Raw genomic sequence first — 114,701 nt, 5'->3', positions numbered from 1 at the left:
CGACCGTGCGTTCCCTCTCCGCCTCGCGCAGGCCGATGTGCAGTTCGCCCTCGATGACCAGGAAGAACTCGTCGGTGTTCTCGTGGACGTGCCAGAGGTGGTCGCCCTCGACCTTGGCCACACGGACGTCGTAGTCATTGACGGTGGTGACGATGCGGGGGCTCCACAGGGCGTCGAAAGAAGACAGCGCCTCGGCCAGGGAGATGGGTGCGGTGGGTTCCATGAAGTCATCGTCGGTGTGTGCGCACCACCGTACGAGTGCTAGGAATCGCACATGCCGAAAGGATCCTCGCAGCACCCTCCGCCGAGTCCGCACCGTGTCGTGGTGGTCGTCGACGAGGCCACCAACCCCTTCGAAGTGGGCGTGGCGACCGAGCTGTTCGGGCTGCCCCGGCCCGAGCTGGGGCTGCCCGCGCCGCTCTACGAGGTGACGCTGTGCACGCCCGGGGCCCAGGCCCGGATGAACCACGGGTTCTTCACCATGACCGGGGTGGCGGGGCTCGACGCCGTGGACGACGCCGACACCCTCGTCGTACCGGGCCGACCGGACAACGTCGTGCCGCGCGGGGCCGCCGTGCTCGACGCCATCCGGCGCACCCACGCGCGCGGGGCGCGGATCGTGAGCTTCTGCACCGGCACCTTCGCGCTGGCGGAGGCCGGGGTGCTAGGCGGCCGTCGGGCCACCACCCACTGGCGCTGGGCGGAGACATTCCGGCAGCTGCACCCGAAGGTCCGGCTGGAACCGGACGTGCTCTACGTCGACGAGGGCGACCTGCTGAGCTCGGCCGGCAGCGCGGCCTCGCTCGACCTGGGGCTGCACATCTGGCGCCGGGACCACGGCGCGGAGCTGGCCAACGCGGTGAGCCGACGGCTGGTGTTCGCGGCCCACCGCGACGGCGGGCAACAGCAGTTCGTGGAGCGGCCCGTTCCGCACATCCCGGACGAGTCCCTCGGACCCGTGCTGGCCTGGGCCCAGAAGCGCCTCGCCGCCCCCCTCACGGTCTCGGACCTCGCCACCCGCGCGGCCGTCTCGCCCGCCACCCTGCACCGCCGCTTCCGCAGCCAGCTCGGCACGACACCTCTGGCCTGGCTCAACGGGGAACGCGTGACCCTGGCCCGACGGCTCATCGAACGCGGGGAGGCGCGTCTCGACGTGGTCGCCGAGCGCAGCGGGCTCGGGACCGCCGCGAACCTCCGTGTGCGCCTGCGCCAGGAGACCGGGCTGAGCCCTTCGGCCTACAGGCGACGTTTCGGAGCGGGCCCGGGGGAACGCCTCAAGGCATGAGATTCCTTGTGCGCGACCGGATCCTCGGCATCGGTGACGACTACTGGATCGAGGACGAGAACGGCCGGAAGGCCTTCCTCGTCGACGGCAAGGCCATGCGGCTGCGGGACACCTTCGAGCTGAAGGACACCCGGGGCGAGGTGTTGATCGACATCCGCCGCAAGATGTTCGCGCTGCGCGACACGATGGTCGTCGAACGCGGCGGGGAGCCCCTCGCCACCGTCCGCCGCAAACGCCTCTCCCTCCTGCGCAACCACTTCCGGGTCTCCCTGGCGGACGGCACCGAACTCGACGTCAGCGGAAAGATCCTCGACCGTGAGTTCGTCATCGAGTACGACGGCGAGCTCCTCGCGCACATCTCCCGCAGATGGCTGCGCGTCCGCGAGACCTACGGCCTCGACGTCGTACGCGACGACGCGGACCCGGCCCTGCTGATCGCCGTGACGGTGTGCGTGATCAACCTGGCGGAGCGGGAGCGGGAGGACGACTGACGGGACGTACGCCCGCAGGGCTCAGCGGCGCGGTGTGTCCAGCCCCAGGAGCCGGTCCTTCAGCGCCGGGAACTGCTCGCGTGTGGTCGCGACCCTCGTCGGGTCGAGGTCGACCGTGAGGACTTCCTCGCCCGGGCCGGCTTCCCCCAGGACCTCGCCCCACGGATCGACCACGATCGAGTGACCGGCCTGGGGAACCCCCGCGTGCGTACCGGCCGTTCCACAGGCGAGGACGTAGGCCTGGTTCTCCACGGCCCGTGCCTGCGCCAGCAGTGTCCAGTGGGAGCGTCGGCGCTCCGGCCAGCCCGCCGACAGCACGAACATCTCGGCGCCCGCGTCGACGAGCCCCCGGAACAGCTCGGGGAACCGCAGGTCGTAGCAGGTGGCGATGCCGATGGTCGTGTCCGGGAGGCGGAGCGTCACCAGCTCCGCGCCGGCGCCCATCAGCACGGCCTCGCCCTTGTCGAATCCGAAGCGGTGGATCTTGCGGTAGGTGGCGGCGAGGTCGCCGGACGGTGAGAAGACGAGGGAGGTGTTGTAGAGGGTTCCGTCGGGGCCCCGCTCCGGGATCGAACCCGCGTGCAGCCAGACGCCCGCGTCACTCGCCGCCTTGGCCATCGCCTCGTACGTGGGCCCTTCCAGCGGTTCGGCCGCCTCTGCGAAGGATTCGAACGCGAATGCGCCGGTGGTCCAGAGCTCCGGGAGGACGACGAGATCGGCGCCGGCCTGGTCCCGTACCAGCGAGGCCACCCGCCGCCTGCGCGAATCGACCGATTCGTCCTCGTCTACGCCGATCTGGATGAGCGAGGCGCGCACAGTACCACCGTCCTGGCATTCGAGCTGTCCACACCGGCCTACGATCGTCACACGAAAGCACTGCCGGGGTGCCTCACAGCAGCGTAACTTAACGTTTCACAGCACCCACTGACAGCCGCCGACGACCTACTCAACGCCGTCAACGCCGACGCCCCCAACGAAGACCACCACCCACGTAGCCGACACGTACCGACCGTACTGACACGTACCGACCGCCCGAGGGGTCCCGTTCCGTGAGTCTGCATCCCACTCTTCAGCCGTACGCCGACGCCTGGACCCACTCCGTGGACGCGATATCCGAACTGGTGTCGCCGCTCGTGGAGGGCGAGTGGAACCGCCGGACACCCTGCCCGGGCTGGTCGGTGCGCGATGTGGTCTCCCACGTCATCGGCCTGGACTGCGAGATGCTCGGCGACCCCCGGCCGATCCACACCCTGCCGCGCGACCTGTACCACGTACGGACCGAGCACCAGCGGTACATGGAGATGCAGGTCGACGCCCGCCGTCACCACACCGCGCCGGAGATGACCTCCGAGCTGGAGTACACGATCATCCGGCGCAACCGACAGCTGCGGAACGAGTCACGGGATCCGAGTCACAAGGTGCGGGGCCCGCTCGGCACGGAGCTGACCCTCGAACAGGCCATGCGGAACCGCGCGTTCGACGTCTGGGTCCACGAGCAGGACCTGCGCGCCGCGCTGGGGCAGCCGGGGAACCTGGACTCGCCGGGCGCGTACGTCGTCCGTGACGAGCTGCTGTCCGTGCTGCCGAAGGTCGTCGCGGAGGACGCGCAGGCACCGCGCAGTTCGGCCGTCGTCTTCGACGTGCACGGTCCGGTGGAGTTCATCCGTACCGTCCGCGTGGACATCCAGGGCCGCGGCACGCTGGAGACCTCTCCCGCCCTCGGCCCCGCCGCCACCCTCACGCTCGACTGGGAGACCTACGTCCGCCTGGCCTGCGGCCGCGTCACCGCCGACCTCGTCGCCGACCGCATCAAGGCCGAGGGCGACCCCCACCTGATCGCGGCGATCCTGCGCGCGTTCGCGGTGACCGTGTAGCCACCGGGTCCGAAAGCACTGCTCGGTCCCTGCTGAGGTGGTTCGGCCCCTACGCCGGTACGTGCACCGTCTCCACCCGGCTCGCCACCAGGCGTTCCCGCTCGCGGCGGGCCGCGCGGCCGCGCAGGCGGAGGATCTGGCTCAGGCCGAGCGCCTGCAGGACGAACACGGCGGAGAAGGCGATGCCGTAGTTGTCGTCGGTCAGGTCCAGCAGGACGCCGACCGCGAGGAGTGTCGTCATGGAGGCCACGAAACCACCCATGTTCGTGATTCCGGAGGCGGTGCCCTGACGCTCCGGCGGGTTCGCGGGGCGGGCGAAGTCGAAGCCGAGCATCGAGGCCGGGCCACAGGCCCCGAGGACCGCGCAGAGCACGATCAGGAGCCACATCGGCGCGTGCTCGCCGGGGTGGAGGAGCGTGGCCGCCCACACCACCGCCGTCGTGAGCACCGTGCCGAGGGCCAGCGGCAGCCGCGCGGCGTGGTGCCGGGCCACGATCTGGCCGTACACCAGTCCGACCACCATGTTGGACAGGACGACGAGGGTGAGCAGTTCACCGGCGGTGCCCCGGCTGAGCCCCTGCTCCTGGACCAGGAACGGCAGCCCCCACAGCAGCAGGAACACCATCGCCGGGAACTGGGTGGTGAAGTGCACCCACATCCCGAGCCGGGTACCGGGCTCCCGCCAGGACGCCACGATCTGCCGCCGCACATACGCGGCGCCGTGGTGCGGGAACGGCTCCGGCTCGTGCCCTTCCGGGTGGTCCTTCAGGAACAGCAGGGTGAGGACCAGCACGACCAGACCGGCGACCGAGCTGCCCGCGAACGCCGCCGTCCAGCCCACCCCGTGCAGCAGCCGGGCCAGCACCAGCGTCGAGACCAGGTTGCCCGCCATGCCGACCAGGCCCGCCATCTGCGCGATCATCGGTCCGCGCCGGGCCGGGAACCACCGGCTGCCCAGCCGCAGCACACTGATGAACGTCATCGCGTCGCCGCAGCCCAGCAGCGCCCGCGACGCCAGCGCCATGCCGTACGACGGGGACAACGCGAAGCCGATCTGGCCGGCCGTGAACAGCAGGATGCCCAGCGTCAGCACCTTCTTGGTGCCGAGCCGGTCGACCAGCAGGCCGACGGGTATCTGCATACCGGCGTAGACCAGCAGCTGAAGGATCGAGAAGGTCGACAGCGCGGAGGCGCCCACGTGGAAGCGGTCGGCGGCGTCAAGACCGGCCACGCCAAGGGACGTACGGAAGATGACGGCGACGAAGTAGACGGAGACGCCCACACCCCAGACGGCGAGGGCGCGACGGCCGCCGGGCGGGTCTCCGGGCAGGGACCCGGCGGACGACGATATGGCGGGGCGGCTCAACGGACCTCCCCCCGTGCCAGGTTGGAGAACCAGCTCACGTGCCGGTGCACGATCTCCACGGCCGCCTCCGCGTCGCCCGTGCGCAGCGCCTGGAGGATCTCCTCGTGCTCGGTGAGCGTCTTGGTGATGCGGTCCGGGTGGGCGTGCATCACGGCGACGCCCATCCGCAGCTGCCGGTCGCGGAGTTGGTCGTACAGGCGGGAGAGGATCTCGTTGCCCCCGCTGCGGACGATCTCGGCGTGGAAGCAGCGGTCGGTCACCGCGGCGCCCGCCAGGTCCCCGGCGGCGGCCTGCGCCTTCTGCTGCTCCAGCAGGCTCTCCAGCCGCTCGATCAGCTGCGGCGAGGCCGGGGCCGTCTTGCGGACGGCGTGCTCCTCGACCAGTTGCCGGGTCTCCACGACATCCGCGATCTCCTGGGCGGAGACGGGCAGCACCAGGGCGCCCTTCTTCGGGTAGAGCTTGATCAGCCCTTCGACCTCCAGCCGCAGCAGGGCCTCCCGCACCGGCGTCCGCGACACGCCGACCGCCTCGGCCAGCTCGCCCTCGGTGAGCAACGTGCCGCCCTCATAGCGGCGCTCCAGCACACCCTGTTTGACGTGGGCGTAGACACGGTCGGCGGCGGGGGGCTGCTTCACGGAGGGGCCGGTGGCGGTGGCTGCGGCGGGAGCTGGGGCGGAGGGCATGCCCACAGCATAGATACAACACGTACGCATTGCCGTTCCCGTCCACGATCCGGAACGGCACGCCCGCGCCCGAGCCCACTTCGAACCCACCGCTAACCCACTGTGAACCCGTCAAAAGACTGTGAGATGGACTCGAATTGACCCCCACCTCACCCAGAGCACAACCTTTTGTGCTACTCACTTGTCACACGAGAAGCGGCCCTGCTTGCCCGCAACAGGTGCCCAAGTGGCCGCGCTCCACAGACATTTGACGCAATCGGGGTACTTGACTTGATTACCGCCATAAAGGGCGCACGTGTCCGCAGAGCCGCTGCAGTCGTCGTGACCACCGGTGCGATGATCGCGACGGGAGTAGCCACTTCCGCTCCCGCGCAGGCCGCTCCCGTGCCCACGATCACCGCCAAGGGCGGGTTCGTGATGAACGCCGCCAACGGCAAGACGCTCTTCACCAAGGCCGCCGACACCAAGAGGCTCACCGCCTCCACGACAAAGGTCATGACCGCCAAGGTCGTGCTGTCGCAGCCGAACCTGAACCTCGACGCCAAGGTGACGATCAAGAAGGAGTACAGCGACTACATCGTCAAGAACACAGCCTCGTCAGCTGGACTGATCGTCGGCGACAAGGTGACCGTCCGTCAGCTGCTGTACGGGATGATGTTGAAGTCGGGCTGCGAGGCCGCCATGGCACTCGCCGACAAGTTCGGCTCCGGCTCGACTATCTCGGCCCGCACCAAGAACTTCATCGGCAAGATGAACACCACGGCCAAGAACCTCGGCATGACGAACACGAAGTTCGACTCGTTCGACGGCATCAGCAAGGGCGCGAACGCATCGACTCCGCGTGACCTCACCAAGCTCGCGCGCGACGTCATGAAGAACTCGACGTTCAAGAAGATCGTGGCGACGAAGTCGTACACGGCGAAGACCATCACCAAGTCCGGCGGCACTCGCAACACGACGTGGGACAACACCAACAAGCTGCTCGGCTGGAAGGGCACCATCGGTATCAAGACCGGCTCCGGCACCCAGTCCAAGTACTGTCTCGTCTTCGCCGCGACCCGTAACGGCAAGACGATCGTCGGCACCGTCCTCACCTCCACCAACGAGACCACGCGCATGGCGGACGTGAAGAAGCTGATGGACTACGGCTTCGCCACCCTCTAGCCCACCGGCCTCTCGGAGGCATATGAAGGGGGCCACCGCACACCGCGGTGGCCCCCTCCCTGCTTCTCGGCGCAAGCCGATCACGCTTCTTTACCTCGCAATAGTGAACATGGCTAACCCAACTGGCATATTCGATTTCCGCCCCCGTACGTTCCGCAGCGGAGGTGGTTCACATGATCGAACCCAGCAAGCACCAACCCGACCCCAAGACGCAGCACGACGCCATCGACGCCGGCGACTTCGTGTACGCGGCCACCGGAGCCCGCGTCCGCCGACTGACCATGCCGGACGGAACGCACTGGTTCCCGGCGGTGGACGTCTGCAAGGAACTAGGACACACCAGCCCCAGCAAAGCGGTCTCCGACCATGTCCCGCCAGAACACCGAGCGGCCCTCGAGACCGTCAGCAGGACTTACGGTCTCAGCATTCCCGCAGGTAGAGAGTGGCGTCGAGACCTGATTCTTATCGATATCCAGGGCCTCCTCCTTCTCGTCACCGCCTGCACGAAGCCCACTGCGGCTCCCTTTAAGCAGTGGGCCGTGGAGGTGATCGAGACCGTTCAGCGCGAAGGTTCCTACACCTTGGAAGAGGCCGAGGTCCAGCCCGTCGGCCCCGGCGCGCCCATCGCATACGCCATGCCCGAGCAGATCGCCGAAGCCATCGTCCGGCTCGAGGAGCGCAACCTCCAGGCGGACGAGCAACTGGCGGTCTCCCAGCAGAAGTCACTCGCGTTGCAACAGCAGATGGTCGAGATGCAGTGTGCCGGCCTCGCCGCCCAGCAGGCCATGGCCCAGGCGATGGAGCGCATCGCCAACCGGCTGGACGCCCTCGCCGTCGCGCACCCGGCCCCCGCCGCCACCGCCTTCGAGACGCACCCCACCACCGAGTCCGTGCTGGCCGACTGGCGCGAGCGGTTGTCCGTGACGACGGACGTGTGGACGGTGGCCGTGGTGATCGCACCGGTGCTCGTCGAGGAGGGCGAGCTGCGGCAGCCGCTGGAAGCGATCGCGGCCCGTACGGGGCTGTCGGTACACCGCGTCAACGAGTGCCTCCGGCTGCTGCGCAAGCACGCCTGCATCCACCCCGTGGGTGCGGCGGAGGACGGTGCACCGGTGTACGTGCTGCACCAGCGCTGACCTTTCCCCGACAGCGGGCACAGGACAGGGGCGTCGCAATCCGAAGTTGCGGCGCCCCTGTGTGCTGAGCCTACCCAGCCGGGAGTCTCACGCCCAAGTGATCAGCCTCTTCGGCTGTTCCAGGATCGCCGCCACATCCGCCAGCACCTTCGAACCCAGCTCCCCGTCCACCAACCGGTGGTCGAAGGAGAGTGCCAGCGTGGTGACCTGGCGGGGCTTCACCTTCCCCTTGTGGACCCACGGCTGGAGCTTGATCGAACCGACCGCGAGGATCGCGGACTCGCCGGGGTTGAGGATGGGCGTACCGGTGTCGATGCCGAAGACGCCGACGTTGGTGATGGTGACCGTGCCACCCTGCATGGCGGCCGGGGAGGTCCGGCCCTCCTTGGCCGTCGAGACCAGCTCGCCCAGCGACTCCGCCAGCTGCGGCAGCGTCTTGGCGTGGGCGTCCTTGATGTTCGGGACGATCAGACCCCGCGGCGTGGCGGCCGCGATCCCCAGGTTCACGTAGTGCTTGACCACGATCTCCTGCGCGGCCTCGTCCCAGGACGCGTTGATCTCCGGATGGCGCCTGATCGCCACCAGCAGGGCCTTGGCGATCAACAGCAACGGATTGACCCGCAGCCCGGCCAGCTCCTTGTCCTGCTTCAGCTCCTCGACCAGCTTCATCGTGCGCGTCACGTCGACCGTCACGAACTCGGTGACATGCGGCGCGGTGAACGCCGAGCCGACCATCGCAGCCGCCGTCGCCTTCCGGACACCCTTGATGGGCACCCGGGTCTCGCGCGCGCCGTCGTACGAGGCCACCGGCGCCGGGGCCGGAACAGACGCAGCAGGGGCAGCCGGTGCCGTGGGCGCCTGTGCCACCGGCTCGGGAGCCGCCGGCGGGGCCACGGCCGCGTGGACGTCCTCGCGGGTGATGATGCCGTCCGGGCCGGACGGGGTGATCGTCGCCAGGTCCACCCCGAGATCCTTGGCCAGCTTGCGGACCGGCGGCTTCGCCAGCGGACGCGCGACGGTGCTCCCGTGCTGTCCGTGTCCGTTCAGCTCGCCCTGGGCTCCCTGGAGGGCCGAGGCGCCGTACAGCGTGTCCTCGGCGGGCGCGGCGGCGGCCGGGACGCCCTTGCGAGGGCGACGCTTCGTGGAGGACTCGGCGACGCCGTAGCCGACGAGGACCGGCTTGCGGCCCTCGGGCTTCTTCGCCGCCGGCGCGGCCGCGGGCTCCGGCTTCGCCACCGGCTCCGGCCCGGCCGCCGGCTGGGCAGGCGCGGCTTCGTCGGCGGCCGGGGCCGCACCGCCCGCCACGTCCACGGCGATGATCGACGTGCCGACGTCGACCGTGGTGCCCTCGGGGAAGTGCAGGGCGCGTACGACACCGTCGTACGGGATGGGCAGTTCGACGGCGGCCTTGGCCGTCTCGACCTCGCAGACGATCTGGCCGTCGGTGACGGTGTCACCGGGCTGGACGTACCACTTGAGGATCTCGGCCTCGGTGAGTCCCTCGCCCACGTCGGGCATCTTGAACTCGCGCGGAGACGTGTCTGTCATCGTCGTCACGGACCTCTCCCTCAGAACGCCAGCGAGCGGTCGACGGCGTCGAGCACCCGGTCCAGATTCGGCAGGTACTCCTCCTCCAGGCGGGCCGGCGGATAGGGGGCGTGGTACCCGCCGACGCGCAGGACGGGGGCCTCCAGGTGGTAGAAGCACCGCTCGGTGATGCGGGCGGCGATCTCGGCGCCCGAGCCGAAGAAGACCGGGGCCTCGTGGACCACGATCAGGCGGCGCGTCCGCTCCACGGAGGCCTGGATGGAGTCGAAGTCCAGCGGGGAGACCGACCGCAGGTCCAGGACCTCCAGGGCCCTGCCCTCCTCGGCGGCGGCGTCGGCGACCTCCTGGCAGAGCTTCACCATCGGGCCGTACGCGGCGAGTGTGAGGTCGGTGCCCTCGCGGACGACGCGGGCCTTGTGCAGCGGGCCGGGGATCGCCTCGGGGTTGACCTCGGCCTTGTCCCAGTAGCGCCGCTTGGGCTCGAAGAAGATCACCGGGTCGTCGCTCTGGATGGCCTGCTGCATCATCCAGTAGGCGTCCGACGCGTTCGACGGCGAGACCACTTTCAGGCCCGCCACGTGCGCGAACAGCGCCTCCGGGGACTCGGAGTGGTGTTCGACCGCGCCGATGCCGCCGCCGTAGGGGATGCGGACGACGACGGGGAGCTTGACCTTGCCCAGCGAGCGGGCGTGCATCTTGGCGAGCTGGGTGACGATCTGGTCGTAGGCGGGGAAGACGAATCCGTCGAACTGGATCTCGACCACCGGGCGGTAGCCCCTGAGGGCCAGGCCGATGGCGGTGCCGACGATGCCGGACTCGGCGAGCGGGGTGTCGATGACCCGGTCCTCGCCGAAGTCCTTCTGGAGGCCGTCGGTCACCCGGAACACACCGCCGAGTTTGCCGACGTCCTCGCCCATGACGAGGACCTTGGGGTCGGCTTCGAGGGCCGTGCGCAGCGATTCGTTGATCGCCTTGGCGATCGCCATGTTCTTCACGGCGGACGGCCCGGCGCCCTGCCCTGCCGTCTGCGCGGCTGTCTGCGTGGTCATCGCTACTTGCCCTCCTCTTCGTCCACATCGGCGAACGACGCCTGGTACGCCGCGAACTGGGCGCGCTCCTCGTCCACGAGCGCGTGTCCGTCCGCGTACGCGTTCTCGAAGATGGCGAAGTGGTCCGGGTCGGGCATGGCACGCACCACTTCGCGCACTCGCCTTCCCAACGCCTCGCTCTCCGCTTCGAGTTCCGCGAAGAATCCCTCGTTCGTGTCCGTTTCGGACTCGAGGTAGCTGCGCAGACGCGCGATCGGGTCCTTGGCCTCCCAGGCCACCCGCTCGTCGTCGTGGCGGTAGCGGGTGGGGTCGTCGGAGGTGGTGTGGGCGCCCATCCGGTAGGTGTACGCCTCGACCAGGGTGGGTCCCTCGCCCCGGCGAGCGCGCTCCAGCGCCCACTTGGTGACCGCGAGACAGCCCAGGACGTCGTTGCCGTCGACGCGGACGCCCGGGAAGCCGAAGCCCTGGGCGCGCTGGTACAGCGGAACGCGGGTCTGCTTCTCCGTGGGCTCCGAGATGGCCCACTGGTTGTTCTGGCAGAAGAACACGACCGGCGCGTTGTAGACGGCGGAGAAGGTGAAGGCCTCGGCGACGTCGCCCTGGCTGGAGGCGCCGTCACCGAAGTAGGCGATGACCGCCGAGTCGGCGCCGTCCTTGGCGATGCCCATGGCGTAGCCGGTGGCGTGCAGCGTCTGGGAGCCGATGACGATCGTGTAGAGGTGGAAGTTGTTGCTGTTGGGGTCCCAGCCGCCGTTGTTCACGCCGCGGAACATGCCGAGCAGATTGGTCGGGTCGACGCCGCGGCACCAGGCGACGCCGTGTTCGCGGTAGGTCGGGAAGACATAGTCGTCCTCGCGGGTGGCCCGCCCGGAGCCGATCTGGGCGGCCTCCTGGCCGAGCAGCGAGGCCCACAGGCCCAGCTCGCCCTGGCGCTGCAGGGAGGTGGCCTCGGCGTCGAAGCGACGGGTCAGCACCATGTCGCGGTACAGGCCGCGCAGCTCGTCGGCGGTGATGTCCGCGACGAACGGGTCGTACTCGGCGTTCTTGACGCGCTTGCCCTCGGGCGTCAGCAGCTGAACGAGTTCGGGCTGGGCGTCGGTCGGCTTCTTCGCAGTGGCGCGCCTGGTGCCGGTGGTGCCGGCCGCCTTGCTGCCGGTGCTGCCGGTCTTGCCTGCGGCGCTGCGTCGCGGCTTGCGCGCGGCAGTGCTCTCCACGGTCACGTGTGCTCCTCCGTCGGTCCGGCCCCCGGGGTTGCCGGGTGACCAGTGCGGCTCGCCTGATCCCGGTGCCCGTGCACGGGGTGGGTGCCCTTGGCCGGGAACAGACGTGACAGGTGCCCCGGCGAGCACCCTGCACGAGGCACGTTACCCAGTGCGCCACATTCCTGTGAAACCCCTACTGACCTGCGATTTTCCTTGGATTTCCAAGTAATTCGGTACTAGGGGGTCCAAGTAAGTCGCGTCCGTCGGGAACAGCTGCTGGTCACAGCACTGGGTACAGCCTGGCAGGGGGCCGGAACACGGGCACGTTATCCCGGCCACCCCGGCCACGGGAAGAGTTCGCCGGAGGCGGGCCGCGAGATCGGTGGCGCAAGTTGCTCCATCCGTGAAGGCGACGGGACCGCCTCGCTCCACCTCCGGCGCCGCAGCCACCAGGCCCGCATGTCTGCGCGTCGAGCCACAGTTCGGATCTATGCATCCTGTGATCGGTAACGACTGTGTGTGACAAGCATGAGGTCAGCGGCGTGGCGCGTGCCCTAACATCTGGCGCGTGCCGCGCTCATCTGTACCACCCCCCGTGCTCCACACGCCCCCTCTGGGCCCGCTGCTGGAGCAGTACGCCGCCGGGTCCGTGCTGGGGTGCGAACCCGTCGACGAGGGGCTCCTCAATCGCGGCTACCGACTCCGCACCACCCGCGGCCGCTACTTCCTCAAGCACCACTTCGACCCCGAGACCGCCGACCCGGCCGCGATCCTGCGCCAGCACCGGGCCACCCAGCGGCTTGCCGACCTCGGCGTACCCGTCGCTCCGCCGCTGACCGGACGGGACGGACGCACGGTGGCGGTCGTCGCGGGCCACGCCTACGCCCTGCACCCGTGGATCGAGGGGCGCCACCGGCACGGGGGCCAGCTCACCCCCGGCCAGTGCGCCCGTCTGGGGGCGCTACTGGGGGTCGTGCACGCCTCCTTGGAACGGGTGATGCCGACGCCGGAGCCGGGCGCATCCGCGAGGGAGCCGGGCGCATCCGTGAAGGAATGGGGCGCACCCCTACCGAAGCGGCTGATCCCCGCGCAACGGCGGGCGGGACAGACGCGCCGACCTCCTGGGGATGCCGGGGCGGGCGGGGCCGAGAGCGCCGATCCCGTCCGTACCTTCGCCCTCATCGACGATCTGCTCGACCGGGTACGCCGCCACCGCCCGGCCGACCCCTTCGACGCGCTCGCCCGGCATCGGTTGCTGGAGCGGCGGCAGCTGCTGGCACGGCACGCGGACCGGCGGCCGCCGAGGGGTGGCTCGGTGGGGTGGGTGCACGGCGACTTCCACCCCTTCAACGTGCTCTACCGGGACGACGTCCCGGACGTGCCGGCCGCGATCCTCGACTGGGACCGGCTGGGTGTGCAGCCACGCGCGGAGGAGGCGGTCCGGGCGGCGGTGATCTTCTTCGTGCGTCCCGTCGGCGCCCTGGACCTGCCGAAAGTGCGCTCCTACGCGCGCGCGTACCGGCGTTCCGCGGGCGCCGCCCCGGCCGAGCTCGCGGCGGCCGTGCACCGCGTGTGGTGGGAGCGGCTCAACGACTTCTGGATGCTGCGCTGGCGCTACGAGCGCGGCGACAGACGTGCCGACCCGCAGTTCCCGGCGGCCTCGGCGCTGGTGGTGTGGTGGACACGGGAGTACGACGCGGTGCGTGCGGCGTTCGTGGAGTGAGCCGACGCGGCGCGCACTGCACGACAAAGGGGTGCGCCGGGGCGGAACCCGCCCGGCGCACCCCCTCAGCCTTGGTCAGCCCTCTTCGCCGCCGATGCCGCCCGGCAGTCCGCCCGCGTCCCCGCCGCCGCTGCTGTCGTCGGTCGGTTCATCGGTCGGCTCGTCGGTCGGTTCCTCGGTGGTCGGCTCCTCCGACGTCGGCTCCTCGGTCGTCGGCTCCTCCGACGGCTGGGTCTGCGTCGGGGACTGGCTGACGCTCGGCGCCTGCGTGTACGGCGGCGTGTAGCCGCCGCCGTTGTCCGAGTCGGTGCTGTCGTCCGTGGGTTCCTCGGTCGCCTCCTCGCTGGGCGACTCGCTGGTGTCCTTGTCCTTGCTGGACGTCGACGCCGTCGGGGACTTCGTGGTCTCGGTGCCGCCGCCACCGCCGTCGCCGTTGTTGTTCAGCGCCAGGGCGACGCCCGCCGCGATGGCGATCACCGCGAGGACGGCGAGGATCCACAGCTTGCCGCGACCACTTCCCCGGTTGCCGTTCCCCTCGAAGCCGCCGTCGTCCCGGCCACCGCCGCCGTAGCCCGGCAGGATCGGCTGCGGGATCTGCGAGGTGCCCGGCTCCCCGGGGTGCGACATGACCGCCGTACCGGACATACCGCCCGGCGGCGTGTGCCGGCCCTCGTGCATGGTGACGGGGCCGGTGTTCCAGGTGCCGGTGTGGCCGCCCTGGTCGTAGAGCATCTGCAGGCCGTACTGGACGAGGCCGCGCATCTCCTCCGCCGTCTGGAACCGGTCGTCCGGCTCCTTGGCGAGGGAGCGCATGACCAGGCCGTCGAGCTCCGGGGGCGCCGCCCCCTCCGAGGTCTCGGAGGGCGGTACCGGGATGTCCTGGACGTGCTGGTAGACCACCGACAGCGGGGTCTCGCCGATGAACGGCGGCCTGAGCGCCAGGAGTTCGTAGAGCAGACAGCCGGTGGCGTACAGGTCGGAGCGGTGGTCGACGGCCTTGCCGAGCGCCTGCTCCGGGGAGAGGTACTGGGGCGTTCCCATGACCATGCCGGTCTGCGTCATCGTCGTCGACGCGCCGTGCAGGGCGCGGGCGATGCCGAAGTCCATCACCTTCACCGCGCCGGTGTTGGTGATGATGACGTTCGCCGGCTTGATGTCGCGGTGCACGATGCCGTGCTGGTGCGAGTACGCGAGCGCCTCCAGCACACCGGAGACGATGATCAGCGCCTGCTCGGGCCCGGGAGCCTCGGCGTTGATCAGCAGGTCACGGATGGTGCGGCCCTCGACCAGCTCCATGACGATGTACGGCACGGGGGTGCCGTTCACCATGTCCTCACCGGAGTCGTAGACCGCCACGATCGAGTGGTGGTTGAGACCCGCCACCGCCTGGGCCTCACGCGTGAAGCGGGCCTTGGAGATGGGGTCCTCGGCGAGGTCGGAACGGAGCAGTTTGACCGCGACCGTCCGACCGAGGCGCACGTCCTCGGCCGCGAACACCTCGGCCATACCGCCCCGGCCGAGTCTGTGGGTCATCCGGTACCGGCCGTCGCCTACGAGCCCGCCGTTGCCCCACAACTCCGGCGCGTCCGACATGCCGCCGCCAGACGCCTCGGGGTCGGACGGGCCCTGAGAGCGCTGCTGCTGTGCCATCAGTCCTCGCCGTCGTTTCTGCCCGCGGTCCGCGCGGTACTTGTTACGGTCTCCGTCGGCCACGCTACAGCCTTCACGCAAGTGGCCGGTCCGGGTTGGATGCGCGACGGGTTCACGACGGATTCAAGGTGGATTCAAAGGTTGATCGGCCATGAAACCCGCAGCGCGCGCACTCGTGCAAGTTCTGTGTACCGGGCGTACGCCCCCTGTAACGCTTCCGCGACGCTTCTTTCGCGTACGGTCACGGATCGGGCACCGCGCTTGACGTGTCAGTGCCCTGGGGCAGACTTGGCCGGGAATAGCACAAAGGATCACCAGCATCATCAGGGATCACCGATCGCGGGAGCCACGCCAGCAGCTTTCGCGCGCGCCGATGGGGGACGCAGGAAGATGAGCCAGGACGCCGCACAGGGCCGGTACGCGGGGCGGTCGCTAGCCGGTGGCCGCTACCAACTGCGTGACCTGCTCGGCGAGGGCGGCATGGCCTCCGTCCACCTCGCGTACGACTCGGTGCTCGACCGACAGGTCGCTATCAAGACACTCCACACCGACCTCGGACGTGAACAGGCCTTCCGTGAGCGCTTCCGCCGTGAGGCGCAGGCCGTGGCGAAGCTCACCCACACGAACATCGTGTCGGTCTTCGACACCGGCGAGGACGATCTGGACGGCATGACGACGCCGTACATCGTCATGGAGTACATCGAGGGCAAGCCGCTCGGTTCGGTGCTCGACGCGGATGTCGCCCAGCTCGGCGCCATGCCCTCCGACAAGGCACTGAAGATCACCGCGGATGTGCTGGCGGCGCTGGAGATCAGCCACGAGATGGGCCTGGTCCACCGGGACATCAAGCCGGGCAACGTGATGATGACCAAGCGCAACGTCGTGAAGGTCATGGACTTCGGCATCGCCCGCGCCATGCAGTCCGGTGTCACGTCGATGACGCAGACCGGCATGGTGGTCGGCACCCCGCAGTACCTCTCGCCGGAGCAGGCCCTCGGCCGGGGCGTGGACGCCCGCTCCGACCTGTACTCGGTCGGCATCATGCTCTTCCAGCTGACCACCGGGCGGCTGCCGTTCGAGGCGGACTCGCCGCTGGCCATAGCGTATGCGCACGTCCAGGAGGAGCCGGTCGCTCCCTCCTCGATCAATCGTTCCCTGCCGCCGGCCGTCGACGCCATCGTCGCCCGCGCGCTCAAGAAGAACCCGAACGAGCGGTTCCCGAGCGCGGAGGCCATGCGGGACGAGTGCCTGCGGGTCGCCGGGTCCCTCCAGCCCGTCGCGCCGAGCATCGTGCCGGGCGTGCAGACGGCCAGCGGCGCGGGGGTCTCCTCCGCGGTCTTCCCGCCGATCGACCACACGGGCGCACCTCAGTCGGGCAGCGTCCAGACGCCGTACCAGCCGCCTGCCACGGGCGGTTACGGTCCGCCGACGCCGGCTCCGACGCCCGCCCCGTCCTACGGCTACCCGCAGCAGGGCGGCTATCAGACGCCGCCGCAGACCGCCGCGTACTCGCCGCAGCAGGGCTCGCCCACCCCGGCGCCGTACAACATCACACCCCAGCAGTCCTCGATGTCGGCGGGGCGTTCCGGGGGCGGGAAGAGCAACAGGGGCGTCATCGTGGGCGCGATCGCCGTGTCGGTCCTCGCGGTCGGCGGTCTGATCGTGGCGCTCTCCCTGAGCTCGGGCACCGAGGCCGAGGGCGGCGACAACGGCGCGACCGCCTCCTCCTCGCCGACCGTGGTCGAGGGGCACAAGGGCCCGGACACGTCGAAGGTCATCGAGTCGACCGAGTGCACGGAGCCCGTGGAGTCGTACAACGACCCCGAGAAGATCGAGCTGCCGGACTTCACCTTCAAGAACATCGACTCGGTGAAGAAGTGCTTCCAGGCGGCGGGCTGGCAGTACGACGTCCAGAAGGTCGACGAGAACACGTACGGCGAGGGCACGGTCATGGAGCAGTACCCGGCCGCCTCCGACGACGTCGACCCCAAGGAGATGCCCTCGATCATCCTCAAGGTCTCGACGGGCAACCCGGCCTGACGCCGCCGCGACAGACGTAGGAAGGGCCCGGCACTCGATGTGCCGGGCCCTCTGCGTACGGGGTGGGGGGTTGTCCGTAGGACTGCCGGAGGCTAGAGGTAGGGGCCGCCCGAGCGGCCGATCGTGCGGGGGTCGTCGTCGCCCTCCTGGCCGCCGACGCCCGGCGGCAGTGCGCGGCGCATCTGCTCCAACTGGGCCCGGGCGGCCATCTGCTGGGCGAACAGCGTCGTCTGGATCCCGTGGAAGAGGCCTTCGAGCCAGCCGACCAACTGGGCCTGGGCGATCCGCAGTTCCGCGTCGCTCGGGATCACCTCGTCGGTGAAGGGCAGGGAGAGTCGCTCCAGCTCCTCCACCAGCTCGGGCGCGAGGCCGTCCTCCAGTTCCTTGACCGAGCTGGCGTGGATCTCCTTGAGCCGGGCCCGGCTGGCCTCGTCCAGGGGGGCGACCCGTACCTCTTCGAGCAGCTGTTTGATCATGCTGCCGATGCGCATGACCTTGGCCGGCTGCTCCACCATCTCCGTCACCGGTACCTCGCGGGAGTCCTCGTCGCCTCCGCCGCCGCCCACGGCCATGCCGTCCTGGCCCACGACCAGGATCTGGGGCTGTTCGGGCGACCGTTCGTTCCTCGGCATCTCCATGCCGCCATTCTCTCCCACGCGTACACCTCACCACCCTGGTGCCCCCCACGCAGGGTGATCCACCGTTTACGTTGCCACGGTTCGCGTCTCGGCCGGCGATCCGGGCGGCGCCGGTCAGGACCGCACAGGGTCTCGGAGCGGGTCGCGGGCCGCCGGCGCCGGGATGCCGGGACGCCGGGGGCGTGTGACGCTGTGGTCGTGGCTTCCTGGCTTCGTTCGGTGCGCGTGACGGGACCGGTTCTCGTCGCGGGGCTGCTCGTCGTTCTGGTGACGGGGGCCGGGCCGGCGGTGTACGCCGCCGAACCCGACCCCGCGACCTCCTGGGCCGGCAGCCGCGCGGGCGAGGGCCGGGAACGGCCGGGCCGGGCGGACGCGGGCCTGGTGGAACCGGAGGACGACGCCTCCACGCCCGCGGAGGAGCCCGCTCCCGATCCGGACGGCCCGGACCCCACACTCGCCCCCGATCCGTCCCGGAACGCCGCCCTGCCCGTCCCCGGCGTCCCACCCGGTACCGGCACCGCGACCGTCGAGGAGCCCGTTCTCCAGGTCTTCGTCCTCGGCAGCGGCCTCATTCTGATCGGCCTGGGCCTCGGACTGGCCTTCGTGGGGCTACGCATACGGCGGTACTGAACCGGCGACGTCCCACCGGGCGAAGCCCTGGGGCTAGGCCCTGGGTGGAGGCCCTGGGTCGAGGCCCGCACGGCCGACCGCCCGCGCCTACGGCACCACCAGCAGCACCTTGCCCACGTGGCCGCTCTCCTCCAGCACCCGGTGTGCCGTGGCCGCGTCGTCCATGGGGATCTCCCGGTCGACGACCGGGCGTACGTGGCCACCGGCGATCAACGGCCAGACATGTTCGCGTACGGCGGCGACGATGGCCGTCTTCTCCTCCCGGGGCCGGGCCCGCAGCGAGGCCGCGCTGATCGCGGCCCGCTTGGCGAGGAGGGCGCCGATGTTCAGCTCACCCTTGATGCCGCCCTGCATACCGATGATCGCGAGCCGGCCGTTGACGGCCAGGACCCGGACGTTGCGGTCCAGGTACTTGGCACCCATGTTGTCGAGGACCACGTCCGCACCCCTGCCGTCCGTGGCCGCCCGGACCTCCTCGACGAAGTCCTGCTCGCGGTAGTTGATCAGGACGTCCGCCCCCAGGGCGGCGCACTGCTCCAGCTTCTCCTTGGTGCCCGCCGTGACGGCGACCTTCGCGCCGACGGCCTTGGCGAGCTGGATGGCCATCGTGCCGATGCCGCTGGAGCCGCCGTGCACGAGGAGCGTCTCACCGGGACGCAGATGGGCGATCATGAAGACGTTCGACCAGACCGTGCAGGTCACCTCGGGCAACGCGGCGGCCTGTCGGAGGTCGAGGCCGGAGGGGACCGGCAGCAGCTGGCCGGCCGGAACGACCACCTTCTCCGCGTAGCCGCCGCCCGAGAGCAGCGCGCACACCTCGTCGCCGACGTTCCACCCGGCCACACCGGGCCCGATCTCCTCGACGCGGCCGGAGCACTCCAGGCCGGGATAGGGGGAGGCACCGGGCGGTGGGTCGTAGAAACCCTGCCGCTGCAGCAGGTCGGCGCGGTTCACGGCGCTCGCCGCCACCTCGATGAGCACTTCGCCCTCGCCGGGCACCGGGTCGGGGACCTCGTCCCACACCAGGGCCTCGGGTCCACCGGGTTCGGGAATCGTGATCGCATGCATGAGAGGGACGCTACCCCTCGCCCTCCTGTCCGATCCCAGCCCCGTCCTCACTGCCTTCGCCGGTCCTCGACTGCCCCCGCACGCCCCGCACCACCCTCGCGCGCCCCGGGCCTCCGACCTGCATCACCACCCCGGCCGCCCCCTAGCCTGACTCTGCGGACATACCCCGCGATCCCCTACCCGCCGCCCCCCGACCTCCGCAGCCGCGCCCCCATCGACCCGCACCCCAACGTCATCCGGCTTTCCCTCCGCCGTCCCGACGTGCTTCGCTCCGACAGACGTGCTTCGCTCCGATACAGGAAGCAGTCGACGCGGTCGATTTTTTTCCCGCGCGGCGACCGATGAGTTCCGGCGGTCCCGGCGGTCTCCCCTTGCGTAGCCCCGGACACGGGCCCCGTACGCGGAAGGATCTCAACATGAGCGCACAGACGTCCGGCCTCGCGATCGAGACCGCTGGTCTGGTGAAGACGTTCGGCGAGACCCGGGCCGTCGACGGCGTCGACCTGGCCGTGCCGGCCGGCACGGTCTACGGCGTCCTCGGCCCGAACGGCGCCGGCAAGACCACCACGGTGAAGATGCTCGCCACCCTGCTGCGCCCCGACGGCGGCCAGGCGCACGTCTTCGGACACGACGTCGTCCGGGAGGCCGACGAGGTACGCGGCCGGGTCAGCCTGACCGGGCAGTACGCCTCCGTGGACGAGGACCTCACCGGCACCGAGAACCTGGTGCTGCTCGCCCGGCTCCTCGGCCACGACAAACGGACGGCCCGGCAGCGCGCCGGGCAGCTGTTGGAGGCCTTCGGACTGAGCGAGGCGGCCGGCAAACAGGTCAAGCACTACTCGGGCGGCATGCGGCGCCGTATCGACATCGCCGCGTCCATCCTCAACACGCCCGACCTGCTGTTCCTGGACGAGCCGACGACCGGCCTCGACCCGCGCAGCCGCAACCAGGTGTGGGACATCGTGCGCGCGGTGGTCGCCCAGGGCACGACCGTGCTGCTGACCACGCAGTATCTGGACGAGGCGGACCAGCTGGCGTCCCGGATCGCGGTCATCGACCAGGGCAAGGTGATCGCGGAGGGCACCAAGGGCGAGCTGAAGGCGTCCGTGGGTGCCGGTTCCGTCCATCTGCGGCTGCGCGACGCGGCCCAGCGGCCGCAGGCCGAGGAGGTGCTGCGGCTCGCCCTCGACGCCGACGTACAGCGTGAGCCGGACCCGGTGGCGTTGACGGCACGCGTCGGCGCGGGATCCGCCAACGGACAGGGGGCCGCCGAGGCCGCCGCCCGGGCGCTCGCCGAGCTGGCCCGCACCGGTATCACCGTCGACAACTTCTCGCTGGGCCAGCCCAGCCTGGACGAGGTGTTCCTCGCCCTTACCGGACACGACACCAAGGTGACGGCCACACAGGCCACCGGCACCCCCGAGACGAAGGACGAGGCAGCGGCATGAGCACGGCGACCACCACCGAGAACAAGGAACTCGCCCCTGTCAGCACCGAGTCGCTCACCGCGCTGCTCATCGCCAAGGAACGCCCGCCGCGGCCCAGCGCTCTCTCGGCGTCGCTGACGTTCGGCTGGCGGGCCATGCTCAAGATCAAACATGTGCCGGAGCAGCTCTTCGACGTCACCGCCTTCCCGATCATGATGGTGCTGATGTACACGTACCTCTTCGGCGGGGCGCTGGCCGGCTCCCCGGAGGAGTACATCCAGTTCCTGCTGCCGGGCATCCTGGTGATGTCGGTCGTGATGATCACGATGTACACCGGGGTCTCGGTCAACACGGACATCGAGAAAGGTGTCTTCGACCGGTTCCGTTCGCTGCCGATCTGGCGGCCCTCGACGATGGTCGGCTATCTGCTGGGCGACGCCCTGCGCTACGCGATCGCGTCCGTGGTGATGCTCACCGTCGGCATGATCCTCGGCTACCGCCCGGACGGCGGCGTGGTGGGCGTGGTCGCCGGGGTCGCGCTGCTCATCGTCTTCTCGTTCGCGTTCTCGTGGATCTGGACGATGTTCGGCCTCATGCTGCGCACGGAGAAGTCCGTGATGGGCGTCAGCATGATGGTGATCTTCCCGCTGACCTTCCTGTCCAACGTCTTCGTCGATCCGAGCACCATGCCGGGCTGGCTCCAGGCGTTCGTCAACAACAGCCCGGTCACGCATCTGGCGTCGGCGGTCCGCGAGTTGATGGCGGGCGAGTGGCCGACGGCCGAGATCGCCTGGACGCTGGGCTGGTCCGCCCTGTTCGTGCTGGTCTTCGGCCCGATCACGATGCGGCTGTACAACCGCAAGTAGGCGATCGCATCGAAAGGGTGGCCCCGGGGTGCGTCACCCCGGGGCCACCCTTTCGCTTCCGCTACGGCAGGTGCTTGGTCTCGGGGGCGATCTTCGTGCTCGGGGTGGCACGGACGATGGTGATCAGCCGGTCCGTCAACTGGAGTTCGCCGATGGACGGATCGTCGTAGCCGAGCACCCGGTGCCCGCGCAGCACGCTGACCACCAGGTCCTCCGTCTCCCGCACACCTCGCCCCACCTCGGCCTTTATGACCGGACGTTCGGCGATGTCGAGCCCGCTGCCCTGCTGGATGAGGTCCTCCATCACCATGCCCGCGGCGGGACTGAGCACGGAGAGCCCGAGGAGCCGTCCGGCCGCACTGGCGCTGGTGATGACGACATCGGCCCCGGACTGCTTCAGCAGCGGCGCGTTCTCCTCCTCCCGGACCGCGGCCACGATCTTCGCGCCTCGGTTGAGCTGGCGGGCGGTCAGCGCGACCAGTACCGCGGTGTCGTCCCGCGCGGTGGAGATGATGATCTGGCGTGCCTTCTGCAGCTCGGCCCGCAGCAGCACATCACTGCGGGTCGCGTCGCCGACCACCCCCGTGTACCCCTCGGAGGCCGCCGCCTCGATGGCCTTCGAGCTGGGGTCCACGACGACGACCTGCTCCTTCTTCAGGCCCGTCGCGCAGACGGTCTGGACCGCCGACCGCCCCTTCGTCCCCCAGCCGACGACAACGGTGTGCTCCCTCAAAGCCGCCCTCCAGCGTTTCAGTCGCCATTCCTCGCGCGTGCGCTCCGTGAGCACCTCCAGCGTGGTGCCGACCAGGATGATCAGGAACAGCACGCGCAGCGGCGTGATCACGAAGATATTGGTGAAGCGGGCAGCATCGCTGACCGGGGTGATGTCGCCGTAGCCGGTGGTGGAGAGGGTGACCGTGGCGTAGTAGAACGCGTCCAACAGATCCACGGAACCGTCGGAGTTGTCGTTGTACCCCTCGTTGTCGGCATAGACGATGAAGGCGGTGGCGACGAGCACGAACAGGGCCATCGCCAGCCGCTTGCCGACCTGACGGATCGGCCGCTCGACCTCTCTCTTCGGCAGCCTCACCTGGTGGGTCACGTGACGCTCGTCCACGTTGCGGGCGATCGCGTCCTGGCCCGGAAGTTTCACGTGAAACACTCCCCGTTTCGGCGTACATCCCCTGGCTGCACTCCGCCCCCGATTGCCCGTTGTTTCACGTGAAACACCGTCGGTCGCACGGCCGGTGGGCCATATCGACGTTTCACGTGAAACACACCTGGATGCCCGCCGTCGCCCAGGGCACATCGAGCAGTTCCAGCTCCTGGCCGGAACGAGCACCGCCCGGCGGTACGACGGCAAGGGCATCGGCGGTGGCGATGCCGCGGAGCATAGCGGGACCGTTGTAGTGCAGCGGCAGGGCGTCATCACCCCGCAGGCTGACGGGGACCAGCCGCGTGTCGTACGGGTGCCCGTGCACGCCCTCCCGCAGCGGCATCGTGTACGGCTCCGGGGCGGCACGCCCGGCGAGGGTCCGCAGCAGCGGCTCGGCGAGCGTGAACAGCCCGGACACGGCGGCCAGCGGGTTGCCGGGCAGCCCTACGAGATGCTGGTCCGGCTTGATCCGGGCCAGCAGCATGGGGTGGCCCGGGCGCACCTTCACCCCGTCGACGAGGAGTTCGGCCCCGACGCGGCGCAGGGTGGGATGGACATGGTCGACGGGTCCGGACGCCGTGCCGCCCGTGGTGACGATGAGCTCGGCGGAGGACTTCTTCACCGCCCGGTACAGGGCCTCGGCGTCGTCACCGAGGCGGCGTACGGCGGTGACCTCGGCGCCCAGCGCCCGGAGCCAGGAGGGCAGCATCGGGCCGAGGGCGTCCCGGATCGAGCCCTCGCGCGGGAGCCCCTCGGTGAGCAGTTCGTCGCCCAGGACGAGCAGTTCGACGCGCGGGCGGGGGAGCACGCTCAAGGTGTCGTACCCGGCGGCCGACGCGAGCCCGAGCGCGGCCGGGGTGATCTGCGTACCGAGCGGCAGCAGTTGGTCGCCGTTGCGGCACTCCTGGCCTCGGGGGCGGATGTCCTGCCCGTGCGCAAGGTCCCGGGTCGGGTGCAGTCGCCCCTTGTCGTCGGTGCGGCCGTGCTCGCTGCGCAGGACGGCGGTCGTGTCGGGCGGGATACGGGCGCCGGTGGCGATCCGGACCGCCTCCCCGTCCGTGAGCCGTACGGGCTCGGCGTGCCCCGCCAGAACGCCGTTCTCCCGTACCGCCCAGGGGCCGGGGCCCGCGACCGCCCAGCCGTCCATCGCGGAGGTGTCGAAGGAGGGGAGGTCGGTGAGGGCGGTGAGCGGGGCGGCGAGCACGAGGCCGAGGGCCTTGTCGACGGTGACCGACACGGGGGCCCGGCGTGCGGCCGAGCGGGCGGCGCGTTCGGCAACGGCCCGCGCCTCGGGCCAGGAGGTGGCCCGGTGGTGGGTGTCGTCCTTGACCCGGTGATGGCTGTCGTCCTTGCCCCGGTGCGGGTCGGCGTGACCTGCCCGTTCACGGTCCACACCCGCCGTCGTGGGGGTCTCGCGGGGGGAGGGGGGCTCGGCCTGCCCCCGGACGGGCCTGTCGTTGGCCACGGCCAGCGCCTCCTCCACGTCGAGTTCCTCGGCGTCCTGGGCGGTCATCCGGTGGCCGGACCGGTGTCCTGGCCGGCGCCGGGCCCGGGGTGGGGCTGGACCGCCGGGGCGGCTTCGGGCTCGGCGTCCGTCTCGGCCTCGGCAGTGGCCTCGTCGGCCCAGCGCAGGGCCAGGGCGGAGGCCTTGCGGGCGGCCTCGGTGACCGCCTCCGGGCCTCCCCCGGCCTTGGCGGCGGCGTAGCCGACGAGGAACGTGGTCAGCGGGGCGGCGGGCCGGGCCACGCTGTGGGCGGCGTCACGGGCGAGGTCGAGCAGCTCGGTGATGTCGACGTCGAGGTCGATCCCCAGCTCGTCCTTGACTGCGGAAATCCATTCATCCAACACGTGGCCATGCTCCCTGATCCGTGCGCGGGCGGCGGCGATGTCGTCCCAGGTGTCGCAGTCGAAGGACGCGAGCGGGTCGGTGATACGGGTGAGGCGCAGTGCGGCGGTCAGCCGCCGCAGGGGGAGCCCGGTGAGGCCGTCGTGCTCGGCGGCGAGCCGCGCGAGCTCACGGGTGAGGGACTCGGCCCGGTAGGCGGCCACAAGCGGCTGGTCACGGCCGTCGGGGTCGGTGACCAGAACGCCGTCGGCGGGCCCCTGGTCGGCCAGGAGGGCGTCGAGCAGCCGCCGTACCGTCCCCTCGTCCAGGAACGGCAGATCGGCGGAGAGGACGACGACGTACGGCGCGGTGGTGTGCCGGAGTCCGGCCCCCAGGGCGGCGAGGGGGCCGCCGCCGGGGGGTTCCTCACGGCTCCACAGCACGGGCCGCGCGGTGGGCCGGGGGTCGGCGACCACCACGGTCGTCCCGGCCCCGGCGCAGGCGCTCAGCACGCGGTCGAGCAGGGCCCGTCCGCCGACGCGCACGGCGGGCTTGTCCGTGCCGCCGAGCCGCCGGGCGGCGCCCCCGGCGAGCACGACGGCGTCGAACACTTCGGTACCGGGGTCGCCCGGGGGCTCGTACGCGGTCACCCTCCGAGTATGCGTGCCTTCACGATCACTGGGAACGCGGGGGAGGCCGCGCGTTCGGGGCCCGGAGGGGCCAGGGGCGCGGGGCAGCGAGGCCCGACGGCGCTCAGCGGCCGGGCCTGACGGCGCTCAACGGCCGGCCCGACGGCGCCCGGCGGCCCAGCCCGCCGGGCGAAGCCGGTGATCAGAGCGTGCGCAACAGCACCGCCGGCTGTTCGACGCAGTCCGCCACGTACCGCAGGAAGCCGCCGGCCGTGCCGCCGTCGCACACCCGGTGGTCGAAGGTGAGCGAGAGCTGCACGACCTGCCGTACCGCCAGCTCGCCCCCGTGCACCCAGGGCTTGGGGACGATGCGGCCGACGCCGAGCATGGCGGCCTCGGGGTGGTTGATGATCGGCGTGGAGCCGTCGACGCCGAACACGCCGTAGTTGTTCAGCGTGAAGGTGCCGCCGGTCAGCTGGCCGGGCGTCAGGGTGCCGGTGCGTGCCGCCTCGGTCAGCCGGGCGAACTCCGCGCCGAGCGACTCCGCGTTCCTGGTGTGCGCGTCCCGCACGACGGGGACGACCAGCCCTCGTTCCGTCTGCGCGGCGAACCCGAGGTGCACCTGCTCCAGCCGTACGACCTCGCGGGCGTCCATGTCGACCGTCGAGTTGAGCTCGGGGAAACGAGCCAGCGCGGCGGTGCAGATCCGGGCGAGCAACGCCAGGAGGGAGATCTTCGGGCCCCCGGCGGCGTTCATGGCCGTGCGGGCGTTCATCAGCTCCGTCGCGTCGGCGTCCACCCAGCAGGTCGCGTCCGGGATCTCGCGCCGGCTGCGGGAGAGTTTGTCGGCGACGGCGCCACGGACGCCACGGAGGGGGACACGGGTGCCGGCGGCCGCCGCCCCGGATGCGGTGGTGGGCCGAGTGGCGGGCACCGCGACGGGCCGTACAGCCGGTGCCTCCTGCGCCTTCGGCGCCGGGGCCGAGGGCGCGGCGGACCGCAGCGCGTGCTCCACGTCCGCCCTCAGGATCAGCCCCTGGGGCCCGGATCCCGTCAGTTGCCGCAGGTCGAGGCCGTTCTCGCGGGCGAGGCGGCGGACGAGCGGGGAGATGACCGGCACGGGTCCGTCCGCGCGGACCGGGCCGGTCACCGCGGCCGGCCCCGCGGGCACAGCCGCGGGAACAGTGTCGGGCACGGGCACCGGCGCGAAGGACTGCGCCGGCTCCCCCGGCCGCACCCTCCTGCGGCGTGCCGGAGGCGCTCCCGTGCCGTATCCGACCAGCACATTGCCGGAGCCCTCGTCCTTCGCGGCTCCGGCCGCGTCCGCGCGCCCGGCGGAACCGTCGGCGACCGGCGCTCCCACCGCCACCGTCAACAGTGGCGCTCCGACGGGCAGTTCCGTGCCCTCCTCGCCGAAGCGGGCGGTGACGACACCGCCGTAGGGGCAGGGGACCTCGACCATGGCCTTGGCCGTCTCGACCTCGACGACGGGCTGGTCGATCGCGACGACGTCCCCGACCTGGACGAGCCAGCGGACGATCTCGGCCTCGGTCAGCCCCTCACCGAGGTCGGGCAGCTTGAACTCCAGCACCTGAGCCATCAGTTCTCCGCCTCCCACTGCAGGCGCCCCACGGCGTCCAGGATCCGGTCGACGCCGGGCAGATGGTGGCGTTCCAGCATCGGCGGCGGGTAGGGGATGTCGAACCCGGCGACGCGCAGCACGGGCGCCTCCAGGTGGTGGAAGCAGCGCTCGGTCACGCGGGCCGCGATCTCGCCGCCCGGGCCGCCGTAGGAGCCGGACTCGTGCACGACGACCGCGCGGCCGGTCCGCCGTACCGACGCGGCGACCGTCTCGTCGTCGAAGGGCACCAGGGAACGCAGGTCCACGACTTCGAGGTCCCAGCCCTCGGCCGTGGCCGCCTCGGCGGCCTCCAGACAGACGGGCACGGACGGGCCGTAGGTGATGAGCGTGGCGCTGCGTCCGGCGCGGCGCACGACCGCCCGGCCGATCGGCTCGACACTCTGCGGTTCCTCGGGGTTCCAGGTGTCCTTCGACCAGTACAGGCGCTTGGGCTCCAGGAAGACGACCGGGTCGTCGGACGCGATGGCGGCGCGCAGCAGCCCGTAGGCGTCGGCGACGGTGGCGGGCGTGACCACATGGAGCCCCGGAGTCGCCATGTAGTACGCCTCGGAGGAGTCGCTGTGGTGCTCGACGCCGCCGATGCCGCCGCCGTACGGGACGCGGATGGTGATCGGCAGCGGCATGGCCCCGCGCGTGCGGTTGCGCATGCGGGCGACATGGCTGATGAGCTGCTCGAACGCCGGGTAGGCGAACGCGTCGAACTGCATCTCCACGACCGGCCGCAGCCCGTACATCGCCATGCCGACGGCGGTGCCGAGGATGCCCGCCTCGGCGAGCGGGGTGTCGGTGACGCGGTCCTCGCCGAACTCCTTCGCGAGGCCGTCGGTGACCCGGAAGACACCGCCGAGGGTGCCGACGTCCTCTCCCATGACGTGCACGGTGGGGTCGGCCGTCATGGCGTCGCGCAGCGCGCGGGTGAGCGCCTGCGCCATGGTGGCGGGCTTGAGCGCGACGGTGGTCATCGGTGCGCCCCTTCTTGCTCCGCCGCCAGCTCGGCCCGCAGCAGGGCCTCCTGCTCGCGCAGTTGCGGGGTGGGTTCGGCGTAGACGTGGGCGAAGAGGTCCATGGGGTCGAGGACCGGGTCCTGGTTCATGCGCTCGCGCAGGTCGGCCGCCATCGTCTCGGCGGCGTCGCGCGCGGCCCGGATGCCGTCCTCGTCGAGGAGTCCGCGCTCGGTCAGCTCGTGCTCCAGGAGCGTGATCGGGTCGTGCGCGCGCCAGGTCTCGACCTCGGCGTCGCCCCGGTAGCGGGTGGCGTCGTCGGCGTTGGTGTGGGCGTCGATGCGGTACGTCACCGCCTCGACCAGGGTGGGACCGCCGCCCGCGCGCGCGTGGGCCACGGCCTCGGCGAGCACCTGGTGCACGGCCGCCGCGTCGTTGCCGTCGACCAGGCGGCCCGGCATCCCGTAGCCGACGGCCTTGTGTGCCAGCGACGGGGCGGCGGTCTGTTTGGCGAGCGGCACGGAGATCGCGAAGCCGTTGTTCTGGACGAGGAAGACGACCGGGGCCTGCCAGACGGCGGCGAAGTTGAGGGCCTCGTGGAAGTCGCCCTCGCTGGTGCCGCCGTCGCCGACCAGGGCGAGCGCCACCACGTCGTCGCCCTTGAGGCGGGCGGCGTGCGCGAGCCCCACGGCGTGGGGGAGCTGGGTGGCGAGGGGGGTGCACAGGGGCGCGACGCGGTGCTCGTGCGGGTCGTAGCCGGTGTGCCAGTCGCCCCGCAGCAGGGTGAGCGCCTGGACGGGATCGAGGCCGCGGGCGACGGCGGCGAGCGTGTCGCGGTAGCTCGGGAAGAGCCAGTCCCGCTCTTCGAGGACCAGCGCGGCGGCGACCTCACAGGCCTCCTGGCCGGTGCTGGAGGGGTAGACGGCGAGCCTGCCCTGCTTGGTCAGGGCCGTGGCCTGCGTGTTGTAGCGGCGGCCGCGCACCAGCTCGGCGTAGAGCCGGCGCAGCAGCGCGGGGTCGGCGTCGGCGGCCGCGTCCGTGCCGAGCACGCGGTACGGCAGGGCGTCGGGCAGCAGCGGCGCGGGGTCCGTGCGGGGCTGCCAGGCGGGCGGCGGTGTCGGGCGGTACGCGCCCCGCTGCTCCATGACCGTCATACGGCACCTCCTCATGGGAGTGGCTCAGGGACGCGGCACGGCTGTGACGCGTCTCACCTACCGATTGTTCGGTCGTTGACGCATTTTGGCTACAGGCACCCTCAGGCTGTGGACAAACGGTTCTGCACAGCCTCAAATGAACGCAGTACGTCCATGATAGGGAGGCGGGGGCACATGGCACCTGAACAAATGGCCGAGCCGCCGGAGCACGGCCCGGCCCTGCCACCCCCTCGACCGCTGGACGCCATAGATCAGGACATCCTGCGCATGCTCCAGGCCGACGGCCGCGCCTCGATACGGTCCGTCGCCGAACGGGTCCACGTCTCTCGTGCCAATGCCTACGCGCGCATCAACCGCCTCATCGAGGACGGCGTGATCCGAGGCTTCGGGGCGCGCGTGAACCACGAGCGCGCCGGAAAGGGCACCTCGGCCTACATCACCCTCAAGATCGTGCAGAACTCGTGGCGCACGGTCCGCGACCAGCTGCGCCAACTGTCCGGTGCCGCCCACATCGCCCTCGTGGGCGGTGACTACGACGTCCTGCTCCTGGTCCACACCTCGGACAACAGGGCCCTGCGCGAGGTCGTTCTCACCAAGCTCCAGGCCATCCCGGAGGTGCTCAGCACCCGGACCCTGCTGGTGTTCGAGGAGGAGGACGTGGAACCGGACGGATGAGCGCAGGGCCCGGGCGTCCCACCTGGGCGCACGCGCTCCCGAAAGGCGCTCAGGCCGGCGCGCGCAGCCCCGTGAAGACCAGCTGGGCCACGGCTTCGGACACTTCCCGCTCGCCCATGCCCCGCCCGTCCGGCCGGTACCACTCCACGATCGAGTTGATCATCCCGAAGACCAGCCGGGTCGCGAGCCGCACCTCCACGTCGCCCCGGACGTCCCCGTCGGCCGCCGCGGCCTTCAGCAGCTCGGCGACCCGGTGGTCGAAGTCGCGCCGCCGCTCCAGCGCCCAGCGCTCGGTGTCCGTGTTGCCGCGCACCCGCAGCAGGAGGGTCACGTAGGGGAGTTCGTTCATGAGCACCTCGACCATGCGCCGCACGACGTGCTCCAGGCGCTCCACCGCCCGCCCCGCGCGCGCGGGTTCCTCGTCGAGGATCGCGAAGAGACCGTCCAGAGCGCGGCTGACGGCCCGGCGCAGCAGCTCCTCCTTGCCGGTGACGTGGTGGTATATCGACGACTTGGAGATACCGGCCGCCCTGGACAGGTGCTCCATGGACGTGCCGTCGTAGCCACGCTCGTTGAAGACCCGGACGGCGACGGACAGCAGCGTCTCCGGGGTGTAGGTGTCGCGCTTGGCGGTGGTCATGAGGAGGTGCCCTCCCGCTTGTCGGAGGCGTAGGCGTGGCGGTAGAGCGCCAGGGACGGCGCGTAGCGCCCGGACGGGTCGCGCAGGTGCAGATCGTCCAGGAGGGCGTACGCCCAGTTCCGGCCAAGCCTGCGGCTCCATTCGAAGGGCCCCAGCGGGTAGTTGACGCCCAGGCGCATCGCCGTGTCGATGTCCTCCTTGGTGGCCACGCCCTTGGCGACGGCGTCGTGCGCGAGGTCGATGATCCGCGCCACCGTGCGGGCCACGATCATGCCGGGGGCGTCCCCGATGACGCTGACGTCCTTCCCGAGCGCCTGGAAGAGACCGGTGGCCTCGGCGAGGGTCTGCGGCGAGGTGTCCTGGGAGGCGGAGAGCGCGATCCGGGTGGCCCTGCGGTAGTCCAGCGCCAGGTCGAAGTAGACGACGTCCCGGAACTCCACGGAGGTCTGTCCGTCGGCGAGGGCCAGCTGGCCGCCGCTGGGCAGGACGAGCCGGGTGCCGTGGTCCTCCTCGTCCTCGCGGACGGGGATGCCCGCCTCCCGGATCAGGGCGAGCAGGTCGGAGGCGGGCCCGAGGTCGCCCTCGACGACGACGTACGCGGGTGCCGTCACCGGTTCGGCGGTGTGCGGCTCGGGGCGCTCGGCGTCCTCGCTGTGGTCGTACCAGCCCTGCCCCGTCTTGCGGCCGAGCCGGCCGGACTCGACGAGCCGTCGCTGGGCCAGCGAGGGCGTGAAGCGCACGTCCTGGAAGAAGGCCTGCCAGACGGAGTGGGTGACGGACTCGTTGACGTCCTGCCCGATGAGGTCGGTCAGTTCGAAGGCGCCCATCCTGAAGCCGCCGCACTCCCGCAGGATCGCGTCGATGGTGACGGGTTCGGCCGCCTGCGACTCGTACACCGCGAAGGCCTCCGCATAGAACGGCCGTGCGATGCGGTTGACGATGAAGCCGGGGGTGTCCGCGCAGGCGACCGGCGTCTTGCCCCAGACGCGCGCCAGCTCGTACGCGCGCGTGGCCGACGTGACGTCGGTGGCGAACCCGGAGACGACCTCGACGAGGGGCAGCACCGGAGCGGGGTTGAAGAAGTGCAGGCCCACGAAACGGCCCGGGTTGCGCAGGGCACCGCCGATGGCCGTGACGGACAGGGAGGAGGTGTTGGTGGCGAGGAGGCAGTCCTCGCCGACGATGTCCTCCAGCGCGCGGAACAGCTCCTGCTTGACGTCGAGCCGCTCCAGGACCGCCTCGACGACGAGGCCGCAGTCCGCGAGGTCGGTGAGGCTCTCGGCGGCGTGCAGCCGGGCACGCGCGGAGTCCCGGTCCGCGCCGGCCATACGGTCCTTCGCGACGAGCCGGTCGAGCCGGGCGCCGATCGCCTCGGCGGCCTCCCGGGCGCGACCGGGGACGGCATCGAACAGTCGTACGGGGTGGCCGGCGACCAACGCGACCTGGGCGATGCCCTGGCCCATGGTGCCGGCGCCGACGACGGCCACGGGGCTGCTGAGGTCGAGTGCTGTCATGTGCGCGATCCTCCCGCACGGGGTTGTCCACAGATGCGGCGGACCCCCTTGTCCCGACCGATCGTTCGGTTACTCTAACTCTGTCCGCCTGTTCCTGCCCAGGTCAGAGCTCGACGAAGAGCCTCTGACGTGAGGAGTTGGTCAAGCATGGCCGCCGAACCGTCCGCGCACGCCCTGATCGCCAAGCACCGGCCCACTCTCGACCAGGCCCTGGAAGCGATCCGCACCCGCGCGTACTGGTCGCCCCACCCCGAGCACCCCAAGGCGTACGGCGAGAACGGCAGCCTGGGCCTGGCCGAGGGCAAAGCCGCCTTCGACGCCCTCCTCGGCACCCGCCTCGACCTCGGCCAGCCCGGCACCGACGACTGGGTGGGCGGCGAGACCTCCCCGTACGGCATCGAGCTGGGTGTCACCTACCCGCACCCGGACGTCGACGCGCTGCTGCCCGCCATGAAGACCGGCCAGCGCGCGTGGCGCGACGCGGGCGCGGAGGCGCGCGCGGCGGTGTGCCTCGAGATCCTCAAGCGGATCAGCGACCGCACCCACGAGTTCGCCCACGCGGTCATGCACACCAGCGGCCAGGCCTTCATGATGGCGTTCCAGGCTGGCGGCCCGCACGCCCAGGACCGAGGCATGGAGGCTGTGGCCTACGCGTACGCGGAGCAGGTCCGCACCCCGGACGAGGCGGCGTGGAGCAAGCCCCAGGGCAAGCGCGACCCCCTCACGCTCACCAAGCGGTTCAAGCCGGTCCCGCGCGGGATCTCCCTGGTCATCGGCTGCAACACCTTCCCCACGTGGAACGGCTACCCGGGCCTGTTCGCCTCCCTCGCCACGGGCAACGCGGTCCTGGTGAAGCCCCACCCGCGCGCGGTGCTGCCGCTCGCGCTCACGGTCCAGGTCGCCCGCGAGGTCCTCGCCGAGAGCGGCTTCGACCCCAACCTGGTCGCGCTGGCCGCGGAGCGCCCCGGCGAGGGCATCGCCAAGGACCTGGCGACCCGCCCCGAGATCCGCATCATCGACTACACCGGCTCCACGTCCTTCGGCGACTGGCTGGAGGCCAACGCCCGCCAGGCGGAGGTCTACACGGAGAAGGCCGGCGTCAACACGGTGCTCGTCGACTCCACCGACGGCTACAAGGGCATGCTCTCCAACCTGGCCTTCTCCCTGTCCCTGTACAGCGGCCAGATGTGCACCACCCCGCAGAACCTGCTCATCCCCCGCGACGGCATCACCACCGACGAGGGCGCCAAGTCCTACGACGAGGTCGTCGCCGATCTCGCCAAGTCGATCGGCGGCCTGCTCGGCGACGACGCGCGCGCGAACGCACTGCTCGGCGCGATCGTGAACCCCGACGTCAAGGCCCGCCTCGAAGCCGCCGCCTCACTCGGCGAAGTCGCGCTCCCCTCGCGGGAGGTCACCCACCCCGAGTTCCCGGACGCGGTCGTCCGCACGCCGGTGATCGTGAAGCTCGACGGCGCCCGGAAGTACTGGGAGCGGACCGACGACGAAGCCGCGTACATGAGCGAGTGCTTCGGGCCGGTGGCGTTCGCCGTCGCGGTCGACTCGGCGACGGACGGACTGGACCTGCTGCGCCGGACCATCGCCGAGAAGGGCGCGATGACCGTCGGCGCGTACACGACCTCCGACGAGGTGGCCGAGGCCGTCGAGGAGGTCTGCCTGGAGGAGTGCGCGCAACTGTCGCTGAACCTCACGGGCGGGATCTACGTGAACCAGACCGCGGCGTTCTCGGACTTCCACGGCTCCGGCGGAAATCCGGCGGCCAACGCGGCGCTGTGCGACGGGGCGTTCGTCGCCAACCGCTTCCGGGTGGTGGAGGTCCGGCGCGAGGACTAGAGGCACGCGCCCCTGGGGGCGCTCCCCTAGGGGGCGCTCCCTCGACGTTGCGTCAGCAGGAACCCGCGCTCCAGTGGTACAGCGTCATCGCCACGCTCGTCGCCAGGTTGTAGCTGGAGACCTGGGGACGCATCGGGAGCGAGAGCAAGTGGTCGGCGCGGGCGCGCAGTTCGGTGGAGAGACCGCTGCGTTCGGAACCGAAGGCCAGGACGGCGTCGTCCGGGAGCTTCAGCCCCCGGATGTCGTCGCCCTCGGGGTCGAGCGCGAAGAGGGGGCCCGGGGGCAGATCGGCCACGGTCAGGCGCTCGACGGCGGTCGCGAAGTGCAGCCCCGCCCCACCGCGCACAACGGTGGGGTGCCAGGGATCCATGGTGCCCGTGGTGACCACACCGGTCGCGCCGAAACCGGCCGCCAGCCGGATCACGGCTCCCGCGTTGCCCAGGTTGCGCGGGTTGTCCAGGACGACGACCGGGGCGGTACGCGGCGTGCGGGCGAGCGCGGCCAGATGCGCCTCGCGCGAGGGGCGTACGGCCAGGGCGGCGACGGCGGTGGGGTGCGGACGCGCCACGAGGGCCCGGTACGTCTCCTCCGGGACCTCCTGGAGGACACCCGCAAGCAGGTCGCGGACGTCCGGGGCCAGGTCGTCGGCGAGGGCGAGCGCCACCGCGCGGTCCACGGTGACGGCCACCGGCACGTCGGCGCCGAAGCGCACGGCGTGCTTGAGGGCGTGGAAACCGTCGAGCAGGACGGCGGTGTCGACGAGGCGGCGCCAGGCCCGCACAGGGTCGCCGCCCGGACGCGTGTGCGATCCGCCCACGGGGGCGACGGCCGGTCCGGCTGCCGGCGCAGCCACCGGTCCGTCCGCTGGTGCGGTCACCGGATCGTTCATGCGGTGAAGCCTACGTGGGGCTGCTCGGTCGCCCCGTTCTCCTGCGTCCTCTGCGTCCTCTGCGTCCTCTGCGTCTTCTGCTTCTCCCGCTTCTCCTGCGTCTCCTGGGCGAGCGGAGGTTGGCCCGGGGCGCGCGGGCCCGGGATCCTGCGGTCGCTCCCCGGCGGCACACGACGCACGACGCGGTCACGCGCCCGGGCCACCAAGCCCCCCAGACGCTTCAGGAAGGACGTCGGCAGGAAGACGGCGTCGGCGGCGATCATCGCGAGGGAGAAGAACGGCAGCCCCAGCACGACGGCGATCACGGCGTGCTCGGTCATCATGACCGCCAGCAGGACGTTCTTGACCCGCCGGTTGAAGAGCGTGAACGGGAACGCGACCTGCACGATCACCGTCCCGTACGTCACCAGCATGATCATCGTGCCGCTGGACGACATCAGGTCGGAGAGCGTGCCCCAGGGCGAGAAGTAGTCCAGGTGGAACGGGTAGTAGGCGGCCGTGCCGTCCTGCCAGCGAGAGCCCTGGACCTTGTACCAGCCGGCCGCCGCGTAGATCAGACACGCCTCGGCCATGATCACGACCAGGGCGGCGTTGTGTGCGAGGTTGCCGACGATGTCGAGCAGCGCACGCGGCTTGGTGTCCGCCTCGATGCGGCCGGCGACCCACCACAGGCCTTGCACCGCCCACAGCCCCCAGAAGAACGTGAGCCAGCCGCCCAGCAGGCCCCCGGGGATCAGCCCGCCGAACGTCGACACCAGCAGCGCGAAGCCGAGCACACACCACAGGACGGGGCCGACCACGTCCTCCTGCGCTCGGCCGTCCCGCTTCAGGCGCTCGCGCACGCGCCGTGTGCGCCGTGCGTCCAGTGACCAGACCTGGGCACAGCGGACGAAGACCAGATAGATCGCCATGAGGTGGATGACGTTGTCGCCGCCGTCCCCCATGAAGACACTGCGGTTCTGCAGCGAGAGGACGCCCACCATGAACAGGACACTCACGGCGCGGGTGCGCCAGCCGAGCAGCAGCAGGAAGGTCGACAGGATGGCGACGGCGTAGACGATCTCGAACCACACCATGCTGTCGGACCACATGAGCACCGTGAAGGCGTCGTTGTCCGCGATCAGTCGCTGGGCCAGCTCCCAGCTCCAGGGCCCGTCGGGGCCGTACAGCTCGCGCCGGTGCGGGAACTCGCGCAGCAGGAAGAGCAGCCAGGTCGCGGAGAAGCCGATACGGATGATCGCGGTCTGGTACGGGCCCAGCGCACGATCGGTGACACGGGTGATGCCGTTGCCTGTCGCCGCGACGAGTCGCCCCAGAGGGCTCACCGGCGGAACCGGGTGGGGCGGGCTCATGGAAGTCATCCGGCGCTCGCCTCCGTCCGACCGGTGACGGCCCGGTCACCACCGGCCGCGTCGGCCGCGTCGGCGGCGGCGTCGGCGTCCGTCCGGTCGTCGTCGGTCACCGACCACCAGGGCAGCTCACGGACGACGGGCTTGTCGGACACCTTTTCCTCGCTCCACTCGGGCGGCTGCACATTGGTGGTACGGGACCGGAGCTGGATCCGCTCGATCTCACCGCCGGCGCCACCGGCCTGCTCACGGTCGAGGCGCATCACGACGATGCGGCGCACATAGCGCTCGGACAGATCGCCGCGTGACGAGGTGGCGCGGTGCTCGCCGTCATGTGTGGCGGTGTAGAAGTCCCAGGCCCGGCGCAGTTCGTTCTGCTGGGTGTGGCTCGGCACCGGATTGCGGTCGATCGCGGCGCCGTCCAGCGCGGACAGGTCGTACCAGCCGGTCGTGCTCACCTCACCGTCAGCGGTACGGACCTCGGCGCGTGCCTGCACCGCGATGTTCTGCTGCAGCGGGTTGGGCGCGAACAGCTTCCAGTTCTGCTCGAACTCCGGATAGACCCACTCGTCCACCGCCCCGCCGTGCTGCTTCGTCAGCGTGTTCGAGGGCGCTATGTGCAGAAACACCAGCCCGAGGTGCGCGCAGGTCGCCACCGCCACGATCGCGAGCACCAGCGCCACGGCGATCTGGTACGGCAGGGTCAGCGAGGCGATACCGGACACCGGCTGAGCCGGCCGGGCTATCTGCTCTGGTCGCGATCCGAGGGACGGCTCCTCCGGCGCTCCCACCGGTGGTCCCGATGACGGATCCGGTGGTCCCGATGACGGATCCGGTGGTGGCAGCGCCGAGGGTGCCGTGGACGCAGCCGTGTTCGCCGAGGTCGCGTCGCTCTCGGGCTCGTCCGGCCCTCGCCGGGCGTTCGAGACCTCGTCGTTCGCGTCCATTGCGCCCAGCTCCCCGATTTCCACTACCCGGTCGACTTCCCCACGGGAACTTACTCAGCCGCGTTCCTCCGGCACAGCCCCGATGGCCACAGCAGTCACATCGTCACACCGCTCACACGGCACCCATGAGGTTATCCACAGCGGGGGACACCTTACGGCGCGGTGTGGTCCGCCTCTCTTCTGAAGGCTGCCCCGGCTCTCTTCTGAAGGCTGCCCCGGCCGCGCCATTCCCTTCTTCTAGAACCTGTTCTATCTTGACGCCCCGTCAACGGCGACACGGAAGGGGCGGGACCGTGGACTTCACGTTCACCGAGGAGCAGCAGGCGGCGGCCGAAGCGGCGAGGGCGGTGTTCGCCGGGGTCGCGCCGGACGGTGTGCCCAGCCCGTCGCTCGTGCCGGGGGCGGTGGCCGACGACTTCGACCGGGCCCTGTGGGCGAAGCTCGCCGACGCGGACCTGCTGAGCCTGTTGCTCGACCCCGCGTACGGAGGGTCGGGGCTCGATCCGATCGCCCTGTGCCTGGTGCTGCGCGAGTCGGCGAAGGCGCTGGCCAGGGGCCCCCTGCTGGAGAGCAGCGCCGCCTCCGTGGCCGTGCAGGCCCACGGGAGCGAGGAGCTGAGGGCGGAGTTGCTCGCGCGCGTCGGCAGGGGCGAGGTCGTCCTGACCGTCGCCGCGCACGGCCGCACCGGCCACGATCCGGCCGAACTCGCCGTGACCGCCCGCCGGGACGAAGGCGGCGTCTGGGTCCTGGACGGCATGCAGACGGCGGTGCCCTGGGCCCACAACGCGGAATTCATCCTCGTCCCCGCGACGGTCGCACCGGAGTCGGTCACCCCCGACGTCTCCGCGGAACGAGCCGGCGGAAGCGTGGGAAGCGGCGGAGCCGAGGGAATTGGCGGAACCGGCGGAGCCATCGCAGCCGAGCAGGACGCGGTCGCGGCCGCCGACGGCCGGGCCGTACTCGCCCTCGTCCCCCGCCTCCACGAGGGGGTGACGCTCGCCGAGCAGATCTCCACCACCGGTGAACGGCTCGCGGAGCTGCGCCTGGACACGGCACGCGTCGCCAGCCGGAATGTCCTCGACGCAGAGGGGGCATGGGAACGGCTACGGGACCTGCTGACCACCGGCACATGCGCGCTCGCGCTCGGCCTGGGTGACAGGGTCCTCGCCATGACCAGCGAATACGCCGGCAAACGCGAACAGTTCGGCTTCCCGATCGCCTCGTTCCAGGCCGTCGCCGTTCAGGCCGCCGACCGCTTCATCGACCTGCGCGCGATGGAGGCGACGCTGTGGCAGGCCGCCTGGCGCATCACCTCCGGCGCGGGAGGCGCGCTGCCCGCCTCCGGAGATGTCGCCGTGGCCAAGATCTGGGCCTCGGAGGGCGTACGGCGGGTCGTGCAGACCGCACAGCATCTGCACGGGGGCTTCGGCGCCGACGTCGACTACCCTCTGCACCGCTATCACGCCTGGGCCAAGCATCTCGAACTGTCACTCGGCCCCGCGGCGGCCCACGAGGAGGCCCTCGGGGACCTTCTGGCGGCACATCCCTTGGGCTGACCGCCTCGTTCCCTAGAGAACGAAGCCCGCCCCGCCCTGGTCGTCCACCACCGGACGACCGGCGGCCGCCCACACCTGCATGCCGCCGTCGACGTTCACGGCGTCGATGCCCTGCTGGACGAGGTAGTTGGTGACCTGCGCCGATCGTCCGCCCGAGCGGCAGATCACGTGGACCCTGCCGTCCTGCGGCGCCGCCTCGGTGAGCTCACCGTAACGCGCCACGAACTCACTGATGGGGATGTGCAGCGCCCCTTCTGCATGACCCGCCTGCCACTCGTCGTCCTCCCGGACGTCCAGCAGGAAGTCGTCGTCCTTGAGGTCTCCGACCTCGACCGTGGGCACACCCGCTCCGAAATGCATGCGTCCGACGCTACCCGACCGACCGGCCGACAACCGAGGCCCTCGCCAACCGAGCCAGCCGACCGCCCTCCTACAACCGCCTCACCGCTCCGCGCGCCCCAAGCGCTCCAAGCGCTTCAACCGCCCTGACGACCCCGGCCTCCCTGACCCGCCTAACCCGCCTAACCCGCCTAACCCGCCTAACCCGCCTAACCCGCCTAACCCGCCTAACCCGCCTGACCCGCCTGGCCACCGTGACTGTCCTGGCCGATCAGCCCCGCCAGCTCCGCCTCCCGCTGTTCGACCTCCGCCAGCAGCTGGTCGGCGATCTCGTCGAGCAGGCGGTCGGGGTCGTCCGGCGCGAGGCGGAGCATCGACCCGATGGCGCCCTCTTCCAGCTCACGGGCGAGGAGTGCGAGAAGCTCCTTGCGCTGGGCGAGCCATTCCAGCCGGGCGTACAGCTCCTCGGCGCGACTCGGCCTGCGCTCCTCCGGCACCGGCCCGGCCGCCCACTCCTCGGACAGCTCCCGCAACAGCACCTCGTCACCACGGCCGTACGCAGCGTTCACCCGGGCTATGAACTCGTCACGCCGTTCCCGCTCCTTGTCGTCCCGCGCCAGGTCGGGGTGGGCCTTGCGCACCAGTTCGCGGTAGAGCCTGCGGGCCTCGTCACTCGGGCGCACCCGCTCCGGGGACCGTACGGGCTGGTCGGTGAGCATGGCCGCCGCCTCCGGGAACAGGCCCTCCGAGTCCATCCAGCCGTGGAACAACTCCTCCACGCCCGGCATGGGCATGACCCGGGCTCGCGCTTCCTGAGCCTTGCGCACGTCCTCGGGGTCCCCGGTGCGTGCCGCCTTCGCCTCGGCGATCTGGGCGTCCAGCTCGTCCAGCCGCGCGTACATGGGGCCGAGCTTCTGGTGGTGCAACCGGGAGAAGTTCTCGACCTCGACCCGGAAGGTCTCCACGGCGATCTCGTACTCGATCAACGCCTGCTCGGCCGCCCGCACGGCCCGCTCCAACCGCTCCTCGGGCCGCCCCGCGCCCGCGCCCCCGCCGTGGCCCTCACCGTCGGAAGACACCTGGCCCCCATCAGACATCGGAGCCTCAGCAGACACCGGCGTCTCAGCAGAGTCGCCCTCGGCGGACGACGTACTTTCGCCGGGCTCGGTGCCCGTGTGCGCGTCGGGCTCCGCGCTCTCCACGGGCTCGGTGGAGCGCTCGGACGGTGTCTGGTCGGCTTCCGGGGTCGTCACCCGACCCAGCCTAGGCCACGCCTCCCGGCCACACCGAAAGCCACCGGACGCCTGGCCCTCGCGCATCCATGCGAACCCCGACCATCCCTGGCCGCCCCCTCCGACCGCCCCCTGGTCACTCTCTCCGGCCGCCTCCCCTGATCGCTCCCTTCCGCCGCTCCCGTGGCCGCACCCCTGAGAACCCCCGACCCCTCAGACCCCGACCCCTCAGACCCCGACTCCTCAGACCCCCGTCTCCGCCGCGATCCGCCCTGCCCGCACCGCCGCCACCAGCTCCGCGTGGTCCGCCTCCGTGCGGTCCGCATAGGTGACGGCGAACGTGGCCGTCGCCTCGTCGAGTTCGTCGTTCTTGCCGCAGTAGCCGGCGAGGAGCCGGGGGTCGGCGCTGTGGGCGTGGGCGCGGGCGAGAAGGGCGCCGGTCATGCGGCCGTAGTCGTCGATCTGGTCGGCGGCCAGGGCGGCGGGGTCGACACTGCCCTTGCGGTTGCGGAACTGGCGTACCTGGAAGGGGAGTCCGTCGACCGTGGTCCAGCCCAGCAGCATGTCGCTGACGACCTGCATGCGCTTCTGGCCGAGGACCACCCGGCGCCCCTCGTGATCCACCTCCGGCACCTCGAAGCCGACGGTCGCGAGGTGCGGCACGAGCGCCGACGGACGGGCCTCCTTCACCTGGAGGACGAGCGCTTCACCGCGGTGGTCCAGGAGCAGCACGACGTACGAGCGGGTGCCCACACTGCCGGTACCGACCACGCGGAACGCCACGTCCTGCACGGCGTACCGGGCGAGCAGCGGGTGGCGGTCCTCCGAGAGCGTGGTCAGGTACTGCGTCAGGGAGGTGGCCAAGACGGCGGCCTCCTCGTCGTCCACACGGCGCAGCACCGGCGGGGCGTCCACGAAGTGGCGGCCGCCGCCCTCCACCTGGCGGGTCGACTTGGCCGCGAACCGGCCGCTGGTGTTGGCGCGCGCCTTCTCCGCCACCCGCTCCAGCGTGCCCAGCAGGTCGTGCGCGTCCGTGTGGGAGACCAGTTCCTCGTCCGCGATGGCGTTCCACGCGTCGAGTGCCGAGAGCTTGGCGAGCAACCGCATGGTGCGCCGGTAGGCGCCCGTCGCGTCGTACGCAGCCTTGCGGCAGACGTCCTCGTCGGCGCCGGCCTCACGGCCGGCAAGCACCAGTGAGGCGGCGAGGCGCTTGAGGTCCCACTCCCAGGGACCGTGCACGGTCTCGTCGAAGTCGTTGAGGTCGATGACGAGTTCCCCGCGGGCGTCCCCGTACAGGCCGAAGTTGGCCGCGTGGGCGTCGCCGCAGATCTGCGCGCCGATGCCGGTGATGGGCGTACGGGCCAGGTCATGGGCCATGAGGCCCGCCGAGCCGCGCAGGAACGCGAAGGGGGTGGCCGCCATCCTGCCGACTCGTATCGGAGTGAGCTCGGGAATCCGGCCGCGATTGGACTCCTCGACCGCGGAGACCGCGTCCGGCCGGTCCGTGGTGAGCGTGAGGTCCGCGTGCGCGCTGCGGGGCACCCGTGTGCGCAGCGCCTTGCCCTCGTCCTTGGGCGACCCCACCGCGGGCCACTCGGCGAACCCCGTCACCGCCGGAACCCGCACACCGGCCGACCGCGCCACCGTCGCCGCCCCGGCCCGCCCGGCTGCTGCCGACCCCGGCTCGGCTCCCGTTCCCGTCGTCATCGCACCGACCTCGGTCACAGCGACCGCCTCCCCCGCACCCGTCCACGCACGAACATCAACTCGTGACGACGGTACAGCCGGGGGCCGAAACGCGTCAGACCCTGTGGACAACTCCGCGTCGCGCCTGTCCACGCCTGTGGAAAACCGGTGTTGCCCGCCGCTCCACTACCGTGCCGACCCCGCGCACGGCCAGCTCTGCGGCAGATGGACCAGGGCCCAGTCCTTGAGCTCCTTGAGCGCGGGTTCCAGCGCCGCCCCGGCCGCTGTCAGCCGGTAGGTGACACGCAGCGGCGGCCCTTCGTCGACCTCGCGCACCACCAGACCCGCCGCGCCGAGCTCGCTGAGCCGGTCGGAGAGCATCCGCTCGCTGATCCCGGGGATCGCCCTGCGCAGATCGACGAAGTGCGCGGGATGCGGCATCAGCACGGCCACGATCAGCCCCGTCCACCGCTTGCCGAGCAGGGCGAACACCCGGGTGATGCCGTCGTCGACCTGTTGGCACGGCCCGGCGCCGTGGATGTCCCGCTGCTGCTCCGCCATGACGCAAGGGTACCGGCCCGTTCGTATGTGGATGAAAAAAAGTAAGTGACTGTGTTATTTGTAGTCGAGTACGAAAACGAAGCCACTTCTCTGGGAGTCACTCATGGCTACGCTGCTGCACCTCGACTCGTCCGTGTTCCCCGCCGCCGCCTCGACGTCGCGCGCGGTGACGGAGACCTTCCGCAAGGCCTGGGAGGCGCAGCACCCGGACGGCACGGTGATCTACCGCGACCTGCACGCCGATCCCGTGCCGCACCTGGGCGCCGACGCGCACACCGCCGGCTTCACCGACCCGGCCGCACGCACCCCGGAACAGGCCGCCGCCTTCGCGGCGCGGGAGAAGCTCATCGTGGAGCTGGAGGAGGCGGACGCGATCCTCATCGGCGCGCCCATGTACAACTTCTCGATCCCGTCCACCCTCAAGGCATGGCTGGACAACGTGCTCCTCATCGGCCGCACCGCCATGAACCCGGACTCGAAGACGAACGGAACCCCGGTCACGGTCGTCGCCAGCCGCGGCGGCTCCTACGCTCCCGGCACCCCGCGCGAGTCGATGGAGTACGTGCAGAACTACCTGACGGCTGTCCTCTCCGACGCCCTCGGCCTGGACGTCGACTTCATCGTCCCGGAGCTCACGATGGCCCCGCACAACCCCGCGATGAGCGAGCTGATCCCGCTCTCGGAGGCCTCCCGTGCCAAGGCTCTCGACGACGCGGTCGTCAAGGCCAAGAGCCTGGCCGACCGCCTCGCCGCCTAAGCCCTCCCGGAGAACACGAGGGGCGGCCACCCCGCCCGGGGAGCGGCCGCCCTTGCCGTCGAGCCTCCGTGACCACCCGCGTCGCGCCCGCGCACGTGGAACGCGTCGCACCCGCGCACAGGGGGTTCGCGTCGTACACGCGCACGCGGATCGCGTACGCGCCCGCCCGCCCCGTCAGGCCGCGTACGTGGCGTTCTGTGCCGTGGTCACCACCTTCTGGCCGTCGGCCTGGCTCAGCAGCCCGGCCGACACCCAGGAGCCGACGGTCGACTGCACCCGCGCCACCAGCGCCCCCTTGTCGGCGAACGGCGCCCCCGCCCAGATCTCGTCCAACAGGGTCGTCCCGTCGGACTTCGCCGGGTTGGCGACACCCGAGTCGGTGCCCCCGAGGACGACCTTCGGCTCGGAGCGCTTGACGTAGGCGTGGGTCGGATCCTCGCTCCCTTCGTGGAAGGGAGCGAATTCGGTGCCGTCCAGCGTGTAGTGCAGCGGCTTCCCGCTCACCGGCACGAGGGAGGGCAGCAGATCACCGGAGAGCCCCGCGTTGCGGTACAGCCCGACCGACAGATAGCTCGTGGCGCTGCTCCTGGCGACCAGGTTGACCGGTCCGTAGAACAGCGTCTGGAGCGACGGGTCGTCGAGCGCCTTCTCCACCCGTAGCCGGAACGGGATCGTCACCCGCACGACGTCCCCGGCGCGCCAGGTGCGCGAGGGGATCGTGAAGTAGCTCCCCGCGGCCGGCGTACCGCTCACCGCGCTGCCGTTGACGGTCACCCGGAAACCGGCGGTGGCCCAGGACGGCACTCGGAGCCGTAGTTCGAAGGCCGCGCTGCCGCCCCCGACGGTGATCGTGGAGCCCTGTTCCCGGGGGTAGTCGGTGCTCTGGGCGATCGTCACGCCCTTGGCGGACCAGTTCAGCGTGGCCGCGCTGTACAGGTTGACGTACAGCGCGCTGCCGTCGGCCTGGGTGAAGTACACCGAGTCCTGGTACTTGGTGGCGCTCTCCATGCCGGTGCCCTCGCAGCAGGTGGTGCCCTGCTTGGGGGTGTAGTCGCGCACATGACCGGGCTTCAGTCCGATGAAGTACGTGACCAGCGGTTTCTCGGCGTCGGCCTTGTCCTGCTTGGAGCCGAGGACCTGGTTGAGCAGAGCCCGCTCGTAGTAATCCATGTACTTCGGGTCCTGCTCGTGGAAGAACAGGCTCCGGCTGAGCTTGAGCAGGTTGTACGCGCAGCAGGTCTCGGCGTTGGTGTCGCTGATCGTCCCCGAGATGACCCCGCGAGCCTTCCAGAACTCGGCCGTACTGGTGCCGCCGATCCCGTACATGCGCTGCGGGATCACCATGCCCCAGAAGTTCTTCGCGGCGGTCAGATAGCGCGCCTCACCCGTCGCGTCGTACAGCCGGACGTAACCGGTCATGATCGGAATGTGCTGGTTGGCGTGGAGGCCGTCCAGGATGTCGGTGTCGGCGGCGCAGGCGTCGATGAGCCGGTCGAGGTCGAACAACTTGGCCAGTGCGAGGTGTTCGGCCTTGCCTGTGATCGTGTGCAGGTCGACGATCGCCTCGACGATGCCGCCGAACTCACCGCTGGAGAAGATGCCCCACATCCGCTGCAGCGTGGCGTCGGGCAACTTGGACAGCCGCGAGTACATCCAGTCGCACATGCCGGAGGCGAGGTCGAGCGCGCGGGCGTCGTCCGTGGCGAGGTAGGCGTCGAGCAGGCCCTTGAGGATCTTGTGTGCGGTGTAGTACGGCGCCCACACCTTGGTGTAGTCGGCGGTGGTCCGCGTCTCCAGGTCGATGAACTGCGTCTCCGGGTACGCCGCGAGGAAGCCGGGGTGGCTCGGCCCGCCCCAGGTGCGGCGCAGCGTGGCGGTCAGACCGCGTCCGGAGGCGTCGTCGAACGTGCCGCCGGAGGTCGCGAAGAAGTAGTACGACGCGAGGTTGCCGAGCCCCGCGGAGGACCTCTTGGCCTCGTTGGTCTGCAGCGAGGTGATCTCGGCCGTGGTCAGCGCCCTCGACCAGACGTTGAACTCGTCGAAGGCGCCCGCGAAGACCGGGTCGTCGGCGTAGTTCGAGCGGCCCAGCCAGTTGTTCGTCAAGGTGCCGAGGACGGACGGGTTGAGCGTCATCGAGGTGTTCTGGGCCACAGCGGTGCCGTTGACATACAGGGTGCCCGTGGTGCCGCTGATCGTGACGGCCAGGTGACTCCACTGATTGAGCGGCAGGGCGGCGGTGCCGTTGAGGGCCTGCTCCCCGCCCGCACCGCTGTTGGTGATCGCGAAACGCGGCACCCCGCTGCCGTTGCGGGAGGCCAGGTACATGTACCGGGTCGTGTTGTTGCCGAAGTCGAAGATCCTCTGCCAGTTGGCATTGTGGGTGGGCTTCACCCAGACCGACAGAGTGATCGCCGAGGCACCGCCGAGCACTGCGGCCGGCAGGTCGACGTACTGGTACGAGCCCCGGACGTTCTCGTGCGCGCCACCCCATTTCCCGCTGACGGCGAGCATGCGGGGATCTTTGCGCAGCGCCTCACGCACCTCGGTGAGCGCATCGACCATGGCGCGGATCTTGTCGGCGTACACCTGCTCTCCGGTGCTCGCGTACGCCTGCGCCAGCATCGTCAGGAAGTGCCCTGTGTAGTGGCCGCGGAGATTGCCGTTGGCCTCGCCGTCCAGGCCCTCCCAGCCGCCGGGGGCGACCGCGCCCTTGGTGGAGAGTCCGGCGTTGGCGCGGAAGACCTGCAGCAGGCGGTCGACGTCGTAGCCGCGGCCGTGGTCGAGCATCAGCTGCCGCTTGTCGGCGAAAAGGCCCTGGCCGAGCCGCACGTCCTTGAGCTCGAAGGGCCGCACCGACCAGGCGGACGGCACCGGGACCGTGGCGGCGGCCGCACGGCCGCCGCCCGCACCCAGGGAGACACCGGGTACGGCCGCGGCAAGCATCGCCGACTGGAGGAGGAAACGTCTGGAGAGGGGCGGTGCCATGTGCGCCTCGTCTCTGGCAGGGGTGGGGGGACGGACAAAGCGAGCAGCACGTTCGAAATCGCGAACGTTGTGCGAATTCCCGACCAGAAGATAGGTAGGCGGCAGACGAGCGTCAACGGTACTGACGGATTCCCTGAGGCCAACACCCCATATCGCATGGCCACTTGCACGCCCTCGGCACCGTTTCACGTGAAACATCGTCCGTGCCCGCATCTACGACGATTCACGCGATGCTGACTCCCCTGACACTCCCGACCGCGCGCACGGAGCACGGCACGCCCCCATGCCGCCCCGCACTACCGGAAGCCGAAAGCCCTTACCGAATCCCCTGAGAGACTCCTCACACTCCAGAGCCCTGGGCAGCCAGCCGACCTGCCGCTCCGCGCGCAGATCCGATGACAAAAGAAGCGGTCCCATCGTGATCACGATGGGACCGCTTCGCTGTGCGCGAGGGGGGAGTTGAACCCCCACGCCCTTGCGGGCACTGGAACCTGAATCCAGCGCGTCTGCCTATTCCGCCACCCGCGCATTAGGTGTGTCTTCAGGCCCCGTTCCTTGCGGTGTTGGCGCCTTCCGACATCGAGAAGATTAGCACGCTGGAGAGGGTGGCTTCACATCACTTGTCTCGCGGTCGGCCCCATGCCGCACCGCCTGGACCGGCCGACCAGTACGGACCGAACACACGCTCCCTCCTGCCACGTATCAACGAGTGCTGGTTCGCGTATCAACCTCGTACCGGTCCCGGCCATCTCCATGGGGGAGGGACGGGGCGCACAGTCCGGTGCGGGACACTGGTCTCGCGCCGCCTCTACGATCCTTGGCAGAGTTCGGACGGGGTAGTTCGAAGAGGAGCTCCGATGGGAATCCGGGAGAGGACCTCAGTGGGCGTCGAGGCCGGGTGATACCGGTCGACCGGGCCGACAGAGGGAACCAGCCGATTTCCCGGCGCGTGGATACGATCAGTAAGCAGTACCGATGCGGTACGCAGAGCGGTGACGACGGAGGAGGTGCCCCATGGGAGTCCTGAAGAAGTTCGAGCAACGTCTCGAAGGTCTGGTCAACGGCACCTTCGCCAAGGTGTTCAAGTCCGAGGTCCAGCCCGTGGAGATCGCGGGAGCACTCCAACGGGAGTGCGACAACAACGCGACCATCTGGAACCGCGACCGTACGGTCGTCCCCAACGACTTCATCGTGGAACTGAGCACGCCCGACTTCGAGCGCCTCAGCCCCTACTCCGGCCAGCTCGGCGACGAGCTCGCCGGCATGGTGCGCGACTACGCCAAGCAGCAGCGCTACACCTTCATGGGACCCATCAAGGTCCATCTGGAAAAAGCCGACGACCTCGACACCGGTCTGTACCGGGTGCGCAGTCGGACGCTCGCCTCCTCCACCAACCAGCAGGCCCCCTCGGGCGCCCCGGCGAGCCCCGCCGCGGGCCGCCCCGGCGGCTACGGCTACCCGCCCGCCGCGGCACCAGCGGGCGCCCCGCCCATGCCGGCCACGCCGCCGCCCGGCGGCCGCCCCGCCCCGCTCGGCCAGCGGCCTCCTGCCGCGCCGGCGGGAGGGGGGCGCACGCGCTACTGGATCGAGATCAACGGCACCCGCCATCAGATCTCCCGCCCGACGCTGGTGCTGGGACGCAGCACCGAAGCCGACGTGCGGATCGACGACCCCGGCGTCTCCCGCCGGCACTGCGAGATCCGGACCGGAACGCCCTCGACGATCCAGGATCTCGGATCCACCAACGGCATCGTGGTGGACGGGCAGCACACCACCCGCGCTACGCTCCGCGACGGCTCGCGGATCGTCGTGGGCAGCAGCACCATCATTTACCGGCAAGCCGAAGGGTGAAGCGGGGGCAATGTCAGAGCTGACCCTCACGGTCATGCGGCTGGGTTTCCTGGCCGTACTGTGGCTGTTCGTGATCGTGGCCGTGCAGGTCATCCGCAGCGACCTGTTCGGTACGCGTGTCACCCAGCGGGGGTCGCGCAGGGAGAGCGCGCGGCCGCAGGCGGCCGCCCGCCAGGCCGCGCCCCCGCAGCAGCGCGGCCAACAGCCCGCACCCCCCGCCGGCGGTGGCGGCCGTCGTGGGCGCAACGCCCCGACCAAGCTCGTCGTGAGCGAGGGCACGCTCACGGGGACCACCGTGGCGCTCCAGGGCCAGACCATCACCCTGGGCCGCGCACACGACTCCACGATCGTGCTGGACGACGACTACGCCTCCAGCCGGCATGCCCGGATCTACCCGGACCGCGACGGCCAGTGGATCGTCGAGGACCTGGGGTCCACCAACGGCACGTATCTCGACCGGAACCGACTGACGACTCCCACGCCGATTCCGCTGGGCGCGCCGATCCGCATCGGCAAGACCGTCATCGAGCTGCGGAAGTAGTGCTACATCATGAATAGGCGCGAGCGGAGCGAGCACGCAGGGGCAGCCCCCACCAGGGCTCCCGGCGCGCTCCCGACCGGAGGGTGGGCACCGTGCGGATGTACCCGGAGCCGACGGGCGAGGTGCGCATGAGTCTGTCACTGCGCTTCGCCGCCGGATCGCACAAAGGCATGATCCGCGAGGGCAACGAGGACTCGGGCTACGCCGGTCCGCGGCTGCTCGCGATCGCCGACGGCATGGGCGGTCAGGCGGCCGGTGAGGTCGCCTCCTCCGAGGTGATCTCCACCCTCGTCACGCTCGACGACGACATCCCCGGCTCCGACATCCTCACCTCCCTCGGCACCGCCGTGCAGCGCGCCAACGACCAGCTGCGCTCGATGGTCGACGAGGACCCGCAGCTGGAGGGCATGGGCACCACGCTCACCGCCCTGCTGTGGACCGGCCAGCGACTCGGCCTCGTCCACGTCGGCGACTCCCGCGCCTACCTCCTCAGGGACGGCGTCCTCACCCAGATCACCCAGGACCACACCTGGGTGCAGCGTCTGGTCGACGAGGGCCGCATCACGGAGGAGGAGGCCACCACCCACCCGCAGCGCTCCCTGCTGATGCGCGCGCTGGGCAGCGGCGACCACGTGGAGCCCGACCTCTCCATCCGCGAGGTCCGCGCCGGCGACCGGTACCTGATCTGCTCCGACGGTCTGTCGGGCGTGGTGTCCCACCAGACGATGGAGGAAACCCTCGCCAGCTACCAGGGCCCGCAGGAGACCGTGCAGGAGCTGATCCAGCTCGCGCTGCGCGGTGGCGGCCCGGACAACATCACGGTCATCGTCGCCGACGTCCTCGACCTCGACACCGGAGACACCCTCGCCGGGCAGCTCTCCGACACCCCGGTCGTGGTCGGCGCGGTCGCCGAGAACCAGCTGCACCTCCAGGACAACGGCATCATGCAGACCCCGGCCGGCCGGGCCTCCGGTCTCGGCCGTCAGGGGCACGGACAGGGCGGCGGCGGTGAGTTCGGTCCGCCGGGCTCCGGCGACACCACCGGGTACATGCCCGCGGCGGGAAGCTTCGGCGACTACTCCGACGACGACTTCGTCAAGCCGCGCAAGAAGCGCAGGTGGCTGAAGAGATCCTTCTTCGGCATCCTCGCCCTCGCCGTGGTCGGCGGGGGCCTGTACGGCGGCTACCGCTGGACGCAGACGCAGTACTACGTCGGTTCCAAGGACGACCACGTGGCGCTGTACCGCGGCATCAGCCAGGACCTGGCCTGGATCTCGCTCTCGAAGGTCGAGAAGGACCACCCCGAGATCGAACTCAAGTACCTGCCGCCCTACCAGCAGAAGCTGGTCGAGGCCACGATCGCCGAGGGCGGTCTGAGCGACGCCCGGAAGAAGATCGAGGAGCTGTCCACACAGGCGTCGGCGTGCAAGAAGAACGCCGAGCGCCGCGAGGCGGCGGACAACAACGCCAAGACGGGCGAGGGCGAGGCGGGCGGAGTCACGGGAACCACGAAGACCTCCCTGACGTCCAAGGCCACACCGTCCCCGACGTCGTCGACGTCCCCGACCCCGACCCAGACCCAGACCGCACCCACACCGTCGGCCGGCCCCACCCTCTCGGAGGAGGAGCAGGAGCTGGTCTCACGGTGCGGTGAGCAGTAGGCAAGCCGCGAGGGGCCCACGCACACCATGAGCAGTACTACCAACACGTCGACGCAGCACACGTCCACGATCGGCGCGATCGGCACACCGAGCCGACGCAACACCGAGCTGGCGCTGCTGGCGTTCGCGGTCGTCATCCCGGTGTTCGCCTACGCCAACGTGGGGCTCGCCCTGAACGACCAGGTGCCCGCCGGACTCGCCGCCTACGGCATCGGCCTCGGGGTGCTGGCCGGCATCGGCCATCTCGTCATCCGCAAGTTCGCGCCGTACGCCGACCCGCTGATGCTGCCGCTGGCCACGCTGCTGAACGGGCTGGGGCTGGTGGCGATCTGGCGACTGGACCAGTCGAAACTGCTCCAGCAGATCGGACAGGCCGGCGGCAAGGCGACCAACCAGCTGGTCTACACAGCGATGGGCATCGCGCTCCTCATCGCCGTACTGATCTTCCTCAAGGACCACCGCACCCTCCAGCGCTACACCTACATCTCCATGGCCGGCGCGCTGGTCCTCCTGCTGCTCCCCCTGGTGCCGGGCCTCGGCGCAGAACTCACCTACGGCGCCAAGATCTGGATCCAGGTCGGCAGCTTCACCATCCAGCCCGGCGAGTTCGCCAAGATCGTGCTGGCGATCTTCTTCGCCGGCTACCTGATGGTGAAGCGCGACGCGCTCGCACTGGCCAGCCGCCGCTTCATGGGCCTGTACCTGCCGCGCGGCCGCGACCTCGGCCCGATCATCGTCGTCTGGGCGATCTCGATCCTCATCCTGGTCTTCGAGACCGACCTCGGTACCTCGCTGCTGTTCTTCGGCATGTTCGTGATCATGCTGTATGTCGCGACCGAGCGGACCAGCTGGATCGTCTTCGGCCTGCTGATGTCCGCGGCCGGCGCTGTCGGCGTGGCCTCGTTCGAGATCCACGTGCAGCAGCGTGTGCAGGCCTGGCTGGACCCCATGGGCGAGTGGGAGCTCTCCAAGACCGTGGTCGGCCACTCCGCGCAGTCCATGGAGGCCCTGTGGGCCTTCGGCTCCGGCGGCACCCTAGGCACCGGCTGGGGCCAGGGCCACTCCGAACTCATCCGCTTCGCCGCGAACTCCGACTTCATCCTCGCCACCTTCGGTGAGGAACTGGGACTGACCGGCGTGATGGCGATCCTGCTGATCTACGGTCTGATCGTGGAGCGCGGCATCCGCACGGCCCTCGCCGCCCGCGACCCGTTCGGCAAGCTGCTCGCCGTCGGTCTGTCCGGCGCGTTCGCCCTCCAGGTCTTCGTCGTCGCCGGCGGTGTGATGGGCCTCATCCCCCTGACCGGTATGACGATGCCGTTCATGGCCTACGGCGGTTCCTCGGTCATCGCCAACTGGGCCCTCATCGGCATCCTGATCAGAATCAGCGACACCGCACGCCGGCCCGCGCCCGCGCCCGCACCGAACCCCGACGCCGAGATGACCCAGGTGGTCCGCCCGTCATGAACAAGCCCCTGCGCCGCATCGCGATCTTCTGCGGGCTCCTGGTCCTCGCCCTGCTCATCCGCAACAACTGGCTCCAGTACGTCCAGGCGGACTCTCTCGCCACCGACAAGAACAACCGTCGCGTGGCCATCGAGCGCTACGCCACGCCTCGCGGGGACATCATCGTCGACGGCAAGGCCATCACCGGGTCCGTCGCTTCCGAGGGGCTCGACTACAAGTACAAGCGCACCTGGAAGAACGGCGAGATGTGGGCGCCGGTCACCGGCTACTCCTCCCAGATCATCGGCGCCACCCAGCTGGAGAGCCTCGAGGACGGCATCCTCACCGGGAACGACGACCGGCTCTTCTTCCGGAACACGCTGGACATGCTCACCGGCAAGAAGAAGGAGGGCGGCAGCGTCGTCACCACCCTCAACGCCGCCGCGCAGAAGGCGGCCTTCGAGGGCCTCGGCAACAAGAAGGGCGCCGTCGCCGCGCTCGACCCCAAGACCGGCGCGATCCTCGCCCTGGCCTCCACGCCGTCCTACGACCCGTCCACGTTCGCCGGGATCAGCACCAAGGACAGCAAGACCTTCTCCAAGCTGGAGAAGGACCCCGACAAGCCGATGCTGAACCGCGCGCTGCGCGAGACCTACCCGCCGGGCTCCACGTTCAAGGTGGTCACGGCCGCCGCGGCCCTGGAGAACGGCATCGTCTCGGGCATCGACGACAAGACGAAGACCCCCGATCCGTACCAGCTGCCCGGCACGACGACCGACCTCACCAACGAGCACGGCGTGTGCAAGAACGCCAGCCTGCGGTACGCGCTGATGGTCTCCTGCAACACGGTCTTCGCGAATATGTCGCACAACGTCGGCAACGACAAGATGATCGAGCAGGCCGAGAAGTTCGGCTTCAACGAGGCAGAGATGGACGTCCCGGTCCGCGCCGCCGAGAGCGTCTACCCCGAGGACAACGATCCGCAGAACGCCATGGGCGGCATCGGTCAGGCCTCCAACCGGGCCACCCCGCTGCAGATGGCCATGGTCGCCTCCGCCGTCGCCAACGACGGCGAGCTGATGAAGCCCTACATGGTCGACCAGCTGCGCGCCTCCAACCTCGACATCATCGAGACGCATGAGCCCGAGACCCTGTCCCAGGCGGTCTCGGGTGAGACCGCCCAGAAGCTCCAGGACATGATGGAGACCGTCGTCAACGACCCTCAGGGCACGGGCGGCAAGGCGAAGATCAACGGTGTCACCGTCGGCGGCAAGACCGGTACCGCGCAGCACGGCCTCAACAACAGTGAGAAGCCGTACGCCTGGTTCATCTCCTACGCCCAGCTCAGCGACGGCAGCTCGCCGGTCGCCGTGGCCGTGGTCGTCGAGGACAGCGACGCGGAGCGTGGCGACATCTCTGGTGGCGGTCTCGCCGCCCCGATCGCGAAGAGCGTGATGCAGGCAGTGATCAACAGCAAGAAGTGACGCCGCTCACGTCGCCTTCACATCGGTGCACGTTGCGATACCGGTCCTGTATCGGGTGACGCGGTTGGCCAGGTCACAGAAGGCGAGCCGGGTACCGTATGCCCGGAGCACAGCCGCCGGACCACACATGGGTGCGGTCGGGACCGACGGAGAGGGCTGGTAGGAAGCTATGGAAGAGCCGCGTCGCCTCGGCGGCCGGTACGAGCTGGGCCAGGTGCTCGGCCGTGGTGGCATGGCGGAGGTCTACCTCGCGATGGACACCCGCCTCGGCCGCACCGTGGCGGTGAAGACGCTGCGAGCGGACCTCGCGCGCGACCCCACCTTCCAGGCCCGGTTCCGCCGGGAGGCCCAGTCGGCCGCCTCGCTCAACCACCCCGCGATCGTGGCGGTCTACGACACGGGCGAGGACTACATCGACGGGGTCTCGATCCCGTACATCGTCATGGAGTACGTCGAGGGCTCCACACTCCGTGAGCTTCTCCACAGCGGCCGCAAGCTGCTGCCGGAGCGGGCGATGGAGATGACCATCGGCATCCTCCAAGGACTGGAGTACGCCCACCGCAACCAGATCGTCCACCGCGACATCAAGCCGGCCAACGTCATGCTGACGCGCAACGGCCAGGTCAAGGTCATGGACTTCGGTATCGCCCGCGCCATGGGCGACTCCGGTATGACGATGACGCAGACGTCCGCTGTCATCGGCACCGCCCAGTACCTCTCGCCGGAGCAGGCCAAGGGCGAGCAGGTGGACGCCCGGTCCGACCTGTACTCGACCGGCTGTCTGCTCTACGAGCTGCTGACGGTCCGCCCGCCGTTCGTGGGTGACTCCCCCGTGGCGGTCGCCTACCAGCATGTGCGGGAGGAGCCACAGCCTCCGAGCGTCTTCGACCCGGAGATCACTCCGGAGATGGACGCCATCGTCCTGCGTGCCCTGGTCAAGGACCCGGACTACCGCTATCAGTCCGCCGACGAGATGCGTGCCGACATCGAGGCCTGCCTCGACGGCCAGCCCGTCGCGGCGACGGCGGCCATGGGCTCGGTCGGCTACGGCGGCTACCCGGACGACCAGCCGACCACCGCCCTGCGGGCCGACGCCGGAGCCACGACGATGCTCCCCCCCGTCGGCCCGGACGACGGTTACGGCTACGACGACCGCCAGGGCCGTCGCCGCCAGCAGCCGAAGAAGAACAACACCTCGACGATCCTCCTGGTCGTCGCGGGTGTGCTGGTGCTGATCGGCGCGGTCCTCATCGGCCAATGGATGTTCTCGGGCAACGGCACCGGCAACGACACCCTCAAGGCACCCAACTTCGTCGGGCAGAGCGAGGCGGAGGCGAAACAGGCCGCCACCAACGTCGACCTGAAGGTGACGACCACCAAGGACGCGTGCGAAGACGAGAAGACCGGCAATGTCTGCAAGCAGAACCCGGCCGCGGGCGACCCAGTCAAGAAGGGTGACACCATCGCCCTGGTGATCTCTACGGGTGCTCCGAAGGTCGCTATCCCTAACGTCATCGACAAGGACATCGACGCGGCCACCAAGTTGCTCGAAGACAAGGGCATGCAGGTCGAGACCGAGTCGACGGAGTCTTCTGAAGACCCCGGAACGGTCCTCAGCCAGGACCCCGATCCGGGCACGGAGTTGGAGAAGGGATCGACGGTCACCCTGGAGGTCGCCAAGGCCGAGGAGAAGGCCACCGTGCCGACCGTCACCGGCCGGAGCTGTGACGATGCCAAGTCCCAGATGGAGGCCAACAACCTCGTCGGCACCTGCACCGAGGTCGAGACCAGTGACCCCAACCTCGTCGGCAAGGTCGTCGCGACCAGCCCCGAGGCGGGCTCCGAGCTCAACAAGGGCGACACGGTCACCATCCAGATCGGTAAGGCGGCCGAGGAGGAGGAGCAGAAGGCCGAGGTCCCGAACGTCGTGGGACGGACCGTGGGCCAGGCCAAGCAGATCCTCCAGGCGTCCGGCTTCACCAACATCCAGTTCGCCAACGGCAGCGACCAGAGCGACACCGCGCTCGTCACCGACCAGGACCCCGACGGCGGCAACAAGGCCGACCCGGCCCAGACGACGATCACGCTCGCGTCGGTCGGTTTCGGCGGCAACAACGGCAACAACAACAATGGCGGGGGCGACGGCGGAGGCTTCTTCGGTTAGCGCCACCCGCCCACGGCAGAGGGACTGATTCGAGCCCGCTGTCCTGTACGACGAAGGAGCCCCGTCACCCTCCCTGAGGAGGGTGACGGGGCTCCTTCGTCGTCTCGATGTTTCACGTGAAACCGGATGTTTCACGTGAAACATGCCTACCGAGGAGCAAACCCGCCGCGCAGCTAGCGGAGTTCCTTCGGCAGTGTGCGTTCCGCGTTCACCCGTTCCACCCGCTCCAGCTCGCCCCACACGATGTACCGGTACCGGGACGTGTAGACGGGCGTGCAGGTGGTGAGGGTGATGTATTTGCCGGCCTTCTTCCTGCCGGACTCCTTGGGGATGTTCGAGAGGACCTTGACGTTGTACTTCGAGGTCTCGGTGAGGGTGTCGTAGACCTTGTAGACGTACCAGTTGTCGCGGGTCTCGAAGACGATCGAGTCGCCCTTCTCGAGCTTGTCGATGTTGTGGAACTTCGCGCCGTGTCCGTCGCGGTGGGCGGCCAGGGTGAAGTTGCCGTCCTTGTCGGAGCTGGGGAGGGTCGCCTTGACCGGATCGGTGTAGTAGCCGGCGACACCACCGTTGAGGATCTTGGGGGAGGTGCCCTTCTTCACCAGGACCTCCCCGTTCTTCATGGCGGGGACGTGCAGGAACCCGATGCCGTCCTTGGTGTCCAGGGCGCCCGGGCCGTCGTCCGAGGCCCAGGTGTCGCGGACCTTGTTCGCTTCCTTGTCCGCCTCGCGGTCGGCGAGGACGTTCGTCCACCACAGCGAGTAGACGACGAACAGACCGAGCACCAGGCCCGCCGTGATGAGGAGTTCACCGAAGACACTGACCGCCATGGCGATCCGGCTCATGCCGCGGCGCCGCGGCGTGGCCTCGGACGCGTCCGTCTTCTCTTCGGTGTCGTCAGTGGTCACTGCCACAGTTCTTCCGCCCTTGGTCGAGCCCCTACTGGACGAGCGCGTCGGGCTTGCCCTCGCTGCGCGGCCGTTCCTCCACCATCTTGCCCCACACGATCATGCGGTACTTGCTCGTGAACTCCGGCGTGCACGTGGTCAGCGTGATGTAGCGACCCGGCTGGGTGAAGCCGGAGCCCGGGGGCACGGGTTGGAGCACGCTGACGTTCGACGGCGGGGTCACCGGCAGGATCGAGGCCATGTCGTAGACGTAGTACGTGTCCTGCGTCTCCACGACGATCGGGTCGCCCGGCGCGAGTCGGTTGATGTACCGGAACGGTTCACCATGGGTGTTGCGGTGGCCGGCGATACCGAAATTACCCGTCTTGTCCTCGGGCATCGCCGTCTTGATGCTGTTCTCGTCGTAGTGGCCGACCATGCCGCGGTCCAGGACCTTCGACTTGCTGATGCCCTCGGCGATCGGCACGACGACGTCCAGCTTCGGAATGTGCAGGATGGCGAAGCCCTGCCCGGGTTCGAAGGCGCCCGGAGCGCGCTTGCCGCTCTTCCACTCCTCCTGGAGGCTCGTCGCCTCCCGGCCCGCCTGCTGATGGGCGCGGATGTTGGACCACCAGAGCTGATAGGTGACGAAGAGCAGCATCACCACGCCGGTGGTGATGAACACCTCGCCGATGACCCGGCTCGCGATCACTCCCGCGCTGGGCTTGCGTGCCCGCGCCGCCCGTCGCGCCTCGACCCTGGAACGGGGCGACGGCCGCCCGTCCTCTCCTAAGCCCTCCTCGGGCCCCTGAGCGGCTCCGGAGCTCGCGTGGGCCCCCGGGGAGCCCCCGTGCCTCCCGTGCCGTCTCGCGGCCTTACGGCGGGCCGCACGGCCTCCGGGAGCCGGGGGCGCGGGTATCGGCTCGGCCGCGGCGGCTATCCGTCGTGCCTCCTCCACCCGGAGCGCCACGGTCTCCTCGTCGATCGGAGGGTGCTGCAGAGCGGTCTCGGTCGGGGTGCCGCCTCGGGTGCCCGCCGGGCCGGCCGTGTCATAGGTCTCGTACAGCCCCTCGGACGCGGGCTGGGGGCGCGGCTCGTAGGTCTCGTACGGCTCGTACGGCTCGAACGGAGGCTCCGCGTACGGCTGCTGCTGCCCGAACCAGTCGTCCTGCCCGTACTGCGGGGTCGGTTGGGCGGTCCACTGGCGAGGATCAGCCGTGTCACCGAACGGTGCCCCTGGCTGGAAGGCCTCCGCCTCGAACGACTCGGCGCCCCCGTACGCGGCCTCGCCGCCGTAGGGGGCACTCTCGCGCTCGGGGCGCAGTGCCGTCACGCCGTGGCCCTGCCCACCACGGGGGCGAGCCCCGTCGACCTGGCCACGGCCCCTTGGTCACCGCACTCGGCCAGCCAGTTGGCGAGCATGCGGTGGCCGTGCTCGGTGAGCACCGACTCGGGGTGGAACTGCACGCCCTCGACCGGCAGTTCCCGATGCCGGAGGCCCATGATGATCCCGTCGTGCGTGCGCGCCGTGATCTCCAGCTCGGCCGGCACGGTGGCCGGCTCCGCGGCCAGGGAGTGGTAGCGGGTGGCGGTGAAGGGGGTGGGCAGGCCCGCGAAGACCCCCTTGCCCTCGTGTTCCACCAGCGAGGTCTTCCCGTGCAACAGTTCGGGCGCGCGGTCCACGACACCGCCGTACGCCACCTGCATGGACTGCATGCCGAGGCAGACTCCGAAGACGGGGACGCCGGTGGCGGCGCAGTGGCGGACCATGTCGACGCAGACGCCGGCCTCCTCGGGGGTGCCCGGCCCGGGGGACAGGAGCACTCCGTCGAAGCCGTCCTGGGCGTGGGCGGTCGCCACCTCGTCGTTGCGCAGCACCTCACACTCGGCGCCCAGCTGGTACAGGTACTGGACCAGGTTGAAGACGAAGCTGTCGTAGTTGTCGACGACGAGGACCCGGGCGGGTCGGGCGGCACTCACTGGTCGTTCACCGTCACATCGTTGAAGGGCAGCAGGGGCTCGGCCCAGGGAAAGACGTATTGGAAGAGGACATAGACGACGGCCAGGGTCAGCACGATGGAGATCAGCGCCTTCAGCCACGCGTTACCCGGCAGATGTCGCCAGATCCAGCCGTACATGCCGTCCCTTCCTTCACACCACGGCACCGGACTCACGCCGTACCGCCACCAGACTAACGGCGCAGTGCCTCCGGTTTCCCTGACTCCACAGGCTGTGTGGAATCCAGATGGCCCCACACGATGAGCCGATGGCTGTGTCCCCACTCCGGGTCGCACGTCGTCAGCGTCAGATAGCGACCCACGCGCGTGTAGCCCGATTTCGCCGGCACGGGGTCGATGACCTGGACGTCCGTGGGCAATGTCCGGTAGGGCCCCTTGTCGATGACGTACGTGAACCAGTCCGCGCCGTCGGTCAGGACGACCTCGTCACCGGGGCGCAGCTTGGAAAAATCTTTGAAGGGATCGCCGTAGGTGCGGCGGTGGCCGGCGACCGCGAAGTTCCCCTTCTGTCCCAGCTGCGCGGTGTTCGCGTAGTGGCCGAGCCCTTTCTTGAGAGTGTCCGTCTTCGTGCCCTCCAGGACGGGCTTGTTCCACGTGAAACCGAGACGCGGGATGTACATGAGCGCGAAGGCCTCGCCGCTCTCGTACGGGGCGGGCGGCTCCGGAGCCGCCGAGGGGCCCGGGCCGGACGTCGGCCCGACCGGCTGCCGCGCCCACCGGTCCCGGAGCAGGTCGACCTGGTGGTCCATCTCGGTGTCGGCTTTCACGCCGGTCCAGAACAGCACGTAGACCACGAAGAGCACGATCAGGGTGCCGACGGTGATGCAGAGCTCGCTGGCCGTCCTCACGATCACGCGCACCGACACGGGCCCCCCGGCTGCCGTCACTCCACGGGCTTCGCGTACTTCAGATCCACTGTGCCCGAGTAGCCGGGAAGAGTCACCGGCCCGTCCTCGGTGACTTTCCAGCCCAGCCCGTAGACGTTCACGTACACCATGTAGTTCTGGATGGCCTCGCTGGCGGTGAGCGCCTTCTGGAGCTTCTCAGGGTCACCCACGGCCTGGATCTTGTACGGCGGTGAGTAGACCCGGCCCTGGAGGATCAATGTGTTGCCGACGCAGCGGACGGCACTGGTGGAGATCAGCCGCTGGTCCATGACCTTGATGCCCTGGGCGCCGCCCAGCCACAGGGCGTTCACCACGGCTTGCAGGTCCTGCTGGTGGATGACCAGGTAGTCGGGCTGCGGTTCGGGGTAGCCGGGGAGTTTGGCGGTGGCGTCCGGCGGGGCGTCGTTCAGGGTGACCGTCAGGGCCTGCCCCTTGAGCTTCTGGGTGCCGGCGTTCTTCTCCAGCGCCTTGAGCCGGGCGTCCTCGGCCTTGGTGCTGCCGTCGTCCCGCTCCGCGAGGGCCTCCACGTCGTCCCGGAGCACCGCGTTGGACTCGTCGAGCTGCCCGTTCTTGTGGCTGCGCTCCTGGATCAGGTCGGAGAGCTTCAGCAGGGAGGCGTCCGTGCGGATATTGGTGCCCTTGGCCGTGTCGAAGCTGGTGAAGAAGATCAGCCCGGCGAGGGCGAAGACCCCGACGGTGAGCACGCGCACGGGCCGGAGACCACCTCTGAAGGAAGTGCCGGAACCCGCCTCGGGGGAGTCGGCTGAATTGCTCAACGTACCCTTATCTCCTTAGGCGCCGCGGAAGCACTACGCTAACGGACGCCCGGGGGAGCATTCAGTGTCCCCTTGTACGCTGCCCCGGAGCCCGCCACAGTTCCCTGCGCGGCCACGCAGCGCATCGACAGGAGAGACCCTCGTGCCGAAGTCACGTATCCGCAAGAAGGCCGACTACACGCCGCCGCCGTCCAAGCAGGCCACGAACATCAAGCTGAACAGCCGTGGCTGGGTGGCTCCGGTCATGCTGGCCATGTTCCTCATCGGGCTCGCCTGGATCGTCGTCTTCTATGTGACGGACGGCTCGCTGCCGATCGACTCGCTCGGCAACTGGAACATCGTGGTCGGCTTCGGCTTCATCGCCGCCGGATTCGGCGTCTCGACCCAGTGGAAGTAGTGGTCTCCGCTCGGTGGAGGTAGTTCTCCCCAGAGCAATCCACGGAGTTATCCACAGGCGTTTTCCACAGTGGGGAAAAAGAACGACGATCTGTGGATAACTCACTGGGCGTTGACGCCGGTACGACTGACCTACCGGCACCCGCAAACATGTTCGCCCCCTGCCTGACCTGCGAAAACGCAGGTGAGCGACAGGGGGCACACCTGTTCCCGCACCCTATGCACAAGATCCGCCACGGTCTGTGGACAACAGTGCTGTAACGGTGTCGACGGAGCGCCCGACCGGTGACGGTCCGGCATCACCTCAGGTCAGCTGCGCGGTCCTCAGCAGAGTCATGACGACCACGGCCAGCAGGACCAGGACACACGCGCCGTATTGGATCAGCGCCCGTCGCTCACGCGGCGCGTGCACCATCGCATAGCCGATCAGCACACCGCCGACGAGACCGCCGACATGGGCCTGCCAGGCGATGCCGGACCAGCCGAAGGTGATGACCAGGTTGATGACCAGCAGGATGATGACCGGGCGCATGTCGTACTTCAGCCGACGCATGAGGACGGCTGTCGCGCCGAAAAGGCCGAAGATGGCGCCGGACGCGCCGAGCGTCAGTTGGTTCGGCGCGGCAAGCAGGTAGGTGAGCGCACTGCCAGCGAGGCCCGAGGCGAAGTAGAGGGCCAGATAGCGGGCTCGACCGAGGGCGGCTTCCAGCGGGCCGCCGATCCACCACAGGCTGAGCATGTTGAAGGCGATGTGCATGACACCGCCGTGCAGGAACATCGACGTGACCAGCCGGTACCACTGGCCTTCGGCGACGCTTTGGATTGAGCCGAGATCGGAGTCCCAGGCCCGTCCGACGAGGGCGAACCGCTCGGCGACGGCGTCGCCGATGGCTTGCTGCACCAGGAAGAGCAGCAGATTCGCGCCGATCAGGATCTTGGTGAGGAGCCGGGGATCGGCGGCGACCGTGCCCCCCGCGAGAGTGCGCGGGTCGGAGGCCGAGGGCGCGTGGCCCGTGCCGGAGCCGTCGCGGACGCACTCGGGGCACTGGAAGCCGACGGAGGCGCTCACCATGCACTCGGGGCAGATGGGGCGCTCGCAGCGGGTGCAGCGGATACCCGTCTCGCGGTCCGGATGCCGGTAACAGGTGGGCAGGCTCTGCGCGTCCTGCGGGCTGCTCGGCACCTGATCCATCGGGCCCCTCCGTCTCCTGGGTGGAACGCATCGCCCCGCTCATCCTTACGGATGGGCGGGGCGATTGGTTCCCTTCGGGACCTTGTGAACCTTTCGGGGTCCGGTCCCGGTGGAGAACCGTTGATGCTCGACCCGGGCGGCGGGCCCGAGGGCTCAGCCCTGGCGGGTTTCGACGACGACCGACTCGATGACGACGTCGTTGACCGGACGGTCGGTGCGCGGGTTGGTCTGGGCGCCGGCGATGGCGTCCACGACCTTCTGGCTGGCCGCGTCGACGACCTCACCGAAGATGGTGTGCTTACGGTTCAGCCATGCCGTCGGGGAGACAGTGATGAAGAACTGCGAGCCGTTGGTCCCCGGGCCGGCGTTGGCCATGGCCAGCAGGTAGGGCTTGTCGAAGCCGAGGTCCGGGTGGAACTCGTCCGCGAACTGGTAGCCGGGACCACCGGTGCCGTTGCCCAGCGGGTCACCGCCCTGGATCATGAATCCACTGATCACCCGGTGGAAGACCGTGCCGTCGTAGAGCTTGTCCGTGGACTTCTGGCCGGTGGCCGGGTTGGTCCACTCACGCTCGCCCTGGGCGAGCTCGACGAAGTTACGGACCGTCTTGGGCGCGTGGTTCGGCAGCAGCCGCACCTCGATGTCGCCATGGTTGGTCTTCAGGGTGGCGTAAAGCTGCTCTGCCACGATCTGCCTTCCGTTGTCCTTTGTGACTGCCCCGATCCTCGCACGGACGACGCCGTCCGTCCCCCGACGCCCACGCTCTTGTACGGCGGGCGCACGGAAAACTGGCCGAGTACCCCCGGTACCGGCGCGCTTCGCGGCGATCCGTGGCATTGTCGGCCCTGTCGTGGACAAGTTCCCGTTGTCCCGCATTCATCCTCTATTGCACGTGACCGGATTCATGAGCGGCTCCTGTCGATGATCGGCCGGGGTCGAGACCATGACCCGGATGCCCGCCCGCACATGCCCCGGAGCGCTCCGAGAGGCATGATCCCCAAAAGGGTGGAAAGTCGAATTACGTACGCCACCGAGGAGGAGGATCCCGTGACCCGCATCGACAGCGTGCGCGCCGCGACCGGCTCGGCGAAGGACAGCGTGCTGCACGCCGCGGAAGTGGTGGCGCCCTACGCCGACACGGCCAAGGACAAGGCCTCGCACTACGCGCAGGAGGCACGTGTACGACTCGCGCCGAAGGTGTCGCAGGCCGCGGAACAGGCACGCGTCCAGTACGGCGCCCATGTCGTCCCGCGCTTGGAGCAGGCTCGCACGCATGTACCGCCGAAGGTCGACCACGCGGCCCATGAAGCCGCCGCACGCACCCGCAAGGCGGCCCGCCAGGCCGCCGACTACTCCCGTCCCCGTATCGAGCAGGCCGTGGCCGCCGCCGGCCCCGTCCGTGAGGAGGCCACCGCTCGCAGTGTCGCGGCGCTGGCCGCACTGCGTGGGCAGGTCTCGCCAAAGCAGATCCAGCGGCTGGTCCGCAAGCAGCAGCGCCGGGCGAGGCTCGGCCGTGCCGCCAAGGGCGTGGCCATCCTGGGCGTCCTGGCGGGCGGCGCCTTCGCCGCCTGGAAGTGGTGGGACAAGCAGGCCAACCCCGACTGGCTGGTCGAGCCCCCCGCCGCTACCGAGGTCTCCGACTCCGGTCGCCTGACCTCCGTGGACGGCAGCGGTCAGTCCGTCCTCGACCCCGAGGTCCAGGCCAAGCAGGCTGAGGACGAGGCCGCCGACCGGGACAACCGCCACTGAGAACCGACTGAGCACCCACTGAGCACCGGCAGCCGAGGGCATTTTTCCCACGGGTGTCCGCGGCGGAGGATGCGTTCCTTCCCGACTCGGCCCTGCCCGAGGGTGCGTTCGGCGGGACATCTTTCAACAGCCCTGTGGGGCAGAAGACTTGCGGGTCTTCTGCCCCACAGGGCTGTTTCACGTGAAACAGCACCGCCTCGCTAGGCCCAGCCGCCCCACCGGCCGGAATGTATTGATCCGGTTGCGAAGGGTGACGCACACATTCAGCCGCCCATCCTTGTGACCCAGAACACTGGTTTCGCATATGCGCACGTCGACACGTGCCACCATCCATTGCCCCGTTCCAGCGGCGTTGTCTCGGCCGAGTGCACAGATAGCGATCGCGATGAACCCCTCCCGGGGCACCACCGCCGACCCTGGTTCCAGAGGCAGGAAAAAGACCGGGCCGGATGTCGTACGACATCCGGCCCGGTCCGCTGTGGAGCCTAGGGGAGTCGAACCCCTGACATCTGCCATGCAAAGACAGCGCTCTACCAACTGAGCTAAGGCCCCGGAAGGGAAGCATGCGCCCGGAGAGAAGGACCACCGGGAGGCTTCGCAGACCAGAGTACCGGGTCACCCCCGGGATCTCGCAAAAAGATTGGGGGTCCCCGTGAACGACCACTCTCCGTAAGATGCTCGTCGTGGTTCGCTACAGCGAACCACGGTATTTGGGGAAGCGATGGGGAGACGCAATGGACGCCGCACAACAGGAAGCGACCGCAAGAGCCCGGGAGCTGCAGCGGAACTGGTACGGAGAGCCGTTGGGGGCGCTCTTCCGTAGGCTCATCGAGGACCTGGGTCTCAACCAGGCCCGGCTCGCGGGGGTGCTGGGCCTGTCCGCACCGATGCTGTCGCAGCTGATGAGCGGTCAGCGTGCCAAGATCGGCAACCCGGCTGTGGTCCAGCGGGTGCAGTTGCTGCAGGACCTGGCCGGTCAGGTCGCGGACGGCAGCGTGAGCGCCGCCGAGGCGACCGAGCGCATGGACGAGATCAAGAAGTCGCAGGGGGGATCGGTGCTCAGCAACACCACGCAGTCGACGACGAGTTCGGGGGCGCCCACGGTGAAGCGGGTCGTCCGCGAGATCCAGTCGCTGCTTCGCTCGGTGGCGGCCGCGGGCGACATCATCGAGGCGGCGGACACCCTCGCCCCGACCCACCCGGAGCTGGCAGAGTTCCTCCGGGTGTACGGCGCGGGCCGCACCTCGGACGCGGTGGCGCACTACCAGTCCCACCAGAACTGAGCCCAAGGCCCGGTCCCCGAAAGGGGGTTCGGCGACCGGGCCGAGGCCGAAGAGGGGACAAGGGGTCTGTAGGCCCCTCGTGAGCCACGGCGTCGTGGACGTAGGCTCCGCGCAAGAACCGGAATCAGGAACAGCAACAGAGCGGCAGGGGGACAGAAGCGGGTACAAGCTCCGAGGGAAGCCGGGCACGTGCGAGCCGGCTCCGTGGAGGGCGGTGCGAGCGCCGTGCCCTCCGCCGACGGGCAGCCAAGAGGGGAGCCGAAGGGGGAACGACGCACAGCCATGGGTGAGGTCTTCGCCGGCCGGTACGAACTGGTCGACCCGATCGGGCGCGGGGGAGTCGGCGCGGTCTGGCGCACCTGGGACCACCGCCGCCGCCGCTATGTGGCCGCCAAGGTTCTGCAACAGCGCGACGCGCACGCCCTGCTGCGTTTCGTCCGCGAGCAGGCCGTACGGATCGACCACCCGCATGTGCTCGCCCCCGCCAGCTGGGCCGCCGACGACGACAAGGTCCTGTTCACCATGGACCTGGTGGCCGGAGGATCACTGGTCAACCTCGTCAACGACTACGGTCCCCTTCCGCCCTCCTACGTCTGTAACCTGCTCGACCAGCTGCTGTCCGGCCTCGCCGCCGTGCACGCCGAGGGCGTCATCCACCGCGACATCAAGCCCGCCAACGTGCTGCTGGAGGCCACGGGCACGGCCCGCCCCCGCCTGCGCCTGTCCGACTTCGGCATCGCCATGCGTCTCGGCGAGCCCCGCCTGACCGAGACCAACTACGTGGTGGGAACGCCGGGTTACTTCGCTCCCGAACAGATGCTGGGCGCAGATCCGGACTTCCCGGCCGACCTGTTCGCGGTGGGCCTCGTCGCCCTGTACCTCCTGGAGGGCGCCAAGCCCGACGCCAAGGCCCTCATCGAGCACTTCGCCGCCCATGGCACTCCGAAGGCGCCGCGAGGCATCCCCGAGCCGCTGTGGCAGGTCATCGCCACGCTGCTCCAGCCGGACCCCAACTCCCGCTTCCGCACCGCCACAGGCGCCCGCAAGGCCCTTGCCGCCGCCGTCGAACTGCTGCCTGAGCCGGGGCCGGACGACGAGCTGGTGGAAGTCTTCGACCAACTCGGCCCGCTTCCCACGGGGTTCACCCCCGAGGGCCCCCTGCACAGGGCATCGGGGCTGGACACAACGGGCACGAGCACCGGAACGGCGTCCGGCACGGACGCGACACCACCACCGCCTCACCATCCGCCGACATACGGCCCGCCGCCCATGGGCCCACCGTCCCAGCCCGGGAAGGGCCCCGCGCTACCGGCACAGCTCCCAGGAGCCGCCCCTCAGCCCCCGTACACGGCCACGGGCTCCATATCTCCGCCCCCCATGCCCACCACCGCCCCGCCCCAGACCGACTCCTCCAGCTCCGGCAACACATCAGGCATTGGCTCAGGCAACCGCGCAGGCAATGGTTCCGGCTTCGGTGCCGGTCCCACGGACACCGACCCTCGCACGGGTTCAGGCGTCGGCACGGGGCCAGGAACCGGTCACTGGCCCCGAGATCCCGGCCCCGCGTCTTCGACGTCTTCGGCCCACTCCGGTCAGCCGTCGCCAGAGCCGCCGAGCTCCGCCGTACCACCGCGCCCCGAACGCGCCCCTGCACCTCTGCGGCCCTCCACGATGTCGGACACCGGCAGCTTCCATCTGCCTCCGCCCCAGGTGCTCACCGCCGACGCGCCGTCGCGCCAGGTCGAGCAGCACGCCCCCGGTCCTGGCCACCCACAACAACAGCCCGAGCAGCAGGCCAGTACCAGTACTCCGGCCGGGACGGCTCCCGTCCGAACAGCCCCGGCGCAACATCCCGAACCCGCGCATGTGCCCTCCCCCCAGGCGCACCCGCCGCTGGGCCCCTCTCAGGCCCCGGCCTCGGCGGTGCAGCAGCACGCGTACGCCTCTACTGGTTCATACACCGCTCGGCCCTCGCAGGTTCCACGTCGGTCCAGAGCGCTTCCCCGGCGCCGTCCCGGCCCGCCCGTCAAGGTCGTCGTCCCGGTCCTGCTGCTCGCCCTGGCCTGCTTCGCTGTGGGGTTCTGGGCACTGAGCCGACTCTGATCCCGGGGGCCTGCCGACCCCGATGCCCCCACCGACCCACCGACCCACCGACCCACCGACCCACCGACCGTAGAAGATCCCCATCTCGGCCACCCCCCGCCCCCCGACCGACGCGCCACCCACACCCGTGGGTTCTACCGCCCCCGGGACACCCCATGCCGCCCCCGCGCAGCCGTGCCCGGCCTCGGCCCTTCGGGCTCGGTGGCGGCGGGCGCCCGCCTGCGGGCCACGACCGTCCACACCAGCAGCCCGAGAACCAGCAGACTCCCCGTGCCGATGCCGCCCGCCGCGACGACGGTCATGGCCAGGCGCTGGTCTCCGCTGCCCGAGGAGTTCCCGGAGCCCTCCCCCTCGCTGGTGCTCCCCGTGTCCCCGTCGTCACCGCCGCCCCCCGCGCCACCCTCCAGCGTCTCCCCCGTGGTGCCATCCTCGGCGGCCTGCCGGTCCCCCTCGGTGACCTCGAAGACCCCACGCGGTTCGGAAGCGCCCAGATACCCCGGCCCGGCCCCTGCCTCGCCCTCCAGCCGCACCCGCAGCGTCAGCCCGACCGGCTCGTCGCCGAACCGGGCGGCGACCGGCGCCCCGAGGTGCAGCGCCAGGTAGTACCAGCCCGCGAACCGCATCCCGCCCACTTCCTCGTCGTGGGAGAAACGGTTCTCGTACGCGACGGGCGGAAGCGGGTCCAGGGCGACAGACCGTTGGTCGCCCCCGTAGTTGGCTGTTCTGTCGTCCACGGAGCCGCGTACGGGGTTGTAGAGCGACATGACGAACGCGTTCCCCACATAGCCGTCGCCCTCGGTCGTGCTGCCCAGTTCGGCGGTGGCGTGGAGTTGCTGCCCCCAGCCGACGGGCACCTTGTAGAAGAGCGTCTCCCCTGCTCTGATGCCGGCCTCGTCCTGCCAGACGCCCTCTGCCAGGGGGCTTGCCGTGGCGAAGCCGCTCCCGCCCCGGCGGGGCTCGGGGTCACCGGACACGGCATCGGGCGATGCGGAGTTCCAGCTCTGGGGGGCGGTCGTCGGGCCGCCCTTCGTCACGGCGGGCTCCGAGACGAAGCCGAGCTCCAGCCCCCACTCCTCCGACGCGTCCTTCGAGGGGGATCCCGCCACCGAGCCCGAAGCCGCGCTGGAACCCGCGCTCGAAGCCGAGCCCGTACTTGCCCCCGGTCCGATCCCGGTCCCGGTCACCGAACCGACCCGCTCGACGACGACGTAGTACACCCCGGCCCCCTGGCACATGTACTCGTCGCTGCCGACCTCCCGCGAGGCCCAGGCGGTGACGGGATGCCCGCTGCGGGTCGGTCCGAAGCGGGCGGTCTCGTAGGAGCAGCGATGTGCGTCGGCGTCCTGCAGGGACACCCTGACCCCGTCCGCGGAGCCGACCGCCGCTCCCGGCTCAGGTACGGCCGTGGCCGAGACGTACGCGTTGGCGGCGGCGCCGAGATCGAGGCGGAAATACAGCTTGCCGCCCGGTCCGATGGAGCTCCGGTAGGTCTTGCCGGCCGCCAGCCGCACGGCTCCCGTGCTGCCGGCGGCGCCCTCGACCGTCGTCGCGTCCTCGGCGTAGGAGTACGGGCTAGGTGCGTCGGCCGCCGCGGCGAGCCCGGGCTGCGCCGTCGTCACGCACAGGGCGGCTCCCACGGCCGCCGCAGCTCGCCACCAGACAGTGCGCCGCCCCATCAAGCGCCACCCCTCGTCGTAGACCGTGATTCCGGGGCCCCACCAGGTGGTCACGGCCCCGAACGCGCCCATCCTGCCGGGCCGTGCGCGCCGATGCGGGTGTTCCTGGGGAGAGGCGGCTGAAAACGGCTGCTGCCCGGACCGACACCTTGCTCCTGCAAGCACATCGTTCACGAAGGCGAATCAAAGCCTGCCGGATTGTCGCCGAATGTTCCGGAAGGGAGGAGAGGTACCCCCGAGCGACACAAAACCCCGGCCGCCAGGCGGCCGGGGTCTGCTCTGAGACTGATGTCGATGTTCACGAACCCGTGGGCACGGAGTCAGTCGCCTCCGTCCACAGATCCTGCTCGGCGCGATCCGCCTGGATCTGGCGGTACACGAGGAGCCCGCCGATGGCGGCCAGTGCGACCAGGAGAAGCTTCTTCACCGCGCGACCTCGTCTTTCCTTGACGTAGGGGACCTCTGGCGCCCGACTATACACACCGACCGATACCGATCGGTGACCTGCGTCGGCACCCCCAACTCCCGCCGGGAAGGCCGCAGTAGAACCGGACGCCACTGTTCCGATCGCAGGCTCATCACACAGGTCCATCACATCTCGCACACCTCGGCGGATCCCATGGATCTCGGCCTGCCGCAACTCCTCAGACCTCCTTGCACCCATCCGAGTGGTGTTCATCCGAAGATCGACGCGCCATGGACGTCGGTCCATGATTTCGGAGCCCACATACACATCATGAGGAAAGTACGCAAATCGCCCAACCCGAAAGTGAGGGGCCATGGCCCAGAACAAGGTCATGAAGCTGTGGACCGCCATCGTCACCGCCTTCCTCGCGCTGTGCACGGCGCTCGGACTCGTCACGACCACGGCCTCGGCCGCGGTACCGCAGACCGAGACCACCCGCACCTGCGCGGCTCTCGCGACGACCCCGGCGATGCCCCTTCCGGTCCGGCCCCACGACCGCGCCCTGCCCCCCACGATGAAACAGCGCATCCGCGCCGAGGCCCACGGCTCCTCCCCCTCCTGCCGCCACCGCACGGCCCTGGACACGGCCGCGGACACCGCCGCGAACGTCACGGGCCGGGTTGCCGCCCCGGAGGCGCCTCTCCCACAGGCCGAGCATCCAGGCGCACCTCTCCAGCGCTGATCCCCGGCAGGAAGACACCCACCCAGCGGCGATCTTGCGTACGACGCCCGGTAGAAGAGCCTGAACGACGAAGACCCTCAGCCAGCGGCGGCTGAGGGTCTTTCCGTGCGTGGAGCGCGTTCGAGCACGGTCCTCGGGATGTACCGGGACCACCGGCCCACAGAATGTGGGGACCACCGGCGCACAGGATGTGTGGGACCACCGGCCAAGGGGAGCAAGACGTCTGCTCCGACGCCTTGTTGGTGAGACCCCCTACGTACCACCCGACGACAGCAAAGACCCCCAACCGCAATCGGTTGGGGGTCTTCAGTCCGGTGGGGCTAACAGGATTTGAACCTGTGGCCTCATCCTTATCAGGGATGCGCTCTAACCAACTGAGCTATAGCCCCGCCGCGCTCTGCGGTGTGTGTCCCGCGCGCTGACTCCTGAAGATTAGCGCACGACGTGGGCAGTCCCAAAATCGATACCCGCGGGGCCACCGCGACGCGGTGAGCCGCGCTTACTCGTCCTCGGCGAGCGTCAGCTCGATGCCGCCCACGAAGCCCGCGGAGAGGTTGTAGATGAAGGCGCCGAGGGTGGCCAGGGCGGTGGCGAGGACGACGTCGATGACCGCGATGATCGTGGTGAAGATCAGCACGTTGGGCAGCGACAGGAACGCCTGCAGATCGAATCCGTTGGACTCGTTCGACCCGGTCGCCTCGGAGATGGTGGCGCCGACCGTCGAGAACACACCCATCGCGTTCATGACCATCCACAGCACCGCGGCCGCGACGACCGTGCAGATACCGAGGGCGATGGAGAGCAGGAAGCTGACCTTCATCACGGACCACGGGTCGGCCTTGGACACCCGAAGCCGCGCCTTGCGCGTGCGCGGGGTCGTGCGCGCCCCCGTCCGGGGCTTGCGGGAAGCCTCCGGAGCCGGCGCGTAGGCCTGCGGCGGGTGGTACGGGCCCGCCTGTTGCTGCGACTGCCGCTCACCTGGCAGCGCGGAGGCAGCGGCCTGTGCCGGGGCCTGCGGCTGGGGCTGTGCCGGGGCCTGACGGCCGGATCCGCCCTGAGCCGCGGCCGGACTGCCGGACGCGGGCTTCTGGGTCTGCGGACCACGGGTGTCCGTCACGGTCGCCCCCTGGGGTCCGGGCTTCTCCGACGCGGGCGCGGCCGCATCCTTCGCGTCCGGCTTGATGGCCTTCAGTTGGGTCGTGTGCGTGTCCATCGCACGCGCGGCGGAGCCACGGCCGCCGCCGTCCGCCTCCGACCCGGTCGAAGTGCCGGCCGAAGTACCGGACGATCCCGCGCCCGTGGCTCCGCTCACGCTGACTCACTCCTCGTGCTACTCGGACGAGGGCGCCTCACCCTCGTCCGTACCGGTCGTCACGGCGTCCTCGGCGGTCTCGTCCACGGCAACGTCGCCGTCGACCTCCTCCGCCTCCCGCCCCGCCTCGGCGTTCCGAGCGATGCCGACCACGGCATCGCGCTTGCCCAGGTTGATCAGTTGGACGCCCATGGTGTCACGGCCGGTTTCCCTGATCTCGTTGACTCGCGTACGAATCACACCGCCCGACAGCGTGATGGCGAGGATCTCGTCGGTCTCCTCGACCACCAGCGCGCCGACGAGCGATCCGCGGTCCTCGACGATCTTGGCGGCCTTGATGCCGAGGCCGCCGCGACCCTGGACGCGGTACTCGTCGACGGCGGTCCGCTTCGCGTACCCGCCGTCTGTGGCAGTGAACACGAACGTACCGGGTCGAACAACATTCATCGAGAGCAGCTCGTCGCTCTCACGGAAACTCATGCCCTTGACACCCGAGGTGGCACGGCCCATGGGCCGCAGCGCCTCGTCCGTCGCCGTGAAGCGGATCGACTGTGCCTTCTTGCTGATCAGAAGGATGTCATCCTCTGCCGATACGAGTTCGGCTCCGATCAGTTCGTCATCGGAACCGTCCTCCTTCTCACGGAGGTTGATCGCGATGACACCGCCGGAACGGGGCGAATCGTAATCCTTCAGAGGCGTCTTCTTCACAAGTCCGCCCTTGGTGGCGAGCACCAGATAGGGCGCGGCCTCGTAGTCGCGGATCGCGAGGATCTCGGCGATCGCCTCGTCCGGCTGGAAGGCCAGCAGGTTGGCGACGTGCTGTCCACGCGCGTCACGCCCGGCGTCCGGCAGCTCGTAGGCCTTGGCCCGGTACACGCGGCCCTTGTTCGTGAAGAACAGCAGCCAGTGGTGGGTCGTGGACACGAAGAAGTGGTCGACGATGTCGTCTTCCTTGAGCTTCGTGCCGCGTACGCCCTTGCCGCCGCGCTTCTGCGCCCGGTAGTCCACCGTCTTGGTGCGCTTGACGTAACCGCCGCGCGAGACGGTGACGACGATGTCCTCCTCGGCGATGAGGTCCTCGATGGACATGTCGCCGTCGTAGGGGACCAGCATCGTCTTGCGGTCGTCGCCGTACTTCTCGACGATCGCGGCGAGTTCCGCGCTGACGATCCCGCGCTGGCGCACGGGGGAGGCGAGGATCGCGTTGTACTCGCGGATCTTGGCCTGGAGTTCGTCGTGCTCCTGGATGATCTTCTGGCGCTCCAGGGCGGCCAGGCGGCGCAGCTGCATCTCGAGGATGGCGTTGGCCTGGATCTCGTCGATCTCCAGGAGGTCCATCAGGCCCGTGCGTGCGATGTCGACGGTGTCGCTGCGCCGGATCAGCGCGATGACCTCGTCGATGGCGTCCAGGGCCTTCAGCAGACCGCGCAGGATGTGCGCCCGCTCCTCGGCCTTGCGCAGCCGGAACTTCGTCCGGCGGACGATGACCTCGATCTGGTGCGTCACCCAGTGGCGGATGAACGCGTCCAGGGACAGGGTGCGCGGCACGCCGTCGACCAGGGCCAGCATGTTGGCGCCGAAGTTGGTCTGCAGGTCGGTGTGCTTGTACAGGTTGTTCAGCACGACCTTGGCGACGGCGTCGCGCTTCAGGACGATGACCAGACGCTGGCCCGTACGGGACGACGTCTCGTCGCGGACGTCCGCGATGCCGCCGATCTTGCCGTCCTTCACGAGGTCGGCGATCTTCTGCGCGAGGTTGTCCGGGTTGACCTGGTACGGCAGCTCGGTGACCACCAGGCACTGCCGGTTCTGGATCTCCTCGACCTCGACGACAGCGCGCATCGTGATGGAGCCGCGGCCCGTGCGGTAGGCCTCCTCGATGCCCTTGCGGCCGACCACCAGGGCTCCGGTCGGGAAGTCGGGGCCCTTGATGCGCTCGATCAGCGCGTCCAGGAGGTCCTCGTGAGAGGCCTCGGGGTTCTCCAGGTACCACTGGGCGCCGGCCGCTACCTCGCGGAGGTTGTGCGGGGGGATGTTGGTCGCCATACCGACCGCGATGCCCGCCGAGCCGTTGATCAGCAGGTTCGGGAAGCGGGCCGGCAGGACGGTCGGCTCCTGGGAGCGGCCGTCGTAGTTGTCCGTGAAGTCGACGGTGTCCTCGTCGATGTCACGGACCATCTCCATCGACAGCGGCGCCATCTTGCACTCGGTGTAGCGCATGGCCGCCGCCGGGTCGTTGCCCGGCGAGCCGAAGTTGCCGTTGGAGTCCACCAGCGGCATCCGCATCGACCACGGCTGCGCGAGGCGGACCAGCGCGTCGTAGATCGAGGAGTCACCGTGCGGGTGGTAGTTGCCCATGACGTCGCCGACGACGCGGGCGCACTTGTAGAAGCCCTTCTCGGGCCGGTAGCCGCCGTCGTACATGGCGTACAGGACACGGCGGTGGACGGGCTTGAGACCGTCGCGTACGTCGGGCAGCGCGCGGGACACGATGACGGACATCGCGTAGTCCAGGTACGAGCGCTGCATCTCCGTCTCGAGCCCGACGGGCTCGATGCGCACGGTCGTCTCGCCGGCGTCGTCAGGCGTGACGGGGGGGTTCTCGTCGGCCATTGCTGGTGGGGATCCTTCCTGGTGCGGTCAGCTGAGACCGACTCAGATGTCGAGGAAGCGGACGTCCTTGGCGTTGCGCTGGATGAACTGGCGCCGGGCCTCGACGTCTTCACCCATGAGCACCGAGAACAGCTCGTCGGCCTGGGCGGCGTCGTCCAGCGTGACCTGGCCGAGGACGCGGTGGTCCTGGTCCATGGTCGTGATGCGCAGTTCCTCGGCGTTCATCTCGCCGAGACCCTTGAAGCGCTGGATCGAGTCCTCCCGGACGCGCTTGCCGTTCTGCCGGCCGAGCTCGATCAGGGCGTCGCGCTCACGGTCCGAGTACGCGTACTCGAAGTCGTCCCGGCCCCACTTGATCTTGTAGAGCGGGGGACGCGACAGGAACACGTGCCCGGCCTCGACCAGCGGCCGCATGAAGCGGAACAGGAAGGTCAGCAGCAGCGTGTTGATGTGCTGGCCGTCGACGTCGGCGTCCGCCATGAGAATGATCTTGTGATAGCGGAGCTTCTCGATGTCGAAGTCCTCGTGGACCCCGGTACCGAAGGCGGAGATCAGCGCCTGGATCTCCTGGTTCTGCAGGATCTTGTCGATCCGCGCCTTCTCGACGTTGAGGATCTTGCCGCGGATCGGGAGGATCGCCTGGTACTGCGGGTTGCGGCCGGACTTGGCCGAGCCGCCGGCGGAGTCACCCTCGACGATGAAGATCTCGCACTTGATGGGGTCGTTCGACTGGCAGTCGCTCAGCTTGCCCGGCAGGGACGCCGTCTCCAGCAGGCCCTTGCGACGGGTCAGGTCACGCGCCTTGCGGGCCGCCACGCGCGCGGTGGCCGCCTGGATGGACTTGCGGATGATGTCCGCGGCCTCGACCGGGTTGCGGTCGAGCCAGTCCGTCAGGTGCTCGTGGACGACCTTCTGCACGAAGGTCTTGGCCTCCGTGTTGCCCAGCTTGGTCTTGGTCTGGCCCTCGAACTGCGGCTCGCTCAGCTTGATCGAGATGATCGCGGTCAGACCCTCGCGGATGTCGTCACCCGTGAGGTTGTCGTCCTTCTCGCGGAGCAGCTTCTTGTCGCGCGCGTAGCGGTTGATCAGACCGGTCATCGCGGCACGGAAGCCCTCTTCGTGCGTACCGCCCTCGTGCGTGTGGATGATGTTGGCGAAGGAGTACACACCCTCGCTGTAACCGCTGTTCCACTGCATCGCGACCTCGACGGACAGGGACTTCTCCCTGTCCTCGGCCTCGAAGTCGATGACGGACGGGTGCACCACGTCCCCCTTGCGGGAGTTGAGGTGCTTCACGAAGTCGACGATGCCGCCCTCGTAGTGGTACGAGACCGTCTTGACCTCGTGCTTCTCGTCCTCACCGGCCTCGTCCGCCCCGGCGGTGGCCTTCGCGGACTCACGCTCGTCGGTGAGGTTGATCCGCAGACCCTTGTTGAGGAACGCCATCTCCTGGAAGCGCCGCGACAGCGTCTCGAAGGAGTAGTGGGTGGTCTCGAAGATGTCCGGGTCGGCCCAGAAGGTGACCGAGGTGCCGTGCTCCTCCGTGGCCTCGTGCTGGGCGAGCGGGGCGGTCGGCACGCCCAGTTTGTAGTCCTGCGTCCAGCGGTGGCCGTCGGTCTTGACCTCGACGGCGACCTTCGTCGACAGGGCGTTCACCACGGAGACGCCGACGCCGTGCAGACCGCCGGAGACCGCGTAGCCGCCGCCGCCGAACTTGCCGCCCGCGTGCAGGACGGTCAGCACGACCTCGACGGCCGGCTTGCCCTCGGACGGGACGATGCCCACCGGGATGCCTCGGCCGTTGTCGACGACACGGACACCGCCGTCGGGAAGGATCGTCACGTCGATGGTGTCCGCGTGGCCGGCCAGGGCCTCGTCGACGGAGTTGTCCACGACCTCCTGCACCAGGTGGTGCAGGCCGCGCTCACCGGTCGAGCCGATGTACATGCCGGGCCGCTTGCGGACCGCGTCCAGCCCTTCGAGGACGGTGATGGCACTGGCGTCGTACGCCGTGGGCGAGGCCTCGGCCGTTCCGGCCAGGGCCTCGGTGGACGGGATGTTCTCGTTGGGGTTGCCGGAATCGGCCACGAAGCGCCCTTTCTGGCACAGCACAAGCCAGGCTCTTGGCGGGTTTGCCGGAGCGGCTGCGGCATGTTGCGGTGGAAGCCTTTGTCAGCGATGCACAGTGTTTCCGAAGCGGTCCCCACGAATGGGGCGGGATTAGCTTCCAGTCTACCGGTAGCGCCGACAGTGATGGGGGTTTGCCGGTACCTGAGTCCGCATGTGCCGCCCTGAACCGGTCCCTCCCGACTCCCCATATGCCGAGCGGGGCTCCAAGAGGCTCACAGCGGCACTCAGCGCTTCCGGGTGTCAACCCTTTGCTACTCCCGGGTCAGGTCGACGTTCGCATCCGCATGCGAACGTCCGCGCCGGAGCACACGGGCGCCCGTCGACGCTCGGACGACCGCCGGTCGTGGGCGTGGATGCGCCAGGAAATGTGACTTCGGTCACCCGTAGGTATCGCCGGGACCGGTGCTCCCCGGGGCCCGCAGGGGACCGTAGCGGCGGGCGGAGCCGGCGGGGCCGTGGACCTTGAGGAGCCGCACGGTGCCATGGCCGAGGTCCTCGTTGAGCCGGGCGACGAGCTGCGGGGCGAGGAGGCGTACGTTCGTCGCCCAGGCCGTGGAGTCGCACCGCACGTGCAGGACCCGCTCGTCCTCGTCGTACCGCTCCGGCACGCACCGGCGGGCCAGGTCGTCGCCGACGATCTGGGGCCAGCGGCCCATGACCCCGCCGACGGCGGCCGGCGTCTCCCAGCCGCGCTCGGTGATCAGCCGGTTGATGGCGGGGCCGAGCGGCATGGGGTCGCGGCCGTCGGCACGCGCGCCCGAGCGCAGCCCGCCGCCCCGCCGCGCCTGCTTCTGCTGCTGGGTGGCTTCGCCACGCGCGCGTGCGGCCTCCTTCGCGGCGCGCAGCGCCACGCGCGCGAGGTCCACACCGGAGGGCTCGGGCGGCTCGGGGGTTCCCTCGGATCCGCTCATACGCGCTCCACCGTCCCGTCGGACACGGCGTACCGCGTCCCCGTCAGTACGTCCGGTACGTCGTCGTCGACCGCGGCGGTCACCAGGACCTGCTCGCCCGGCGCGACCAGCTCCGCCAGGCGCTCCCGCCGACGGGTGTCCAGCTCGGCGAAGACGTCGTCGAGGACCAGCACCGGCTCGTTGCCCTCGGCTCGCAGCAGGTCGTAGGAGGCGAGCCGCAGCGCCAGGGCGTACGACCAGGACTCGCCGTGGGAGGCGTAGCCCTTGGCCGGCAGCTGACCGAGCTTGAGGGTCACATCGTCCCGATGCGGTCCCACGAGCGTGACGCCCCGCTCGATCTCCTGCTTCCGGCTCTCGGTGAGGGCCGCCGTCAGCTGCTCGTACAGCTCCTCGCGCGCGTGACCGACGAGGCCCGGCGAGGAGGGTTTGTACTCCAGCCCGACAGGGCCGCCACCGGGTGCCAGCTGCTCGTACGCCTTGTCGGCCAGCGGCTGGATCGCGGCGACCAGATCGAGGCGTTGGGCGAGCAGCTCGGCGCCCACGCGCGCGAGGTGCTGGTCCCAGACGTCGAGTGTGGAGAGGTCCATGGAACGGCCGCCGTGTCGGCGCGCCAACGCGGCCGTCTTGAGGAGGGTGTTGCGCTGCTTGAGGACCCGCTCGTAGTCGGAGCGCACCCCCGCCATGCGCGGGGCTCGCGCGGTGATCAGTTCGTCGAGGAAGCGGCGCCGCTCACCGGGGTCGCCCTTGACCAGCGCGAGATCCTCCGGCGCGAACAGCACCGTTCGTACGATGCCGAGCACATCGCGTGGCCTGACCTGCGAGGACCGGTTGACGCGGGCCCGGTTGGCCTTGCCGGGGTTCAGCTCCAGCTCGACCAACTGTTGCCGCTCGCCCTGCCGCACCTGTGCCCTGATCACCGCGCGGTCGGCGCCCATGCGGACCAGGGGCGCGTCCGACGAGACCCGATGGCTGCCGAGGGTGGCGAGATAGCCGACCGCCTCGACCAGGTTCGTCTTGCCCTGCCCGTTGGGGCCCACGAACGCGGTGACGCCCGGGTCGAGCGGGACCTCGACCCGGGCGTACGAGCGGAAGTCGGCCAGCGACAGGTGCGTGACGTGCATGGTCGGGTGCCGACCTCCCCCGGGGTTGTGGACCACCGTGCGGTCCTGTGGACGATTTCTCGTCGACCGCAGTGTGGTCGTTCTCGTCTTCTGTGCCGTGCGTTGCTTCTTGCCGTGAACTACTTCTTCTCGACCGCGTGGCCGCCGAACTGGTTCCGCAGCGCCGCGATCATCTTCATCTGCGGCGAGTCCTCCTGGCGCGACGCGAACCGCGCGAAGAGCGAGGCCGTGATCGCGGGCAGCGGCACGGCGTGGTCGATGGCGGCCTCCACGGTCCACCGGCCCTCACCGGAGTCCTGTGCGAAGCCCTTCAGCCCGTCCAGGTGCTCGTCCTCGTCGAGGGCGTTCACCGCCAGGTCGAGGAGCCAGGAGCGGATGACCGTGCCCTCCTGCCAGGAACGGAACACCTCGCGGACGTCCGTCACCGAGTCGACCTTCTCCAGGAGCTCCCAGCCCTCGGCGTAGGCCTGCATCATCGCGTACTCGATGCCGTTGTGGACCATCTTCGCGAAGTGGCCGGCGCCGACCTTGCCGGCGTGCACCGCGCCGAGGTCGCCCTCGGGCTTCAGCGCGTCGAAGACCGGTCGTACCTTGGCGACGTTCTCCGCGTCGCCGCCGTACATCAGCGCGTAGCCGTTCTCCAGGCCCCAGACGCCACCGGAGACACCGCAGTCGACGAAGCCGATGCCCTTGGCCGCCAGCTCCTCGGCGTGCTTCTCGTCGTCGGTCCAGCGGGAGTTGCCGCCGTCCACGACGACATCACCGGGCTCCAACAGCTCGGCCAGCTCGTCGACGGTCGACTGGGTGGCGGCACCGGCCGGGACCATCACCCACACGACCCGCGGGCCCTCGAGCTTGCCCACAAGCTCTTCGAGGCTGTGGACATCGGCGAGGTCCGGGTTCCGGTCGTATCCGATGACGGTGTGGCCGGCGCGGCGTATCCGCTCGCGCATGTTGCCGCCCATCTTGCCGAGGCCGACGAGACCGAGCTCCATCAGTTGTTCCTTAGGTTGCGACGTGGCAGGAGGGCACCTGAACTGCGTACCCACGCACGAGCCTAAACCCGGACGCTCACGCACACCTGTGGGCATACCCGCTCATAAGTACACCCCCACCTGCGGCTTCGTGCCGAGGGCCCGGTGATCGACCGGGCCCCACAGCGCTGTGGACAACCGCTGCGGCTCGGCCGCGGCGGAGTCCGGCCGGTCAGCCGCTGAGCCGCACCGGCATGATCAGGTACTTGTAGGCCTCGTCCGCCTCGGCGTCCACAGCCGGCTTGCCGCTGAGCAGCGCGGGCTTGGTGGACGTCGTGAACGACAGCTGGGCCACCGGGGAGTCGATGGCGCTCAGGCCGTCCAGCAGGAACGTCGGGTTGAAGGCGATCGAGATGTCGTCGCCCTCCAGCTGGGCGTCGACCCTCTCCACAGCCTGTGCGTCGTCGCTGGAGCCGGCCTCCAGGATCAGCACGCCCTGCTCGAAGCTCAGGCGCACCGGGGTGTTCCGCTCGGCGACCAGGGCGACACGCTTGACGGCCTCCACGAAGGGGGCGGTCTCGATGACGGCCACGCTGTTGAACTCCGTCGGGAACAGCGTGCGGTACTTCGGGAGGTCGCCCTCCAGCAGCCGCGTGGTGGTACGGCGGCCCGCGCCCTCGAAACCGATCAGGCCCTCGCCGGAGCCCGAGCCGGAGAGCGCCAGGATGACGCTGTCGCCGCTCGTGAGGGCCTTGGCGGTGTCGAGGAGCGTCTTGGCGGGCACCAGGGCGACCGCGGACGCCTCGGGGTTCTCCGGCTTCCACAGGAACTCGCGGACCGCGAAGCGGTAGCGGTCGGTGGAGGCCAGCGTGACCGTGTCGCCCTCGATCTCGATGCGTACGCCGGTGAGGACGGGCAGCGTGTCGTCGCGGCCGGCGGCGATGGCCACCTGGGCGGCGGCGGAGGCGAAGACCTCGCCCGGGACGGTGCCCGTGGCGTTCGGCATCTGCGGCAGCGCCGGGTATTCCTCCACAGGCAGTGTGTGGAGGGTGAACCGCGAGGAGCCGCAGACCACCGTCGCCCGTACACCGTCTGTGGAGATCTCCACAGGGCGGTTGGGGAGGGCGCGGCAGATGTCGGCGAGGAGGCGACCGGAGACGAGCACTGTGCCCTCCTCGTCGACCTCGGCCTCCACGGACACCCGTGCGGAGACCTCGTAGTCGAAGCTGGAGAGGCTCAGCTGGCCTTCCTCGGCCTTCAGAAGGAGGCCGGCGAGGACCGGCGCCGGCGGACGGGCCGGGAGGCTGCGCGCCGCCCAGGCAACTGCCTCCGCGAGTACGTCGCGTTCCACCCGGATCTTCACTGTTGCCGCCTCCTGCTGTTGCCGGCGCTTCTCGCCCTGCCTGGCTTCGTCGTCTGTCTCGGTGTCGCTGGCTCCTGTGACGGGAAGGACACCGGGGAACAGTCTGACGCACACCACTGACACTCGGAGCCTCTCGGGGTCAAGTCGTGACGAGGCGCGGTCAGGCAGCCGAGAGCGAGTTGTGCACAGGACCCACTTCGAAACGGATTCCCAGCTCTCTCTAGTTGGGAGTAGTAGTAGGGCCTGTGGAAACCGTGGATAACCCCGTTTTCGCAGCTCAGGCGGCAAATTTTGTCCACCGTGCCTGTGGGCGGAGGCGGTGGACAACCAGGGGTTTCTGTGGAGAACAGAAAGTTCTGCACACACCGTGCACAGCCCCGGGGGACTTCTCCCCAACGGCGTCCCCAGGTTTACCCGTCTTTCCCACAGCCCAACCGGGCAACTTCGTGTGACGCCTTTCACTCGACACGGTGAGGAGGCGCGTGGGCTTGCCGAACAGTGGACAGGCATGTGGAGAAGCCGACGATCACTGGGGACAACCAGCCGCAGCCTGTGGGCCGTCGGTGGACAACTCCGTCCACAGTCTGTGGATCGCCGCTCCGCCCACAGCCTGTGGAGATCTTTCGTCCACGGATCCACAGGGGGGTGACCTGGCCCGATGATCTCTCAACAGCCCACCCTGTGGACACGATCTGCATAACTTCCCGGTCCCCAGGGTGTGGACGGCAGAAAGTCCCCGAATCTGTGGAGGAAGGCCGTAACGCCGCAGGTAATCGAACACGTGATGACGGGACGGCGACGGACTCGACGGCTCCGGAGCCGCCCGGAGCCGGCCCGGATCCGTCGAGGAGACGGCTCGAAGCGGTCCAGGAGGCGCGCCTGGGCCGCCCAGGAACGCCGAAGGCGCCCTCGGGAACTCGTCCCGGGGCGCCTTGTGCGACGACGTACTACTGGGTTCTGCGGCCCATTCGGCAGCCGTCAGCCGTTCTTGATGCGGTTCGTCAGCTCCGTCACCTGGTTGTAGATGGACCGTCGCTCGGCCATGAGCGCGCGGATCTTGCGGTCGGCGTGCATGACGGTGGTGTGGTCGCGGTTGCCGAACTGCGCGCCGATCTTGGGCAGCGACAGGTCGGTCAGCTCACGGCACAGATACATGGCGATCTGGCGGGCCGTGACGAGGGCGCGGCCGCGTGAGGTGCCGCACAGGTCCTCGACCGTGAGGCCGAAGTAGTCGGCCGTAGCGGCCATGATCGCGGTGGCGGTGATCTCCGGGGACGCGTTCTCACCGCCCGGGATCAGGTCCTTGAGGACGATCTCGGTCAGCCCGAGATCCACCGGCTGCCGGTTGAGCGACGCGAACGCCGTCACCCGGATCAGCGCGCCCTCCAGCTCGCGGATGTTGCGCGAGATGCGGGACGCGATGAACTCCAGCACCTCCGGCGGGGCGTTGAGCTGCTCCTGCACCGCCTTCTTGCGCAGGATCGCGATCCGCGTCTCCAGTTCGGGCGGCTGGACGTCGGTGATCAGACCCCACTCGAAACGGTTCCGCAGCCGGTCCTCCAGGGTCACCAACTGCTTGGGCGGCCGGTCGCTGGAGAGCACGATCTGCTTGTTCGCGTTGTGGAGCGTGTTGAAGGTGTGGAAGAACTCCTCCTGCGTCGACTCCTTGTCCGCCAGGAACTGGATGTCGTCCACGAGCAGGATGTCCATCTCCCGGTACCGCTTGCGGAAGCTGTCGCCCTTGCCGTCGCGGATGGAGTTGATGAACTCGTTGGTGAACTCCTCCGAACTCACGTATCGCACCCGCGTGCCCGGGTAGAGGCTGCGCGCGTAGTGCCCGATCGCGTGCAGCAGGTGCGTCTTGCCGAGGCCCGACTCCCCGTAGATGAAGAGGGGGTTGTACGCCTTGGCCGGCGCCTCGGCGACCGCCACCGCGGCCGCGTGCGCGAAGCGGTTCGAGGCGCCGATGACGAAGGTGTCGAAGAGGTACTTCGGGTTCAGCCGAGCAGTCGGCTCACCCGGGCCGGGGGCAGGCGCGGGCTGCGCCGCCAGCGGGCCGGGCGCACTGCTGGCCGGCCCGCCCCGGTGCACGTGCCCCGAGCCGGGTGGTGGGTCGGGCAGCTCACGCCGGTCCCGTCGCGGGTAGTCGTCGGAGTCGGGGCCGGACCGGTCGTAGTCGCCGCGTGGCTGGTCGTAGTCGGAGCGTCCGGAGCCGTACTCGGAGCGCTGGTCGTACGGCGGCCGGTCCATCGACTGCGAGCGGTAGTCCGACGACGGCGAAGCGTAGGGGTCCCGTTCGGGGAACCCGAGTCTCTGTTGCTGCCAGCCGTAGTCGTCCTGCGACGACCGCGGCCAGGCGCCAGGCTCGGGCCGCTGGTACTCGGACGGATACGCGGGACGGGCGGTCGGAAGCTGGTCCGAGCGGCCGGTGGGGTTCTGGTCCGAGCGCGGGGGCGGCAGCAGGTCGCCCGGCCCGCCGCTCCCCTGTTCGCCACGTCCCGGACCACGGTCGTCGGCCCGGTGACGCCCGTACCCCTCGTAGGGGGCGCGCCCCTGGTTGTCGTATCCGTTCGGGCTCTCGTAGGGGTTCTGCTTCTCGTATCCGCCGCGCGCCTCGCGCCCCTGGCTGTCGTACGTGTCCCTGCTGTCGTAGGACTCGCGGTTCTGGGCCGGGACGGAGGGGAGCTCGGGGTCCTCGAAGCGGTGCTGGACCGGCGGGGGTGGGGGTTCGCCGACGGAGCTGTCGACGGTGATCGCGATACGGATCGGGCGGCCGCACTCCCGGCTCAGGGTCTCGCTGACGATCGGTGCGAGACGGCCCTCGAGTACGCCCTTCGCGAACTCGTTCGGGACGGCGAGAAGTGCCGTGTCCGCGACCAGGGCGAGCGGCTGGCAGCGCTTGATCCAGCGCTCGTCCTTCACCTCGACACCCTGGCCCTGGCCCTCACCCAGGAGCTTTTCCAGTACGCGTGGCCACACTGCGGCAAGATCGGCAGGTACGTCAGCCACAGGGCACGCTCTCTCACAGGTCCCACGAACGTGTGGTTCTGGGACAGGTCGGTTTGGAACTCGGGTGGGGCGCTCGGAATGAGGTGCTGGTGGGCGGGTCGGGTCCCAACAGCCAAAGGAAAGGGAACGAATCGGAGTTCAGTCACGGTAGTCACGGCGACGGGTACGGTTCAAGTTGTTGTCCCCAGCCTGTGGACAGTGTCTCTCCGTGACCTCTGGTTTGACCGGATGGCGTAGCCGCGCGTACCGTAACCAGGTCGAGTTGTCGATGGCTGCTGCCGCCTGCCTCCGATGGGCACAGATCGCGTCAGGTGATCGGACAGCGGTGCACTCGGGCGTTTTTACGAGCTACTCGTGGGCGCACGGTGACAGCCAGGACGGCACCCGCAAACACCGATTTCTTTCTGGAGCCCCCGAGTGAGCAAGCGCACCTTCCAGCCGAACAACCGTCGTCGCGCGAAGACCCACGGCTTCCGCCTGCGGATGCGTACCCGTGCCGGTCGCGCGATTCTCGCGAACCGCCGCAGCAAGGGTCGCGCCAGCCTGTCCGCCTGATCCCGATCAGGTCATGACGTCGTGCTGCCTACCGAGCATCGGCTGAGGCGGCGCGAGGACTTCGCGACCGCGGTACGACGAGGACGCCGGGCCGGACGCCCTCTCCTCGTCGTTCACCTACGTAGCGGTGCCACGGACCCGCACGCGCCTGGGGAGAGCGCTCCCCCGACGCGTGCGGGTTTCGTCGTGAGCAAGGCCGTCGGTGGCTCGGTGGTGCGCAACAAGGTGAAGCGCAGGCTTCGCCATCTGATGCGCGATCGAGTCGCCCTGTTCCCCCCCGGTAGCCTGGTAGTCGTACGAGCGCTGCCCGGAGCGGGTGACGCCGACCACGTACAACTGGCCCAAGACCTGGATGCCGCCATAGGGCGGCTGCTGGGAGGGGGCGCACGATGAAGTACCCGCTGCTGGTGCTGATCAAGCTGTACCAGTGGACGATCAGTCCGCTGCTCGGGCCGGTGTGCAAGTACTACCCGTCGTGCTCCCACTACGGCTATACGGCCATCGACCGGCACGGTGCGATCAAGGGAACGGCACTCACCGCCTGGCGCATCCTGCGGTGCAATCCGTGGTCGCTCGGCGGTGTGGACCATGTCCCGCCGCGCAAGCGGCCGCGGTGGCACGAGATGTTGCGTGGCGCCTGGCGTGCACGCAAGGGCGGGACCTCCGCCGCCGAACCGGCCACCGAGGGGCATGTCTCCTCGGGCCCGGCCGCAGAGACCCCGTCCCATGCCCAAGGAGCATGATTAGTGGACACGATTGCCAGCCTCTTCAGCTTCATCACGACACCTGTCTCCTGGGTCATCGTCCAGTTCCACACGGTGTACGGCGCCCTCTTCGGCGCTGACACCGGGTGGGCCTGGGGCCTGTCGATCGTGTCCTTGGTGATCCTGATCCGTATCTGCCTGATCCCGCTCTTCGTGAAGCAGATCAAGGCGACCCGGGCGATGCAGACGCTGCAGCCCGAGATGAAGAAGATCCAGGAGCGCTACAAGAACGACAAACAGCGTCAGTCCGAAGAGATGATGAAGCTGTACAAGGAGACGGGCACCAACCCGCTCTCCTCGTGCCTTCCCATCCTGGCGCAGTCACCGTTCTTCTTCGCCCTGTACCACGTGCTCAACAGCATCGCGAACAACGACACCATCGGTGTCATCAACGCGAGCCTGCTGGAGAGCGCGCAGAAGGCGCACATCTTCGGTGCCCCGCTGGCCGCGACCTTCACGGACTCCGCCGCCGAGGCCCAGGCGCTCGACGCTTCGATCACCACGGTCCGGATCGTCACGGCCATCATGATCGTCCTGATGTCTGCGTCGCAGTTCTACACGCAGCGCCAGTTGATGACGAAGAACGTCGACACCACGGTGAAGACGCCGTTCATGCAGCAGCAGAAGATGCTGATGTACATCTTCCCGATCATGTTCGCGGTCTTCGGCATCAACTTCCCGGTCGGTGTCCTCGTCTACTGGCTGACCACCAACGTGTGGACCATGGGCCAGCAGATGTACGTCATCCACAACAACCCGACCCCGGGTTCCAAGGCCCAGGCCGCTTACCTGGAGCGTCTCTTCAAGCACGTCACGCACCACGGCAAGACCCGCGGCCGCGGTGAGCGTGCCATCGTCAAGGCGATCGTCGCCAAGGGCCGTGACCGCAACGAGTACGAGCGCAAGTTCATCACCGGTCTGAGCAAGGAGGGCCTCGCGGCCCAGGCCGACGGCACCGTCGTCAAGAGCGAGGCCTCGGCCGTCGCCACGGCCGAGGACGGTACGCCGACGACCCCCAGGCGCCAGCAGCCCAAGCGTCAGACCAAGGCCCAGCGTCAGTCCGGCGCAGCGAAATCCGCCGACGACGCCGAGCCGAAGGACGAGCCCACGTCCCTGACCAAGTCCGACGGGCCGGAGGACGCCAAGCCGGCGGCCCCGGCCAAGAAGACCGCGCCCAAGCCCGGCACCGGTGGTCGCAGCAAGGCTCAGTCCGGTCAGCGCAAGGGTCAGCAGCGCCCCAAGTCCCCGTCCAAGAAGTAAGAAGGAGCCCATCCCGTGACGGAAGGCACCACCTCCGCCGCCTCCGAGGGTGGCGACACCCTGACCCGCCTGGAGCAGGAGGGTGAGATCGCGGCGGACTACCTGGAAGGTCTGCTGGACATCGCCGATCTCGACGGCGACATCGACATGGACGTCGAGGCCGACCGTGCCTCTGTCTCGATCATCAGCGACTCCGGTAGCCGCGATCTGAACAAGCTCGTCGGCCGCGAGGGCGAGGTGCTCGAGGCGCTCCAGGAGCTCACCCGCCTGGCCGTGCACCGCGAGACCGGCGACCGCAGCCGACTGATGCTGGACATCGCCGGCTACCGGGCCAATAAGCGCACCGAACTCTCCGAGCTGGGTGCCAAGGCGGCGGCCGAGGCCAAGAGCACGGGCGAGCCCGTGAAGCTGCAGCCGATGACGCCCTTCGAGCGCAAGGTCGTGCACGACGCGGTCAAGTCCGCCGGTCTGCGCAGCGAGTCCGAGGGCGAGGAGCCGCAGCGCTTCGTCGTCGTCCTGCCTGCCTGATCCGGTACGAACGCTTCTCCGGCCCCGTCTGCCTGCAGGCGGGGCCGGACTTTGTCAGCCTGTTGTTCTGGTGTCAGCGCCCAGTGCGCTCTTGCGGTACGGAAGGACGGTCCCCGTGACGGAGGCAGCGGAGCTCCCCCCTGCGCCCGAGCAGGCGCGCGACGTATTCGGTGATCGCTACGCGGACGCGGTCCGATACGCCGAGCTCCTGGCTGAGGCGGGAGTACAGCGCGGGCTCATCGGCCCGCGGGAGGTACCCCGCCTGTGGGAGAGGCATCTGCTGAACTGCGCGGTGCTCTCCGAGGTCGTGCCCGAGGGGGTGACAGTGTGCGATGTCGGCTCCGGTGCCGGACTGCCCGGTATCCCGCTGGCCCTGGTCCGGAACGATCTGAAGATCACGCTGCTGGAGCCCCTGCTGCGGCGCACGAACTTCCTGACAGAGGTGGTCGAACTCCTGGGTCTCGACCATGTGACGGTCGTCCGTGGCCGAGCTGAAGAAGTCCTCGGGACGCTGCAGCCGGTCCATGTGGTGACGGCGCGAGCGGTGGCCCCACTGGATCGACTGGCCGGCTGGGGCATTCCGCTGCTGCGCCCGTACGGAGAGATGCTGGCACTGAAGGGCGACACGGCGGAGGAGGAGTTGAAGAGCGCAGCCACAGCCCTGAGCAAGCTCGGCGCCGTGGCGACCTCCATCCACCATGTGGGCGAGGGCGTCGTCGATCCGCTGTCCACAGTTGTCCGTGTGGAGGTCGGGGAGAGCCCGGGTGGCGTGCGCTTCGCGGCGAAACGGGCGAAGGCGGCTCGGACAGGGCGGGCACGGCGTCGCCGCTAGGCATTGATCTGGACCTCCGCTGATCCGTCCTGACGACGAGTCGTACTCCACACAAGCTTCCCAACCTACGCATCTCGGAGTGTCGCGCGAGCGCGGCCTGTGCCGCTGGGCATCGTGTTTCACGTGAAACGTCGCTCACTGCTGCACGGCATCATCAGTCGTGGCCGCGCCGCGGCCGAACCGCGCGACCGGAAGCCTCTCGGGTCACTCGGAGAGGTAACGGAGTTTTCCACAGAGGTGGAATTCTCCACAGAACACCAGGCCTCACTGGTTCACGACCCCGAAGGCATGGGAGGCTCTGTTCATTGCGAGCCTGAAGTCGAGGAGAGTGAATCCTTGCGGTCCGACGCCAACATCGCGGGACCGATGACCGATCCGGTCCCCGGTCCCCGTACCGAGTCGATGGGGGAGGATGTTTCACGTGAAACACCGCCCCCGATGGACGACACTCCCATCGGTCGTGCTGCCCAACTGGCGGTAGAGGCACTGGGCCGCGCCGGTGAGGGACTGCCTCGGCCAGAGCAGACCCGAGTCATGGTCGTCGCCAACCAGAAGGGTGGCGTCGGAAAGACCACGACGACGGTCAACCTCGCCGCTTCGCTGGCTCTGCACGGCGCCCGTGTCCTCGTGGTCGACCTCGACCCGCAGGGCAATGCGTCCACCGCGCTGGGGATCGACCATCACGCCGAGGTGCCGTCCATCTACGACGTGCTGATCGACAGCAAGCCGCTGTCGGAGGTCGTCCAGCCCGTTCCCGATGTAGAGGGTCTCTTCTGCGCCCCCGCCACGATCGATCTCGCCGGTGCGGAGATCGAGCTGGTGTCGCTGGTGGCACGAGAGAGCCGACTGCAGCGAGCCATCCAGGCGTACGAGCAGCCTCTGGACTACATCCTCATCGACTGCCCGCCTTCGCTCGGTCTGCTGACCGTGAACGCGTTGGTCGCCGGCCAGGAAGTCCTCATCCCGATCCAGTGCGAGTACTACGCGCTGGAGGGCCTCGGCCAGCTGCTCCGCAATGTCGACCTGGTACGGGGGCACCTCAACCCCGTCCTCCATGTGTCGACCATCCTGCTCACCATGTATGACGGCCGGACGCGCCTGGCGTCTCAGGTCGCCGACGAGGTGCGCACCCACTTCGGCGAGGAGGTGCTGCGGACGAGCATTCCCCGCTCCGTCCGTATCTCCGAGGCACCGAGCTATGGGCAGACGGTGCTGACTTACGATCCAGGATCGAGCGGTGCCCTCTCCTACCTTGAGGCGGCACGAGAAATCGCACTGAAGGGCGTGGGTGTCGGGTACGACCCGGCGCACGCCCACATCGGTGCTCAGAACAATCCGAGCATGGTGGAGGGGATCCAGTGAGCGATCGACGGAGGGGGTTGGGCCGTGGTCTCGCCGCACTGATCCCAGCGGCCGCGACGGGCGAGAAGGAGGCTCCGGCAGCCGGTGCACCCGCCGCTACCCCACCAGCGGCATCTGTCTTCACTCCCGAACGTGGGATGACGGCTTCGAAGCTGGCCACGCTTCCACCTGTTTCACGTGAAACAGAGGAGCAGCCGCCGAATGCCGCAGCAGAACTGCCTGCGGCGCCTGTCGGCGCCTACTTCGCCGAGCTGCCTCTCGACTCCATCACTCCGAACCCGCGCCAGCCCCGAGAGGTCTTCGACGAGGACCTTCTCCAGGAACTCGTCACCTCCATCAAGGAGGTCGGCCTTCTCCAGCCCATCGTCGTACGGCAGGTGGGCCCGGCCCGCTACGAGCTGATCATGGGTGAGCGGCGCTGGCGAGCCTGCCATGAGGCCGAGCTCGACGCGATCCCGGCGATCGTACGGGCGACGGACGACGAGAAGCTTCTGCTCGACGCGCTCCTCGAGAACCTGCACCGCGCCCAGCTGAACCCGCTGGAAGAAGCCTTCGCGTACGACCAGTTGCTCAAGGACTTCAACTGCACGCATGACCAACTGGCGGACCGCATCGGTCGCTCGCGCCCGCAGGTCTCCAACACCCTGCGTCTGCTGAAGCTGTCGGCGGCGGTCCAGCGCCGGGTGGCAGCCGGTGTTCTCTCCGCTGGGCACGCACGAGCGTTGCTCTCCGTCGAGGACTCGGAGGAGCAGGACAAGCTGGCTCACCGGATCGTGGCCGAGGGGCTCTCGGTGCGAGCGGTCGAAGAGATCGTCACCCTCATGGGATCGCATCCGAAGAGCAGCGCACGGTCCAAGGGCCCGCGGGCCGGCTCGGTGCCCTCCCCGGCGCTCGGCGAGCTCGCGACCCGACTCTCGGACCGCTTCGAAACGCGAGTGAAGATCGACCTGGGGCAGAAGAAGGGCAAGATCACCGTGGAGTTCGCCTCCACGGAGGACCTGGAGCGGATCCTGAGCACCCTCGCCCCCGGCGAGAAGCTCGCTCTCCAGAGGAGTCTCTTGGACGACGCCTCGGAGGAGCCAGAGGTCTGACCTTCCGATTCGCAGGGCGTCTTTCGGCCCGTCGACCGCTTGAGCGGGCTGTGTCCGATGTATACCGGACACAGCCCGCTCTTTGCTTTGAGGCGGTATCGAGGTAATCGCATCGTGGATACGATGCGTTCGGGTATGGCGCATCGACCTGGCGGATCTTTGTGGAGAGGCGGGCCATGCGAACCGTGAGCCGTTCCGGACTGGTGACCGCAGGCCTGGGACTGGGGGCCGTCGGTGGATTCGTCGGCAGTCTGCTCAGGGAGCGGAGCGCTCTGACAGCCGCTCGCGACGCTGCGAGCGAAGGAAGCGAGGAACGACCTTCATGGGGCGTCGGCTCGTACCGCTCACGCTGGACAACCTTCAGGACCTTCCCAAGCGCTGTCGCTCGTGTGTCTTCTGGGAGTTGGACCCAGTCAGCGGCGAAGCCGCGGTAAAAGCCGGCACTCCCGCCCTGGAGAAGGAAGCGTGGATCTCAGCTGTCCTGCTGGACTGGGGGTCTTGTGGTCGGGTCGTCTACGTGGACGAGGTACCGGTGGGCTTCGTGCTGTATGCGCCTCCGGCTTATGTGCCCCGGTCCACGGCGTTTCCCACGAGTCCGGTCTCCCCGGACGCCGTCCAGCTGATGACCGCTTTCATCATGCAGGGTTACCAGGGCCAAGGGTTGGGCCGTGTGATGGTCCAGACGGTAGCCAAGGATCTCCTGAGACGGGGCTTCAAGGCGATCGAGGCTTTCGGAGACGCCCGCTGGCAGGAACCGGCGTGTCTGCTTCCCGCCGACCATCTGACGGCCGTGGGCTTCAAGACGGTGCGGCCCCACCCCGCTCATCCCCGGCTGCGGCTGGAGCTGCGGACGACGCTCTCCTGGAAGGAGGACGTCGAGCTGGCGCTGGACCGGCTCTTGGGAGCCGTGCAGAAGGAGCCGGCGCTGCGACCGCTCTGAAGCACCGGCACCGCGGCCGCTCTCAACACGAAGGGGCCGACCCTCTCGGGTCGGCCCCTTCGTGTTTCACGTGAAACATCACTCGGCGATGAAGTCTCCGAGGTCCCGCACGATCGCAGCCTTCGGCTTGGCACCGACGATGGTCTTGGCGACCTCGCCACCCTGGTAGACGTTCAGCGTCGGGATGGACATGACGCCGTACTTGGCAGCCGTGGCCGGGTTCTCGTCGATGTTGAGCTTGACGATCTCGATCTTGTCGCCGTACTCCTGGGCGATCGCCTCGAGGGAGGGCGCGATCTGGCGGCACGGGCCGCACCAGGCGGCCCAGAAGTCCACCAGGACGGGCTTGTCGTTCTTGAGGACGTCCTGCTCGAAGGAGTCGTCGGTCACGTTCTTCAGAGTGCCGGCCACTGAGGGCTCCTAACTGGTTGGTGCGGTGGGGCGGACGGGGGTCAGACGGCGGTCTTCTCGGGCTCGGCGGCCTGGTCGCCGTCGGCGAGGGCGGCGAGGAAGCGCTCGGCGTCGAGGGCGGCGGAGCAGCCGGTGCCGGCGGCGGTGATCGCCTGGCGGTACGTGTGGTCGACGACGTCGCCGGCGCCGAAGACACCGGCCAGGTTCGTCCTGGTGGACGGGGAGGCCACCTTCAGATAGCCCTCGTCGTCCAGGTCGAGCTGGCCCTTGAAGAGTTCCGTGCGCGGGTCGTGTCCGATCGCGATGAACAGACCCGTCACCGGCAGCTCGGACGTCTCGCCCGTCTTGAGGTTGCGCAGCTTCAGACCGGCGAGTTTCTGGTCGCCCTGGATCTCGGCGACCTCGCTGTCCCAGACGAACGAGATCTTCGGGTCGGCGAACGCACGCTCCTGCATCGCCTTCGAGGCGCGCAGGGTGTCCCGGCGGTGGACGATGGTCACGGACTTGGCGAACCTCGAAAGGAAGGTGGCCTCCTCCATGGCGGTGTCGCCGCCGCCGATCACAGCGATGTCCTGGTCCTTGAAGAAGAACCCGTCACAGGTGGCGCACCAGGAGACGCCGCGTCCGGAGAGAGCGTCCTCGTTGGGCAGCCCGAGCTTGCGGTGCTGGGAGCCCGTGGTGACGATGACGGCCCTGGCGCGGTGCACCGTGCCCGCAGTGTCCGTGACGGTCTTGATCTCTCCGCTCAGGTCGACATCGACGATGTCGTCCGGGACGAGCTCGGCACCGAAGCGCTCGGCCTGGGCACGCATGTTGTCCATGAGGTCGGGGCCCATGATGCCGTCCCGGAAGCCGGGGAAGTTTTCCACGTCGGTGGTGTTCATCAGCGCGCCGCCTGCGGTGACGGCGCCCTCGAACACCAGCGGCTTCAGCGACGCGCGCGCGGTGTAGAGCGCCGCCGTGTAGCCGGCGGGCCCGGAGCCGATGATGATCACGTTACGGACGTCGCTCACGGCTTGATTCCTCGTCTCTGGAGACTGCTGCGTACTGCCGGTGGGAGCTGCTCTCGAAACTCTCACCCCACCCAACGGATCCTAAGGGGCGCGCATTCCCGGTGTGTCCGGGCACACGGAAGCGCGACCCCGCTACGGGATTGCCGAAGGCGGCACAGCGCGGGAGACAGTCCTCAGGGACGGGCGTAAGTGTGTTGCAGGAGAACGTTGCCGACAGGCTCCGAAGCTTCCTTCAAGCATGATGCGTCGACCACGTAGGCGGTGACGCGTGAGTCGTCGGAGCGGTCGGGCAGCAGCACGAGGTACGCGTCAGCTCCCCGGTAGGTACCCGGCTCGGAAGCGATCGCACCGGTGGTGTCTCCGATGCCCTTCGCGATGCAGTCGGGCACGTCGGCGGTGAGGAACGTCTTCGTGCCCTTGTCCGGGGACGCCGCAGTCCCGAAGGGGTCCTGCTTGGGTGGGCTTCCGCTCTCGGTCTTGCCCAAGAGGTCTTCGACTCGCTTCTCCAGCTTGACGCCGGAGAAGGTGTCGGAAGCAGAGGCCGGGGGGCTGTCGTCCTCACCGATCGACTGGACGAGAACGGCACCGAAGCCCAGGGCCGCGATCGCGAAGACGGCACCGATAGCCGTCCTACGACGGTTGCGCCGCTTCTGCCCCGTCCGGCCAGGGCCGGTGGACGCGCGTGGATGACCGGCAGGACGATCCACGGCAGGCGATGTTTCACGTGAAACATGCGCGCCGTTCTCGCTCGCAGTGGTCCGTGAGACATCGGCGAGCTTTTCGGTCGTCCCGTTCTCGGGCCCCGTGGCGTTCAGCAGGGCCTCGGCGGCCAGAGCAGCGTCGATCCTGCCCGCGACGTCGTCGGGCATGCGGGGAGGGCCGGGCAAGGTGCCGAGGAGACCGCGGATCTCCTCCAGCGACGCGTAGACGTCGGAGCAGAGGGGACACTCGTCCAGGTGCTGACGTACATCCGCAGTGCGGGCAGGAGGAAGGAGCCCCTCGCTGAGGTCGGAGATCTCCGTGACCTCCGGGTGCCCGGCCGTATCGGTCGTGGATGTCACGCTCGCCCACCTCCGCCCTTCACAGCAGCTGAATCGCTTGGTCCTGCATCATGTGCTCCCGCTGCGGGTGGGACGGATGTCCCCTGCGCCCGGTTCCTTCCACGCCCCGACTTTCTGCCGCCCTCCCCGTCGCCATCCGCTCGGAGATGGGTCAGGAGCGGCAGAAGTCTGGCTCTGCCACGGGCGCAGCGGCTCTTCACCGTGCCGGTCGGCACATCGAGGATGCGAGCGGCCTCCGCCACTGGGTAGCCCTGCATGTCCACCAGGACGAGAGCCGCCCGCTGATCTTTCGGCAGAGTGCCCAGAGCTTCCAGCAGCTGGCGATGCAGATCATTGCGTTCGGCCGGAGCGGACGCCGATTCGTACGGCTCCAGGAGCTGCTCCAGGCGCTCGGTGTCGTCGACCGGCGAGGTCTTGCGGGACGCGGCCTTGCGGGCGCGGTCCAGGCAGGCGTTCACCGTGATGCGGTGCAACCAGGTCGTGACGGCCGACTGGCCACGAAAGGTGTGGGCGGCCCGGTAGGCGGACACCAGGGCGTCCTGGACGGCGTCGGCAGCCTCCTCGCGGTCTCCCAGGGTCCGCAGCGCCACCGCCCAGAGCCGGTCCCGATGCCGTCGTACGAGTTCGCTGAAGGCGTCGGAGTCACCCTCCACGTGCCGGGCCAGGAGATCCTGATCGCTCGTCCCGCTGTGATCAGCGCTGTGCGCCATCGGACCCCCTCCCGTCGGTGAACTCTCAGCCCATGAACTTCACGTCGGTGATCGCCTGCTTGTAGCCAGGGTCGCTGTACTGATCGCCGTTCGCCTTGGGTACATCCGTGAGCCAGACGAGAACGTACCGGGTCTTCACCGACTTCTTGGCGGAGATCTTGAGTTCCGTGCCGGTCGTCTGGTTGGTGGCGATCTTCGTCATGGAGCTGAGCGGAGCGGACGACGACGGGGAGTCGGCCGCGTAGAGCGTGGCCGTTGTGTGGTCGCCGGAGTAGTACAGCCCTATCGAGGCTGCCGAGACCTCTTGGGCCGAGCCGAGGTCGTACACGATGCCGACGCCCTGCTTGTACGGAGCCAGCGTGGGCCCGTCCCTGAAGGAGTAGGTCCGCCAATACGTCGACCCGCTGCTGTCGTACGTCAGGCCCACATCGCCCGGGTGCTGGGCTTTCCCGTCCGGGTAGTACTCCGCGGCGCCCTTGATGCTGAGCGTCGTGACGGGCTTGGCCTTGTCGGTGCCCTTGTCGTTGCCGTCGGTCGTCTGGCTTGTGTCCGGCTCGCTGGACTGGCCACCCTGGCCCATCAGCGCGTCGGCCAATTGCCAGCTGCCGAGGCCGAGGGCGGCGATCAGCAGGGCCGAGACGGCCCATTTGAGGGCCTTGCCGGTCCGGCTCTGCAGCGGGGGAGGCGGAGTCTGCAGGGGCTGTGTGATACCGGCGTGGGGGGACGGGCGGCCGTACGTGCCCTGCTGATACGTCGTGTGCTGGTACTCGGGTGGCGCGGTGAACGCGGGCTCCGGCGGACGGATGCGGGGCATCTCCCCGATCGCCTTCACCAGTTCCTCCGGCGTCGTGCACGGAGACTCGTGTCGGGACGCGGTGGCACCGTCGTTGACCAGCGCCCGCATGGACAGTTCCGACAGCCCTCGGTGGACGCCCGCACGGACCTGGTCGGGCGCGATGAGACCGACGCCCTTGGGGAGTCCGGAGAGGCCGTGCGCGTCGTTCTCGTACGGCCAGCGCTGGGTGAGCGCCGAATACAGCAGTGCCCCGATCGCCTCGGTGTCCGTGCGCTGCGGGGTGTCCGAGCTGATGCCGCGCAGCGCGGCGTTCACCGCGAGGCCGCGAATGCGCCACTGGCCGGCGGCGGAGCGCAGCACCGCACTGGGGTTGAGCCGCAGATGCGACAGGCCCTCACGGTGCGCGGCGGCCATGGCATGGGAGATCTGCGTGACCATCTGGTACGCGTCATGCGGTTCCAGCGGACCGGAAGCCAGCAGAGCCGTCAGTTCCGTGGCGTCGGGCAGCCATTCGTGCACCACGTACACGAGGTCGTTCTCCTCGACCGCGTCCAGCACCTGGACGAAACGGGGATCACCCAGCAACGCCGAGGAGCGGGCCGCCGCCAGCACGGAACGAGCGCGCGCGTGGTCGGCGGGCAGCACATGCACCCCGACCGCGCGACGCAGTTTCTCGTCCACGGCACGCCAACTGCTGAAACCGTCCAGACGGGTGACGCACTCTTCGAGGCGGTAGCGCCTGGCGAGCTTGTGGCCGCTGTGCAGTTCGGGCGGTGTCGTCTTCGAAGGGCCCTCGGTACCGCCGCTCCCCTGTGCCTCTTCGCTCGCCGAGCTTTCCGTGTCCCGCTCCCGGTTCTGGGCCTCCCCGTCGGCCGTGGACTGGTCCGCTTGTGCGGTCAGCGGCTTGTCGCCGCTGTTGTCTGCCACGTCGACGGCAGCCGTGCTCCGTTCCGCCACCGTCGTCCCTGCCTCCCCATCCGTTGAGCGTTCCAAGACGCCAAAGCCAATTGTGCCCACAGTCCGCCGCTATGAGCGACACGCGTCGGCGGACGATGGTTGTGCGCGTACCCCAGCCTCAGCGCCCCAGCCGTCCGCGGACCATACCGACCATCGAGTTGAGCTCTTCGATGCGCATGCGTCGCGCGGCGACGTAGAAGACACCGAGCAGAACGATTCCTCCCCCGACGAGTGCGAGCATCGAGCCGCCGACGCCCTGGCCCAGGGACCGGCTGATGCCGTAGCAGGCCGCGCCACTGAGCAGCGCCGCGGGCAGCGAGGCGATGGACAGTCGCGCGTACGTGCGCATGACCCGGGAGCCGTCAAGGTCCCCGCCCAGCCGCTTCTTGAGGCGACGCCAGGCCACGCCGACGCCGATCATGTAGGCCAGACCGTATGAGGCCGCCATGCCGACCACGGCCCAGCGGGCCGGGATCACGAAGAAGCAGACCGCCGAGGCGCTCGCGTTGACGGCCGCCACGATGACCGTGTTGTAGAAGGGCGTCCGCGTGTCCTCGTACGCGTAGAAGGCGCGGAGGACGACGTACTGCACGGAGTACGGGATCAGGCCGAGCCCGAAGGCCATCAGCATGAAGCCCATGTTCGTCGCCGCGCTGGTGCCGGACGAACCGAAGATCAGCGTGCACATCGGGATGCCCAGCGAGACGAAGCCGAAGGCGATCGGCACGATGGCGACCGCCGTGGTGCGCAGGCCCTGTGAGATGTCGTCACGCACGGCTCCGGCGTCGTCCTCGGCTGCCGAGCGTGAGATGCGAGGCAGCAGGGCGGCCATGAGCGAGACGGTGATGATGGCCTGCGGCAGGCCCCAGATGAGCTGGGCGTTGGCGTACGAGGCGAAACCGGTGCCCTTGGCAGCCGAGTCGATGGCCGCTGAGGTCGCCAACTGAGTGACCACGAGCGCGCCCGCCTGGTTGGCGAGGACGAACAGGATCGTCCACTTGGCGAGCATCGCGGCCTTGCCGAGGCCGTGGCCCTTCCAGTCGAAGCGAAGCCGCAGCCGGAACCCGGTCTCCCGCAGGTACGGGATCATCGCGAGAGCCTGGACCACGAGGCCGAGGAGAATACCGACGCCGAGGAGCCGCACACCCTCCGGCGGGATGTTGTTCACGTCCATGTGGGAGTCGGCGGCGCTGCCGTAGACCCAGAGGAACGCGCCGAGGGTGACGATGATGACGACGTTGTTGAGGACCGGGGTCCACATCATCGCGCCGAACCGGCCGCGGGCGTTGAGGATCTGCCCCATCACCACATGGATGCCCATGAAGAAGATGGTGGGCAGGAAGTAACGGGTGAAGGTGACCGCGGTCTCGTTGGCCGCGGCGTTGTCCGCTACGCCCACCGACAGCGCCCGGACCAGAAGGGGAGCGGCGAACATCGCCAGTGCGGTAAGGAGACCGAGGACGACCATGACCAGGGTCAGCAGACGGTTGGCGTAGGCCTCTCCGCCATCGTCGTCGTCCTTCATGGCCCGCACGAGCTGCGGCACGAAGACCGAGTTGAGGCCGCCGCCGACGGTCAGGATGTAGATCATCGTCGGGAGTTGGTAGGCCACCTGGAACGCGTCGCCCAGCAGCGCGAGGCCGAGCGCCGAAACGATCATCGCCGAGCGGATGAAGCCCGTGAGCCGCGAGACCATGGTGCCGGCCGCCATGACGGCGCTCGACTTCAGCAGGCCCGAGGCCCGCCCGCCCTTCTTCGCGGCCGGCGCGGGCGTGGGAACGGGGGCGGGCTCCTCGCGGACCGCATGGTCGGGGCCCGGGCCCGGGGGTGGGGTCGGACCGGGAACGGACGGGTGCCCCACAGGGGAGCCGCCCTGCTGCTGGTCGCGGAAGAGATGGGCGAAGGCGTCCGGCTCGTGGCGCTCCTCACCGGCCTGTGTCACCAGGTCGTCCACGCCGACGAACTGGGTGGTACGGGCGTCGTCGCCGTACGGCAGATGCCGGGTCGGCCCCTCGGGCTCGGGCGCCGGAGTCTGGGCCCATACACGAGGGTCGGGCGCGTACTGCGGCGCCGACGGCTGCGCGTAGAGCGGCTGCTGCGGCTGATAGGTGCCCGGAGCCGGTGGCGGGTGGGCGGCTCGGTCGTAGAGTGCCTCGGCCACCGGGTCCTGGGCGGCGAGATCCCGGGCCCGGAAGGGGTCCTGGTCGTAGGCGTCCTGGAGGTACATGTCCGCGGGAGGCTGCGGCGGCACCTGGCCCGGCCCGGGCAGCGGGCCGTCGGGATACCCCGAGTCGGCCGCGCCCTGGCCGCGGTCACCGTCGTACGGCGCGTTCATGGTTACCCCACCTCATCGTCCCCGGGCCAACCGGCCACGACAATCGCTCAACGGTCCACTCTCTCACCCGTGCCGGAGGGGTCGGTGCTTTCCGGAGTGGTGTCCGGTGCCGGGTCACTCTGGTGCTCCGGCTCGTCCGTCCCGGATTTCACCGGGGGCTCCTCCTCGGCAGTGTGTACGACTGAGGCCGCCTCGGTGTTCGCGTCGTCGTGCTTCTGAGCCTTCTCCGACGCCTCGTCGTCCGTCGCGGTTCCCTCAGCCTCCAGCCGGCCGGCGGCCCGCTTGCGCTGGGTGTACATCCGGAAACCGGCGAGGACGAGGAGCAGGACGCCACCGGCGATGACCAGCATCACCGTGGGGGTGATCTCGGTGACGTTCACCGTGAACGTGACCTCGTCACCATACTTCTCGCCGTCCATGGTGTAGAGCTGGGCGACGACGGTGACCGGCCCGTTGGCCTCGGCGTTGGTGGTGAACTTCACCGACTCGCTGTGCCCCCCGGAGATGTCGACGGACTGCTCGGCGGAGGCCTTGTCGCCGATCTTCAGGCGCTTCGGCGCATTGGACGTGAGGCGCAGCGTCAGATTGTCGACGCCCTGCACGAGGTTGTTCTGCACGGTCACGGGGATCGTCGCGCTGCGGCCCGAGAGCTTCGTCTCGGACTTCTCGATCAACCGCACCTGCTCGGTGAGTGAGTTGAGGTGCGTCTGGACGCTGTTGCGGTAGACCGCCGCGTCCATCGAACGGCCCCGCCAGGAGGTGGACATCTCCCGGTCCATGGTCCTGCCGAACGGTGTGACCACGCGGGACTGGTCGGAGAGGATCACTTTGAAGCGGTCGAGGTCGGTCTGGGTGGTCTGGATCTCCTCGAAAGCGGACTTCGACAGCGCCTGCTTTCGCAGCGACGGGGGGTAGGCCGAAGCCGACGGGATCCTGGTGCTGGCGCTCGGATCGGGCTTCGCGGCGGCGGCAGCCGAGAGTTCCTGAGGCTGTGACCAGTTTCCGCCCTGGAGCGCCGTGAGAGCCTGCGCCATCGTCTGTGCCTGGCTCGCCGACGGCATGCGCTGCGGAGCGATCACGAGGCTGCGCTGCTTGCTGTTCTGGAGGTCCGTGGTCAGGCTCTGGGCGAGGAACCGCTGCACCGCCAGAGTGGAGCTCTCGGCCTTCGTCATGTCGCCCTGGAAGGCCGTCGACAGCCGTGCGTCCGCCACCACGGCCGTGGTGCCGCCGCCGATGGGCCGGGCCGCGTTGGGCGTGTAGGACAGGCTGCTGCTCTCCTGCAGGCTGTCGCTGCGGGCGATCACCTTGTCGGCGCCCGCCGAGATGGCGACCTTGACGATCGACGGGTCGACGGCACCGTTCACGGGCCAGGCGAAGTCCGTCTCCGGCTTCACCCGGAGGATGTTCTGGACCGTGTCGGAAGCCACGTCGGTGGCGTCCTTCAACCGGCTGAGGGAGCCGGTGATCGTCTTGCCGTTGTGGGCCAGCGCCGCGAGGTCGGGGTCCGCGAAGGGAAGGGCGATCACCTCCTCGCCCTGTACGGCTGTCTCCAGCTCCGCCAGCCACTCCTTGGCGACGGCCTGATTCTTGCCGGCGACAGGGGTGCCCCCGCTACGGACCTGGTAGCCGCCCGTCATCGCGACGACCGATGCCAGCAGGTCCGGATCGATCACCCAGGTGACGTCCAGGTCCTTGCCCAGTGTCAGCATCTGCTCCAGGCGTCCGCCCGCGGAGATCTCCTTGGCGAGGTCGTCGTTGAGGAACACGGGCGTCTGCTGCTCGCCGGGCCCGGTTTCGGCCGTCAGATGGCTGTCGGAGATCAGCGGCCAGAGGTAGGTCGTCTTCGTCTTGGCGCCCGCCTCGTCGGGTTGCCACGGCAGGAACGTGCGCTGGATGCCGAGAACCTGGTCGTACGGTGCGGCGGCGGTCCTGCCCGAGAGCGAGACCCCCAGCTGATAGACACCGTCCGAGCTGAGGTCCAGTTCCTTGACGGGCACCGAGATGGTGAAGGGCTGAGCCACGCCGGAGGCGAGTGTGTCGAACTTCTCCACGTACTTGCCGCCGACCTCCGGCCCGTCGGAGTACTGGTCGAAGCCGGTGCGTTTGGCCGCTTCGTCGATGGACGAGCGACCCCTCACGGCAGCCGGGGCCACCCGCAGGCCCACATGGGCGCCCGTGACGGTCTGCTTGCCCTTGTTCGTGACCGTGCCCGAGACGGTGACGGTGTCGCCTTCGGTGGGCACGCTGGGGCTGAACGAGTCGAGGGAGACCTCGACGGTCCTCGATCCCGTGGCCTCGGCGAGGGATGCCTTCGGAGACGCCTGCGCGGATGGTGCCGCCGGTACCTGGAACAGGCCGGCCAGCAGGGGTGCCCCAGCGAAGAGGGCCCCGGCGCGCAGCAGCCATCGGCGGGCAGGTGAGGGACTCATCCCCTGGAAGTCTGCCGCCTCGGCCACGCGCTCGCCCGTCCCTCGTCGTCGTCAGTGGTCGTCGGAATGTGCGTCCACGCATGGTAACGATGTGCGCTGAGGGGAAGTGCCGCGGTCCGCTCCACAAGATCGGGGGACGAGGCCGGGCTGTCCCCGTATGTGCACGTATCAAAGGAGTGGGTGAGGGGGCCACCTGCGCGAAGTCCTTGTGCACGTTCAATGGAGGCGACCGCGGCCACCGGCGCCCCGTACCCTTTTCAGTTGTGCCGAACGCCAACGAAGACATCAGTGCCCTGAGTCAGGTGCAGCGCCGCGCGGTGAGTGAACTGCTGCGGGTGTCCCCTGTCGCCGACGACCTCGCCCTCCGTTTCCAGGAGGCGGGGTTCTCGCTCGCCCTGGTCGGTGGCTCGGTCAGGGACGCGCTGCTCGGTCGGCTCGGCAACGACCTGGACTTCACGACGGATGCTCGCCCCGAGGACGTGCTGAGGATCGTGCGGCCCTGGGCGGACGCCGTCTGGGAGGTCGGGATCGCGTTCGGCACGGTGGGTGCTCAGAAGGACGGCTACCAGATCGAGGTCACGACCTACCGCTCCGAGGCGTACGACCGGACCTCGCGCAAGCCCGAGGTCTCGTACGGCGACTCGATCGAGGACGATCTCGTACGCCGTGACTTCACCGTGAACGCGATGGCTGTGGCTCTGCCCGAGAAGGAGTTCATCGACCCGCACGGCGGGCTGGAGGACCTTTCGGCGCGCGTTCTGCGTACCCCCGGTACACCTGAGGCGTCGTTCTCCGACGACCCGCTGCGCATGATGAGGGCCGCGCGTTTCGCCGCCCAGCTGGGCTTCGAGGTGGCTCCCGAGGTCGTCTCGGCGATGAGTGACATGGCCGGTCGCCTTGAGATCGTCTCGGCGGAGAGGGTGCGGGACGAGCTGAACAAGCTGATCCTGTCCGCTCACCCCCGTGAGGGCCTGACCCTGCTGGTCGACACCGGTCTCGCCGAGCACGTCCTGCCGGAGCTGCCGGCGCTGCGACTGGAGCGTGACGAGCATCATCGGCACAAGGATGTCTACGACCACACACTGATCGTCCTGGAGCAGGCGATCGCACTCGAGGAGAGCGGACCGGATCTCACGCTGCGGCTCGCCGCACTGCTGCACGACATCGGTAAACCCCGCACGCGTCGCTTCGAGAAGGACGGCCGGGTCTCCTTCCACCACCACGAGGTGGTGGGCGCCAAGATGACCAAGAAGCGCATGACGGCCCTCAAGTACTCCAACGACCAGATCAAGGACGTCTCACGGTTGGTGGAACTCCACCTGCGCTTCCACGGATACGGCACCGGTGAGTGGACGGACTCCGCTGTCCGCCGCTACGTGCGCGACGCGGGTCCGTTGCTCGACCGCCTCCACAAACTGACCCGCTCCGACTGCACCACACGGAACAAGCGCAAGGCGAACGCTCTCTCCCGGGCCTACGACGGTCTGGAAGAGCGCATCGCACAGCTCCAGGAGCAGGAGGAACTCGACGCCATCCGCCCGGATCTCGACGGTAACCAGATCATGGAGATCCTGGGCGTCGGGCCCGGCCCGGTCATCGGTCAGGCATACAAGTTCCTGCTGGAGCTGCGTCTGGAGAACGGACCGATGGAGCACGACGAGGCGGTGACAGCACTCAAGGAGTGGTGGGCACAGGCGTCGCAGGTTTCCTGATGGCAGGCGGTCCATCGTCTTCGCCAGACGCCAGCGCGGTGCGATGTTTCACGTGAAACAGGGAGCGATGTTTCACGTGAAACATCGTCGTTCCCGCATCAGCGCTTGCTCGCCGCACCGAAGCGGGCCATGACCGCAGCGATCACTCCGTAGATCACCGCCACGGTGACCACCAGAACGGCCGAGCGGCCGTCCGGCGGGAGCATCAGGGCGGCCACGGCAGCGGCGCCGACGAAGGCGATGTTGAACAGGACGTCGTAGAGGGAGAAGATCCGGCCCCGGTATCCGTCGTCGACGGAGGACTGGACGATCGTGTCCGTCGAGATCTTCGCTCCCTGCGTGGCCAGACCCAGGACGAAGGCCGCGATCAGTATGGGCACTTCCGTGAAGGGCAGGCCGAGCGCCGGTTCCAGTACGGCAGCGGCCGCGGCGCAGGTGACGATCCAGAGGCCGGGGCCCAACCGCCCTGCGGCCCAGGGCGTGATCACCGCGGCCGTGAAGAATCCCGCTCCCGAGATGCCCACGGCGAGGCCAAGGAGGGCCAGTCCTTCATCGGATTCGGACGCCCCGGAGCTGTCGGACGACCAGGCATAGCGGCAGAGCATGAGCACCATGACGGTCAGGGCGCCATAGCAGAAGCGCATCAGCGTCATCGAGGCCAGCGCCCAGGCAGCGGCCCGTCGTCCCGGCTCGGCGAGATGTCGTACGCCTGCTGCCAGACCCCGTGCGGTGCCGGCGAGGGCCGCGCCCAATCGCGGCTGTACCAGCTCGGGATCAGGGCCGAGCAGTTCCCGGCCGATGCGCAGGGAGGCCAGAGCCGAACACAGGTAGAGGCCGGCGCCCAGGAGAACAACTGCGGCGTCGGAATCCGATGCCACCAGGCGTACGACGAAGGCGAGTCCGCCGCCGGCCGTCGCGGCCAGCGTTCCGGCCGTCGGTGAGAGCGAGTTGGCGATCACCAGGCGGTCGGCGTCCACCACACGGGGCAGTGCGGCGGACAGGCCCGCCAGGACGAAGCGATTGACCGCCGTGACGCACAGCGCGGAAGCGTAGAAGAGCCAGTCGGGCACATGGCTCAGGATCAGCACGGCTGTCACCGAGGCCAGCAGGGCGCGGAGGATGTTTCCGTACAGCAGCACCTGGCGGCGTCGCCAGCGATCGAGGAGGACCCCGGCGAAGGGGCCGACGAGGGAGTACGGAAGAAGGAGGACCGCCATCGCGGAGGCGATCGCGGCTGCCGATGTCTGCTTCTCGGGAGAGAAGACGACGTACGTGGCCAGCGCGACCTGATAGACGCCGTCGGCTCCCTGGGACAGCAGCCGTACGGCCAGCAGTCGCCGGAAGTCCCGGAAATGGAGCAGGACGCGCAGGTCGCGCACGACGGACATGGGGCACAGCCTCACATACGGGGAGGACCCCCGGGCACCTGGCCCGGGGGTCCTCAACAGCCCACTACGAACGCTTGATCAGCGTTCGACCTCGCCCTTGATGAACTTCTCGACGTTCTCACGGGCCTGGTCGTCGAAGTACTGCACCGGCGGGGACTTCATGAAGTACGACGACGCCGACAGGATCGGGCCGCCGATGCCACGGTCCTTGGCGATCTTCGCGGCGCGGAGTGCGTCGATGATGACACCGGCGGAGTTCGGGGAGTCCCAGACCTCCAGCTTGTACTCCAGGTTCAGCGGGACGTCACCGAAGGCACGGCCCTCGAGACGGACGTACGCCCACTTGCGGTCGTCGAGCCAGGCGACGTAGTCAGACGGACCGATGTGGACGTTCTTCTCGCCGAGCTCCCGGTCGGGGATCTGCGACGTGACGGCCTGGGTCTTGGAGATCTTCTTGGACTCCAGGCGGTCGCGCTCCAGCATGTTCTTGAAGTCCATGTTGCCGCCGACGTTCAGCTGCATCGTGCGGTCCAGGATCACGCCACGGTCCTCGAACAGCTTCGCCATGACGCGGTGCGTGATGGTGGCACCCACCTGCGACTTGATGTCGTCACCGATGATCGGAACGCCCGCCTCGGTGAACTTGTCCGCCCACTCCTTGGTGCCGGCGATGAAGACCGGGAGGGCGTTGACGAAGGCGACCTTGGCGTCGATGGCGCACTGGGCGTAGAACTTCGCCGCGTCCTCGGAACCGACGGGCAGGTAGCAGACGAGGACGTCCACCTGCTTGTCCTTGAGGATCTGGACCACGTCGACCGGGGCCTCGGCGGACTCCTCGATGGTCTCGCGGTAGTACTTGCCGAGGCCGTCCAGCGTGTGGCCGCGCTGCACGGTCACACCGGTCCTCGGCACGTCGCAGATCTTGATCGTGTTGTTCTCGGAGGCGCCGATGGCGTCCGCGAGGTCCAGACCGACCTTCTTGGCGTCGACGTCGAAGGCGGCGACGAACTCCACGTCACTGACGTGATAGTCACCGAACTGCACGTGCATGAGACCCGGGACCCTGGACGCCGGGTCGGCGTCCTTGTAGTACTCGACTCCCTGCACCAGCGACGCGGCGCAGTTGCCCACGCCGACGACGGCTACGCGAACCGAACCCATTCCGGTTGCTCCCTGTGTGTACGAGTGAGGTCCTGGCAGGGACCTCACGTGGCGGTGTCGCCGGGCGCATCCGTCCCGGGGGCGTCCCCGGGACGGGGCAGGGCGCCCGGCGCTCCCTCTGTGGTGTCGCGAGCGGGTTCTCCGTGGGCGGGACCCTTCAGGTCCCGGCCCGCCCGCTCGCTCTCGATGAGCTCGTTCAGCCAGCGCACTTCGCGCTCCACGGACTCCATCCCGTGGCGCTGGAGCTCGAGCGTGTAGTCGTCGAGGCGCTCGCGGGTGCGTGTCAGAGAGACGCGCATCTTCTCCAGCCGTTCCTCCAAACGGCTGCGACGGCCCTCCAGGACGCGCATACGCACATCCCGGGAGGTCTGCCCGAAGAACGCGAAGCGAGCGGCGAAGTGCTCGTCCTCGTAGGCGTCGGGACCCGTCTGTGAGAGCAGCTCCTCGAAATGCTCCTTACCTTCCGCCGTCAACCGGTAGACGATCTTGGCGCGGCGACCTGTGAGCGGGGCGGCGGCAGCATCCTCCGGGGTAACGCCCGACTCCTCGATCAACCAGCCATTGGCGACCAGCGTCTTGAGGCAGGGGTAGAGCGTCCCGTAGCTGAACGCCCGGAACACACCCAACGACGTGTTGAGTCGTTTGCGCAGCTCATAGCCGTGCATCGGGGCCTCGCGGAGCAGACCGAGGACGGCGAACTCGAGTATCCCGGAGCGCCGGCTCATCGTCGCCTCCCGTCTCCCGCTGGCCCTGTCGACACGATTTATGCCGAGCTGATGTATCGACTCGATACATCAAGACGATAGAACGCCCCTACGGATGCGACAAGTGGGGATCCGGTGAACGGGGTCACATCACCGATTAGTAGGAAGCAAGTTGCCTGTTTTGCGGTGAAGTTCGGTGCTCAGTTGGTTTTGGCGGTGCGTAGTCTGTGCGGCATGCACACCACTGGGAATCGAGTGACGTTTGAGCACGTCGTCGTCCTGGGTGCGGTACGGATGAATGCCAACACGACCGCATCCGTACTTCGGGGGGACCGGAAACCAGCCGCCGTTTCCAGGCGCGCACGGGTGCGCCTGCCCGAGGAGTAGTCGTTCGATGAGCGAGCACCGTCGCAAACCGCCGCAGCCGCAGGGAGGCGGACGTGCCGCGGCCCGACGCGGCCAGTCGGCGTCCTCCGGCCGCCGCGCGGCACCGCGGGGCGCCACCGGGTCACTTTCCGAAACCTACAGTGCGGGAGGTGAGGAGTCCTCGTACGAGGGCCGCGCAGCGTCGCGACGTGCGGCGCAGAGAAGCACCGGCGTCGGTCCGGGCGGCGGCCGTCGTAGAGCGGCTGAGCCCGCGGGTCGTGGGCCGGGTCGCGGCCGAGGGCGCGCCGCCCCTCCCGGCAAGCAGCGTTTTATCGACTATCCGCGCGCCGGTAGGTACGGGGCGATGCGGTGGGTGCCCTCGTGGCGCCAGGTGACAGGGCTGTTCATCGGCTTCTTCGGCTGCCTCGTGGCGGCGGCCGGCATCGGGTACGCGGTTGTGGCCGTACCTGACCCGGCTCAGGCCGCGACCGCGCAGAACAACGTCTACTACTGGTCGGACGGCTCGCAGATGGTCGCGACGGGTGGTGAGGTCAACCGCCAGATCATCGCGTACGAGAAGATCCCCAAGGCGATGCGCTACGCCGTCATGTCGGCCGAGAACAAGACCTTCGAGACCGACAGCGGCGTCGACCCGATGGGCATCGCCCGCGCTGTCGTCAACATGGCCAAGGGTGGTCAGACGCAGGGTGGTTCGACGATCACCCAGCAGTACGTGAAGAACGCCATGCTCGACGACCAGTCGCAGACACTGTCCCGGAAGGTGAAGGAACTCTTCATCTCGGTGAAGGTGGGCGCCTCCGTCGACAAGGACGAGATCATGCGCGGCTACCTGAACACGGCCTACTTCGGCCGTGGCGCCTATGGTCTCCAGGCGGCGGCCCGCACCTACTTCGACAAGAGCGCGGAGAAGCTCAACCCCAGCGAGTGCGCCTTCCTCGCCGCGGTGCTCAAGGGCGCGACGTACTACGACCCGGCCGGAGCGACAGCGATCGACCCGGCCGCCACGTCGGAGGCGAACACCAAGCGGGCCACGGAACGGTGGAGCTGGATCCTCAACGAGATGGTCAAGGACAACCATCTGTCCGCGGCCGAGAAGGCCAAGTACCCCAACTTCCCCAAGATTCAGCGTCCCCGCTCCAACGCACAGCTGGGCGGCCAGATCGGTTACCTGGTCGATACGGCCAAGGGCTACATCCTCAACAACACCGACATCACGCAGAAGCAGCTCGAGCAGGGCGGCTACGAGATCCACACGACCTTCGACAGGAAGAAGGTCAAGGAACTCGAGAAGGCCGTGACGAAGGTCCGCAAGGAGAACATCAAGCCGGACCTCCGCCCGAAGACCGACACCCACGTGCAGTTCGGTGGCGCGTCGGTCAACCCGAAGTCGGGCGCCATCGAGGCGATCTACGGTGGTGAGGACGCCACCAAGCACTTCACCAACAACGCCGACGTCACCGGAGCTCAGGTCGGCTCGGTGTTCAAGCCCTATGTCCTGGCGGCTGCAATGACCTGGGGCAAGCGCGACCCTGACCTCGATCCCGACCAGGCACAGGACGAGCGGACCATCGTCTCGCCGAAGAGCCTCTACAGCGGGAAGAACAACCTCAAGATCAGGGACTACAACGGCGACATCTGGACCAACGAAGAGGGCAAGGAGTGGCTGCAGGCCAACGACGGCGACGAGTCGTACGGCAGCCCGCCGAAGTACCAGATCGATCTCCGTGAGGCGATGCGGGTCTCGGCGAACTCCCCCTACGTGCAGCTGGGTATGGACGTCGGTCTGGACCGGGTGAAGGAGGCGGCCATGGAGGCAGGCCTCAAGGAGGGCAGCCTGACCGGCACGGGCTTCCCGTCCTTCTCGATCGGTATCTCCGACCCGAGCGCGATCCGTATGGCGGGTTCGTACGCGACCTTCGCCGCCAGTGGCAAGCAGAACGAACCGTTCTCGGTCAAGACCGTCGAATACGAGGGACTGACCAGGTTCGACCACGACGACATTGCTGAACCGAAGCGGGCCTTCACCTCGGAGGTCGCCGACAACGTGACCGACGTCCTCAAGACCGTCGTCGACGAGGGAACCGGTACGTCGGCCCAGCTGGCCGGCCGTGAGGTGGCGGGTAAGACCGGCACCACCGACGGCAACAAGTCGGCCTGGTTCGTCGGGTACACCCCGCAGTTGTCGACGGCGATCAGCATGTACCGCATGGACGACGACGAGTCGAACAAGAACCGTACGTTCCTGGAGATGTACGGCACGGGTGGCCAGGAGACGATCCATGGTGCCTCGTTCCCGGCCGAGATCTGGCACGACTACATGGAGGACGCACTCAAGGGCCAGCCGGCGGAGGACTTCCCGGAGCCCGAGCCGATCGGTGTGATCGTCAACGAGGAGCCGGATCCGACGCCGACCCCGACGGTCACCGAGTCCGAGGAGGAGTCGCCCGAGCCGAGCCCGTCGCCGACCGAGAGCGAGATCCTGCCTTCGCCGACACCCAGCGAGACCTGCCGCAACCCCTTCAACCCCACGTGCGAGGAGACCGGCGGTAACGACACGGGTGGCACGGAAACTGGTGGAATCGACGGCGGGGTGACTGCTTCGCCATCGGAGTCGGAGGATGATTCGAGAGGCAACCAGAACGGGGGTCTCTTCGGAGGCAACGACGGGTAGCTCCACGCCCGGCAGGATGTGTTTCACGTGAAACATGGGCCACCGCACCGATCAGGTGCGGTGGCCCTCGTCGTATCCCCTGCGCGAGCCGACGAGGGGGCGGCCTGTGTTTCACGTGAAACACAGGAGTCGGATACGACGGGATGCGGTGGTCCTCGGCGTATTCCTAGGCGCGTACGGCAGGATGTGCGGCATGCCCAGTGCAGAGACGACGCGAGTGAGCACGGACGAGCCGGAGCCGGTGCGGCCCACCAAGGAGGACGAGGTCGCTTCGACCGGCAGCGAGCTGATCGGTGGCCCGATCGGGCGCCGGGCGCTGCTCGGCACGTCCTGGTGGACACCGGTACGGGTCGTCGCACTGGTGGCCATCGGCATGTTCGCGCTGGGCATGGTGCAGAAGCTGCCCTGCTACGACGGCGCCTGGTTCTTCGGCGCCAGCTCGCAGTACACGCACGCCTGCTACTCGGATATCCCGCACCTCTACCAGGGGCGAGGATTCGCCGAAGGACTCGTGCCGTACTTCGACAAGATCCCCGGCGACATGGAGTACCTGGAGTATCCGGTACTGACCGGCGTGTTCATGGAGGTCGCCGCCTGGCTCACCCCGGGCAGCGGCACCATTCAGGACCAGGAACAGTGGTACTGGATGGTCAACGCCGGGATGCTGATGGTGTGCGCGGCGGTCATCGCGGTCTGCTGTGCGCGCATTCACCGCCGGCGCCCGTGGGACGCCCTTCTGGTGGCTCTGGCGCCCGCTTTCGCGCTGACCGCCACCATCAACTGGGACCTCCTCGCGGTGGCCCTGCTGGCCGCCGCGATGCTGATGTGGTCGCGTGGGCGCCCCCTCGCCTTCGGTGTGCTGATCGGGCTCGCCACGGCCGCCAAGTTCTACCCGTTCCTGGTGCTCGGACCGCTCTTCGTGCTGTGCTGGCGAGCAGGCAAGTGGCGAGCGTTCGCGGCCGCACTGCTCGGTGCTGTCGGGGCCTGGCTCGCGGTGAACCTTCCGGTGATGCTGCTGGCGCCAGACGGATGGTCGAAGTTCTACCGCTTCAGCCAGGAGCGCGGTGTGGACTTCGGTTCCTTCTTCCTCGTCATCTTGCAACGGTTGAACATCCAGATCACCGCTGAGACGGCGAACGCGTACGCGATGGTCTCGATGGTGATCGTCTGCGTCGGCATCGTCGCGCTCACGCTCACCGCCCCGCGCCGCCCGCGCTTCGCCCAGCTCGCCTTCCTGATCGTCGCGGCCTTCATCCTCACCAATAAGGTCTACTCGCCGCAGTACGTGCTCTGGCTGGTTCCGCTTGCCGCCCTGGCTCGGCCCCGTTGGCGGGACTTCCTGATCTGGCAGGCCTGCGAGGTGGCGTACTTCCTGGGTATCTGGATGTACCTCGCGTACACGACCAGCGGAGACGCTCACAAGGGTCTGCCTGCCGAGGGGTACCAACTCGCGATCATGGCCCACCTGTTGGGCACGCTCTACCTGTGCGTCGTCGTCGTGTGTGACATCTTCCTGCCCGAGCGGGACGTGGTGCGCAGGGCCGGTGACGACGATCCTTCCGGTGGTGTGCTCGACGGCGCGGAGGACGTCCATGTGTACGGTGCGGCAGGCCATCCCCCGAGGCACGCGCTGCCCTTCGAAGGGCCTCAGGTGGAGTGGGGCAGCGGTGGGCCGGGAGGCAGTTCGCTCTGAGCGAACAAGAAGGCCTGGACAGGGATGAAGGCGGAAGGCCGTACACGAAGCCTCGTGTACGGCCTTCCGCCTTCATCCCTGCGGGCTGATCCGCCCAGCGCCTGGCCCACTCCGCCCATCGGGCAAGGCTTTCAGCGGTCGACGATCCGGTCGAACTGCGTGGTGGTGTGCCGCAGATGGGCCACCAGTTCCTCCCCGACCTTCGGCTCCGGGGCGTCCGACGGCACGAAGAGGATCGACACCTGCATGTGCGGAGGCTCGGCGAACCAGCGCTGCTTGCCGCCCCAGACGAACGGAGAAAGGTTCCGGTTGACCGTGGCGAGACCCGCCCGGGCGACGCCCTTGGCGCGCGGCATGACGCCGTGCAGTGCCTTCGGTGCCTCCAGACCCACCCCGTGCGACGTACCGCCTGCCACGACCACCAGGAACCCGTCGGAGGCCGCCTTCTGCTGCCGGTAGCCGAAACGGTCGCCCTTGGCGACGCGGGTGACGTCCAGGACGGCACCGCGGTACTCGGTCGCCTCATGGTCGCCCAGCCACAGCCGTGTGCCGATGCGGGCCCGGAAGCGGGTCTGCGGGAACTGCTGCTGGAGGCGGATGAGGTCCTCTGACTTGAGGTGGCTGACGAACATGGTGTGCAGCGGCAGCCTGGCCGCGCGCAGCCGGTCCATCCAGCCGATGACCTCCTCGACGGCGTCCGAGCCGTCGGTGCGGTCCAGCGGCAGATGGATGGCGAAGCCCTCCAGGCGCACGTTCTCTATGGCCGCGTGGAGCTGGGGCAGTTCCTGCTCGCTCACGCCGTGCCGCTTCATCGAGGACATGACCTCGATGACGACGCGGGCGCCCACGAGTCCGTACACGCCGTCGACCGACGACACGGAGCGGATGACGCGGTCGGGCAGGGGGACGGGCTCCTCAGCGCGTCGGTAGGGCGTCAGCACCAGCAGGTCGCCGCTGAACCAGTCCTTGATCCGGGCGGCCTCGTACGTGGTGCCGACGGCGAGGATGTCCGACCTGAGACGCGTGGCCTCTTCCGCCAGCTTCTCGTGCCCGAAGCCGTAGCCGTTGCCCTTGCAGACGGGGACGAGTCCCGGGAACTGCTCCTGAACGTGCTTGTGGTGTGCCCGCCAGCGCGCGGTGTCGACGTACAGCGTGAGCGCCATGGACGGTCCCGGAACCTTTCTCGTGGCTGCGGTGTATTCAGAGGTATGGAAGCAAAAACGGGGGCGTCAGCGGCGCGACATGTAGATGTCGAGCGCCTTGTGGAGCAGCTTGTTCAGCGGGAAGTCCCACTCACCGAGGTACTCGGCGGCCTGTCCGCCGGTTCCCACCTTGAACTGGATCAGGCCGAAGAGGTGATCCGTCTCGTCCAGCGAGTCGGAGATGCCGCGCAGGTCGTAGACGGTCGCGCCGAGGGCGTAGGCGTCGCGCAGCATGCGCCACTGCATCGCGTTCGAGGGCCGGACCTCACGGCCGATGTTGTCCGAGGCCCCGTAGGAGTACCAGACGTGCCCGCCGACGACGAGCATGGTCGCCGCGGACAGGTTCACGCCGTTGTGCCGGGCGAAGTAGAGCCGCATGCGGTTGGGGTCCTCGGTGTTGAGGGCCGTCCACATGCGCTGGAAGTACGACAACGGGCGGGGCCGGAACCGGTCGCGCACGGCCGTGATCTCGTACAGCCGCTGCCACTCCTCCAGGTCGTGGTAGCCGCCCTGGACGACCTCGACACCGGCCTTCTCTGCCTTCTTGATGTTGCGGCGCCACAGCTGGTTGAAGTTCTTGTGGACCTCTTCCAGGGAACGGTTGGCGAGCGGCACCTGGTAGACGTAGCGCGGCTGTACGTCACCGAAGCCGGCCCCGCCGTCCTCACCCTGCTGCCAGCCCATCCGGCGCAGCTTGTCGGCGACCTCGAAGGCCCGCGGCTCGATGAAGTCGGCCTCGATGTCACGCAGACGCTTCACGTCCGGGTTCTGGATGCCCGCCTTGATGGAGGTGGCCTCCCAGCGCCGGATGATCACCGGGGGCCCCATCTTCACCGAGAAGGCGCCCTGGTGCTTCAGATGCGCGAGCATCGGCTCCAGCCAGTCGGTGAGGTTCGGCGCGAACCAGTTGATGACCGGACCCTCGGGCAGATAGGCGAGGTAACGCTTGATCTTGGGCAGCTGGCGGTACAGCACCAGGCCGGCGCCGACCATCTCGCCGGTCTTGTCGTCGAACCACCCGAGGCTCTCGGAGCGCCACTCGGCCTTGACGTCGGCCCAGGCCGGGACCTGCATGTGGCTAGCCGAGGGCAGGCTCTGGATGTATGCCAGATGCTGCTCACGGCTGATCGTCCTCAGGGTCAGGCTCATTCAGGGCGCTCCTCGGGCTGGTGTGTCCCCATGGGTACAGGGGCTCCGGCTCTCGCGCCGAAGCCTACTGCGCCCTGCGGGCGCCCCGAATGGCTGTATGGGACCTGGAGCCCTGCCCGTACGTGGTCAGGACGTCAGGTGGTGTTATTCGGCCGCTTGGTCCGATGTGGGACCACGGACAGCATGGGGTCGGTCCGCCGACCGCGCGACCGGGTGGCGCGGAGTCAGCCGATGACGCCGCCGAAGAGACCTCCGTGGGCCATGCCCAGGAAGAATCCGACGGCCGAGGCACCGAGACCCACGATCAGGCCGAAGCGCTCACGGGTCGTCTCCGAGATGAACTGTCCGTACGCGCCGGTCAGAATTCCCACCAGGCCCGCCCAGGAGCTGAGCAGGTGCAGATGGTGGAACATCGCCGTGATGAAAGAGACCGCCCCGAGGACGAGCGTCACGGCCAGCAGGGTGTCCTGCACGGGGTGGGGCTTGTCGTCGGTGGCGAACAGGGAGCCGGCGATGTTGGGTCGCAATGTCTGTGCCATGGGGCACCTCCTGCGGAAGGCGGCGCATCGTAGCGCCATACACACCCGATGTGTACAGATTGACGGTCACCGGCACCGGATTTCAACCGGAAGCGGGTGTGCGGGTAGTGTGTACCGTCTGCACCGGTGTCTGCCCAGGCCATGACAGGGATCCCCGACGGGACCCCCGATTGTCAGTGGTGGCCGATACCGTTGCGTACGCATCACAACCCTCCTGCCACGGAACGACCGTGGCCGTTGAGTCCAAAGGAGGTGGGTTCCACATGCGTCACTACGAGGTGATGGTCATCCTCGACCCCGATCTGGAGGAGCGCGCTGTCGCCCCCCTGATCGAGAACTTCCTCTCCGTCGTCCGTGAGGGCAACGGAAAGGTCGAGAAGGTCGACACCTGGGGCCGTCGTCGTCTCTCGTACGAGATCAAGAAGAAGCCTGAGGGCATCTACTCGGTCATCGACCTGCAGGCCGAGCCTGCGGTCGTCAAGGAGCTCGACCGCCAGATGAACCTGAACGAGTCGGTCCTCCGGACCAAGGTCCTCCGCCCCGAGACCCACTGAGCCTTCCCGCTCAGTCGATCCCGGGATCCGAGTAGCAGCACAAGCAGCCAGCAGCAAACCCGCCGAGAGGTACCCCCATGGCAGGCGAGACCGTCATCACGGTCGTCGGCAATCTTGTCGACGACCCCGAGCTGCGCTTCACCCCTTCCGGTGCGGCGGTCGCGAAGTTCCGTGTCGCGTCCACTCCCCGCACCTTCGACCGTCAGACCAACGAGTGGAAGGACGGCGAGAGCCTGTTCCTGACCTGCTCGGTCTGGCGTCAGGCGGCGGAGAACGTCGCCGAGTCGCTCCAGCGAGGCATGCGCGTCATCGTGCAGGGCCGGCTGAAGCAGCGGTCCTACGAGGACCGTGAGGGCGTCAAGCGCACGGTCTACGAGCTGGACGTCGAGGAAGTCGGCGCCAGCCTGCGCAGTGCCACGGCCAAGGTGACCAAGACCGCCGGAGGCGGCCGTGGTGGCCAGGGCGGTTACGGCGGCGGTGGCGGTGGCGGTGGCGGCCAGGGTGGCGGCGGCTGGGGCGGAGGCCCCGGCGGCGGTCAGCAGGCCGGCGGCGCTCCCGCCGACGACCCGTGGGCCAGCGGCGCTCCCGCCGGTGGCAACCAGGGCGGCGGTGGCGGCGGCTGGGGCGGAAGCTCCGGCGGCGGTGGCGGCGGCTACTCGGACGAGCCCCCCTTCTAGGACTTCGAGGCCGGGTCACCGGTCTTCGAGGTCAAGGGCGGGGCCGTACCCCACACTTCTTGATCACACAGGAGAATCACCATGGCGAAGCCGCCTGTGCGCAAGCCGAAGAAGAAGGTCTGCGCTTTCTGCAAGGACAAGGTCACGTACGTGGACTACAAGGACACGAACATGCTGCGGAAGTTCATTTCCGACCGCGGCAAGATCCGTGCCCGCCGCGTGACCGGCAACTGCACGCAGCACCAGCGTGACGTCGCCACGGCCGTCAAGAACAGCCGTGAGATGGCGCTGCTGCCCTACACGTCCACCGCGCGATAAGGGAAGGGTGACCGACACATGAAGATCATCCTCACCCACGAGGTCTCCGGCCTCGGCGCTGCCGGCGACGTCGTCGACGTCAAGGACGGCTACGCTCGCAACTACCTGATCCCGCGGAAGTTCGCGATCCGCTGGACCAAGGGCGGCGAGAAGGACGTCGAGCAGATCCGTCGTGCTCGCAAGATCCACGAGATCCAGACCATCGAGCAGGCCAACCAGATCAAGGGCCAGCTCGAGGCCGTCAAGGTCCGTCTGGCTGTCCGCTCCGGCGACGCCGGTCGTCTCTTCGGTTCCGTCACCCCGGCCGACATCGCTTCCGCGATCAAGGCGTCCGGTGGCCCCGAGGTCGACAAGCGCCGCATCGAGCTGGCTGCTCCGATCAAGACGCTGGGCGCTCACGAGACGTCCGTGCGTCTGCACCCCGAGGTTGCCGCCAAGGTCAACATCGAGGTCATCGCGGCCTAAGGGTCGCGTTCGCTGAAGCGGTGTATGGGGCCGCACCCTGCGAAGGGTGCGGCCCCACATGCGTGCGGGGGCGATGTTTCACGTGAAACGACGTCGACGGCGCCATGTTGTCAGCGCGGGGCACCGCCCGACCTATCAGCGGGTCGCCCCGGTGACGATCCAGAGTTCTGA

At 69.1% G+C, this 114,701-nt stretch carries 99 protein-coding genes and 3 tRNA genes (2 of these 102 only partly in view); 41 read left to right on the top strand and 61 right to left on the bottom strand.

Features of this window, described 5'->3' with window-relative positions; all coding sequences use genetic code 11:
* On the bottom strand, positions 1-223 hold the 5' portion of the coding sequence (locus PUR53_RS29915; protein WP_329901762.1) for a cupin domain-containing protein. It extends 173 nt beyond the left edge of the window; 223 of the gene's 396 nt are visible here — the first part of the coding sequence; it begins with the start codon at positions 221-223; its stop codon lies beyond the left edge, outside the window.
* Between the two features lie 51 nt (positions 224-274).
* On the opposite strand from PUR53_RS29915, the gene PUR53_RS29910 reads away from it, so the two are divergent.
* On the top strand, positions 275-1,285 hold the full coding sequence (locus PUR53_RS29910; RefSeq protein ID WP_329901763.1) for a helix-turn-helix domain-containing protein: 1,011 nt from the start codon (positions 275-277) through the stop codon (positions 1,283-1,285).
* Positions 1,282-1,776, top strand: coding sequence for an LURP-one-related/scramblase family protein (locus tag PUR53_RS29905; RefSeq protein WP_329901764.1), 495 nt, complete (start codon positions 1,282-1,284; stop codon positions 1,774-1,776). The genes PUR53_RS29910 and PUR53_RS29905 overlap by 4 nt, the downstream gene beginning before the upstream one ends.
* 21 nt (positions 1,777-1,797) lie before the next feature.
* Here PUR53_RS29905 and PUR53_RS29900 read toward each other — a convergent pair whose 3' ends face one another.
* Positions 1,798-2,592: a carbon-nitrogen family hydrolase gene (locus PUR53_RS29900; RefSeq protein WP_329910226.1), complete on the bottom strand. Its 795-nt coding sequence runs from the start codon at positions 2,590-2,592 to the stop codon at positions 1,798-1,800.
* Between the two features lie 233 nt (positions 2,593-2,825).
* Between PUR53_RS29900 and PUR53_RS29895 the strand changes: the two genes are divergently transcribed.
* Positions 2,826-3,650 (top strand): maleylpyruvate isomerase family mycothiol-dependent enzyme, encoded by an 825-nt coding sequence (locus PUR53_RS29895; RefSeq protein ID WP_329901766.1) that lies wholly within the window; start codon positions 2,826-2,828, stop codon positions 3,648-3,650.
* A 49-nt stretch (positions 3,651-3,699) separates the two neighbouring features.
* Here the strand turns inward: PUR53_RS29895 and PUR53_RS29890 are convergent, their stop codons facing one another.
* Positions 3,700-5,016, bottom strand: a complete 1,317-nt coding sequence (locus tag PUR53_RS29890) for an MFS transporter (protein WP_329901767.1) — start codon at positions 5,014-5,016, stop codon at positions 3,700-3,702.
* Entirely contained in the window at positions 5,013-5,699 is a 687-nt protein-coding gene (locus PUR53_RS29885) for a GntR family transcriptional regulator (RefSeq protein WP_329910225.1), read from the bottom strand. Before PUR53_RS29885 ends, PUR53_RS29890 begins: the two co-directional genes overlap by 4 nt.
* A 321-nt stretch (positions 5,700-6,020) precedes the next feature.
* Here PUR53_RS29885 and PUR53_RS29880 point away from each other — a divergent pair, with 321 nt between their 5' ends.
* Both PUR53_RS29880 and PUR53_RS29875 read left to right on the top strand, forming a co-directional pair.
* Entirely contained in the window at positions 6,021-6,863 is an 843-nt protein-coding gene (locus PUR53_RS29880; RefSeq protein WP_329910224.1) for a D-alanyl-D-alanine carboxypeptidase family protein, read from the top strand.
* A gap of 173 nt (positions 6,864-7,036) precedes the next feature.
* A complete protein-coding gene (locus PUR53_RS29875; RefSeq protein WP_329910223.1) occupies positions 7,037-7,999 on the top strand; it encodes a BRO-N domain-containing protein in 963 nt (320 codons plus the stop codon).
* A gap of 87 nt (positions 8,000-8,086) precedes the next feature.
* On the opposite strand, the gene PUR53_RS29870 is transcribed toward PUR53_RS29875, so the two are convergent.
* From PUR53_RS29870 to pdhA (PUR53_RS29860), 3 genes are read right to left on the bottom strand one after another with little or no spacing between them, the layout of a single operon-like run.
* Positions 8,087-9,556 carry a dihydrolipoamide acetyltransferase family protein gene (locus PUR53_RS29870; protein WP_329910221.1) on the bottom strand — a complete coding sequence of 490 codons (1,470 nt, stop codon included), beginning with the start codon at positions 9,554-9,556 and terminating at the stop codon, positions 8,087-8,089.
* Positions 9,557-9,567: 11 nt separating this feature from the next.
* A complete protein-coding gene (locus PUR53_RS29865) occupies positions 9,568-10,596 on the bottom strand; it encodes an alpha-ketoacid dehydrogenase subunit beta (protein WP_443078323.1) in 1,029 nt (342 codons plus the stop codon).
* Between the two features lie 2 nt (positions 10,597-10,598).
* The gene (gene pdhA, locus PUR53_RS29860) at positions 10,599-11,816 is read right to left on the bottom strand and encodes a pyruvate dehydrogenase (acetyl-transferring) E1 component subunit alpha (RefSeq protein ID WP_329901772.1); all 1,218 of its coding nucleotides are present in this window, start codon (positions 11,814-11,816) and stop codon (positions 10,599-10,601) included.
* Between the two features lie 577 nt (positions 11,817-12,393).
* On the opposite strand from pdhA (PUR53_RS29860), the gene PUR53_RS29855 reads away from it, so the two are divergent.
* The gene (locus PUR53_RS29855; RefSeq protein ID WP_329910220.1) at positions 12,394-13,521 is read left to right on the top strand and encodes a phosphotransferase; all 1,128 of its coding nucleotides are present in this window, start codon (positions 12,394-12,396) and stop codon (positions 13,519-13,521) included.
* 75 nt (positions 13,522-13,596) lie between these two features.
* Here PUR53_RS29855 and PUR53_RS29850 read toward each other — a convergent pair whose 3' ends face one another.
* Entirely contained in the window at positions 13,597-15,171 is a 1,575-nt protein-coding gene (locus PUR53_RS29850) for a protein kinase domain-containing protein (protein ID WP_329901774.1), read from the bottom strand.
* Positions 15,172-15,561: 390 nt separating this feature from the next.
* Between PUR53_RS29850 and PUR53_RS29845 the strand changes: the two genes are divergently transcribed.
* Positions 15,562-17,211 (top strand): protein kinase domain-containing protein, encoded by a 1,650-nt coding sequence (locus PUR53_RS29845; protein ID WP_329901775.1) that lies wholly within the window; start codon positions 15,562-15,564, stop codon positions 17,209-17,211.
* Positions 17,212-17,303: 92 nt separating this feature from the next.
* Here the strand turns inward: PUR53_RS29845 and PUR53_RS29840 are convergent, their stop codons facing one another.
* Complete coding sequence (locus tag PUR53_RS29840; RefSeq protein WP_239755893.1) at positions 17,304-17,849, bottom strand: bacterial proteasome activator family protein; 546 nt, start codon at positions 17,847-17,849, stop codon at positions 17,304-17,306.
* Between the two features lie 198 nt (positions 17,850-18,047).
* On the opposite strand from PUR53_RS29840, the gene PUR53_RS29835 reads away from it, so the two are divergent.
* Positions 18,048-18,479, top strand: coding sequence for a hypothetical protein (locus tag PUR53_RS29835; protein ID WP_329901776.1), 432 nt, complete (start codon positions 18,048-18,050; stop codon positions 18,477-18,479).
* Between the two features lie 87 nt (positions 18,480-18,566).
* On the opposite strand, the gene PUR53_RS29830 is transcribed toward PUR53_RS29835, so the two are convergent.
* Positions 18,567-19,547, bottom strand: a complete 981-nt coding sequence (locus PUR53_RS29830; protein WP_329910219.1) for an NAD(P)H-quinone oxidoreductase — start codon at positions 19,545-19,547, stop codon at positions 18,567-18,569.
* A gap of 416 nt (positions 19,548-19,963) precedes the next feature.
* On the opposite strand from PUR53_RS29830, the gene PUR53_RS29825 reads away from it, so the two are divergent.
* Positions 19,964-20,995 carry an ATP-binding cassette domain-containing protein gene (locus tag PUR53_RS29825; protein ID WP_329901778.1) on the top strand — a complete coding sequence of 344 codons (1,032 nt, stop codon included), beginning with the start codon at positions 19,964-19,966 and terminating at the stop codon, positions 20,993-20,995.
* Positions 20,992-21,840, top strand: a complete 849-nt coding sequence (locus tag PUR53_RS29820) for an ABC transporter permease (RefSeq protein ID WP_329901779.1) — start codon at positions 20,992-20,994, stop codon at positions 21,838-21,840. The genes PUR53_RS29825 and PUR53_RS29820 overlap by 4 nt, the downstream gene beginning before the upstream one ends.
* A gap of 61 nt (positions 21,841-21,901) precedes the next feature.
* On the opposite strand, the gene PUR53_RS29815 is transcribed toward PUR53_RS29820, so the two are convergent.
* The 6 genes from PUR53_RS29815 to pdhA (PUR53_RS29790) all read right to left on the bottom strand — a co-directional run bounded on the left by PUR53_RS29815 (position 21,902) and on the right by pdhA (PUR53_RS29790) (position 29,187).
* Positions 21,902-22,993 carry a potassium channel family protein gene (locus tag PUR53_RS29815; protein ID WP_329901780.1) on the bottom strand — a complete coding sequence of 364 codons (1,092 nt, stop codon included), beginning with the start codon at positions 22,991-22,993 and terminating at the stop codon, positions 21,902-21,904.
* A 112-nt stretch (positions 22,994-23,105) separates the two neighbouring features.
* Positions 23,106-24,509: a molybdopterin molybdotransferase MoeA gene (locus PUR53_RS29810; RefSeq protein WP_329910218.1), complete on the bottom strand. Its 1,404-nt coding sequence runs from the start codon at positions 24,507-24,509 to the stop codon at positions 23,106-23,108.
* Complete coding sequence (locus PUR53_RS29805; protein WP_329901782.1) at positions 24,506-25,471, bottom strand: NTP transferase domain-containing protein; 966 nt, start codon at positions 25,469-25,471, stop codon at positions 24,506-24,508. The genes PUR53_RS29810 and PUR53_RS29805 overlap by 4 nt, the downstream gene beginning before the upstream one ends.
* A gap of 181 nt (positions 25,472-25,652) precedes the next feature.
* Positions 25,653-27,050: a dihydrolipoamide acetyltransferase family protein gene (locus PUR53_RS29800; protein WP_329910217.1), complete on the bottom strand. Its 1,398-nt coding sequence runs from the start codon at positions 27,048-27,050 to the stop codon at positions 25,653-25,655.
* Positions 27,050-28,054: an alpha-ketoacid dehydrogenase subunit beta gene (locus PUR53_RS29795; RefSeq protein WP_329901784.1), complete on the bottom strand. Its 1,005-nt coding sequence runs from the start codon at positions 28,052-28,054 to the stop codon at positions 27,050-27,052. The genes PUR53_RS29800 and PUR53_RS29795 overlap by 1 nt, the downstream gene beginning before the upstream one ends.
* Positions 28,051-29,187: a pyruvate dehydrogenase (acetyl-transferring) E1 component subunit alpha gene (gene pdhA / locus PUR53_RS29790; RefSeq protein WP_239755883.1), complete on the bottom strand. Its 1,137-nt coding sequence runs from the start codon at positions 29,185-29,187 to the stop codon at positions 28,051-28,053. The genes PUR53_RS29795 and pdhA (PUR53_RS29790) overlap by 4 nt, the downstream gene beginning before the upstream one ends.
* Positions 29,188-29,376: 189 nt before the next feature.
* Here pdhA (PUR53_RS29790) and PUR53_RS29785 point away from each other — a divergent pair, with 189 nt between their 5' ends.
* Positions 29,377-29,862 (top strand): Lrp/AsnC family transcriptional regulator, encoded by a 486-nt coding sequence (locus tag PUR53_RS29785; protein ID WP_239760436.1) that lies wholly within the window; start codon positions 29,377-29,379, stop codon positions 29,860-29,862.
* Positions 29,863-29,911: 49 nt separating this feature from the next.
* Here the strand turns inward: PUR53_RS29785 and PUR53_RS29780 are convergent, their stop codons facing one another.
* Both PUR53_RS29780 and PUR53_RS29775 read right to left on the bottom strand, forming a co-directional pair.
* Complete coding sequence (locus tag PUR53_RS29780) at positions 29,912-30,502, bottom strand: TetR/AcrR family transcriptional regulator (protein WP_329901785.1); 591 nt, start codon at positions 30,500-30,502, stop codon at positions 29,912-29,914.
* On the bottom strand, positions 30,499-32,016 hold the full coding sequence (locus PUR53_RS29775; RefSeq protein ID WP_329910216.1) for a 3-hydroxyacyl-CoA dehydrogenase: 1,518 nt from the start codon (positions 32,014-32,016) through the stop codon (positions 30,499-30,501). The genes PUR53_RS29780 and PUR53_RS29775 overlap by 4 nt, the downstream gene beginning before the upstream one ends.
* Before the next feature lie 147 nt (positions 32,017-32,163).
* Between PUR53_RS29775 and paaN the strand changes: the two genes are divergently transcribed.
* A complete protein-coding gene (paaN, locus tag PUR53_RS29770; protein ID WP_329910215.1) occupies positions 32,164-33,870 on the top strand; it encodes a phenylacetic acid degradation protein PaaN in 1,707 nt (568 codons plus the stop codon).
* A 52-nt stretch (positions 33,871-33,922) separates the two neighbouring features.
* On the opposite strand, the gene PUR53_RS29765 is transcribed toward paaN, so the two are convergent.
* The 3 genes from PUR53_RS29765 to PUR53_RS29755 are packed head-to-tail and all read right to left on the bottom strand — an operon-like array spanning position 33,923 to position 37,055.
* Positions 33,923-34,759: a TrmH family RNA methyltransferase gene (locus PUR53_RS29765; RefSeq protein WP_329910214.1), complete on the bottom strand. Its 837-nt coding sequence runs from the start codon at positions 34,757-34,759 to the stop codon at positions 33,923-33,925.
* Entirely contained in the window at positions 34,756-36,111 is a 1,356-nt protein-coding gene (locus PUR53_RS29760; RefSeq protein WP_329910290.1) for an HTTM domain-containing protein, read from the bottom strand. The genes PUR53_RS29765 and PUR53_RS29760 overlap by 4 nt, the downstream gene beginning before the upstream one ends.
* A gap of 5 nt (positions 36,112-36,116) precedes the next feature.
* A complete protein-coding gene (locus PUR53_RS29755) occupies positions 36,117-37,055 on the bottom strand; it encodes a DUF5819 family protein (protein WP_329910213.1) in 939 nt (312 codons plus the stop codon).
* A 293-nt stretch (positions 37,056-37,348) separates the two neighbouring features.
* Between PUR53_RS29755 and PUR53_RS29750 the strand changes: the two genes are divergently transcribed.
* Positions 37,349-38,611 (top strand): acyl-CoA dehydrogenase family protein, encoded by a 1,263-nt coding sequence (locus PUR53_RS29750; RefSeq protein WP_329910212.1) that lies wholly within the window; start codon positions 37,349-37,351, stop codon positions 38,609-38,611.
* 12 nt (positions 38,612-38,623) lie between these two features.
* Here PUR53_RS29750 and PUR53_RS29745 read toward each other — a convergent pair whose 3' ends face one another.
* The 4 genes from PUR53_RS29745 to PUR53_RS29730 form a co-directional block, all read right to left on the bottom strand.
* Positions 38,624-38,953, bottom strand: a complete 330-nt coding sequence (locus PUR53_RS29745; protein ID WP_329902019.1) for a rhodanese-like domain-containing protein — start codon at positions 38,951-38,953, stop codon at positions 38,624-38,626.
* A gap of 224 nt (positions 38,954-39,177) precedes the next feature.
* On the bottom strand, positions 39,178-40,203 hold the full coding sequence (locus tag PUR53_RS29740; RefSeq protein WP_329910211.1) for a J domain-containing protein: 1,026 nt from the start codon (positions 40,201-40,203) through the stop codon (positions 39,178-39,180).
* Between the two features lie 222 nt (positions 40,204-40,425).
* On the bottom strand, positions 40,426-41,889 hold the full coding sequence (locus PUR53_RS29735; RefSeq protein WP_329910289.1) for a DUF2252 domain-containing protein: 1,464 nt from the start codon (positions 41,887-41,889) through the stop codon (positions 40,426-40,428).
* A gap of 165 nt (positions 41,890-42,054) precedes the next feature.
* Positions 42,055-42,429, bottom strand: a complete 375-nt coding sequence (locus PUR53_RS29730) for a winged helix-turn-helix transcriptional regulator (protein ID WP_329910210.1) — start codon at positions 42,427-42,429, stop codon at positions 42,055-42,057.
* Between the two features lie 103 nt (positions 42,430-42,532).
* Here PUR53_RS29730 and PUR53_RS29725 point away from each other — a divergent pair, with 103 nt between their 5' ends.
* Positions 42,533-43,186, top strand: coding sequence for an FMN-dependent NADH-azoreductase (locus PUR53_RS29725; protein WP_329901793.1), 654 nt, complete (start codon positions 42,533-42,535; stop codon positions 43,184-43,186).
* Positions 43,187-43,360: 174 nt separating this feature from the next.
* Here the strand turns inward: PUR53_RS29725 and PUR53_RS29720 are convergent, their stop codons facing one another.
* Both PUR53_RS29720 and PUR53_RS29715 read right to left on the bottom strand, forming a co-directional pair.
* Positions 43,361-46,171, bottom strand: coding sequence for a beta-L-arabinofuranosidase domain-containing protein (locus PUR53_RS29720; RefSeq protein ID WP_329910209.1), 2,811 nt, complete (start codon positions 46,169-46,171; stop codon positions 43,361-43,363).
* 444 nt (positions 46,172-46,615) lie between these two features.
* Positions 46,616-46,699, bottom strand: a tRNA-Leu gene (locus PUR53_RS29715).
* Between the two features lie 486 nt (positions 46,700-47,185).
* Between PUR53_RS29715 and PUR53_RS29710 the strand changes: the two genes are divergently transcribed.
* The 6 genes from PUR53_RS29710 (at position 47,186) to pknB (ending at position 55,318) form a co-directional block, all read left to right on the top strand.
* Entirely contained in the window at positions 47,186-48,022 is an 837-nt protein-coding gene (locus tag PUR53_RS29710; RefSeq protein ID WP_329901795.1) for a DUF3662 and FHA domain-containing protein, read from the top strand.
* A gap of 10 nt (positions 48,023-48,032) precedes the next feature.
* Positions 48,033-48,563 (top strand): FHA domain-containing protein FhaB/FipA, encoded by a 531-nt coding sequence (locus PUR53_RS29705; RefSeq protein ID WP_045558537.1) that lies wholly within the window; start codon positions 48,033-48,035, stop codon positions 48,561-48,563.
* Between the two features lie 128 nt (positions 48,564-48,691).
* Positions 48,692-50,224 carry a Stp1/IreP family PP2C-type Ser/Thr phosphatase gene (locus PUR53_RS29700; protein WP_329901796.1) on the top strand — a complete coding sequence of 511 codons (1,533 nt, stop codon included), beginning with the start codon at positions 48,692-48,694 and terminating at the stop codon, positions 50,222-50,224.
* A 27-nt stretch (positions 50,225-50,251) separates the two neighbouring features.
* The gene (locus PUR53_RS29695) at positions 50,252-51,691 is read left to right on the top strand and encodes an FtsW/RodA/SpoVE family cell cycle protein (protein WP_239755870.1); all 1,440 of its coding nucleotides are present in this window, start codon (positions 50,252-50,254) and stop codon (positions 51,689-51,691) included.
* Positions 51,688-53,154: a peptidoglycan D,D-transpeptidase FtsI family protein gene (locus PUR53_RS29690; RefSeq protein ID WP_329910208.1), complete on the top strand. Its 1,467-nt coding sequence runs from the start codon at positions 51,688-51,690 to the stop codon at positions 53,152-53,154. Before PUR53_RS29695 ends, PUR53_RS29690 begins: the two co-directional genes overlap by 4 nt.
* 169 nt (positions 53,155-53,323) lie before the next feature.
* On the top strand, positions 53,324-55,318 hold the full coding sequence (gene pknB / locus PUR53_RS29685) for a Stk1 family PASTA domain-containing Ser/Thr kinase (RefSeq protein ID WP_329910207.1): 1,995 nt from the start codon (positions 53,324-53,326) through the stop codon (positions 55,316-55,318).
* Between the two features lie 173 nt (positions 55,319-55,491).
* Here pknB and PUR53_RS29680 read toward each other — a convergent pair whose 3' ends face one another.
* The 6 genes from PUR53_RS29680 to PUR53_RS29655 are packed head-to-tail and all read right to left on the bottom strand — an operon-like array spanning position 55,492 to position 59,886.
* Complete coding sequence (locus PUR53_RS29680) at positions 55,492-56,232, bottom strand: class E sortase (protein WP_329901800.1); 741 nt, start codon at positions 56,230-56,232, stop codon at positions 55,492-55,494.
* Between the two features lie 25 nt (positions 56,233-56,257).
* A complete protein-coding gene (locus PUR53_RS29675; protein ID WP_329901801.1) occupies positions 56,258-57,538 on the bottom strand; it encodes a class E sortase in 1,281 nt (426 codons plus the stop codon).
* On the bottom strand, positions 57,535-58,185 hold the full coding sequence (locus PUR53_RS29670; RefSeq protein WP_239755865.1) for an aminodeoxychorismate/anthranilate synthase component II: 651 nt from the start codon (positions 58,183-58,185) through the stop codon (positions 57,535-57,537). The genes PUR53_RS29675 and PUR53_RS29670 overlap by 4 nt, the downstream gene beginning before the upstream one ends.
* Positions 58,182-58,343 carry a hypothetical protein gene (locus PUR53_RS29665; RefSeq protein WP_033530583.1) on the bottom strand — a complete coding sequence of 54 codons (162 nt, stop codon included), beginning with the start codon at positions 58,341-58,343 and terminating at the stop codon, positions 58,182-58,184. Before PUR53_RS29665 ends, PUR53_RS29670 begins: the two co-directional genes overlap by 4 nt.
* A gap of 53 nt (positions 58,344-58,396) precedes the next feature.
* Positions 58,397-59,089 (bottom strand): class E sortase, encoded by a 693-nt coding sequence (locus PUR53_RS29660; RefSeq protein ID WP_329910288.1) that lies wholly within the window; start codon positions 59,087-59,089, stop codon positions 58,397-58,399.
* 17 nt (positions 59,090-59,106) lie between these two features.
* Complete coding sequence (locus tag PUR53_RS29655) at positions 59,107-59,886, bottom strand: DUF881 domain-containing protein (RefSeq protein ID WP_329910206.1); 780 nt, start codon at positions 59,884-59,886, stop codon at positions 59,107-59,109.
* A 142-nt stretch (positions 59,887-60,028) separates the two neighbouring features.
* On the opposite strand from PUR53_RS29655, the gene crgA reads away from it, so the two are divergent.
* A complete protein-coding gene (gene crgA / locus PUR53_RS29650) occupies positions 60,029-60,283 on the top strand; it encodes a cell division protein CrgA (protein WP_045558527.1) in 255 nt (84 codons plus the stop codon).
* A gap of 303 nt (positions 60,284-60,586) precedes the next feature.
* Here crgA and PUR53_RS29645 read toward each other — a convergent pair whose 3' ends face one another.
* Both PUR53_RS29645 and PUR53_RS29640 read right to left on the bottom strand, forming a co-directional pair.
* Positions 60,587-61,474, bottom strand: a complete 888-nt coding sequence (locus tag PUR53_RS29645; RefSeq protein WP_329910205.1) for a rhomboid family intramembrane serine protease — start codon at positions 61,472-61,474, stop codon at positions 60,587-60,589.
* A gap of 153 nt (positions 61,475-61,627) precedes the next feature.
* A complete protein-coding gene (locus PUR53_RS29640) occupies positions 61,628-62,161 on the bottom strand; it encodes a peptidylprolyl isomerase (protein WP_152170211.1) in 534 nt (177 codons plus the stop codon).
* Positions 62,162-62,521: 360 nt separating this feature from the next.
* Here PUR53_RS29640 and PUR53_RS29635 point away from each other — a divergent pair, with 360 nt between their 5' ends.
* Positions 62,522-63,223, top strand: coding sequence for a DUF5324 family protein (locus PUR53_RS29635; protein WP_329910204.1), 702 nt, complete (start codon positions 62,522-62,524; stop codon positions 63,221-63,223).
* Between the two features lie 479 nt (positions 63,224-63,702).
* Here the strand turns inward: PUR53_RS29635 and PUR53_RS29630 are convergent.
* A tRNA-Ala gene (locus tag PUR53_RS29630) sits at positions 63,703-63,775 on the bottom strand.
* Between the two features lie 182 nt (positions 63,776-63,957).
* On the opposite strand from PUR53_RS29630, the gene PUR53_RS29625 reads away from it, so the two are divergent.
* Together PUR53_RS29625 and PUR53_RS29620 are read left to right on the top strand one after the other, a co-directional pair.
* Entirely contained in the window at positions 63,958-64,506 is a 549-nt protein-coding gene (locus PUR53_RS29625) for a helix-turn-helix domain-containing protein (protein ID WP_033530590.1), read from the top strand.
* Between the two features lie 282 nt (positions 64,507-64,788).
* Positions 64,789-66,609, top strand: coding sequence for a serine/threonine-protein kinase (locus PUR53_RS29620; RefSeq protein WP_329901805.1), 1,821 nt, complete (start codon positions 64,789-64,791; stop codon positions 66,607-66,609).
* Positions 66,610-66,743: 134 nt separating this feature from the next.
* On the opposite strand, the gene PUR53_RS29615 is transcribed toward PUR53_RS29620, so the two are convergent.
* Together PUR53_RS29615 and PUR53_RS29610 are read right to left on the bottom strand one after the other, a co-directional pair.
* A complete protein-coding gene (locus PUR53_RS29615; protein ID WP_329910203.1) occupies positions 66,744-68,228 on the bottom strand; it encodes a hypothetical protein in 1,485 nt (494 codons plus the stop codon).
* 355 nt (positions 68,229-68,583) lie between these two features.
* Positions 68,584-68,712, bottom strand: a complete 129-nt coding sequence (locus PUR53_RS29610) for a DLW-39 family protein (RefSeq protein ID WP_003999697.1) — start codon at positions 68,710-68,712, stop codon at positions 68,584-68,586.
* Positions 68,713-69,064: 352 nt separating this feature from the next.
* Between PUR53_RS29610 and PUR53_RS29605 the strand changes: the two genes are divergently transcribed.
* The gene (locus tag PUR53_RS29605; protein ID WP_329910202.1) at positions 69,065-69,433 is read left to right on the top strand and encodes a DUF6344 domain-containing protein; all 369 of its coding nucleotides are present in this window, start codon (positions 69,065-69,067) and stop codon (positions 69,431-69,433) included.
* Positions 69,434-69,748: 315 nt separating this feature from the next.
* Here the strand turns inward: PUR53_RS29605 and PUR53_RS29600 are convergent.
* The 9 genes from PUR53_RS29600 to dnaA form a co-directional block, all read right to left on the bottom strand.
* Positions 69,749-69,822, bottom strand: a tRNA-Ile gene (locus PUR53_RS29600).
* 110 nt (positions 69,823-69,932) lie between these two features.
* Positions 69,933-70,745 (bottom strand): DUF3566 domain-containing protein, encoded by an 813-nt coding sequence (locus PUR53_RS29595; protein WP_329901808.1) that lies wholly within the window; start codon positions 70,743-70,745, stop codon positions 69,933-69,935.
* Positions 70,746-70,763: 18 nt separating this feature from the next.
* Positions 70,764-73,358 (bottom strand): DNA gyrase subunit A, encoded by a 2,595-nt coding sequence (gene gyrA, locus PUR53_RS29590; RefSeq protein WP_329901809.1) that lies wholly within the window; start codon positions 73,356-73,358, stop codon positions 70,764-70,766.
* A gap of 42 nt (positions 73,359-73,400) precedes the next feature.
* Positions 73,401-75,470 (bottom strand): DNA topoisomerase (ATP-hydrolyzing) subunit B, encoded by a 2,070-nt coding sequence (gene gyrB / locus PUR53_RS29585; RefSeq protein WP_329901810.1) that lies wholly within the window; start codon positions 75,468-75,470, stop codon positions 73,401-73,403.
* A 395-nt stretch (positions 75,471-75,865) separates the two neighbouring features.
* Positions 75,866-76,399, bottom strand: coding sequence for a DUF721 domain-containing protein (locus tag PUR53_RS29580; protein ID WP_329901811.1), 534 nt, complete (start codon positions 76,397-76,399; stop codon positions 75,866-75,868).
* Positions 76,396-77,520 carry a DNA replication/repair protein RecF gene (gene recF, locus PUR53_RS29575; protein ID WP_329901812.1) on the bottom strand — a complete coding sequence of 375 codons (1,125 nt, stop codon included), beginning with the start codon at positions 77,518-77,520 and terminating at the stop codon, positions 76,396-76,398. The genes PUR53_RS29580 and recF overlap by 4 nt, the downstream gene beginning before the upstream one ends.
* Before the next feature lie 119 nt (positions 77,521-77,639).
* Positions 77,640-78,515: a phosphogluconate dehydrogenase (NAD(+)-dependent, decarboxylating) gene (gene gnd / locus PUR53_RS29570; protein WP_329901813.1), complete on the bottom strand. Its 876-nt coding sequence runs from the start codon at positions 78,513-78,515 to the stop codon at positions 77,640-77,642.
* 211 nt (positions 78,516-78,726) lie between these two features.
* On the bottom strand, positions 78,727-79,857 hold the full coding sequence (dnaN, locus tag PUR53_RS29565) for a DNA polymerase III subunit beta (protein ID WP_215456970.1): 1,131 nt from the start codon (positions 79,855-79,857) through the stop codon (positions 78,727-78,729).
* A gap of 978 nt (positions 79,858-80,835) precedes the next feature.
* The gene (dnaA, locus tag PUR53_RS29560; protein WP_329901814.1) at positions 80,836-82,866 is read right to left on the bottom strand and encodes a chromosomal replication initiator protein DnaA; all 2,031 of its coding nucleotides are present in this window, start codon (positions 82,864-82,866) and stop codon (positions 80,836-80,838) included.
* Between the two features lie 417 nt (positions 82,867-83,283).
* Here dnaA and rpmH point away from each other — a divergent pair, with 417 nt between their 5' ends.
* From rpmH to PUR53_RS29515, 9 genes are all read left to right on the top strand, one after another.
* Positions 83,284-83,421, top strand: coding sequence for a 50S ribosomal protein L34 (gene rpmH, locus PUR53_RS29555; protein WP_005482975.1), 138 nt, complete (start codon positions 83,284-83,286; stop codon positions 83,419-83,421).
* Between the two features lie 21 nt (positions 83,422-83,442).
* Positions 83,443-83,814, top strand: a complete 372-nt coding sequence (gene rnpA, locus PUR53_RS29550; protein ID WP_078853524.1) for a ribonuclease P protein component — start codon at positions 83,443-83,445, stop codon at positions 83,812-83,814.
* Positions 83,811-84,164, top strand: a complete 354-nt coding sequence (gene yidD, locus PUR53_RS29545) for a membrane protein insertion efficiency factor YidD (RefSeq protein ID WP_329901815.1) — start codon at positions 83,811-83,813, stop codon at positions 84,162-84,164. Before rnpA ends, yidD begins: the two co-directional genes overlap by 4 nt.
* A gap of 3 nt (positions 84,165-84,167) precedes the next feature.
* Positions 84,168-85,445, top strand: a complete 1,278-nt coding sequence (gene yidC / locus PUR53_RS29540; RefSeq protein WP_329901816.1) for a membrane protein insertase YidC — start codon at positions 84,168-84,170, stop codon at positions 85,443-85,445.
* 15 nt (positions 85,446-85,460) lie between these two features.
* A complete protein-coding gene (locus PUR53_RS29535) occupies positions 85,461-85,973 on the top strand; it encodes a Jag family protein (protein WP_329901817.1) in 513 nt (170 codons plus the stop codon).
* Between the two features lie 115 nt (positions 85,974-86,088).
* On the top strand, positions 86,089-86,805 hold the full coding sequence (gene rsmG, locus PUR53_RS29530; RefSeq protein WP_329901818.1) for a 16S rRNA (guanine(527)-N(7))-methyltransferase RsmG: 717 nt from the start codon (positions 86,089-86,091) through the stop codon (positions 86,803-86,805).
* Positions 86,806-87,093: 288 nt separating this feature from the next.
* Positions 87,094-88,167, top strand: a complete 1,074-nt coding sequence (locus PUR53_RS29525) for a ParA family protein (protein WP_329910286.1) — start codon at positions 87,094-87,096, stop codon at positions 88,165-88,167.
* Positions 88,164-89,258 (top strand): ParB/RepB/Spo0J family partition protein, encoded by a 1,095-nt coding sequence (locus tag PUR53_RS29520; protein ID WP_329901819.1) that lies wholly within the window; start codon positions 88,164-88,166, stop codon positions 89,256-89,258. The genes PUR53_RS29525 and PUR53_RS29520 overlap by 4 nt, the downstream gene beginning before the upstream one ends.
* Before the next feature lie 322 nt (positions 89,259-89,580).
* Positions 89,581-90,198 carry a GNAT family N-acetyltransferase gene (locus tag PUR53_RS29515; protein ID WP_329901820.1) on the top strand — a complete coding sequence of 206 codons (618 nt, stop codon included), beginning with the start codon at positions 89,581-89,583 and terminating at the stop codon, positions 90,196-90,198.
* Between the two features lie 78 nt (positions 90,199-90,276).
* Here PUR53_RS29515 and trxA read toward each other — a convergent pair whose 3' ends face one another.
* The 7 genes from trxA to PUR53_RS29480 all read right to left on the bottom strand — a co-directional run bounded on the left by trxA (position 90,277) and on the right by PUR53_RS29480 (position 99,937).
* Entirely contained in the window at positions 90,277-90,609 is a 333-nt protein-coding gene (gene trxA, locus PUR53_RS29510) for a thioredoxin (RefSeq protein ID WP_086754133.1), read from the bottom strand.
* A gap of 41 nt (positions 90,610-90,650) precedes the next feature.
* Positions 90,651-91,622, bottom strand: coding sequence for a thioredoxin-disulfide reductase (gene trxB, locus PUR53_RS29505; RefSeq protein ID WP_329901821.1), 972 nt, complete (start codon positions 91,620-91,622; stop codon positions 90,651-90,653).
* A gap of 173 nt (positions 91,623-91,795) precedes the next feature.
* Positions 91,796-92,683, bottom strand: a complete 888-nt coding sequence (locus PUR53_RS29500; protein ID WP_329901822.1) for an anti-sigma factor family protein — start codon at positions 92,681-92,683, stop codon at positions 91,796-91,798.
* Entirely contained in the window at positions 92,680-93,393 is a 714-nt protein-coding gene (gene sigM / locus PUR53_RS29495; protein WP_329901823.1) for an RNA polymerase sigma factor SigM, read from the bottom strand. Before sigM ends, PUR53_RS29500 begins: the two co-directional genes overlap by 4 nt.
* Positions 93,394-93,418: 25 nt before the next feature.
* Entirely contained in the window at positions 93,419-95,146 is a 1,728-nt protein-coding gene (locus PUR53_RS29490) for a protein kinase family protein (RefSeq protein ID WP_329901824.1), read from the bottom strand.
* 118 nt (positions 95,147-95,264) lie between these two features.
* The gene (gene murJ / locus PUR53_RS29485; RefSeq protein WP_329901825.1) at positions 95,265-97,481 is read right to left on the bottom strand and encodes a murein biosynthesis integral membrane protein MurJ; all 2,217 of its coding nucleotides are present in this window, start codon (positions 97,479-97,481) and stop codon (positions 95,265-95,267) included.
* Between the two features lie 47 nt (positions 97,482-97,528).
* Positions 97,529-99,937: a DUF6049 family protein gene (locus PUR53_RS29480; protein WP_329910201.1), complete on the bottom strand. Its 2,409-nt coding sequence runs from the start codon at positions 99,935-99,937 to the stop codon at positions 97,529-97,531.
* A gap of 236 nt (positions 99,938-100,173) precedes the next feature.
* On the opposite strand from PUR53_RS29480, the gene PUR53_RS29475 reads away from it, so the two are divergent.
* Entirely contained in the window at positions 100,174-101,622 is a 1,449-nt protein-coding gene (locus PUR53_RS29475; protein WP_329910200.1) for a CCA tRNA nucleotidyltransferase, read from the top strand.
* 98 nt (positions 101,623-101,720) lie between these two features.
* Here the strand turns inward: PUR53_RS29475 and PUR53_RS29470 are convergent, their stop codons facing one another.
* The 3 genes from PUR53_RS29470 to PUR53_RS29460 all read right to left on the bottom strand — a co-directional run bounded on the left by PUR53_RS29470 (position 101,721) and on the right by PUR53_RS29460 (position 104,896).
* Positions 101,721-103,010, bottom strand: coding sequence for an MFS transporter (locus PUR53_RS29470; protein WP_329910199.1), 1,290 nt, complete (start codon positions 103,008-103,010; stop codon positions 101,721-101,723).
* A gap of 78 nt (positions 103,011-103,088) precedes the next feature.
* Complete coding sequence (locus PUR53_RS29465; protein WP_329901829.1) at positions 103,089-104,171, bottom strand: inositol-3-phosphate synthase; 1,083 nt, start codon at positions 104,169-104,171, stop codon at positions 103,089-103,091.
* A gap of 44 nt (positions 104,172-104,215) precedes the next feature.
* Positions 104,216-104,896: a PadR family transcriptional regulator gene (locus tag PUR53_RS29460; RefSeq protein ID WP_329910198.1), complete on the bottom strand. Its 681-nt coding sequence runs from the start codon at positions 104,894-104,896 to the stop codon at positions 104,216-104,218.
* A gap of 373 nt (positions 104,897-105,269) precedes the next feature.
* Between PUR53_RS29460 and PUR53_RS29455 the strand changes: the two genes are divergently transcribed.
* Together PUR53_RS29455 and PUR53_RS29450 are read left to right on the top strand one after the other, a co-directional pair.
* Positions 105,270-107,933: a transglycosylase domain-containing protein gene (locus PUR53_RS29455; protein ID WP_329910197.1), complete on the top strand. Its 2,664-nt coding sequence runs from the start codon at positions 105,270-105,272 to the stop codon at positions 107,931-107,933.
* 193 nt (positions 107,934-108,126) lie between these two features.
* Positions 108,127-109,626: a glycosyltransferase family 87 protein gene (locus PUR53_RS29450; RefSeq protein WP_329910196.1), complete on the top strand. Its 1,500-nt coding sequence runs from the start codon at positions 108,127-108,129 to the stop codon at positions 109,624-109,626.
* Between the two features lie 131 nt (positions 109,627-109,757).
* Here the strand turns inward: PUR53_RS29450 and PUR53_RS29445 are convergent, their stop codons facing one another.
* The 3 genes from PUR53_RS29445 to PUR53_RS29435 form a co-directional block, all read right to left on the bottom strand.
* Positions 109,758-110,789, bottom strand: coding sequence for an alanine racemase (locus tag PUR53_RS29445; RefSeq protein ID WP_329910195.1), 1,032 nt, complete (start codon positions 110,787-110,789; stop codon positions 109,758-109,760).
* Positions 110,790-110,855: 66 nt separating this feature from the next.
* Positions 110,856-111,977, bottom strand: a complete 1,122-nt coding sequence (gene femX / locus PUR53_RS29440; RefSeq protein WP_033530671.1) for a peptidoglycan bridge formation glycyltransferase FemX — start codon at positions 111,975-111,977, stop codon at positions 110,856-110,858.
* A 224-nt stretch (positions 111,978-112,201) separates the two neighbouring features.
* Positions 112,202-112,516: a hypothetical protein gene (locus PUR53_RS29435; protein ID WP_037689622.1), complete on the bottom strand. Its 315-nt coding sequence runs from the start codon at positions 112,514-112,516 to the stop codon at positions 112,202-112,204.
* Between the two features lie 263 nt (positions 112,517-112,779).
* On the opposite strand from PUR53_RS29435, the gene rpsF reads away from it, so the two are divergent.
* The 4 genes from rpsF to rplI all read left to right on the top strand — a co-directional run bounded on the left by rpsF (position 112,780) and on the right by rplI (position 114,530).
* Positions 112,780-113,070: a 30S ribosomal protein S6 gene (gene rpsF, locus PUR53_RS29430; protein WP_005482942.1), complete on the top strand. Its 291-nt coding sequence runs from the start codon at positions 112,780-112,782 to the stop codon at positions 113,068-113,070.
* 77 nt (positions 113,071-113,147) lie between these two features.
* Positions 113,148-113,747: a single-stranded DNA-binding protein gene (locus PUR53_RS29425; RefSeq protein ID WP_329901833.1), complete on the top strand. Its 600-nt coding sequence runs from the start codon at positions 113,148-113,150 to the stop codon at positions 113,745-113,747.
* Positions 113,748-113,828: 81 nt separating this feature from the next.
* On the top strand, positions 113,829-114,065 hold the full coding sequence (gene rpsR, locus PUR53_RS29420; protein WP_003949403.1) for a 30S ribosomal protein S18: 237 nt from the start codon (positions 113,829-113,831) through the stop codon (positions 114,063-114,065).
* Between the two features lie 18 nt (positions 114,066-114,083).
* Positions 114,084-114,530 carry a 50S ribosomal protein L9 gene (gene rplI / locus PUR53_RS29415; protein WP_184906394.1) on the top strand — a complete coding sequence of 149 codons (447 nt, stop codon included), beginning with the start codon at positions 114,084-114,086 and terminating at the stop codon, positions 114,528-114,530.
* Between the two features lie 135 nt (positions 114,531-114,665).
* On the opposite strand, the gene PUR53_RS29410 is transcribed toward rplI, so the two are convergent.
* A protein-coding gene (locus PUR53_RS29410) for an MATE family efflux transporter (RefSeq protein ID WP_443080373.1) crosses the window boundary here: on the bottom strand, positions 114,666-114,701 show its 3' end. 1,311 nt of this gene lie beyond the right edge of the window; 36 of the gene's 1,347 nt are visible here — the last part of the coding sequence; its start codon lies off the right edge, out of view — the gene reads right to left on this strand; the stop codon is at positions 114,666-114,668.

Source organism: Streptomyces sp. SP18BB07 (assembly GCF_036322545.1).
In the GTDB taxonomy this organism is placed as follows: domain Bacteria; phylum Actinomycetota; class Actinomycetes; order Streptomycetales; family Streptomycetaceae; genus Streptomyces; species Streptomyces deccanensis.
Note: the sequence above shows the minus strand (reverse complement) of the source record. Positions and strands in the feature narration are given on the sequence as shown.

Excerpts from the sequence above, each read along its gene's own strand:
- PUR53_RS29910 (WP_329901763.1), top strand. The coding sequence starts at position 275 with ATGCCGAAAGGATCCTCGCAGCACCCTCCGCCGAGTCCGCACCGTGTC.
- PUR53_RS29905 (WP_329901764.1), top strand. The coding sequence starts at position 1,282 with ATGAGATTCCTTGTGCGCGACCGGATCCTCGGCATCGGTGACGACTAC.
- PUR53_RS29885 (WP_329910225.1), bottom strand. The coding sequence starts at position 5,699 with ATGCCCTCCGCCCCAGCTCCCGCCGCAGCCACCGCCACCGGCCCCTCC.
- PUR53_RS29875 (WP_329910223.1), top strand. The coding sequence starts at position 7,037 with ATGATCGAACCCAGCAAGCACCAACCCGACCCCAAGACGCAGCACGAC.
- PUR53_RS29865 (WP_443078323.1), bottom strand. The coding sequence starts at position 10,596 with ATGACCACGCAGACAGCCGCGCAGACGGCAGGGCAGGGCGCCGGGCCG.
- PUR53_RS29850 (WP_329901774.1), bottom strand. The coding sequence starts at position 15,171 with ATGGCACAGCAGCAGCGCTCTCAGGGCCCGTCCGACCCCGAGGCGTCT.
- PUR53_RS29845 (WP_329901775.1), top strand. The coding sequence starts at position 15,562 with ATGAGCCAGGACGCCGCACAGGGCCGGTACGCGGGGCGGTCGCTAGCC.
- PUR53_RS29840 (WP_239755893.1), bottom strand. The coding sequence starts at position 17,849 with ATGGAGATGCCGAGGAACGAACGGTCGCCCGAACAGCCCCAGATCCTG.
- PUR53_RS29830 (WP_329910219.1), bottom strand. The coding sequence starts at position 19,547 with ATGCATGCGATCACGATTCCCGAACCCGGTGGACCCGAGGCCCTGGTG.
- PUR53_RS29825 (WP_329901778.1), top strand. The coding sequence starts at position 19,964 with ATGAGCGCACAGACGTCCGGCCTCGCGATCGAGACCGCTGGTCTGGTG.
- PUR53_RS29820 (WP_329901779.1), top strand. The coding sequence starts at position 20,992 with ATGAGCACGGCGACCACCACCGAGAACAAGGAACTCGCCCCTGTCAGC.
- PUR53_RS29810 (WP_329910218.1), bottom strand. The coding sequence starts at position 24,509 with ATGACCGCCCAGGACGCCGAGGAACTCGACGTGGAGGAGGCGCTGGCC.
- PUR53_RS29800 (WP_329910217.1), bottom strand. The coding sequence starts at position 27,050 with ATGGCTCAGGTGCTGGAGTTCAAGCTGCCCGACCTCGGTGAGGGGCTG.
- PUR53_RS29795 (WP_329901784.1), bottom strand. The coding sequence starts at position 28,054 with ATGACCACCGTCGCGCTCAAGCCCGCCACCATGGCGCAGGCGCTCACC.
- pdhA (WP_239755883.1), bottom strand. The coding sequence starts at position 29,187 with ATGACGGTCATGGAGCAGCGGGGCGCGTACCGCCCGACACCGCCGCCC.
- PUR53_RS29785 (WP_239760436.1), top strand. The coding sequence starts at position 29,377 with ATGGCCGAGCCGCCGGAGCACGGCCCGGCCCTGCCACCCCCTCGACCG.
- PUR53_RS29780 (WP_329901785.1), bottom strand. The coding sequence starts at position 30,502 with ATGACCACCGCCAAGCGCGACACCTACACCCCGGAGACGCTGCTGTCC.
- PUR53_RS29775 (WP_329910216.1), bottom strand. The coding sequence starts at position 32,016 with ATGACAGCACTCGACCTCAGCAGCCCCGTGGCCGTCGTCGGCGCCGGC.
- paaN (WP_329910215.1), top strand. The coding sequence starts at position 32,164 with ATGGCCGCCGAACCGTCCGCGCACGCCCTGATCGCCAAGCACCGGCCC.
- PUR53_RS29765 (WP_329910214.1), bottom strand. The coding sequence starts at position 34,759 with ATGAACGATCCGGTGACCGCACCAGCGGACGGACCGGTGGCTGCGCCG.
- PUR53_RS29760 (WP_329910290.1), bottom strand. The coding sequence starts at position 36,111 with ATGAGCCCGCCCCACCCGGTTCCGCCGGTGAGCCCTCTGGGGCGACTC.
- PUR53_RS29755 (WP_329910213.1), bottom strand. The coding sequence starts at position 37,055 with ATGGACGCGAACGACGAGGTCTCGAACGCCCGGCGAGGGCCGGACGAG.
- PUR53_RS29735 (WP_329910289.1), bottom strand. The coding sequence starts at position 41,889 with ATGACGACGGGAACGGGAGCCGAGCCGGGGTCGGCAGCAGCCGGGCGG.
- PUR53_RS29730 (WP_329910210.1), bottom strand. The coding sequence starts at position 42,429 with ATGGCGGAGCAGCAGCGGGACATCCACGGCGCCGGGCCGTGCCAACAG.
- PUR53_RS29725 (WP_329901793.1), top strand. The coding sequence starts at position 42,533 with ATGGCTACGCTGCTGCACCTCGACTCGTCCGTGTTCCCCGCCGCCGCC.
- PUR53_RS29720 (WP_329910209.1), bottom strand. The coding sequence starts at position 46,171 with ATGGCACCGCCCCTCTCCAGACGTTTCCTCCTCCAGTCGGCGATGCTT.
- PUR53_RS29710 (WP_329901795.1), top strand. The coding sequence starts at position 47,186 with ATGGGAGTCCTGAAGAAGTTCGAGCAACGTCTCGAAGGTCTGGTCAAC.
- PUR53_RS29705 (WP_045558537.1), top strand. The coding sequence starts at position 48,033 with ATGTCAGAGCTGACCCTCACGGTCATGCGGCTGGGTTTCCTGGCCGTA.
- PUR53_RS29700 (WP_329901796.1), top strand. The coding sequence starts at position 48,692 with ATGAGTCTGTCACTGCGCTTCGCCGCCGGATCGCACAAAGGCATGATC.
- PUR53_RS29695 (WP_239755870.1), top strand. The coding sequence starts at position 50,252 with ATGAGCAGTACTACCAACACGTCGACGCAGCACACGTCCACGATCGGC.
- PUR53_RS29690 (WP_329910208.1), top strand. The coding sequence starts at position 51,688 with ATGAACAAGCCCCTGCGCCGCATCGCGATCTTCTGCGGGCTCCTGGTC.
- pknB (WP_329910207.1), top strand. The coding sequence starts at position 53,324 with ATGGAAGAGCCGCGTCGCCTCGGCGGCCGGTACGAGCTGGGCCAGGTG.
- PUR53_RS29665 (WP_033530583.1), bottom strand. The coding sequence starts at position 58,343 with ATGTACGGCTGGATCTGGCGACATCTGCCGGGTAACGCGTGGCTGAAG.
- PUR53_RS29645 (WP_329910205.1), bottom strand. The coding sequence starts at position 61,474 with ATGGATCAGGTGCCGAGCAGCCCGCAGGACGCGCAGAGCCTGCCCACC.
- PUR53_RS29625 (WP_033530590.1), top strand. The coding sequence starts at position 63,958 with ATGGACGCCGCACAACAGGAAGCGACCGCAAGAGCCCGGGAGCTGCAG.
- PUR53_RS29620 (WP_329901805.1), top strand. The coding sequence starts at position 64,789 with ATGGGTGAGGTCTTCGCCGGCCGGTACGAACTGGTCGACCCGATCGGG.
- PUR53_RS29605 (WP_329910202.1), top strand. The coding sequence starts at position 69,065 with ATGGCCCAGAACAAGGTCATGAAGCTGTGGACCGCCATCGTCACCGCC.
- gyrA (WP_329901809.1), bottom strand. The coding sequence starts at position 73,358 with ATGGCCGACGAGAACCCCCCCGTCACGCCTGACGACGCCGGCGAGACG.
- PUR53_RS29580 (WP_329901811.1), bottom strand. The coding sequence starts at position 76,399 with ATGAGCGGATCCGAGGGAACCCCCGAGCCGCCCGAGCCCTCCGGTGTG.
- recF (WP_329901812.1), bottom strand. The coding sequence starts at position 77,520 with ATGCACGTCACGCACCTGTCGCTGGCCGACTTCCGCTCGTACGCCCGG.
- gnd (WP_329901813.1), bottom strand. The coding sequence starts at position 78,515 with ATGGAGCTCGGTCTCGTCGGCCTCGGCAAGATGGGCGGCAACATGCGC.
- yidD (WP_329901815.1), top strand. The coding sequence starts at position 83,811 with ATGAAGTACCCGCTGCTGGTGCTGATCAAGCTGTACCAGTGGACGATC.
- PUR53_RS29525 (WP_329910286.1), top strand. The coding sequence starts at position 87,094 with ATGGGAGGCTCTGTTCATTGCGAGCCTGAAGTCGAGGAGAGTGAATCC.
- PUR53_RS29515 (WP_329901820.1), top strand. The coding sequence starts at position 89,581 with ATGGGGCGTCGGCTCGTACCGCTCACGCTGGACAACCTTCAGGACCTT.
- sigM (WP_329901823.1), bottom strand. The coding sequence starts at position 93,393 with ATGGCGCACAGCGCTGATCACAGCGGGACGAGCGATCAGGATCTCCTG.
- murJ (WP_329901825.1), bottom strand. The coding sequence starts at position 97,481 with ATGAACGCGCCGTACGACGGTGACCGCGGCCAGGGCGCGGCCGACTCG.
- PUR53_RS29470 (WP_329910199.1), bottom strand. The coding sequence starts at position 103,010 with ATGTCCGTCGTGCGCGACCTGCGCGTCCTGCTCCATTTCCGGGACTTC.
- PUR53_RS29465 (WP_329901829.1), bottom strand. The coding sequence starts at position 104,171 with ATGGGTTCGGTTCGCGTAGCCGTCGTCGGCGTGGGCAACTGCGCCGCG.
- PUR53_RS29460 (WP_329910198.1), bottom strand. The coding sequence starts at position 104,896 with ATGAGCCGGCGCTCCGGGATACTCGAGTTCGCCGTCCTCGGTCTGCTC.
- PUR53_RS29455 (WP_329910197.1), top strand. The coding sequence starts at position 105,270 with ATGAGCGAGCACCGTCGCAAACCGCCGCAGCCGCAGGGAGGCGGACGT.
- PUR53_RS29450 (WP_329910196.1), top strand. The coding sequence starts at position 108,127 with ATGCCCAGTGCAGAGACGACGCGAGTGAGCACGGACGAGCCGGAGCCG.
- PUR53_RS29445 (WP_329910195.1), bottom strand. The coding sequence starts at position 110,789 with ATGGCGCTCACGCTGTACGTCGACACCGCGCGCTGGCGGGCACACCAC.
- femX (WP_033530671.1), bottom strand. The coding sequence starts at position 111,977 with ATGAGCCTGACCCTGAGGACGATCAGCCGTGAGCAGCATCTGGCATAC.
- PUR53_RS29435 (WP_037689622.1), bottom strand. The coding sequence starts at position 112,516 with ATGGCACAGACATTGCGACCCAACATCGCCGGCTCCCTGTTCGCCACC.
- rpsF (WP_005482942.1), top strand. The coding sequence starts at position 112,780 with ATGCGTCACTACGAGGTGATGGTCATCCTCGACCCCGATCTGGAGGAG.
- PUR53_RS29425 (WP_329901833.1), top strand. The coding sequence starts at position 113,148 with ATGGCAGGCGAGACCGTCATCACGGTCGTCGGCAATCTTGTCGACGAC.
- rpsR (WP_003949403.1), top strand. The coding sequence starts at position 113,829 with ATGGCGAAGCCGCCTGTGCGCAAGCCGAAGAAGAAGGTCTGCGCTTTC.
- rplI (WP_184906394.1), top strand. The coding sequence starts at position 114,084 with ATGAAGATCATCCTCACCCACGAGGTCTCCGGCCTCGGCGCTGCCGGC.